We start from the raw sequence: 114,865 nt of genomic DNA, 5'->3' as shown, positions 1-114,865 counted from the left end.
CACTGGTGTTGAAGATGATCGACTCACGCAGTCCGAAGTGCTCGACGTAGTCCTTGAAGTACTGGAAGAGTTCGGAGTGGTGCGGGAAGTCGGGAAGGTCAGCGGAGACCGGGAAGTCCTCGAATGCCAAGCGCCACTTCGACGTGTCGATGTGCAGGCTCTGGTAGCAGGCCGACATCCCGTTGGGATTCTTGTAGTACCAGTTTCCGCCGACCTCGTCGGACGCTTCGTAGCAGTCGAAGGGTATTCCGAATTCCTTCATTCGCTTGGCCGTCGTGATTCCGGTAGGCCCGGCGCCGATGATGCACACGCTCGGCAAGGGGGAGGGGCTCATTCGCCATCGCTTTCTGTTCTGTCTCGGGCGTGCGAGAAGAAGAATCGAAGCCCGAGAAGTGACTTGAGTCATAGTGCGCCATTCGCTGACGTTGTGTCAATGAATGACGCAATGTTTTTTGGTGACGGCGAGTCGGTGATTTGCCAGGAGGTTGAAATGCGAGCAAGGTGGGCGACGTGAGCACGACTACGGACGGCCCGAAGAACAGGCGGGGAACACTTCGCGACGAGCAGAAACGCGCGACGCGGGCCAAACTCGTGGACGCCGCACGCACTCTGTTCGAGGAACGGGGATACGCGGCTGTCACGGTCGACGACATCGCCTCGGTCGTCGGATGCAGTCGAGCCACGTTCTACGTGCATTTCGCCAGCAAGGTGGAGATGCTCAAGACGATCGGCGCGGCCGGGATGGCGGCGAGTGCGTTCGCTTTCTACATCGATCTCGATCGGGTTCTCGACACGAACTCTCGCGTGGAATTCACGGCTTGGCTGGAGCGTGCCTTCGACTGGTTCGACGAGAACAAACGCCTGCTGCCGGCCTGGGACGAGGCCGTGGCACTCGAACCGGAGTTCCGCGAGACAGCGCGAGACGGTATGACCCAACTACCGAATGCCATGCCCAAGTACCTGGGCCGTTGGCCGGAGGAACAGCACGACGAGGCACGGTTGCGCGTCGAACTGCTCGTGAGTCAGTTGGAGCGATTCTTCACACGCTGGGCCGTGCAGGGGACAATCGATGTGACGCGGATTCAGGCCGCCGAAGTTCTGACCGACATCTGGTTCCCGGCTCTGTCTCCGGAATCGAAGGGCGTCGGCGAGCGGTAGAGGCTAGCTCGGATCGATCTCCACACTGATCGCGCCGGTGAGCAGTTCTCTGGCTCGTTCGATGGGGATCGAGCCGCTCAGCCAGCGCTCACTCAAACCCTCGACCAGGGCGGTGAGTCGCTCGGCGGCGTCGGCCGGGCTTGCCTTCGGGTCAGCGAGTCCGGCGTCCTGCGCTTGGCGGATCAAGGATTCGACGTCGTCTGCCCACTCTTGCGTCGTGGTGCGTAGCGGTTCGCGCAGTTCGTCGGCGAAGACTGCGCTTGCTCGGAGTTCACCCCAGGCGATGCTGTTCTCTCGAATCTTCGGGGCATTCTGAAACTCCAGCAGGAGCATCTGCTCGAGCTGCGCACGAGGGTCTGTCTCCGTGAAGGCGCTTTCGGTGTACAGCGCGGCGCGATCGTTGATGTGATCGAGGGCCCGGCGCAGCACACCTGCACGGTTCTGGAAGTGGTAGTAGATGAGTGCCGTCGACACTCCGGCCTCGGCAGCGAGCGTCTCCACCCTCAGCCCGCGTACGCCGTGTTGGGCAATGACGCGGACTGCTGCTTCCAAGATTTGCGTTTGGCGGTTCGACACGAGTCCGAATTCTACGAGGGTGGTCGGGACAGGTTTCTAGTCCGCGGGTTCCTGCTGGGTGGTGCAGTGAATGCCGCCACCACCCGCGGCGATGGCGTCGATGTTGATCTGCACGACACGGCGGTCGGGGAAGAGGCGCTCCAATTCACTTCTGGCGGCCTGGTCGGCCTCGGGGTCACCGAACTCGGGTGCGATGACCGCCCCATTGCATACGTAGAAGTTGATATATCCGGCTGCGAAATCGTCCGATTCGAAGTCGGGCCTGATCGCGACCGGCGCCTCGAGGACCACCACTTCCAGCTTCCGTCCCCGTGCGTCGGTCGCGTTCTGGAGAATCTCGAGGTGACGTGCGGTCACGTCGTGGTCGAACGACTCCGGGTCTGTGTCGAGGCCTGCGACCACGACACCTGGGCGTGCGAAACGGGCGTAGAAGTCCGTGTGGCCGTCCGTGATGTCCTTGCCGGCGATTCCCGGTAGCCAGATGATCTTGTCGAGACCGAGCAGGGGGCCGAGTTCGGCTTCGACGTCCGACTTCGACCATCCCGGGTTGCGGTTGTTGTTGAGTACACAGCTTTCGGTGATGATGGCTGTGCCTTCGCCGTCGACCTCGATGCCGCCGCCTTCGAGGATCAGGTCGGTAGGCAATGATTCGACTCCCGCGCGGGCGGCAACGAAAGCTGCGACCTGGCCGTCCTGATCAAAATCCTGCTTCTCGCCCCAACCGTTGAAGTTGAAATCGATACCCGCTTTGGTCCCGTTGCCTTTCACGAATACAGGGCCGGTGTCGCGCATCCAGAGGTCGTCGAGAGGCGCGGCGATCAGTTCGACCGATGGGCCGACGAGGGAGCGAGCCAAGTCCAGTTCCTCGGAACGAACAAGCATCGAGACGGGCTCGAACTGCGCGATGGTCTGCGCGATCGTCGCGAGGTTGCGCTGGACCTCGGGCAGGAGGGCTGCTCCCCAGATCGCTTCGCTGGCACCGAACGCCATCCAGGTGCGCTTGTGCGGATCCCCCTCTTCCGGCATCACCCACTCGCGAAGATCGTTGCTGCCATCGCTCCCGCGCGAGGCTGAGTCGGAATCGCCGCAACCTGCCAAAAAGAGGCCACTGAGCGCAGCGGCGCCTGCCTGAATGAACCGACGTCTTTGCATTGCGGTGACTCCTTGTGCTGTGTGCGTGCGCGCCCGGTCCGCGTCCTGCTTGCATGGAGCGTAAATCTTGACTGAAAATTTAGTCAAGGAAGTAGTGCCAGTTCGAGACCGTTTCGGCGGGCGACACGACGGATCGAAGGACTCATCCGTCGGAAGGTCACGAGTCGATGAGTCCTTCGACCGTTCCCCGCCATCCGCGGCGCTGGTAGTCCCGGGGCGACATGCCGTGGGCACCGATGAAGACCTTGGTGAATCCGGACGCGTGCGCGTAGCCGAGTCGACGGGCGGTATCTCCGGCCGAGAAGCCCTCCTCGAGATAAGCGCGGGCGAGGGTCATCCGCAACTGACCGCGCCAGCGCGGGAAGCTCTGGCCGGTGGCCGCTACGAAGCGTTTGTGGAGCAGGCCCTCGTCGACGCCGAGTCGAGCGCTCCACTCCGGCAGCGTGCGCGAATCGGTGGGGTCCGCGCGGAGTGCGGTAAGGATCGTTTCGACAGGATCGGTTCGGCCGCCGGGTGTCCGCGTCGCCGCGCTGTTTCGGATCAGCCTCGAGATCCTCGCTGGGTCATGGATTTCGGGGCGCAGAAGGGTGTAATTCGCAACGACCGTGTGTAACAGATACGCCTCCGCTTCGCGCGCGAAGTGCAGCACTCGTGGCGGCGGTGCAGTGACGGGAGAGTCGCCAGGCTGGGATCCGAGCGGAAGTAGAAGCGAACCCTCCGCGATCTCGACGCTGTTGCGTACTCCCGCGGGAAGCCACATCGCGTCGCCCCGCCTCAGATTCCAGGTTCGGTCGCCGAAAGTGACCCGGGCGGAGCCTCGGTAGATCCAGACGATGACGTGAAAGTTGTTGACCCTGGCCCACGTTCCGCTTGCGGGAATCGTCGGCGGTATCGGCGCCGAGCCTGAGTGGGCGCCTTCCTCGGACAAGAGTACGACGCTCTGTGCCAAGGTCTCGTTCTCATGGATCGGCGCTGAGCCTTGGTTTGCACGTGTGTAGTCACTGGGTGTCACACCGGTGTGTTCACGGAAGGCACGGGTGAATCCCGCGGGCGTCGCGAATCCGACCTGCCCACCCGTCCATCCGATTTCGCGGCCGGAGTTCAGGTATGCGATTGCTGCCGCGATCCGGGCCGAGGTGCGCCAACGCGCGAAAGGCAACCCCGTCTCCTCCGTGAATCGGCGCTGCAGGGTGCGGACGCCGATCTTGAGTTGCCGGGCGAACTGGGAAAGCTCCGTGTCGTCGGCTGGCGTCCGTAGAAGCGTGCGAGCGATCTCGAGGGTCTCGGCCGAGCGAGGCAAATTCGGTGGGGCGTACGACACCGAAGCGTCGGCGTCGTTGGAATGGGCCCCCGCGACAAGCTCGAGTAGTCCGGCTCCCACAGTCGCCCCACCGCGCAGAAATCCCAAGTTGTGCGCGAACTGGTGGACGAGCCAGTCCTGCCAGGCTGCCGGGATCTCGAAATCGATGATCCGGTTCAACGTGGGCGGCAGGTCGGCAGCGGGCATCGGAATGGGAAACGCGACCGCTCCCGGGTCGACTCGGATGCTGTAGGCGATTCCCGCGGGCACCCAGGTTGCCGCCCCAGCGGTCACGCTGCGGGTGCGGTCGCCGATCTGTAGTTCCGCGTGTCCGGTGTGTACCCAGAAGAGCAGTGGCTCACGTGCATTCGCGATCGAGGAGAGTCGGGACGCGGGGATCTCGGGGACTTCGCCCGCGGAGAACACCAACCGTGGTCCCACGTATGCCCTCCCGATTCAGATGCTTTCTCACGCAGCCACCGATGAGTGTAAGAAGTCGGCACGCACGGATAACCGTAGCCGATTAGGGGAGGCTAGCTTTATTCAATGGCCCTTCCGCCGTGATCGAGCGTGGGTCGAACCCCCCCGTCTGTGCGCTTCCGAGGAGTCTTTCCGTGCCCCGAAACACCCGTCCGACAACAGCGTACTCAGTCACCTTGCGTGAACTCGAGGTACGTCGGGTGACAGACGTGACGCCGGGCATGCGGAGAGTGACGCTCACCGGAGCGCAGCTCGACACCTTCACAAACCCCGACGGCTTTGCCGAGCCCGCCTTCGTCAGCACCGGCTTCGACGACGACCTCCGATTGTTGTTCGCCTATCCTGGCGAAACCGATCCGGTCTTGCCGGTGATAGTCGACGGCACTGTGACTTTCGCAGCGGGACGCCGTCCACTTGCCCGCGCGTACACCGTGCGCCGTTACGATCCGCGAACAAGGGAACTTGACGTCGATTTCGTCGTTCACGGCGGTGGAGTTGCTACCACCTGGGCGCGCGACGCCGGCCCGGGCGACCGAATGCACATCGCGGGTCCCTCTGTATCGCAGGGACTCCCGGAAGATTGCGAGTATCTGCTCGTCGTCGGTGACGAGACGGCGCTACCTGCGATCGCACGTCTGCTCGAGGAATTGCCTGCCGATGCCAGGGGGCATGTGTTCGTCGAAATTGCGGACTCGGCTCACATTCAATCGGTGCGCGAGTTGCCCGGGGTGAGTGTCACGTGGTTGCCACGCGAGGGGGCGGAGCCCGGCACTACTTCTTTGTTGCTCGACGCGGTCAGTGCAGTCGAATGGCCTGACGGACGCGTATTCGCTTGGCTTGCAGGCGAACAGGCGACGATTCGCTCGCTTCGGCGTCGTTTGATTCGTGATCGAGGAATTGCGAAGACCGACATCGATTTCACCGGCTACTGGAAACGCAGCGACACAGTGCGCACAGATTCCTGACCCGGCTCCATCGCTCGGTAAGACCGAAGCGCTCGATAACACCGAAAGGCAGAAATGACAGTCCTGCGCACCAGACGATCACGGATCATCGGACTGATCGGGGCCGCGCTCGCCGCAGCGCTCCTTGTGTCCGGGTGCTCGGCCTCGGCCGAAAACTCGAAAACGGCGTCCACTCCCGGTTCGGAGGGGAACGCCCTTCCCGCTGCGGAAGGAACGACTACTTACCCGCTGACCCTGGAATCGCCATATGGTACAAGTATTCTCGAGAAGCGCCCGGAGCGGGTTGCCGCAATCGTCCCCAATGCCGTCGACACGGAAATGCTCCTCGCGCTCGGCGTCAAACCCGTTCTCTCCTCGTCGATGGTCAAGGAGTCGGCTTCCCAGTCGTACTTGCTGCCTTACGGCGCAGAGGATCTCGACACCTTCGAGTTCGCGATGGGCGGCACACTTCCCGTCGAAGCGATCGCCGCGAGCGAACCTGACCTCATCGTCGCCGTCGGCTGGGCCGACGGCCTGGGTGGTTTGTCGATGGGCGATTACTACGAACGTTTGTCCTCCATCGCACCGGTGGTGACGAGCCCCGACACGAAGTCGCGGATGCTCGTGCCGTGGAAGGAATCGATCCGCGTACTCGGCGAGACACTCGACCTCTCGAAGGCAGCCGAAAAGATCGTGACCGACCATGATCAATACTTTGCGAAGGTGCGTCAGGAGAACCCTGAACTCACTGGCTTGACTGCAACCTGGGCGATCTTCTACGGAACCGGCAACGGGTTGCAGTACCTTTCAGCGCCCGGCTCGGCGCCGGCAACTTTCTTGGGCGAGCTCGGTTTTGCCGAGAACCCGCGTGCACAGGAGTTCGTCACCCAAAGCACTGTCGGCGAGGAACTTCTCGAGAACATCGATGCGGACTTCCTGCTGATCGGCCGCAGTGCCGCCGGCAGCGAGGAGGATTTCGACAAGCTGACCGGCGGGAAGCTCTTCCAAGCGCTGGGAGCGGTGTCCTCCGGTCGTTGGGTCGCCCTGCCTCCTCACACCGCCGACGGCGGCGACGTTCTGTGGGCAATCACGAGCGGTGGCCCGATCGGAACGATGTGGGCGTCTGAACATATCGTGCCGCTCATCAGCGCGAAGCTGTAGGCACGCAACTGCAGAACGGAAAGCACTCACCCGTCGCCACACGATTGTGTGGCGACGGGTCGTTCGTACAGCAGGTGTCCCGGGTTTGAGGGTTGCCTATGGGACGAAGAAGGTTGCGAAACCCGGGGTGACAGGTCCGGCGGCAGGCAATATGGCGACGGCAACTTGCCCGGCTCCAGTCTGCAGGGTTGCCTCTCCCGGGGTTACTTGGTTGTCGCCAGAAAGCCGACCGGAGCCGGAGGCTCCTGTCGAGAGGTTCATCCAGCGCACTTCCGTCGAAAGCATGCAACCCCACCGCTCGTCTTTGGCGCCGGTGATCGTCACCGTGCCAGGTTGTTCGCCGACTACCGCCACACAGTGGACAGGGGGTGCGTCGAAGCTGCCGTTTGGGTTCCCGAACGGCGCCGGGTTGATTTGGAACGGAACGGTGACCGCAGCGGAGGCAACGGCTGCGGGCGCGAGAACCGATACGGCCACCATGGATACGCAGGCAGATAGTCGGCGTACGAGATTCGTCACGGTAACCTCCGGTAATCGAAGACGGTGTGGTGCCCATGCTCTACCCGGAGCGCAATTACCGCAAGGGGATCCAGTTTTCGAGCCAGCGGCGGTTCATGAATCGCTGAGTGCGTGACCGTTTGTAGAATCGTTGTCCTGCAACGCGTATCGGTATACGAAGCCTGTATTGGGCGGTGAATAGCCCAATCGTGCTGGGCTCCACCGAAAGTACTAACTTTCCAGCCATCGGCCAGCCGGCTTGCGGTGTAGCTCGACAAAGCTGGTGTTGTTCGCAAGGCGGGCTGAACGATTTCTCAGGGAAGGCAATGGATATGGATGATGCGCTCGTTCCGCTCGAAGATGCACTCCCGCAGCTGTTCTCGCATCTTTTGCGGTTTCACGCTGGCGTGAGGGGTCTGCGGCGTGGGCAGCCAAGCCGCGTTTGGGGGTCGAGCCTCTAACTGTCGAATGATTGCGACAGCAGTGGATTTCGTTGGATAGAAGTGCGGAGACCAATCCTGTGGTGGTGGCTGCGGGTCTCGAAATCACGTTTCATCTACCAAACAAATGCTTGATCGCTAGAGTGTGTGCGACATCGAAAGCCCGACAAAGCTCGATTTCGAAGGAGTTCGTATGGTTGCACCTCAGGCTTATGTCGTCGATGCGCTCCGCACTCCGGTGGGTGAACGGCACGGCTCGCTCGCAGGAGAGCACCCAGCGGACATGGGGGCCCACGTGATCACATCGATTCTCGACCGCATTCGACTGGACCCGATGGCCGTCGACGATGTGATCTTCGGTTGTGTCGACGCTATCGGGCCGCAATCGGGCAACATTGCCCGCACCGCCTGGCTTTCAGCAGGCCTACCGTTGGACATCCCAGGAACGACAGTCGACAGACAATGCGGATCTTCACAGCAAGCCGTCCACTTCGCAGCGCAAGCGGTCATGAGCGGGACCCAAGATGTGGTGCTTGTCGGCGGTGTGCAGAACATGTCCTCGATTCCTATCTCGGCGGCGATGCGTGCCGGCAACGAGTACGGATTCGACACGCCCTTCAGCAAGTCCCGGGGGTGGGCAGCACGATTCGGCGAGGCCGAAATCTCACAGTTCGTCGGCGCCGACCTGATTGCCAAGAAATGGGGTATCAGCCGTGAGGACATGGAGGAGTGGGCACTGCAATCGCATCAGCGTGCCCGTGCTGCCATCACAGACGGCCGATTCGAGCGTGAGACAGTGTCATTGGGCCAATGCGTCGTTGACGAATGCCCACGAGAGACATCCATGGAGCAGATGGCTGCACTGCCCGCATTGAGGGATGGCTCGTTGCTGACGGCTGCTGTGGCTTCGCAGATCTGTGACGGCGCATCAGCGGCCCTGATCGTCTCCGAGAAGGCGCTCGAGGTTCATGGATTGAAGCCACGTGCGCGCATTCATCATATGAGCGTGCGCGGCGACGATCCGATGCTGCAGCTCTCGGCGCCGATACCCGCGACGAAGTATGCACTGGCGAAATCCGGCATGGCGATCGGCCAGATGGATACCGTAGAAATGAACGAGGCATTCGCTTCGGTAGTTCTGAGCTGGTTGATCGAGACGGGTGCAGATCCCTCCCGGGTCAATCCCAACGGTGGTGGAATCGCACTGGGCCACCCTCTTGGGGCCACTGGCACCAAGTTGTTCGCCACGATGTTGCACGAGTTGGACCGCATTGATGGACGGTACGGACTCCAAACCATGTGTGAGGGTGGCGGGACCGCGAACGTCACCATCATCGAGCGGCTGAGCTGAGCTCGAGAAATTGGGCGGCATGGAAGACCTTCTGTTGTAGCGCTTTGTCGGGTGCAACGCGCCCAACAGGGGTGCCGTGGCGCGGTGTGCGACGATCCGAGTGTGGGAGAACAGGCGGATCGTCTTGCTCGTGGTGAGTGGTATCTCGATGATGACGAGCTGAGGCAGCGGCGGCTGGAGTGTTGGCGTCGACTCGACTCGTTCAATGGGGCTGCGGCGGACGACGACGCTGTCCGCTCACGGGCTCTCGCCAGCCTTTTTGGTGAGGTAGGTGACGGAGCTTTGGTGGTGCCGCGGTTCCAATGCAGCTACGGACACAACATTCGGCTCGGAGCCAACGCATTCGTCAACGCGAACGGGTTCTTCATGGATGATGCGCTGATCACGATCGGCGCGGACGTGAGGATCGGGCCTGGAGCCCAGCTGATGACAGCGTTGCACCCTGTCGATGATCATCGACGGCGCCGCGAGGGATGGGAGCGGGCTGCTCCGATCGTCATCGGTGAGAACACGTGGCTCGGCGCCTCAGTCACTGTCGGTGCAGGAGTTTCGATCGGTCACAACGCCGTGATCGGCGCGGGAAGTGTGGTCTTGCATGACATTCCTGATCACGTCGTTGCTGCTGGATCGCCGGCAAGGGTTATCCGTCGGACACCTGCCGAAGTTGAGGGACTGCAACGCGAGCACTAGGGCATGCGATGTCAGAGGGTGATCGTGCGGGTGGGCTCCCAGATGGCGGGGTCGCGGTGGGTGACGACGAAGACGGTGGCCGCCAGTTCCCGCACGGCGCCGGCGATACGGCGCTCGGTGGCCTCGTCGAGGGCCGAGGTGGCTTCGTCGAGAACCAGGACGGGAGCGTCTTTGAGGAAGGCGCGAGCGATCGCCACCCGCTGACGTTCGCCACCGGAGAGAGCGGCACCCTGGTGTCCGATGTCCTGATGAATGCCGAGCGTCGAGCGGTCGAGAACGGCGCCGAGGGCAGCGCGCCTTGCGGCGTCCTCGATCTCGGTTTCGGTAGCGCCCGGTCTTCCAAGTCCGATGTTCTCCCCGAGGGTGCCCGAGAACACGAGTGGGTCCTGCGGCACGTAGCCGATATGTGCCGCCAGAGCGTCGTAGGGCAAGTCGCGCAATGAAACTCCGCCCAGAGTGACGCTGCCTTGGTCAGGATCGTCGAAGCGCATGAGCAGCCCGAGAAGTGTGCTTTTCCCCGTACCCGAGCGTCCTGCGACGAGAACTCGCTCACCCGCGGGGATCTTCGCGGTGATGCCGCGCAGAACCGGAGCGTGGTCTACCCCGGCGACCTCGATGTCAGTTCCAACAGGGCGCGCGGCGTCCCGGGGTGCGGGCTCGGCCAGTGCGGGAGCCGAAGTCGCTGTGCGGTAGTCGCGAACCGTTGCGCGCAGCTCGTTGACTCCGATTCCGGCCAGGGCGAGTTCGTCGAGCGGCGCAGCGGCGCGGGCGGTGAGGATGACGAGGGCGAGAGCGGCTGCGGGATCGTCGAATCCGGTGGCAGCGAGGAAAATCACTGCACCTGCCAACGGCACAATGGTGGCGATCGCCGAGATGAATGTCGCTGGTGCCGCGGCGAGATTTGTCCGTGCAAGCGCGGCTTCCTGATTCCGCCAGCTTCGCTCGATTCGTTCGACGGAACGTGTGGGACCGGCTGCCGTACGCAGTAATTCGAGATGATCGGTGAGTTCGAGTGTCGACTGAGTTGCTGCGAGCTCGGCTTCGTGTCGGCGCTCGTCCGCTCGGCTGAGCGCACGCTGGGCCAGCGTCTGAGCGGCGAGCGACACGGCGAGCAGTCCACCGACGAGCAGCATGACACCTGGCCCCGCGACGACCGCGATCCCAGGAAGCAGGAGCAGCGGGATCAGCGGTGCAACCAGGAAGGTCTGAAGTTGGTGCGCGGGAACACTCATCAGCGACGGGATCCCGCGCCCGGCGACGGTGGCGAGCAGTGCCCGGTTGTCGTCGGTGAACCAGGACAGTTTCGCACGGGCGAAGGCATCGCCGAGAGCGTCGTAGAGATCGCCGACGAGTCGAGCCCCGGTGAAGTAACCGCCCCGCGAGACCAGGACGGTCACGAATAGAGCGATGGTGGCCGTGGCCAGGACGAGAACCGGCGACCGGTGATCAGCGATCGAGAGCGCGAGGGTGGTGTACGCGATCGCCTCGAGGACAGCGACGGACACCCAACCGAGTCCGATGGTGATCAAGCGTCGTCGGGCTACATTGGCGCTGTTCATTATTCGGCTCCAGTCAGGGCTGCACTGTGCGAGGCAGCGTCGTTCACGTTTCGACCGCCGAGGTCGAGTCGATCGTCGGCATCGTCTGCAAGAGCGGGGTCGTGGGTGACGATCACAATCGTCTTTCCTTCGTCATGTGCGAGGTGTCGCAATTCCTTCAGCAGTTCGGCGGCCGTGCGATCGTCGAGTGCACTGGTCGGCTCGTCGAGCAGCAGTACTGCTGCGGGCGAGAGGAACACCCGAGCAAGCCCGACGCGCTGACGTTCTCCTCCGGAGAGTGAAGTGGCGTCGGCATCGAGGCTGACGTCGATCTGTGCCCGGCGTAGTGCGGCGGTGTATTCCGCGTCCGTTGCATCGGGGGCGGCCAGCGCGATGTTCTCGCGCACCGTGGCAGGTAACACGTCTGCGCCCTGGGGTGTGAGCAGAACGGACGGTGGCCGCAGGTTCTCGTCGATCGCGGTGATGCTACGACCTGCGTAGCGGACGGTACCCAGTTCCGGGATCTCGAAGCCGGCCAATGCTTTCAGGAGCGTCGACTTGCCCGCTCCACTCGGTCCCGTGATCGCAGTGATCGCGGCTGGGCGGAATGCATGCGTGACGCCGTCGACGACTCTGCGGTCCGTGATCGTGACAGTCAGGTCGACGATCTCCAGGTGGTCGGAGGGACTCGCCGCCGGAACGGTGAGTGCTTCACCGGCAGGGAGAGTGGGTTCGTTCAGGGCAGTGGCGAGCCGGACCGCAGCAGAGCGTCCAGCCGCGACGTAGTCGAGGCCGTGCCCGAGTCGCAGGGCCGGTGTCACGATTGCGAGGCTGAAGAGAATGGTGGCGGCCAACGTCGTTGCATCCCAGTGAAATCCGACGGCATAGGCGATCGCGAACGTCGCTGTCGCCTGCATGAGGGCAACGGCGACGGCCGCAGGGGTAGCCACGAGTCGAACGCGCTCCTGCATTCCCCGGGTGAACCGTGCTGTCGATTCTGCATAGTCGGCGGCAGCGCCGGTCTGCGCGCCGTAGATCCGGCAGACGCGGATGCCGCGGGCATAGTCGTCCACGGCAGTCACGATGTCGCCCATGACATCTGCACTTTCGGCGCTGTGCCGAGCGGCCATTCGGGGGATCACGACCAGGTAGAACAGAGCTGCCACGATGCCGGGAGCCAGAGCGAGAAGCGCCACGGGGCCGGCTGAGGCAACCAACGCCGCGATCGTGACCGCGGGGACCACGATGAGTGTGGCGAACTCGGCCGGTAGGTGCGCAGTCATATGGTGCAGCGCCGAGATGTCGTCCGAAACGAGCCTCCTCAGCGCGTCTCCGCTGTAGCGGGACAGCGTGCTTGCCGGTAGGCGAACGAGGTGGGCTGCGAGTTGGCGGCGAACCCTTGCCTCGAAAAGCGATTCCGCGTGGTGCGAGAGCCACGACGATGTGGCAGCGAGCGCGACGCCCACGAGCCATAGCGCACATGCCCACCCGGCCCAGCTCATCGACGGTTCACCGATGAGTTGCACGACGCACCAGAGCGCCCCGAGCATCGCGACCCCCGACGCTGCGGCCGCGACGACCCCGGCAGCCAATGCAGGCAGCGCCGGGCGCAAGGCCGGGACCAGCGACGGTTCGACGAGAGGGCGGGGCATGGATAACTCCTTGAATCAGCGTCAGGGTGCAGGCACGACAAATGACCGAGACCTAAGGTTAGGGGTCGATGGCTCCATGTGGTTATCGCCGTACGCCGATTTCTTACACTCGCACAGCATCTGTCGGTGTCAGGATGCGGCCGAGATGGAACTCATGACGTCTTCCCACACGCCCATGACTGCGGGTTCGGTTGGACCCGTTTGGGTGAAGACTGCCACGCATTTGCGGCGGAAGTCGTACATCTCGATCGAGCTGGTCAGGCCGTGAACGCCGTGGGTGCGGGTCAGCCAGCACTCCGAGACACCATTCAGGTCGATCATCGTCCGGCAGGTGTCGGACGCCAAAGTCAGCGTCCCCCCGAACATGGCTGCGGCGTCGAGGTCACCACGGTGGATCTGCAGGCATCCGTTCCCGGCGACGACGGTCGTGACGGGAAGTTGGTGGTAGGACAGGTGCTCCATCCCGGCAGCCATGAGGTGAGGATCGACTCGCCGATAACCGAGGGCGCCCAGAGCGACCAGGCCGCTACGACGTTCGCTGCCGTCGTCCGCGAGGATGAAGTCGAGCTGTGTCAGCTGATCGGCCTGGGCCCAGAATGCGGGCGTATTCGATGTCTGGATGGGAGGGCTTGTTTCCCTCGCAGTGCTCGGCGCAGTTCGCATCGCTTCGAAGGCGAGACGATCCGAGGCCGGGGTCAAATACGTGGTGTGTGAACTTGATCCGTGGATGTCGAACATGCGGAGCGTCGGCGGCAGGTGCTGCTCTGCTTCAGTGGTCACCACCGAGCCGAGGGAGGCAACGTTCAAACGCAGAGAGACGAGCCCGGGCGCGCAGACCAACGGATCGCCGGGAAATGTCGGAACGGAGTACTTGCCCGAGTCGTTGACAGCCACCGGGCCTGCGACGGTGATTGCTACGGCGTCGTCCAAGAGCGGCAACATTTCGCCGACTACGTCAGGTGCCGTGTCGATCAGTCCACCACGGAACCCTGGACGCGCAAGCAGTGCGTCCAGGTCCGACATGCGTGCCAAAGCTGCGCAACGGCATTCGCCACGGTGCGGGCACATCTCAGTAGACATCCCTTAGGTACCGCTTCGATCGTTTGAGGTTGTTGACGTAATCCTCAGCGGCGTCCGCATCCAACCCACCGTGCTCGGCGACGACCTCGTGCAGCGCGTCGTCGACGTCCTTTGCCATCCGCGTGGCGTCGCCGCAGACGTACACGTGGGCGCCCTTTTCGAGCCAGGTGAACAACTCCCGGCCCTGCTCGCGCATGCGAGTCTGAACGTAGATCTTCTCGGACTGATCGCGCGAGAAGGCCAGATCGAGACGAGTCAGGACACCGTCACGGGTCAGCCCGTTCAACTCGTCCTCGTAGATGAAGTCGCTCGACTGATGCTGATCGCCGAAGAAGAGCCAATTCTGCCCCGACGCGTTGCGCGCGCGACGCTCGTGCAGGAAAGCGCGGAAGGGTGCGATGCCGGTTCCGGGGCCGATCATCACGACGGGAACAGCGTCATCGGCGGGTAGGCGGAACGAATTATTCTTGGAGACAAAAACTCCGACCCGATCGCCCTCGCCGACGCGGTCCGCCAGGTACGTCGAGCAGACGCCGCCGCGGTCCCGCTCGCCCGAGCGGTAGCGCACACTCGCTACCGTCAGATGGACGGTGCCGTCGTGGGCCAGCGGGCTGGAGGAGATCGAATAGACCCGATGTTGCAGCGGGCGAAGAAGTGTAAGCAGATCCTCGGGATTCAGGCGAATGCTGTTGTCCAACTGGAGGAGATCGAGAACGTCCTTGCCCCACAGCCACGCATCGAGCGCTTCCCGATCTTCCGTGTCGAGAATGTGCTGCAGTTCGGCGTCGCCGCTGCGTCGGGCGATGTCTTCGATCAAATCGCGCGAGGGAATGGAGATCTCGTAGTCGCTGGTCAACACCTGGTCCAACGGTGCGGACGAGCCGTCTTTCGCGGTAACCACGTAATCGCCGCTGACACCGAGCTGATGGATGATCGCCTCGACGAGGGCGGGGTCGTTGATCGGGCGGATGCCCAATCCATCTCCGGCCTCGTAGTCCAGACCGTCCTCGCCGAGCGCAAAGGTGAAGTGGCGGACTTCCTTGGCTGAGTCCTCGCCGGACAACAGCCGGTTGGCGAGGACGGTTGCAGGATAGGGGTTCTTGCGAGTCCACTGGGACTTGGTCTTCGTCGGAGCGGGCGCAACCGGCGAGGCAGCGGCCCCCGCATCACCGTCGACACCGGCCACCGCAGCGACGGCCCGAACGATCCACTCGGCCGCCGGATCCTCGTAGTCGACGTCGCAATCGGTGCGGTCGACAACCCGGGTCCCGCCGAGCGCTTCGAAGCGGGCGTCGATGTTCTTTCCCGACTGGCAGTACCCGTCGTAGCTGGTGTCGCCGAGCGCGAGCACGCCGAAGTAGAGACCGTCCAATCTGGGTGCGCTCTCGGATTCGACTGCATCCCAGAACAGCTGCGCGTTGTCGGGCATCTCGCCCTCGCCGTAGGTGGAGGTGATGACGAGCACCCGGCGCATGGCGGAAAGTGCATTGATATCCACGGTGTCCAGACTCGCGACAAGTGGTTCGAGACCGTGGGCACGAGCAGCTGCGGCCGCGTCTTCGGCCACGGACTCCGCGTTGCCGGTCTGGCTTCCGTAGAGGATGTGCACTGCTGCGCCGGCAGTTCTCTCCACTGTCGCTGTTGCAGCACCGGTTTGACCGGGCATGACAGTTCGTGAGTGTAGACCGGCCAGGAATCCGGAAAGCCACGCGCGTTGGTCGCCGTTGAACGGTGCGTATTCGGGGATGTACGGGATTTCCATTTTGAAGCTCACCTACGTTCGGGGGAGGAGGTCAGGACACCAGGTCGGGGATCGTGCGCGATGCGAACAGTTCGTCGAAGTTCGGCAGTGATCCGAGCTTGTCCCGATTCTTGTTGTCTTGAAACAGAATCCACCCGTACGTCGCCGGGCTGTCCATGGCCAACACGTTGCGTAGGCTCAGCGCCTGCTTGTAGTCGTCGACCCGCTTGGCTGCAATCAGCGCAGCCAACTGTTCGTCGTCGTAGTCGGCCAGAATCTCTTTCGAGTACTTGACCAAGTGCTGGACGAGGGCGAAGTCCTCGGTCAGCACCAGGTTTCGGGCCGCTTTCTGCACTGCTGGATCGTCGGGTCCGGACGCACCCGGCGTGCGGGCGGTGGCGAGTTGTTGCGCGAAGTGAAGCACGGTGTACTCACTGAGCAGCGCATACATCGTCGCCGTATCGGTCTCGCCGTAGGCAGGGACTGCTCCGTTCAGTGCGGGGCGCCCGTCGCGCACTGCGAGTTTGAAGGTGCGGACCTGACGTGCTGCGATGGCGGACGCCAATTCTTCGAGGAGCTCTTTGTGCGACTTCGCAGCCAGGATTGCATCACTGTCCTGGTAGAGCATCAGTGCCTTGGGCATCGCGTAGACGAACGAGTGCTGTTCGACTTCCCAGTTCTCGAGCAGTCGGGTGCCGAGCGCGGATCCCGTTGCCTCCACATGCAGTTCGAGCAGGAGTTGTACTGCGTGGTTGTGGACGGCGGCAAGAGGGTCGGTCGCGGCGGTGATCGAACCCAGCAGTACGGAATCGGTACTTGCTCGCAGTGCCAATTCGCCACGAGGGTCGTACTGGTAGAAGAAGCCACCACTCATGCCGTTGCCGACACCCTTGCCGAACTCGCCGAGATTCACGACAGCACCGTTGGTCATGTACTCGCCGGCGAAGTCTCCGACACCTTCTACGACAGCACTGGCGCCGGAGTTGCGAACTGCGAAGCGATCGCCTGCTTCACCTTCGACGAACACTCGTCCACCGGTGGCGCCGAAGAGCGCGAAGTTGCCGATCAACACGTTTCCACCGGCGTCACTGGAGCCGCCGCCTGGGCTGCGCACGGCAATCACGCCGCCGCTCATGCTCTTTCCTACGCCGTCGTTACATGTCCCGGTGTGTTCCAGGTGCATGCCGTCGTTGCAGAATGCGCCGAACGACAGGCCCGCAGATCCGGTCGTCAGGACGCGCACGCTGCCCGGCGCCAGGTAGCGTCGCCCACGCTCGTCGGTCAGTACTCCCGGAGCGAGAAGGCCGGCCGCTCCGTAGTTGAGTTCGCGTTCGAGGTCGATCGCCAACTGACCACCGACGCTCTTGTTCCGGTTACCCAGGTGCAGTGCACCTTCGGCGAATTCAGGTCCGGACACGGCGACCGAGGCCTCGCCACGGTTGAAGAACACCGTGCGAACCTCGTCCATGATCTTCTCGTCGAGCGCGTACTCACGTTCGAGGTACACAGGATTGTCGATGGTGATGTTCGGAGCGGTCTCGAACACCGCGTCCAGCTTCAGATTGCCGACAATAGACGGGTGATCGAGCAGATGCAGGAGATCCGTTCGACCCCGCGCTTCCTGAAGGGATCGCATTCCCAGATTCGCGAGCAGTTCCCGAGTTTCGTGAGCGATGTTGAGAAGGTACTGCGCCATCGCGCGGGGATCGCCGTCGAACAGTTCCGGGTTGGTGGTCAGACCGGCGGGGCACTTGATGTTGCAGTTCTTGGCCATGACGCAGCCCATCATCATCAGCGCCGACGTACCGAACTCGAAGCTGTCTGCGCCGAGGAGGGCGGAAGTGATGATGTCGCTGCCGGTCTGATGCGCGCCCGAGCATCGCAGAACGACTTTCTGGCGAAGCCCGTTGGCACACAGAGCTTGATGGACCTCTGCGATACCGACCTCGGCCGCACGGCCCGCGTACTTGAGGCTGGTCACCGAAGCGGCGCCGGTGCCACCGGTATTTCCGGCGACGTTGATGACGTCGGCGCCGGCCTTGGCGACACCGACGGCGATGGTGCCGATTCCTTCCGAGGACACCAACTTCACGATCACCCGAATGCGAGCTGCCTTGCAGTCGTGGATGAGCTGAGCGAGGTCCTCGATGGAGTACGTGTCGTGGTGAGGCGGCGGCGAAACCAGTTCGACGCCGGGCGTTCCGCCGCGGGCGGCAGCGATGTCGACGGTGACCTTGGCGGCCGGAAGCTGCCCGCCCTCACCGGGTTTTGCGCCTTGGCCGAGTTTGATCTCGATCTCTTCGAGCATCGGATCGGCGAGGTAGCCCGCCCAGATTCCGAAGCGTCCGGATGCAAACTGCTTGATGCGCGATGCACGAATCGTGTTGTAGCGCGAAAGGTGTTCGCCGCCTTCGCCGCTGTTGGACATCGCATCGACCATGTTCGTGCCGTGCGCGACGGCTTCGTGCGCCGGAGCGTTCAGTGCGCCATGGCTCATGGCACCCGACGCCAACTTCGGGGTGATGTCGCTTGCACTCTGTACCTCGGAGAGAGGTACACCTGCCGGTGCGACCCTCAGCTTGGAAAGGAACTCTGCCGCAATACCGGTTGCATTCAGCACCAGATCCGGGTCGGTGGCCTCGATGGTGACGTCGTCGGCAAAGGCGACGGAAAGAGCATCGCCGAGTGCTACCACCCGAGCGGTGTCGTCGGCCAGTGGACCGTCCAGGCTAAGTGTGTACCGGCCGTCCGCGGCAGATTCACACCGGATTCCACGCATCACGATCGTCTTATTGCCGCGCACCGAGAATCGGCTGATCTGATCGGTGAACTCGGCTGTCGTCACCGCAAATGTGACATCACCGGGCACGGAGATGACATCGCGCAACGCGGCGGGACGACGCGATCGTTCCGCAGCCATGACAGTGGAAAAGTCCCGGTACCCGGCGGTGATGTCGAAGTCGTCGATCTGCTCGGTGGTCAACCGGTCGAAGCTCGTCGCCCGGTATGCCCCGGCGTCGAGGCGGAAGGCGTCGTCGAGCCGTCCGAGCGGCAGTAGACGTAGAGCCTCGAATTGTTCTGTTCCGGAGGGACTGTCGAACGCGATCTTCTCTTCGGTGAGTTCGACGTACTTACGGACCGCGGTGGTACCGAACGAATGCCCTGCGCCGTCTGCACGCTCCTTGAACAGGCCGAGCAGTGGCAGATCCTTCTCGCCCCCGACTGCGCTCGCACGCTCGTGCCACTGCTTCGAGGTCACCGCGACGGTGTCGAAACCGACGCCACCCACCGGTGACTTCATGTTGGGGAACCACTGGCGCAGAACAGGGTCGGACGTATCGAGGAAGTTGGGTTCGAAAAATTCTCCGCCGATGTAGCTTTCGACGGTGCACAGACCGACGCGTCCCATCGTCTTCATCAGGGACTTCTCGGCGGCCTTCGCGAAGCGTCGGAACGCGGCATCCGGGTCAGCGGCGAACTTCTCCTCGGCTCGCAACTGAACGGACAGCGGGTAGACGGCGGAAGCGCCGAAACCGAGTGCGGCCGCAACGTGGTGTGAGGACTCGATCTGGCCGCTCTCGACGATGAGAGAGACGCGCAATCGCAGGCCCGCGTCGATGAGGCGTTGGTTCAATGCTCCGACGACCATGATCGCGGGAAGTGTTGCGCGCTCGTGAGATACGTGGCGGTCGGTCAGGACTGCGATTCCGCCCTGTTCGGCCGCGAAGGCTACAACAGCGTTGCCGAGCGCGGTCATCGCGTCGACCATTGCCTGCGCGTCACCCTCGGCGGGGTAGAGCATTTCGAAGCGGCGGTGCGGAGTGTGGTTCTGTTCGCGGATCTTGAGCATGTCCAGGTGCCCGAGGATCGGCGAGGCGATGACGATCTGCTTGCCCTGTCCGGGGGACATCTTCGCACCCAATGCAACCCTGAGAGTCATACCGTCCGCTTCCCGGATGCTGTCGAGGGGAGGGTTGGTGACCTGGGCGAATCGCTGCGAAAAGTAACGAGCCACGCCGCCTTCGCGGTCGCTGAATGCGTTGATGGCGTTGCCGTAACCCATGGCGGAGACCTTTTCGGCTCCGTGCGTGAGCATCGGATCCATCAGGAATTTGAAACTTTCCTGATCCAGGGAGTACGCCATGTAGCGCTGATGAACCTCGAAGGTGCCGTTGTAGCGGGTCGGGGAGCTGACCTTCTCCGCTGGCACGGTGGGAATGTCTTCGATCAGGATTCGCGATTGCTCCAGCAACGACTGGTAGTCGCGCTGAGCGGCAATCTTTTCCAGAGCTTCGCGGGCAGTGTAGGTATGGCGGTCTCGATGATCGAAGTACAACATTCCGCCGGCCTCGACGCGGCCACGGTGAATCACCGTCTCAGGCGCGAACGCGATCTGTCCGGCTTCGGAGAACGCGCACACGTAGTCGTGCGTCTCGATCGTGCGTAGTGGACGCAGACCGAGGCGATCCAGGCGCGCACCGATGATGGTGCCGTCGCCGAACACCAGCGCTGCCGGTCCGTCGTTCTTCTCCTCGTACAGCGAGAAGTACTCGAACATCGCACGCACTGCGGGGGAGAGGGTGGTGTCGTTTTCCCAGGCAGGCGGCATCATCGAGACCACCGCCGTCACCAGGTCGACACTGTCCTCGATGACGCGTGCTTCCAGGGTCTGATCGAGTCGGCAACTGTCGGACTGGCCGGGCGGGCGGACGATCGCACGTCGTTTTGCACTGGCGACAGCAGCTTCGGAGAGCCGATTCTTCTTGTCCGTGTTCAGTTCTCCGTTGTGAGCCATGAACCGGAACGGCTGCGCCATCGTGGGATGCGGGTCCGTGTTGGTCGAGAACCGCGTGTGGAAGTACATCGTGTGCACGGCGTGATCGGGGTCGACCAGGTCGCGGAAGTACGGGATCACTTCGTCGGAGTTCAAGCGACCCTTGAGAACCTGAGTTCGCGCGCTGAGCGAGAGTGGGTACAACCCGCGTAGTGCAGGCTTGTTGTACGCGATGGCTTCGATGGCGAGCAGAGCTTCGTGCACGAGGCGATCGACTACCGCAGGCTCGGGACGCGGAGTGGGGACCTCGAAAATCCACTGCCTGATCGGAAGCTGATGCGCGATGGCTGCCGGCCGAATCGCCGAGTCATCGACCGGCACGTTGCGCACAGCGAGGGTGGTGAAGCCTCGGTCCAGAAGTTCGCGTTCCACCAGAGCGGCTGCACGAGCATGCTGAGCATCGTCGTCCGGAAGGAAGAAGTTGCCGACGCAGAAGCGGCCGGCGCGGAGATCTGAGCGCCCGGTGACCTTGCGGAAGAACCGGAGGGAGAGGTCAACCGAGACACCGCCGCCGTCGCCGACGCCCTCGGAGGACATACCGCCGCGGTGCGGAACCGAGCAGAGCGCTTCGCGGCCCTTGATCAGGACATCGTGGGTCTGCACGCCGTCCTTGCGCGTGATGAACCCGACCCCGCAACTGCTCTTGTCATCTGCGGGGTCGTACAAACCGACGATGGACGTGCTCACTGCAGCAACCTTCTCCCTGTCCTGGTTGCCCGGAGATTGTTCGACCGGGCAGATACGACGGCATGGTTTCCGTCAGGGCAGGGCGTCGCTGCTTCGATGAAGCGGCACCCGAATGGGATCAGACTACTGAGTAGAGGCTTACCTTAGTCAAGTCTGCTGGGTGTGACTTGGATCCGAGCAGGTCAGAGGGTTGCTTTGTAGGCAAGTGCGTAGGCGATCTTGCCCGGCTTGTCGTCTGTGTACGGCTTCGACAGCTTTGCGAACTCGCCCTTTGACTCCGCTTTGCCGTCGTTCCAGGCCGGCAGGACTCCGAGATCGGTAGCCGTGAATCCGCTGTCGACGACGGCATCACCCGCCAACGCGGTCTGTGCTTTGGTCACCGACTTCACGGTGGCCAGGTAGCTGGAGAGGTCGTCGCGATTCCAGTTGGTGAGGTCGACGGGCGCGGCGTCGCGGACCCACGCACCCCAGTAGAACTCCTGGAACGGAATCGTGCCTGCGGCGAATCCGATGTCGCGGGAGAAGTACATCAAGCTGCGGTACTTGTCGTCGGCGAAGTTGGCCAGGCCGACGCTCTTCGGCAGAGCCTGGACCGGTACCTGGTTTCCGTCGACGTCACGCGACCAGACCCACTTGTTCTTCTCCATCTCGGTCCAGAAGGCACCTTCACTCAAGCCGCTGAGGTTGCCGAGAACCCGCAGTCTCACGTGAAGGTCGGGACCGCCGTCGGCCGTCTCGATGAAGGACGTGAGGGTGTGGTGACCGTCGGTCAGGTAGAGATCGCCGCGGGGTCCGACGACCACGGTCTTCATGGGCGCGATGCTCTCGGCGGTTTCCTGACCCACCGGGAGCTGGCAGGTGAAGGACGACGGGTCCTTCAGTGTCGACGCCGCAGTAGCGGTCGCGGCCTGGATCTGGCCGTTCGCCTCACACCAGTCGTCGAACTTCTTGTTGATCGTGTCTTTTCCGAGCGTGTATCGCCCGAGCTTGTAGTACACCTCGTCGTAGCCGAGGGACGGTTGTGTCGCGTGAACGTCGCCGATGCGCACGTCCAGGAGATCACCTTCCTTGGCGCACAGGTACTCCGATCCGCCGGCGGAGCCTGAGAACGAACCGGTGGAGATTCCGCCACACGCGAGGGGAGCGGCGACAGCGGGAGTGCTGACCAATGTTCCGGCGCCGAGCAGTGCCAGTGTTGTGAGTGCCGAGATGGCGGAACGACGCATGTGGGGATCTCTCCTGATGATGGGTTCACACGTGAAGAAGCTTGCGTCACAATCGCTCAGGGTGGTTTCGGACTTACTGACAACAGACGTCCGCGCGGTGGCTACCACGTGAATTCACGTCGTAACCACCGCGCGGTGAGCCGGTAAGTCGGTCAGCCCTTGTAGTTGTAGAAGCCCTCGCCGACAGCGACGCCGAGCTTGCCCTCGTCGATGTAGTTCTTCTTGATGTAGTCGGCGAATTCGCGCTGCTTCTCGCCGCCCTGGGAGGAGATGTTGTAGACGGTGGTCAACCCGACGACGTCCATGATCTGGAAGGGGCCGAACGGGGCTCCGGTGCCGATACGCCACGTCTTGTCGACCATGTCGGGATCGGCGATGCCGTCGATCAGCAGGTCGGAGGCCGCGTTGAGGAGCGGGACCAGGAGCGAGTTGAGTACGTAGCCCGCCTTCTCCTTCTTGAGTTCGATCGGCACCATGCCGATGTTCTTCGCGAACTCGACGACCTCGCGGTACACGGCGGGGTCGGTGGACTCGGTGCCCATGACCTCGGCAGTGTTGTTGACCCACACGTGATTTGCGAAGTGCAGTGCGAGGAACTTCTCGGGGCGGCCGGTGAACTCCTTGAGATCGCTCGGCAGCAGCGTCGAGGAGTTGGTAGCGAACACCGTGTGCTCAGGAGCAACCGTGGCAAGCTTCTCGTAGGTGTCGCGCTTGATGGCGATGTCCTCGGGAATTGCCTCGATGACCAGGTCGGCCTTGGCGACGGCTTCGCCTAGATCGTACGAGTACGTAATGCGTTGCAGCGCTTCGTCAGCCTTGCCTTCCTTGGCACCCTCGACGTTCTCGGCCTTGTAGGCCGCGGCCAACGAGTCGAACCGAGCCTTGGCCTTTTCGATGACCTCGGCGTTGATGTCGTACGCGACGACGTCGAAGCCGTGATAGGCGGTCTGATAGGCGATCTGTGAGCCGAGAACTCCGGTACCCAGAACGGTGATCTGCTTCAGTTCAGTCATTTTCGATCCTCAATCCTATTCGGTGGGTAGTCCGGCAAGCGTCAATCGGACCTGTGCGGCAACGATGTTCGTGAGTTCGTCAGCCGTGATCCGGTCCAATGCCGCGCGGGCTATTTCGAAGTGCAGCACGTTGGAAATCGTTCGCGCTGCAGTGGTGGTTCGGGTGGTGTGGTTGGGGTGTGCCTCGTGCAAGATTTGCGCAATCCGCGTTTGCAGGCGCTGCGAGAGTTCCAGGCCTTCGGCCCGGAAACACTCGCTGGGCTCACCGAACAACACCTCGCGTTGGTAGATGCCGGTGTTCTCGTCGTTTCGGCGACTTGCGATCAGCAGGGGTGAAACCAGCTCGAGCACACGATCTTCTGTGCCGGTCGACTTGGCTTCACGCTCTTCTCCCAATTCGATCTGCTTGCGGTATTCCGCGTTGTACACCATGAGCAGCAACTCGGCTTTGCTTGCGGCGTAACGAAAGAGAGTGCCGCCGGCTACATCGGCGCGGTCGGCAATTTCTTGAGTTGTGACTGCGCTGTAGCCCTTTTCCGCGAACAGTTCGGCAGCGGCGTCGAAGATGCGTGTCTGCTTCTCGAGTTTGTTGCGTTCGCGACGGCCCAGCTCTTGGTCCGGCTTCGTCATCCCGCTCACCTCGTTCCATTTCGGATCACGCTCATAAATGAGTCTACTCCGAAATATCGGGAGGGTGGAGTCTCCTCCGTCACATCACCGCAGTCCGCTGACCCAACCGGCGAACACGTCTGAGAACACGTCCGCTTCGCACGCATGCGCCGATTCGGGGTAGGCACATTCGGGGTATCCGGCGACGACGGTGGCAAGTTCGGCATTGCAACACTGCGCCAAGAGGCCGCGCAGGAGGTCCGCGGCCGACCAGCCGGCGATGGATGCTGCTGGGATGCCCTCTTCCTCGTACACCTTCACCAGATCGGCGTGCCTCCAGGACAATTCCTCGGCCACCAATGCATCGGGGTTGAAAGACATGGCGCGGTCGAGTGATCCGCGCAGAAGTGAGTGCGGATCGTCCTCGCCGCGAAGCCTGGTCGCGAGGTCCGCCGGCGCCTTCTGCATGACGAACATCCAAGGTTTGCCGTCGGGAAAGACTCCACCGAAGCCTGCCACGTTGAACGGTAAGTGGCTACTGAGAAAATCGGTCTCCACGTCGACGTGTTGATCGTCGCCCAGATGAATGAAGTGGCCGGAGGCAATCTCCTCGCCGATTGCCGGCTCAGCCCATGTGTTGTTCCACAGATCGGTCATCCGACTGCCTTCGGGAAAATCGAGAACCTCGAAGAGAAAACCCATGTCTCTACAACTCCCCGTCGAAGTGGGTGGTTACTCCACCGGTCAGTCGAGAAACCGTCTGCGCCGAGGTCGCGAGGACGACTCGGCTTGTCTCGAAGGTCATCTCGTCGCGTTCGGTGTCCTCCGATTCGGGATCCTCGGCGAGTGAGAAGTCGAGTTCCACCTCTCGATCGGTGCTGGAACAGACCGAGATCATCAGCCCGAGTCGTTCGTCGGTGAACGCCGGAAGCGATTTCTCGGGATGGAAGTCTGCGGCCGCGTGAAAGAAGAACGCCGCCAACCGTTCGACGAATCCGTCGTCCGTATGTCGGCTGAGATACTGATTGAAGCGGTCGGGGCTGAGCAGTCCGACGTCGAAAACGAGTGTGGGCACGTCGGATTCGAAGACAGTGGCGGGAACCGCATGACTGCGAAGGAAGACTGCGGCGCCGCCGTATCCCGGCAACCTGAACCCATCACGCATCTGGTGTACTCCCGTCGCAGTGGTGTCCTGTCCACGCTAGGCCATTGCTCGGCCGCGTGCTGCCTACTCGAGTAGGCAGCTTGATGGAAGAATCACCGCCTATGACTGCTGTCCTGTACCCGCCCGTCGAACCGTACGAGTCCGGTCTGTTGGAAGTGTCGGATGGTCAGAGTCTGTACTGGGAGACAGTCGGCAATCCTGCGGGTATTCCTGTTCTCTATCTCCACGGCGGTCCAGGTGCGGGATGCACTGTCGGTGCCAGGCGCTTCTTCGATCCCGCAGCCTTTCGCGCAGTTCTGTTCGATCAACGGGGCTGTGGGCGCAGTCTTCCGCGAGCGAGCAGTCCGGACGTCGATCTGACCGTGAACACCACGGCGCACATCCTCGACGATATCGAGCGTCTTCGTGAGCATCTCGGTATCGAGCGATGGATCGTCACGGGACTTTCCTGGGGCGTGAGTTTGGGTCTGGTGTACGCGCAGGCGTTTCCCGCGCGGGTGCAAGCGATGGCCCTGGGCGCGATCACCGGCGGGACGAGGGTCGAAATCGAGTGGATCACCCGTGCCATGGGCCGGGTATTTCCGCGTGAATGGGAAGAGTTCGTGGCGCCGTTGCCGGTGGACGAGCGTGACGGAAACCTCCCCGCGGCGTACGCGCGACTGCTTGCCGATCCGGATCCTGTTGTGCGCGAGAATGCCGCGTTGCAGTGGTGCCGTTGGGAAGACGTGCACGTGTCGCTGATGCCGGGGTGGACTCCGAGTGTTCGATACCAGAATCCGGACTTCCGCCGGGTGATGACCAGGCTGGTTACGCATTACTGGGGTAACGACTGCTTCCTGGCGCCGAATCAGATATTGGACGGAATGGACCGTCTCGCTGAGATTCCCGCGATTCTCGTGCACGGACGGTATGACATTTCCGGGCCACTCGACACTGCCTGGGCGATCCACCGGCGTTGGCCGGGTAGTGAGTTGGTGGTACTCGACGGCGCCGGGCATGGCGGCAGCGGATTCAACGAGGCAATCGTGGAAGCGCTGAATTCACTGGCTCATTCGGCCTGATCGAGTGCCCCGGCGCGGGCCGCAGCGAGCGCGCCGGCAGCAGCACGATCGGCAACCGACTGGTCGACGGGTAGATCGGCGACCAGCAGGCGATAGTAGATGGGTGCGGCGACGGCCGCCAGAAGATCAGCGGCCGAGACCTTCTCGGAGATCTCCCCGCGCTCGACTGCTCGGCGAACGACGATGTCTGCCAGTTCGTAACGTGCGGAATAGAACTCGCGCTTGAGTCTCGCGACCTCGGGCGTGCGGACCGCGTCGGAGAACAGTGCAGCCACCAACGCGCCGCCCGACTCGCTGGTCACCAGTGCGACTATCGATCTGGCCATCTCGCGCAGGTCGGATTCGATGGAACCGGTATCCGGGATGGGGACGGTGGTTGCCGATACCTCGATCGCCGCGTCGGCCACCAACTGGGACAGCGTGCTCCACCGCCGGTAGATCGTGGTCTTGTGGACTCCGGAGCGGGCGGCTATGTCCTCGATAGTCATCGCCGCGAATCCGCGTTCGGACAATTCGGCCGCCGTGGCTGCCAGGACGGCCTCGCGCACCCTGGCACTACGCCCTCCGGGCCGTTGTGGTGTCGAAGTCATGAGCCAACCTTATCGCAACAAGGTGTTGTGTTAGCTGGAGGCACGTGGTTCACTGAGCTAATGCAACTGATCGTTGCATTAGAGATGAATTGAGGGGTGTTTTCCCATGTCATACGAATTTCCTGTCGATCACCGAGGCCTCTTCGAAGAGCGCACAGGACAGTTTCTGAGCTTCGGGCTCCCCGTCTCGGATCTCGAGGAACTGCGCGCGTCCATCCACTCGACCTGGGCCGACGCGCCGGGTGGTTGGTCGTACGAGTGGTCGGCGTTGGCAGCAAAGTACTCCGCGGCCGGCAATCATTCACTCGCGGCGATGATCTACGGAATCGCCAAGTTCCCCGTCCTGGCCAACGATTCGCGGCGCCGGGCCCTGCAGAATCAGGTGGACGAATACGTCAAGGCAGCACCGGGATTCGGGCTCGAGTTCGAGCGTCGAATCCTGTCCCTGCCCTACCGAAACGGCGAGATCGAGCTACCGGTACACATTCTCTCCGTGGACGGAAGGTACGAAGACGCACCCGCCCTGTTGCTCAGCGGCGGCGTCGACGGCTGGAAGATGGACATGCATCCGTTGGTCAGTGCGTTCGCGAAGAACGCCGGAGTGACTGTTGTCGCTTTCGACCAGCCGGGAACTGGTGAATCACCGGTTCCTCTCGACGCTTTCGGTGACGAGGTGATCGACGGACTGGTGGCGACGGCTCGCGCCCTCGGCAATGGCCAGGTGGCACACCTGGGAGTCTCCTTCGGTGGCAACTTCGCCGTGCGGTCGGGGTTGACCGGCGCCGTCGATGCGGTGATCAACATCGGCGCCCCGGTCAAGGGCGCGTTCGAGACCGCGAACGCGGAGCGCCTGGTCTACGGCATGGGTGACATCGTCGGAAACGCACTGGGTTTCGATGCCCCGGCAACCAAAGAGGCGCTGGTACAGGGTCTGGGTGCTTTCGATCGCAGTGTCTTGATGACCGCAGACGACGGCCGGACCCCGATGCTTGTGGTCAACGGGGCCGACGACGTTCACATTCCGCTCTCGGACACCACTCTCTTCGAGGAGCGCCCGAACACGCAGGTACACGTCATCCCGGATGCGGGGCACTGCGCAGTGACCAAGCTGCCCGAGTTGACGCCGATGATGATCGACTGGCTACGAGATGCCCTGTCAGGAACCGCTCCACGAACCGGTCGATGATCCGCCGCCGAAGCTGGCAAAACGATACGTCGCAAGAACGGCTTTGTGATCGGTCGGCCACGGCGTCGGCGAAGCGATGAAGTTGTCCTGGGAGTTCTCTTCCACTCTTTGGTTGTGCACGATCGTCTTTCGCGGGCCGATGATCCCGACGGATCCCAGCTTCAGGTCCGAAGCGCGATCGGCGAAGATGTAGTCGATCCGATCGCGTTCGTCTGCCTCGGGTGCTCAGGTGAGCTGTGAGGTGTCGACGTAGGGATTGTCGGACGGCCAGGTGAAGCCCGGGTGTGTGGCCGGGTTCGGGTACTTACTGCGGTAAGCGTCGACGAATCCGGCTTGGTCGAGCAGGCGGGTGGATTCCCAAGGAACGACTACACCGTTGTGGTCGAACAGATTTCGCGTGCCGTCGGTCCAATCCAGGGCCGACGGTTCGTTGAAATCGCCACCGAGGATGACGGATCTGCCCTTGGCCCGTTCTTTTGCCGCATCGTCGACGAACGTCGAAATTGCCTTGGGTCGTCCCGAATTGATGTTCACGCGCTGAACCGCCTCGGGGTCCGTGACCGGACCGGACGGCATCTTGTTCCAGCCGAACTCGGAGAACTCTCCGGGCTTGGGAACACCCGCGCCGTATCCGCGCGGTAGATACGTCGCGTAGGACGTGTAGGCCAGATGTGCCGAGTAGGCGGCGATTTGTTTGCCGTCGACCGTCACGACTGCCTTGATCATCGAGTTCAGGTCGGCTGTTTCCTCGATCGGAAGCTTGGAGAGAATCCCCACGTCGGAGGACGCTGCTCCGTAGAAGGTGGTTCCTGATTTGGTCAGCATGTCCGCCAATGCAGTTGTCGCAGTGCCGGCTTCCGACAGGAGAACTATCGACGCCTGTGTCGAGATGATCATGTCGGCGATCAGCTGCAGGCCACCGTTGATCTTGGTTCCGCCGTGCCAGGTGTTGAGGGAGAGCACTTTGATCTCCTGCGCGGGGCTCGCCCCCGCGACGGAGGTATTGGCACCCAATGTAAATGCGCTCGCGGTGACTGTGCCCGCGGCTACCGCCATCGCCTTGACCATCTGGCGGCGCGTCAATCCATTCATCAAATCCCGGCTCTCGTTGTCGTGTGCTCGAACCCCCGGAAGATGATTACCATCGCTACCTAAACGGACAGTTAACCAATTGTAAAATGGCAGATTTCCACAGAACGCCGTGCGGGCAATAGTCTTCTGATCGTGGTACTCAGTGAGCGTTTCCCCGGTAACAAGACCTTCGCGAAGGTTCGTGTCCTGCCGCCGGTGGTGAAGCTGCTCCTCCTCTCGATGGTGCTGTTCAACATCGGGTTCTATCTGGTTGTCCCCTTTCTGGCGGTGCACCTTTCGGAGGACCTCGGATTTGCGGCCTGGATTGTCGGCCTCGTCCTCGGATTGCGGATGTTCAGTCAGCAGGGCATGTTCTTCATCGGTGGAAGCCTCGCCGACAGGTTCGGCAAGCGTCCGATCATCCTGCTGGGCATAGCCGTTCGTGTAGTCGGTTTTCTGATGCTCGGTCTGGCAGAAAGCATGAGCGCCGTGATCGTCGGCGTGCTCCTGGTCGGCTTTGCTGCCGCGCTCTTCGCGCCCGCAGTGGAGTCGGCCAACGCGGAGTACGGACGCGAACTCGAGTCCGCCGGAGTTATGCGTCGTACCGATTTGTTTGCAGTGGAACAGATGTGCAGCCGCCTGGGAACCGTGATCGGTCCGGCGCTGGGAGCTGCTCTCCTGATGTTTCCGTTCTCGTGGACGGCGTCGAGCGCCGCGTTGCTCTTCGCGATCATGTGGGTCGGGTTCTTCATCTGGTTCCCCCGACCGGGCGATGCCCACGACGGCCCGGTGTCGACCTATACGCTGCGCGACGTCTGGCGAAGTGTCCTGACCAACAACAACTTTCTGCTCTTCGCGACGCTCTGCAGTTTTCAGCTGGTTGCGTACAGCCAGCTGTACCTGATGCTTCCGGAACAGCTCGAGCGCGGAATCGGTTCGCAGTCGGCGCTGGGATGGTTCTACGTGGGCGCGGCGGTGTTGGTGATCGTCGGGCAGGGACCGACGGTCGCGGTTGCCCACCGCATCGGGCATCGGCGCGCGATCACCTTCGGGCTTGTGCTCATTTCGGTGTCGTTCCTGGTTCCGCTGGTCACCGGCGTCGACTCCGCAGCTTCGGCGTCGACGCAGATAGTCGGTCTGGCGGTGTGGATCGGGCTGCTGCACCTGGGACAGATGTTGATGGTGCCGCCGATGCGAGACACCATCGCGATCCTCGGTCGTGAAAGCAACCTCGGAGCGCACTTCGGCATGCTCAACACGATCGGCGGTCTGCTCGCGCTCCTGGGAACCGTGGGAGTCGGATTCGTGTACGACCTCGTCGACAACGGCCACGCAGCGCCGGCGTCACCATGGGTGATCGTTGCGCTCTGCGTGGCCGTGTCGGCTGTGGTGTTGTGGGTGTGGTCAGGCCGAACGAAAGTTATCGACCAGCGATCGTCTGATTGATCTTTGCGACGAAATCTTCCAGCACAAACGGAATGGTGAGTGGGTTCGGCATGGACACCGCGTCACTGACGATGGGGTCCAAGCTGATCAGGCCTCCGGTCTCGACCACGTTCAGATTGGTGAACGCCGGCTGCGACTCCATCTCGGCGCGAGCCTTCTCGTAGTTGTCGAAGAGCAGGTAGTCGCACTCAAGGAGGTCGTAGTTCTCGGCGGAGATCTCGTAGTTCAGCTTGCCCGCGAACCGATCCTTCAGTGCGGCAGGCGCCGTGAATCCCAATTGCGTGAGCAGCTGAGCCCGCGCTGCCTCGGGGCTGAACGCTCGCAGATTTCCGTCGCTCCAGCGAATGACGAGAGCTGCTGTCTTGCCTTCGAACTGGGGGTTCTCCGCGCGGGTGCGAACGATGAGGTCTTCGACTTCCTGGACCTCCTTCTTTGCCTGCGCGGGAACGCCCACAGCCGTACCGATGCGGGTCGTGACTTCCTGCCAGGGCAGAACCCAATCCGTCTGATCGGCGGCGTGCAGCACCGTCGGCGCGATGGCGCTGAGCTGCTTGTACAGATCCTCGTCGATCGCGTTGTTGACGGCGATGATCAGGTCAGGCGCTGCAGCCACGATCGTTTCGATGTCGAAATCGGTGGTGGCGTTGGCCAATGGCGTCGGCTCGGCGCCCTGGACTGCGGAGTCGGCCCAGACGCCGATTCCGTCGTCGGTCGATCCCTTCCACACCGGGACCAGGACGGGCGTCAGCCCGAGGGAAAGCAAAACGTCCGCGTCGCCGATACCGACCGCTGCGATGCGGCTGGGTGCCTGCTCGATGGTGGTGGAGCCGAACTTGTGGTCGATCGTCACCGGGAAGGCGTTGACCTCGGCGTGAGCACCTTCGGTGCCGGGAGTGGATTCGTCTTTCGCACTGTCGCCGCAGGCAGCAAGGGCGAAACCGGCTGCTGTTGCGAAAGTGACGGACAGCATGGCACGGCGGCTCAACATAGGGTTCACGGCAACCTCGGGTTTCATGGTTATGGGACCCTAACCATAGTGGAGTTGCTGTGTCGGCAGTGTTTGTTAACCTCCGCCCATGACGGCGGTTCTCGACTACACATCAGCAGGATCGTTCACCCGCATCGACGGGGTGGACATGCTCGCCCTCGAGTCGCTCCCCACCGACCCCATGCAAATATGCCGGGTAGTGCCGTACCTGGTGGTCCAACCCACCGATGCTCAGTCGCTGAATCTGCCTGCCGACCGATTCGACGAAAACCAGATCCGGCCGGCAAGCGTTCTGCTTCAACGCCTGCTTGCGCTCGATCCGGCACCGGTGACCTCCGCCCGAGAACCCGACAAGCGGCTCGTCGGAACCTGTCGGCACTTTGCTGTTTTGAGTTGTGCGTTTCTGCGCTATCGCGGAATTGCCGCTCGCGTCCGCTGTGGTTTTGCCACCTACTTTCAACCGGGACAGGGCGTGGACCACTGGATCACCGAGTACTGGGACGACGCCGGCAAGCGGTGGATCCGCATCGATTCGGAGATCCTCGGACAAAACGTCCTTCCTCACGCCCATGATCTGCAGCCGGGAGAATTCCTCAGTGGTGGTGAGGCGTGGCTGGCGTATCGACGCGGCGTGATCGACGGGTCCCAGTTCGGGGTGTACGGCACCGAGAACTGGGGGCCGGCCGAGATCCGCGGCAACGCAGTGAAGGATCTTGCCGCGATGAACAAGGTCGAAACTCTGCCGTGGGACGAGTGGGGTCGTATGACGGACGCCTACGACGGAAAGACAGGCGCCGACTACGACCTACTGTTGGACGATGTCGCCGCGGTGTGCGCCGCCGACGATCCCGTTGCCGTGCGAGCACTGTACGAGCACGATGACTTGCGCGTGCCGGACAAGCTGATTCGTTTCTGAGATGCTGGTGCGATGAATCCGGAGCATCGCCAACTCGATTACGGACTTCGATTCGACTGGGGGTTGCGCGGCGCCGAAGCGATTGCTGCCGGCGTCGATGTGGCAGTGGTGGTAGACGTTCTCTCGTTCACGACGACGCTGAGCGTTGCCGCCGACGCGGGAATCGACGTACTTCCCTTTTCCTGGAATGACGAGAGTGCGGTCGACTACGCGCGTGATGCCGATGCGGTTCTGGCTGTACGGCGAAGTGTGGCCAGAGAGGGTCAGATCAGTCTGTCTCCCAAGACGATTCGCGAGACCGAGGCGCCAAGTCGGCTGGTGCTGCCGTCTCCGAACGGGTCGACTATCGCGTTTGCGTTGGCGTCCGAGGTTGCGGTGTGTGTCGGCGCTTCCTTGAGGAACGCTTATGCCGTCGCGGATTGGATTGTGCACGAACATGGTCCGGGATCGCGGGTTGCGATAGTCGCATCCGGGGAGAAGTGGCCCGGTGGAGAGTTGCGCCCGGCGGTGGAGGATCTGTGGGGTGCCGGTGCGGTTGTCACGGCGCTGACCGCTGCTGGTTGGGACGGCCACGTATCGCCCGAGGCTCGGATGGCGGCGGATGCGTGGGCGGCGGTGGCGGATTCGTACGAGGACCGCCTGCGGGACTGTGCCTCAGGACGTGAGTTGATCGCCATGGGGTTTCCACAAGACGTCGCCATCGCCTCGGAACTCGACGACAGCGACACCGTACCTGTTCTCGAAGATCGTGTGTTTCGAGGTCAGCGCACCGGGCGTCGGTTGAACAAACTCCGTGCCCAGAGGTAGGAGAGGAAGGTGATTGCGACGCACCATCCGATCGCGAGTATCGCGTTGTTTCCGATGGCTTCGCCGAGAAGAAGTCCTCGAAGAGTCTCGATGATCGGAGTGAACGGCTGATACTCGGCGAACCATCGCAACACGGTCGGCATCGAGTCGGTGGGGACAAAGCCGCTTCCCAGGAACGGCAAGAGGATCAACACCATTGGAAGGTTGCTGGCCGTCTCGACACTCTTGCTGACGAGGCCGAAGGCGACCGACAACCAGATCATGGCGATGGAGACCAGGACGAGGAGTGCAAACGTCGCGGCCCACTCCACGAAGCCTGCAGTGGGCCGGAAGCCGACGGCTATCGCTACGGCGATGACGACAACGAGGCTCACGATCGTCTGAAGGAGGCTGCCGAGAACGTGACCGGTCAGGACGGACGTGCGCGTGATCGCCATCGTTCGGAATCGTGCAATGATCCCGGCGGTCATATCGGTTGCGACGGAGATGGCAGTACCTTGTGCCGCTGATGCCACGGTCATCAGAATAATCGCCGGTGCAACGTAATTGACATACTCGGCTCGGCCGCCACCGCCGGGGCCGAGGCCGTTCCCGAGCGTTCCGCCGAGCACGTAGACGAACAGCAGTAGGAAAACGACTGGCATTCCGACGAGCATCACCGTCATCGACGGATATCGAAGGATGTGTCGAATGCTGCGACGCAGCATGGTTTTCGAGTCCTGATAGGCAAGCGTCATGGTGGTCATCGCGCGTCGGTCCTTTCGGTGGCGGTCAGAGTCAGGAACACGTCGTCCAGGTCGGGTGTGTGCACGGAGAGTTCCTTGACGTCGATCGAGTGAGCGTCGAGTTGGTCGAGAAGAGAGCGCAGCGAGCGGACACCCCCGTCGCTGGGGACCTGGAGGACGTAGGCGGCATCATCACGTGATGATTCGTCGAAAACAGCTGCAGCAGAATCGAGCTGATCTCGGTCGAAGAAGTGAAGACGAATGTGGCCGCCGGGGATGTGCCGTTTGAGTTCCGCTGCCGTACCTTGGGCGACGATCCGTCCCTGATCGAGGACGGCGATGTGGTCGGCCAGTTGATCAGCTTCCTCGAGGTACTGGGTCGTGAGGAAGATGGTGACACCGCCCTCGACCAACTCCCGGATGATCTGCCACATGGTGCGTCGGCTTCGGGGGTCGAGGCCGGTGGTGGGCTCGTCCAGGAAGATGATCTCCGGTCGTCCGATCAACGTCATTGCCAGGTCGAGCCGTCGACGCATGCCGCCCGAGTAGGTCGACGCCAGCTTGTCCGCGGAGTCGATCAGATCGAACTTCTTCAGGAGTTCTTCAGTGCGCGTTCGACGTTCGTCCTTGCCGAGATGGTGCAGGTCGGCCATGAGGAGAAGGTTTTCCTCACCGGACAGATAGTCGTCGACCGCTGAGAACTGCCCGGTGACGCCGATGCGCGAACGCACCGCGTCGGGATCGTCGGAAGGGTTGTACCCGGCGATGCGGATGTTGCCGCCGTCTGCCGGAACGAGGGTCGAGAGAATTTCCACGATGGTGGTCTTGCCGGCGCCGTTGGGGCCGAGGAGCGCAAAGACGGTTCCGCGGTCGACGGAGATGTCGATTCCGTCCAGTACCGTCTTGTCGTCGTAGGCCTTCTTCAGGCCCGTCGCGGTGATGGCTGGTTTACGGGACATCAGCGTTCCTTTCGCTAGATCTTCTTGTTGGATTCTTCTCGGGGCTCCGAACGTCGAATGACGATGTCGCCGTAACTGGTGTGTGCCCGGACGTCTACCCGGCGTTCAGTGGAAGCCGGACCGTGCGTGGCATTCATCTGGTTGTCGACGCGGCCGAAGGACGTATGAGCGTCGAATCGTGCGGCGGTTCCGGATCGAACGCCGATATGGATTCGCCCGGCGGCCGTCTTGGCGGATACGACTCCACTCTCGATGGTCTCGAAACGGATGTCGCCGTTGGCGGTTGCGGCGCTCGCGTCGGATTCGGCGTGCTCGACGGCGACACTGCCGTTGGCGGTCTTCGCCTTCAGTGCGCCGGTGATCGTGCCGATGTTGATGTCGCCGTTGGAGTTCTTGACCTCCGCGTTGCCGTCGACGCGGCCGATGCGGATGCTTCCGGACCCGGTGCTCGTGTCGATGTCACCGGCCACGTGCTCGACGATGATCGCGCCGGCCCCGGTGCTGACGTTGAGCGGCCCGGTGGTTTCCAGTGTGCAATCGCCCGCGGAAACCTTCACCCGTGATCGTCCGAGAGTGCCTTCGCTACGGAGGCTGGCAACTGCAGCAGTGCCTTCGAGTTCCGAGCCGGAGGGAAGCTGAACGGAGATGTCCACAGATCCTGCCTTCCCGAAGATGCCGAGGCCGCGCTGTTTCGGAGTCTTGATCTGCAGCCGGCCACCTGCGAATTCGACGCGCGTTTGTTCGGCGACTCGAACGTCGACCTCGCGAGACGAGTTGCTGGGCAACACTTCCACGACAGTGTCGTTGCGGCTGCTCGCCGTGATCCGGATGTGTGCGACTGCCACGTCGAAGTTCAAGGTGATGGGGTCAGGTGTGCTGAATGTAGGCATGGTGATACTCCCGATGAGGTTGTCTCGGTTGATGAAAGAGGGTGGCGCGAAAGATGAAGCCGGTGTCAGTGCACCCAGCCGCTGAAGCTTTCGGAACCTTGGGACGTGCGCTGTCTCGGAGTGCTTCTGTTCGCGCCGCCTTCCAGAGCCGTTGCAGCCGAGCGAACCAGCCACGCGTTGACGGAGATACCGGCTTCCCGGGCCGCCGCCTCGATCCGGTCTTTGAGGTCTTGCCCCAGCCGCAGGTTGATTCGAGTCATCGAGGCGTCGTCGGACTCCGTGACGGGGCGCGGTGCCGGAGTCGGGTCCTCTTCGACGGGGGCTGGAACCGGTTCACTGATGGCTGGTGCCACCACGAATTCGGGTTCGCGTCCCCGCAGGCGCAGGTCCACCGAACCCGGGGCGAGGTCACGCGTGATCTCGGCGGCTGCCGCAGACAATGCGTCGAGAAGGGTGAGTCGCACTGCTGATTCCAGCGGTGCGGTCAAACGATCGGCGAGTGCCTTTGCGTCTTCTCCGCCTGCTTCGGCCGCCACCGCGAGTTCGTGGCGAAGGTTGTCTACGTACGGTGTCAAGTCCATGGCATCACTATGGCACCACTTTGGTGCCACCGCAATAGTTTGGTGGCACATTCGTGTGAATTTGGTGAGAATTGCCAGGTCATCGGGGTGGCCGGCGATTCGGTTCGCGGCAGGCTGGCACACTCGTAAGGGTGAGTCCTGCCGAATCGAACCGCCGACGCCGCATCGTGCTCTGGATTGCCGGGGTGCTCGGCGTCGTGATCGTGGTTGGGGTGGTGGTCGTCGCGGTCGCACCATCGCGGTACCTGCCCTGGGACACGGCTGAGTTCCCGGCGGTGGACGCGAGTGCGCTCACGTCGGATCAAGGTCGGGTGCTCGAGCTACTGCAATCCGAGCATGAGCAGGACCGTCCGGGCACCTTCTATTCCGACGGCATCGACGAAGAGTGGTGCGCCGACTTTGTCAGCTGGATCATGAGGGAAGCGGGTCGACCGTTGTCCAACCCGAACTCCGGAAGTTGGCGCATCCCGGGGGTGTACACCTTGCAGGAGTATTACCAAGGGATCGGCGCGTACGCCGAGAACGGCAGCGGGTACACCCCGAATGTGGGTGATGTGGTGATCTACGACAGTTCGAGATGGGTCGGTCAGCACACCAACATCGTTGTGGCAGTGGACGGCAACTCTGCGGTCACGGTTGGCGGCAACGAGTTCGGCAAGGTGCGGGTTCATGATCTGGACTGGCAATCCGACTCTGCCGTCGTGGGATTCGGAAAACTTCACCCCTGATCGTTGCTCTTCGGAGACAAGGCGAACCACCGCGCCGACGCACGTGCCTCGTCGCCTGCGTCGATGTGCAGCGTGTTCGTGCCGGTTCGCACGCTCACCTGCTCACCTCTCTTGATGGGCTGGGTGTACTCGAGGATCGCGCGAAAGGGCCCGCTTCGTAATCTGTCGGGCAGCGCATCTTCCACGGGCTGCCAGTAGATTGCGTTGTTCACGTGATCGAAGGGGTCGAAATCGCTCGAGCGCAACGGGAACGGCGTATCCGCTGACGGCGTCGTGTCCGGGGTCGGGTCGATCCACCGACGCCAGTGAAGATGCTGGTCCACGGCCGTCGATGCCAGGGCGGCGGTGAACTTCTCACTGATGGATGCCGGCATTCCCGTCTTCGGGTCGATGTTGATCCAGAACGCCTCGGTTTCGATCAACCCGCCGCCATCGGATCTGATGCGAACTCGCATCGAACACCACTTGTTCGACAGGCCTGAACACCAGCGCTGCAGATGAACTCGATCCGGCCAGACGACCGGTTCGAGTACATCGATCACCGTTCTTCGTACCATCCACAGCGGGTGTGTATCCATGGCGCCGCGGTCGACGAGATTGTCGAAGCCCGCGTCTTGGAGGTAGCGCGCGATCGCGTCGAGGCGCAGTTGTTTGTCGGTGTGGATGTCACCCGTACGCACTGGCCACGAGGCCTGAAAGATGCTTCCGGTTGTCGGTAGTTCGGCCATCGCTACGTGGTCGTCGACTTTTGTACGGTTCATCGGATGTGGGCTCCCGGTGTTCGCTTGGTTGGGTGGCTTCACGCTTGCGTTACCCGATGGTGGGATCTTGAACCATCGGAGTTCATCGTTTTCTGAATCCAGTTTTCGATGTACTGTCGCACGTATGGATATCGAGGGCGTAGATGTGGTGACCAACGTGGCGGTGCTTGCGAGGTTCGGGCATGCACTGTCCGACGAGACTCGGACACGGATACTGCTCGAACTGAAGACCGCACCGCGGTATCCGTCCGACCTCGCTGAAACGCTGGCTGTGACCAGGCAGAAGCTGTCCAACCATCTGGCGTGCCTGCGCGGTTGTGGCTTGGTGGTGGCCGTCCCGGAAGGGCGCCGGACCAGATACGAACTCGCCGATGTACATATCGGTCGGGCCCTCGACGACCTGCTCGGGGTCGTACTCGCGGTGGATCCGTCGTACTGCCCGGACAGCGAATCAGAGGGGTGCTGCTGATGGTTGCGCCCGTTGACGGTGTCGGGCTCTCGACTGACCGGCGTGCGCTCTTGTCGAGAAGAATTCGCATCTTCGTGGCGATCACGATCAGCTACAACGTCGTCGAAGCGATCATCGCGCTGGCGGAGGGCACACGGGTGTCGTCCGCAGCACTGTTCGGTTTCGGCCTTGATTCGGTGATCGAAGTGTCCTCGGCGGCAGCTGTTGCCTGGCAGTTCTCGGCGCCGGATCCGACGAGCCGTGAGAAGACGGCACTGCGAGTGATCGCATTCTCGTTCTTCGGGCTCGCTGCGTACGTCTCGTTCGACGCGATTCGGTCGCTGTTCGGTCTGGGGGAAGCTCAGCACACGAGCGTCGGAATACTCTTGGCTGCGGTGAGTTTGGCGATCATGCCGGCCCTGTCCTATGCGCAACGCCGAGCCGGTCGGGAGTTGGGTTCGCTGTCGGCGGTCGCGGATTCGAAGCAGACGCTGCTCTGCACTTACCTCTCTGCTGTCTTGTTGGTCGGTTTGCTGCTCAACTCGCTGCTCGGCTGGTCGTGGGCGGATCCGATTGCGGCACTGGTCATCGCCGTCATCGCGGTGAAAGAAGGCATCAACGCGTGGAAGGGTGATCCGTGCTGCCCGGTTGTGGCTGTGCCCGAGAGCGGTGACGAGTGCGACTGCTGCTGAGTGAACACAGGTTTTGTCGAGTGAGCACTCCCTGCGGTGCGTCAGAGCGGGTGTTCACTCGATGAAAGGCGTGCCGACTTCTGCGCGGCCCTTGATGTGCGCGGCGCGTTGCTCGAGAAGGCGCCGCCGATACGGGCCGACAGCCAACCTCAGTGCCAGGTGTCCGAGCACTCCGAAGGGGGCCGTAACCGTGAAGCGGTCATGCATCCGCGTCCACCCACCCGGCTGAACGTCGAAGACGTGCCGGAGAGCGATGACGAGTGCGACTACTGCTGAGTGGGCACAGGTTCAGCTGAGTGAACACCCCCACAAGTACGCCACAGCCTGTGTTCAGTCGAGGAAAAGGGTGTCAGGCCTGGTTTGCGATCCCGGCAAACGGGTACGGGTCGGTGACCTGCGGTTCATCCGCGACGGGTGATGTTTTCGCCTTCCAGCCCCTCGAGACTGAGTAAGGGAAGTGCATTCTGTCGAAAGGAACGCTGATGACTGCTCCACCGCGGGAACCCGCGAATCACCCTGTCCGGCAGGGTTTCGCGGTAGGTACGACGTTTGCAGCAGCAATTCTGCTGCTCACCGCAGGCATTGTCGCTCTGCTTCAGGGCATCGCGGCCGTTGCCGACAACAATCTGTTTGTCGTGGGTATCAACTACACGTACAAGTTCGACATCACGACGTGGGGTTGGATCCACATCATCTTGGGCATCATCGGGATCGTGGTGGCCCTCGGCCTCTTCACCGGTGCAGTGTGGGCCAGGGCGGCGGCAATCGTCATTGCGTCGCTCTCGATCATCGCCAACTTCTTGTGGATGCCGTATTACCCACTGTGGTCGATCCTGGTCATCGCGCTCGATGTCGTTGTGATCTGGGCGGTCGTGACCTGGGACAGGGACAGAGTCTAGGCACCGAACAACCCGAGAGCAGTTGGTCCCGACCGAGTCGACTCGGTCGGGACCATCGCTCGTGCGTGGGACATTTCGACAGGGTGTGGCTCGGATCAGTCTGGGAGTCGACGCATTTCGGCGACGGTCAGGCCGAGGGAATCGAGACGGGCCATGATGCTCCGCATAGCCGTGTGGTCCGCGACGGGTCCGTACAAACTGGTGAACCCGCCGGCCGCACTGGCGACACTGAGTTCAGGAAATGCGGCCTTGACGCGGTCCGACACTTCGCCGTCGATGAGGAATTGATACCGAGTGGGAGCATTCATCAGTATCCGCTCCATTTCGTAGGGCCATGAGGTTCGAGAAGGCAGCGCTCCGAGCCTCGAAATCGCATGTCGTCAAGTGCAATCGGCGTCGCTGCCCGATCCAGGACTCCGCATCCGTGGGATCCAGTCTTACTCCCGTACGCGCTCGGGGCGTCATCCCCTACGGGTGAATGTCGTCGCGGGTCCGTTCATCCCTTTTGTGTGAGGCTCCGTAGAGTCGCCACCCCTAGTGTCGACCGGGAGAGAGAAGAGGTCGGCATGGGATCTGTCATCGGGGATCTGTTACCCCTCGCGGTCGGCGTTGCGGTATCGCCGATCCCGATCATCGCGGCAATCTTGATGTTGTTGTCCAAGCGTGCCGGCAGCACGAGCGTCGGGTTCGCGCTGGGCTGGATACTGGGAATCGTCGTCGCCACCGTGATCTTCGTGCTTCTGTCCAGCAAGCTCGGTGACTCCGAAGGTGATCCGTCAGCGACAGTGTCGTGGATCAAGCTGGCGTTGGGTGTATTGCTTCTTGCGTTCGGAGTCAAGCAATGGCGCGGACGCGGAGGCGAGCACGAAACCCCGAAGTGGATGCACGCCATCGATGACATGACCGCTGTCAAAGGCCTCGGCTTGGGCTTCGCTCTGGCTGCGATCAATCCGAAGAATCTGATGATGTGTATCGCGGCCGGAATCTCGATCGGATCCGCGTCATTGGGTTCCGGAGAAGTTGTTGTCGCCATTCTGGTTTTCACGATCATCGCGGCCTGCACAGTGTGCGTGCCCGTGATCGGCTACCTCGTTGCCGCGGAGCGACTGCGTGGTCCGCTGGCCAAGCTGAAGGTGTGGTTGCAGGAAAACAACGCCACGGTGATGAGTGTGTTGATCCTGGTTATCGGTGTTGTTCTCATCGGCAAGGGCATCGGCGGTCTCTGACAACTGGAGGTAGTTATGGGATCGCTGCTACTGCAACAGATCCCGCTGGCGCTCGGGATAATCATGAGCCCGCTGGCGGTTGTCGCCGTTGTGGCCGTACTGTTTTCCGAACGAGCGCGTATCAACAGCATTGCGTACCTGATCGGGTGGTATCTCGGAATAGTTGTCGCGCTGGCCGGTTCGTACGTCATCTTGACCGCACTCCAGGTTCATCAGCGCACACACCCTCCGCTGTGGGTGCCCATCATCCATCTCGTTCTCGGGGCAACTCTGCTGGCGGGTGCCTGGTTCGTCTACTCACGCAGTCGTCGCGGGGTTCAGGCGATGGCGGCTGCAGTTGCCCCTGGCGACGTTGTGGCTGCGGCCCCTCAGCTGCCGAAGATGCTGCAATCGGTTGAGCACTTCCAACCAATGCGATCCGGTGTGCTCGGTTTCGCGCTGTTCGTTCTCAACCCCATCGACATGTCGTGTGCCATCGCAGCAGCGATGAACCTTCGTGTCAGCACCGTGGCACCGACGTCGCAGATCGTCTCGGCCGTGATCTTCTCGTTGGTGTCCGTGACCTCGGTCGCGGTACCTGTTGCCCTCCTGCTGATCAAGAAGGACGAGGCAACCGAACCGCTGCTGAAGATCCGCACCTGGATAGCCACCAACACGCACTTGCTGAACGTCGGGCTCCTCGTCCTGATCGCGGCGATGCAGATCAGTAAAGGGGTGCAAGGACTATGAGTGCTCCGCACACGCGGACCTGGTGGGTCTTCGGATCGTTGTCCGACTATCAACGCGCTTGGCTTCGCCCCGACATCATTGCGGGCCTTACGGTGTGGGCTGTCCTTGTTCCGGAAGCGCTCGCGTACGCCACCATCGCCGGAGTTCCGCCGGTGGTCGGGCTTTATGCTGCGGTTCCGTCATTGATTCTGTATGCAGCAGCCGGCAGTTCGCGCCATCTGATCGTCGGGCCGATGTCGGCGACCGCAGCGTTGTCCGCGGCGATGATTGCGCCATTGGCTTCAGGAAACGACGGCCGATTCATCGCGCTGTCGGCGGCATTGGCGATCGTGACCGGGCTCGTCGGACTGCTCGCAGGATTCATGCGCCTCGGATTCATCGCGTCCTTCATCTCCGAGCCGGTTCTCAAGGGATTCATCGTCGGTCTGGCGCTCACGATCATCATCGGTCAAGTACCCAAACTCCTGGGCGTGGACAAGGGGGAGGGAAACTTCTTCGTCCAGACGTGGACAGTGGTGAAGGAACTGGGTGAGGTCGACCTACCGACCGTGATCATCGGATTGCTCAGCCTGGCAATGGTCCTGGGCGTCAAGCGATGGCTTCCGCTCGTACCGGGTTCGCTCCTCGTCGTGCTGCTGGGCATTACCGCAGTAGCGTTGTTCGGCCTCGACGATCGTGGCATCGACATTGTCGGACACATCGACTCGGGCCTGCCGTCGATGGGTCTGCCGAGTGGTGTGGGAGCCGAGGACTACCTCGACCTGGTCGGACCTGCGGTCGGCGTTCTGCTCATCGGTTTCGCCGAAGGTCTTGGCGCTGCAAAGACATACGCGGCCAAAGCTGGCTACACCATCGACGCCAATCGTGAACTGGCAGGACTGGGTGCGGCCAATCTCGGATCGGGTCTCTGCTCGGGAATGGTGGTCAACGGCAGCCTGTCGAAGACCGCCGTCAACGGAGGAGCGGGCGCCAAATCTCAGGTCAGCGGACTGGTGGTCGCGGCGCTGACGCTGGTGACACTGCTGTTTCTCACCGGCCTGTTCGAGAAGTTGCCAGAGGCGACGCTCTCGGCTGTGGTCATCGCAGCAGTGATCGAACTGGTCGATTTCTCCTCCCTCGCAGCGCTGTACCGGGTGTGGACGAAGAGGTTGGGCAGTATCTACGGGCACGCTGCCCGGGCCGATTTCGCGGCGGCGATCGCGGCGATGTTCGGGGTCCTCCTCTTCGACACGTTGCCCGGTCTGATCATCGGAATCGCCGTCTCGATGTTGCTGCTCCTGTATCGGGTCTCCAAACCGCACGTGGCCGCTCTGGCCAAGGACGGCACGCGCTGGGTCGACCTCAGTGGGCATCCTGATCTGAAGACACTCGACGGCGTCGTAGTGGTCAGGGTCGAAGCGGGGATGTTCTTCGCCAATGCCGATCACGTGCGTGATCAGATCACCGGTCTGGTGACCGCCGGCACCACCATGGTCGTTCTCGACGCCGAGACGTCACCGTTCATCGACGTCAGCGCTGCGCAGATGTTGGCTCAGCTTCGAGATTCGTTGGCACGCAGAAATGTGAGCTTCCGAGTGGCACGCGACATCGGGCAGTTCCGCGACGTTCTGTCCGGTGCCGACCAGGGCGCGCTGAAGGTCGACGTCTATCCGACCGTCTCGAAAGCGCTTGCAGGTCGAGACAACACCTCAGCGTGATGTCCGTAGCCAGATTCCCAGGGGACCGGAATCTTTGGCCACTGATCCGACGATCGTCGACGCGACAACCACGATGGCCGAGAAGATGAACAGCCAGCCGATGACGGTGAACATCACGCCCAGAAGACCGAACTCGTCCTGCGACGTCTTTGTCATTCGGGGGAGGAAAAGAGTGCCGGCCACGTGCAGTCCGGTCAGGCCCGTCGCGGTGAGCAATCCTGACCCGACGCACATTCGAGTGGTCATGCGATTGGCCGTCAGCAGCATGGGCACGGCTGTCCACACGAGTGCCCACACGACGTAGACCGCTGTGAACTCCAGGACTCTGCCTACTCCCGGAACACCATTCAGTTCACGGCACAGGGCCGCACCGACCACCGACGCGGCCACGACGCACACTACCGCGAACCACCGCCACGCCTGACGGAGTGTCGCCGTCGGCACGCTCCAGATCCGTCCGTACATCCGGCCGAGAGCGCGAGCGTAGGACGTGGAACTGATCAGCAGCATGAGCAAGCCGACAATCCCGAACGCTGCCGCGGTAGAGGTACTGGTCAATACGGTGTCGGGGAGTTGGACGCCGAGGTCGTCTTTGGCGGCATCAGCCAACGGCTTCAGCTTCTCCAAGGTCGACGCTGCAATCATGACCGGGAGCAATGACGTAAAGGCCTGGGCCGCCAAAGTCATGGCGCTGTCCACGAGCCCGACTTCGAAGACCCCGATGGTTGCATCAGTCGCCAACCGTCGACTGGGTGTACGTCTCGCCCACACGGTCAATCGATCGCGCGTATCGGAATACAGCTTCGGGGGCATGGAAGCAGTCTTGCTCAGATGAGTCCGCCGCGTCGCGCAGCCTTGAGCGCGTCGCGTCGGTTGCTCACTTCCAACTTGCGATAGATCCCGCGAAGATGCGTCTTGATGGTGTTGACGGAAAGGAACAGCGTGTCGGCAATGGACTCGGTGGTGTCTCCGGAAGCCAGTTCACGGAGCACGGTGTATTCGCCTGGCGTGAGGATCGGTGCACTCACCAATTCTTGTGGGCGAATGCGGCTACGTACCTGTTCGGCAAATGCTTCCTGATCGCCGAAATGTCCACTGAACTCGTCGAACACCGGCCGCAGGGATGCGCCGTAGTCGAGGAAGGGGCGTAGCAGGCTACCGGCTTCCGCGGCGCGCAGCGCTTTGTGGAGGGAGCGAAACGACTTGCGCTCGTGACCTGTTGCAGCGTGGATCCCGGCTTCGAGTGTCCAGGCGTAGACGTGATGTGCGAGCAACGGGATTTCGGAGGACCCGAGAGCTTCGGAAACTTCGACGAGTGCTTCCGCGAACTTGTTGGACGAGAAGGCGACGGCACCCCGTGCGAGATGTATCTCCGACGTTTCTCCGAATTGATCGGCTGCGTCACGCACGAGTCTCGCTGCCCATTCCACCTCGCCGACGGAAAGGCATGCGTGGACGACGGGTGGTAGAAGAGCCAAGGTCGCGAACGCGAAGGTACGTAATTCGATCGCGCTGAGCATCGCGTCGCGGACATCGGCGGCGGTCGAGCGTCGGTCGGTCGAGCCGTCGAGACTGTGAAGGCCGAAGGTTACGACGGAGTGCCACCCGAACACCGGCGCGCTGGCGCCGAGAACGTCTGTGCTCCGGTAGTTTCCGATTGTCGGGATGCGGTACGGGAGTTCGCTCGAAGCGCAGAGATATGTGGCAAAGGCGGCCACCGACGCGGACAACTCGTACTCCGCAGTCGTCGTGATGCGATGTTCGACCGCGTAGTCGAGAGCGTAGACGGAGTGAGCCCTCATCGCCCCGATGTCTCCGCTGAGAGAAGCTACGTAGCCCAGTCCGGTCAGCGACTTCAAGACGAATCGCGCCCTGCCCCGTATTGTCCCGAGTGCGACGGCTTGAGTGTATTCGACAGTCGCCCTGTCGAACTCACGTCGCAGTAAGTGTGCCGTCGCCAATTCCATGTGTGCGTAGGCTTCGATGTCGGAGTGGGTGCTTTTCTGGCGCCGCTCCAGACGTGCCGCCAGCGGCTCGTTGTCGGAAGTCGCCGTAACGCAGGAGATTTCCAGGCTCATCGCCAGGAACAATGGATCTTCTGCAATCGGTGGATGAGTTGCCTCGAGAAGATCGAGGCACGTGGTCGCCGAGGTCACGTCACCGGAGTGGAGGGCGGCCGCCGCCAGCACCAGTCGGGTGATCGGGGATTCCGAGACCTGCGTCGACACCGATTCCAGGACTCGCACGACGTCCCCGCAGTGCCCGTCGAGTACGAGGCCCAGCCCGCAGCGTTCGAGAAACGCGAGAATGCGGTGTGGGTCTCCGATCGACACCTCGAGTTCGAGCGCCTCGAGTTCGAAGTGATTGCTTTCGAACCAGCTTGCTGCTCGCAGGTGTACGCGGTTTCTCTCGACGTGATCGACGCGACGGAACTCTGCCCGAAGGTGCTCGCGCAAGAGAGGGTGATAGCTGAACCACGTTGTGTGGTCGGCGGAATCGGTACGGGTCACGGGGAAGTTGAACTGAATCAGCGAGTCGATCTCGGATAGAGCGTTCGAGTCCGTCAGAGTTTCCGCCAGTTGGGCGGAGAAAGAATCGACCACCGATGTTCGCAACATGAACGAGGTGACATGTTCGGGCAAGGACGTCAGTACCTCGTCGACGAGAAAGTCGGCGATCGGGCGGGGTGTGTGCGTGAACTCGTTCAGTGCATCGCCGATGTCACTGCGGCCGGCCAGAAACGCGGCGGTCAGGCGAACGACGGCGCCCCACCCCTTGGTGAAGTTCTCGACGATTGCGAGTTCGTCGTCGCGCAGCGTGATGTCGTACTCGCCGAATATCGCGGTGATCTCGGAGCGATCGAAAGCGAGATCGGTGGATGCAAAGCGGGTGAGTCGGCCGTCGAGAGCCAGACGATGCCACGTGAGCGGTGGTTCGTAGCGGGCGGCAACGATAATCGACAGGTTGCCCGGGGTCTGTGTGAGTATCCGATCGAGGAGACCGATCGACATCGGATCGTGGAGGGTGTGAACGTCGTCGAGGATCAACGTTGTTCGGCGCTCGTGCGTTTCGAGGGTTTCCGCAAAGTGCGCGAGCCACTGCTCGACGGGCGGCCTGGATCCGGTCTGCACGGGGAGCCTCTGGCCGGCCGCATCGACGGAGGTCGCGATCGCCTCGGCGAGGGATTCACACAGTATCGACACGTTGTTGTCGCGCTCGGCCAACGTCAGCCAGGCCAGCGCAACATCAGGGGAGGCTCGAGAATATTCGCGAGCCCAATCGGCCAGAAGTAGGGTCTTCCCCGCACCGGCCGGAGCCGAGAGCAACCCGACAGGCCCGGGGCCTGAGCCTTTGGTGGCAGTGGATGCGGTGAGTTTGCGGTGCAGGCGCGGACGCGCGACCAGTCCTTTCACGGCAGTTGGCGGGTGAAAACGACCGTTGAGTGCGGCGCCTGGCACGTGCGCTTGCCCGACGCGGTGAGCCGCGTCGAGCGTTACTGCAGCGGCATCACGAAATGGGCTGCTCATCCGACTCCTGTTCGACTGGCTGCACTGGACGTGACCGCTGGATCGAAATTTTGAACGAGTTAGATGATGTGAAACTACCCAATTCGGACACCAAATAAGCGTCCAAGTCGAAAATTCGGACCAAAGTCCCTGATTTAGTGAAGTGAATTTCGAACAATGAATGGTGTCGCCAGTTCTACCGCCCGAACGGCGGGGTGCGAGCAAACCTCGAATAGCGGTCGAATACCTTTTCCAGGCCCACGAGATCCGGATCTGACAACAAGGCTGCCAGAAGTACACGTGCCTGCCCGGCTCGAAGATCGGTGGAAAATACAGCGCCTGCGGCGATCAAGTCGTGCCCGCCACCACCGCCACCGTAAACCGGGGAGATTGGCCCCGAGGGCACCCGAGTTGTCACGGCTACCGGAATGTGAGCGCCTACGCAGTCTCGTACGGCCTCGACTATCGTCGGATTGGCATTTCCCGAACCGAGTCCGTCGAGAACAAGTCCCTGCGCCCCGGCGTGCACGCAGGCGTCGATTTGTACGCGGTCTGCCCCGGGATACACGGCGATGATGTCGACGCGGGTGTCCGAAATCGGATGCCACGGCAATGGTTCGGGAGTACGCAGCAGGAGCGGATCGATGTGCACGCGGCGGAAGGCATCGAGTGCCGTCGTATCGGACTTTCGCGTACCTGCGGCTGGATGGACCGAACCGCCGAAGGCGATGAGGACACCACGCCCGTGTGACGAGATGTCCAGTCCGGCTGAGATCGCCGCGGCGAGATTCGAACGAGCGTCGGATTCGGGATGGTCGAAAGTGCGCTGCGCGCCGGTGAAGACCACCGGGCGTTGGTCGTCGTGGTGCAGGTCCAACAAGAACGCAGTTTCCTCCATCGTGTCGGTGCCGTGAAGCACGACCACCGAGTCGAGTCCGGGATCTTTCAATTGATCGGCTACGGCGTCGCGAACACGATCCATGTCCGCGAAGGTCATGCTCGAGCTGTCCTTCGACATCACGTCGACGACTCGAAGCTCGATGTCGGCCTGCTCGTTGCCGACCAGATCTGCACCGGTGATTGCGGGCCGGCTGATTCCATGCGCATCCCGGGTGCTGGCGATGGTGCCACCGGTAGTGACAACTGCGACTTTCGACACTGTGGTCCTTTCACGTCAAGCTGCGGGGTGGTGGATGGCCAACTCGCGAATACGATTCCTGGCGGCGTACCAACCAATCATCAAGAGCGGTGCGATGATCGCGATGGATCCGACGGTCCACGTTCCAACGGGGTTGTCGAATGCCATCAACACGATAACGACCGCAAGAAAGACCAGTGTCGCGATCCCGGTGTACGGTGCGCCGAATATGCGGAAGGAAGGGCGAGTGACTTTGCCTTGTTTCGCAAGTTGCCAGAGCCTCAACTGGCACAGCACAATTACCGCCCATGCACTGATGATGCCCAGTGCCGCAAAATTGAGGACTATTTCGAAGGCCTGCGCTGGGACAACAGCATTGAGCCCGACGCCGAACAGGATGACCACGCCGGTGAGTGCGATTCCCCCGTACGGCACTCCGGCTTTGTTCATTCTGGCAGCGAAGGCAGGCGCCGAACCGGCCGTCGCCATCGAATGGAGTATTCGTCCGGTCGAATACAATCCGGCATTGAGGGAAGACAACGCCGCCGTGAGAACGACCAGATTCATGATCGCATCTGCGCCTTGGATGTTGATCGAACCGAAGAATGTGACGAATGGACTTTCACCGGCGTGGTATTCGGTGTACGGGAGCAACAGTGAGAGCAGCAGGACCGACCCCACGTAGAAGACGAGGATCCGAATGATCACTGTGTTGATCGCCTTGGGTATCACCTTCCGGGGATTTTCGGTCTCTCCAGCCGTGGTCCCCACGAGTTCAATTGAAGCGTAGGCGAACACGACGCCCTGAATCACCACGACTGCCGGCAGTATTCCGTTGGGGAACAGCCCACCGTTGTCGGCGATCAGGCTGAATCCGGAGGAATGCCCTTCGATGGGCGTGCCGAAGAGTACGAAATAGACACCGAACCCGAGGAATGCGGTCAAGGCCACGACCTTGATCAACGCGAACCAGAACTCCAACTCTCCGAAGACTTTCACGGACACGAGATTCAGTCCGAGAACCAGCAACACCGCGATCAGAGCGAACATCCACTGATCGATGTGTCCCAGTGGCGCCCAGTACTTTTTGAAGAAGTTCATGTACAACGCCACAGCCGTGACGTCGACCACGGCAGTCATTGCCCAGTTCATCCAGTACAACCAGCCCGCAGCGAAAGCCATCTTTTCGCCGAAGAATTCGCGTGCGTAGGAAACGAAGGATCCGGAAGTCGGTCGGTGCATCACCAGTTCGCCGAGCGCCCTCAGGATCAGGAACGCGAAGAATCCGCACAGCGCGTACACGAGAACCAAGGCCGGGCCCGCCTGTTGTAGTCGCCCTCCCGCCCCCATGAAAAGGCCGGTTCCGATCGCGCCACCGATCGCGATCATCTGAATTTGTCTGGGGCCGAGCGCCTTCTGATATCCGAGATCCTCCTCAGTGGCAACTTCGGCGCGGCCTGTCTCTTCCCGTTCGACGGTCATCAAACCTCCTCCGCAACAGCGGTGGCATGAGGCTTCTCCCCCGAAACGCGGAGATTGGCGAGATGTTCGGGGCTGAGCAACCGATCGAGTTCCTCGCGGTCGAGCAGGCCGGCTTCGATTACGAGATCGGCGACGCGACGCCCGGAAATCAACGCCTCCTGGGCGATCCGAGTGGACGCGGTATATCCGATGTAGGGGTTGAGCGCGGTGACGAGGCCGATGGAGTCTTCGACTCGGGCGCGCAGCAGTTCAGTGTTAGCCGTGATGCCGAGTACGCACCGGTCCGCCAAAATGCGGCAAGCCGCACCGAGGTGTCGCATTCCTTCGGACAGTGAGTGCACGATGATCGGCTCGAAAGCGTTGAGTTGGAGCTGACCGGATTCCGCAGCCATCGTGATCGTCACGTCGTTGCCGATGACTTCGTACGCGACCTGATTGAGGACTTCGGGAATGACAGGATTGACCTTGCCCGGCATGATCGACGAACCTGCCTGCACCGGTGGAAGATTGATCTCGTTCAATCCGGCTCGCGGGCCCGAAGAGAGCAGCCGGAGATCGTTGCACACCTTGGACAACTTCACAGCGACCCGCTTGAGGACGCCGGAGAGGTGGACGAACTGGCCCACGTCCTGGGTCGCTTCGACAAGATCCGTTGCCAACACCAGCGGCAGTCCGGTCAGTGCGCCCAGGTCGGAACAGGCCACCTCGGCGTAGCCGGCGGGTGCGTTGAGGCCAGTGCCGATAGCAGTCGCACCGAGGTTGATCTCGTGAACGAGAAGAGCGGCCTCAGCCAGACGCGCCCGATCCTCCTCGATCATGACCGCGTAGGTCCCGAACTCCTGACCCAGGGTCATCGGCACGGCGTCCTGCAGTTGGGTGCGTCCCATCTTCACTGTGTCGGCGAACTGAAGAGATTTGGTCGTGAATGCGTTCTGGAGTGTAAGAAGTGCATCCAGCAGGTCATCGATCGCGAAGATCGTCGAGATATTCACGGCCGTGGGGTAGACGTCGTTGGTCGATTGGCTCAGGTTCACGTGTTCATTGGGGTGAAGCCGTTCGTAGTCGCCGCGCTGGTGGCCGAGGATTTCCAACGCGCGATTGGCGATGACCTCGTTCGCATTCATGTTCGTCGACGTGCCGGCGCCACCCTGGATGACGTCCACCACGAACTGTTCGTGCCACCGCCCGTCCACGATCTCCTTGCATGCCTGTGAGATGGCCTCCGCGCGCGGGCGGTCGAGGATGCCCAGCTTTTCGTTTGCGCTGGCTGCGGCCCACTTGACGTAAGCGATGCCGCGGATCAGATGCGGGTTCGTGGCGATTGTTCGACCAGTGATCGGGAAGTTCTCCATTGCGCGCAAGGTGTGGATACCCCAGTACGAATCGGCTGGAACCTCGCGATCGCCGAGCAGATCGTGTTCTGTTCGCGTTTCGAGCACTTGATCAATTCCTCGTGTCTCTTCGCGCAAGCATCACTCTGCGCGGTGGGTGTATTTCGGGATCGCAGCGCTGACGGTCGAGTAGTAGTCCCGCCCAGCTATCGGGCTATCAGGCTGTCTGACAGGTGTAATTGTTACCTCGCTCACTCCGGCACGTCAACCCTTCATCAAGTGCGATGTTTGACGCGGGTCTTCGGCAGTCGCAACAATGACGGCATGAACCTGTCAGACAGCTGGGCCACCAGGCGACCCGTCGCCTCGCGGGTGAGTGCTGCCGAGGCGGTTCTCGCCGACCTCCGTGCCGCAATAACCTCCGGCGAACTGGCAGTCGGAGAGCGTCTCCCGTCCGAGGCGTCCCTGGCCGAAAGACACGGGGTCAGTCGATCGGTCATCCGTGAAGCCCTGCGCTCGTGCCATGCCCTCGGGCTCACCGAGACGAAATCCGGGCTCGGCACCTTCGTCGTCAGCGATTCGATAGCGCGAGACCTCGACTTCGGCAGCTACGCGGCCAACGAGTTGGTCGAAGCGCGGCCGCATGTTGAAATTCCGGCCGCAGGGTGGGCTGCCCAACGGCACACAGCGGAGGAACTGGCAGCCCTCCGCGGACTGGTACAGCAGATGCGTGACGAGGACGATCCGCTCGTATGGGTTGCACTCGACGCCCAATTTCACGGACTGATTGCAAAAGCCAGTAGGAATCGGGTCTTCGAGTCGGTAATCGTCGATATCCGTGAAGCGCTGACAAGGCAATCCGAGACACTCAATCTTGTTGCAGGTCGCCAGGAAAAGTCGAACGAGGAACACGAACGAATAGTCGAAGGAATTGCATCCGGGAGTTACGACCACGCCTCCAGGGCGATGGCCGAACACCTGGACGCCGTCAGGATGACGCTTGAAACTCTTGTCCAAGAAAGTAATCCGCTGTGACGGCGCTTCCGGGTAGGTCTGTCCTCGTCTGCGTTATCCTCGCGGTATCAGTGACCGGGGCGTTGGCCGGCTGCAGTTCGTCCGACACCCCGGTGACGTCGACGATCGCCGCGTCAGCGACGACAGCGGCAGCTGTATCGATTACGGGCGTAAAGCCGCCATCGACGCCGGAATCCGAACGGGCGCTCTTCGATGCGGTGGACCGCAATGATCCGGCAGCGATCACCGCGGCCCTGGCTTCGGGCGCGAACATCGAAGCTCGCGGCGAGGGCGAACGGACTCCACTCGTCGAGGCCGCCAAGAACGACGCTGTCGCTGCGGCTTCTACGTTGATTCTTGCCGGAGCAGACGTGAACGCGAAGGATTCCATGCAGGATTCGGCCTTCCTGTATTCCGGAGCCGAGGGTTTGAACGAGATTCTGGCGCTCACGCTCGCCCACGGCGCGGACGTCGACAGCGTGAACCGTTACGGCGGTACGGCGCTGATTCCCGCGAGTGAACACGCGCATGTCGAGAGCGTCCGGATGCTGATCGCTGCCGGGGTTCCGGTCAATCACGTCAACGATCCCGGGTGGACGGCGCTACTCGAAGCCGTTGTGTACGGCGATGGTTCGGCGCGCTATATCGACGTGATCACTCAGCTTCTCGACGCGGGGGCAGATCCCTCGATCCGGGATGCATCGGGGAAGACCGCGTTGGACAATGCCGAAAGTCGTGGTCAGTCAGACGTTGTGGCGCTGCTTCAATCGCGGAGCTGACGCCAACGAGTCGGGCTCAGCCCGTAGGCCTGTCGAAAGCGTCGGCTGAAGTGTCCGGCGTCGACAAACCCCGCCCGGTGCGCAACGGTCGCGATCGGCAGGTCGACGGTAGCGGGTCGAGCCAGTTCGTCCCGAGCCTTCTGCAGGCGCTGGGTGATGATCCACTGTTCGAGCCGGAATTCGTTGTCCGAGCAGATCTTGTACAGCTGTCGCAGTGAGATGTTGCGGGCTTGAGCAATTCGTGCGGGATTCAGTGTCGGATCGTGAAGGTGTTCACGGATGTATCGACGGATCGAAGTCATGGCTAGGGCCGATCTCGGAGCGGATGCGTCAGGATTCGCATGTGCGATCGAAGCGACCAAAGCACGCGCGAGTTCGATCGAGGCCTCGCCCAATTGTTCGGCGGCAGGATCGGTCTCCAACAGAGCGGCGCTGCGGAACAATTCACGAACGTGCGCGATCATCACGGGGTACAGATTGCTGTGATGAGGCCGGGTAGCTGCGTCCCGCACGGTGTCGATCGGCAGTCCCAGCCGATCCATCGGAACGTAGAGGCACTGGGAAGCGCCCGTTCCCGGCCAGGAGAAATCGTAGGTCGACGTCAGGTCCGTCATCAACAGCTCACCGGCGGGCACTCTGCGTTGTTCGTCGTGCTGATCTAGATGGCCGATCCCGATCTCCTGCAGGGCAATCGCAAGGACGGGCATCGACGCGGACCGGACGTGACGTGGTGTTCGGGTCAACCGCATACCGGTCGACTCGGAGCGGAACAGTGATGCTGCACCGAGGTTCCACACGTTCATTCTCGCGCTCACCCGTTCCGGGTTCTCCAAGTGGATTGCACACGGGACCGAGGCACGACCCATCGCGTCGACAAAGGCGTCCGCGCGTTGGTCAGGCTCCAACACGGAAGTATCCAGGAGCAAAGCCATGCAGCCCTGATACCCCGCGATGCGGACGCTCAACCAGAAGTTGTGCAGTGTGAGCTCAAAAGTCTGCACGGACAGTCACGTCCGTCGCAGCAGGTATTTCTAGGATCGAAACGGGCGTGTCCCGGCCTACCGCAGTTTCTCGCTTTTCGACGAGAGTGAAGGAAACGCATGAAGATCTCACGTGTATTCACCGCAGTTCTGGCGTTACTCATGACAGTCGCGGCTGGAGTGATCTTCGGCTCCGGCGCTGCGGTGGCGAGCCCCAAGCCAACCGTCGTTCTCGTCCACGGCGCTTTTGCCGACGCGACCAGTTGGGACGGCGTTGCCGCCGACCTACGTTCGCGTGGCTATCGCGTCGTGGCGCCGGACAATCCTCTACGCGGGCCCGCTTACGACGCGTCCGTGATCGAGAAGACGGTTGCGGACATCGACGGACCTGTCGTGCTCGTCGGACACTCTTACGGCGGCGCGGTGATCACCAATGTTCACGACCCGAAGGTGCAGTCGTTGGTGTACATCGCGGCGTTTGCTCCGGTTCAGGGTGAGCCGGTGCAGATCACGATCGATCCCATCAGGTTTCCTGGCAGCCAATTGCTTCCTCCGGCTCTGGGATTGAAGATCGTCGACGATCCTCACGCGATCGGCGGGAAGAACGTCGACGGCTACGTCACGGACGAGTATTTCCATTCCGTCTTCGCTCAGGATGTTTCCGACGAGACAGCGGCAACGATGTTGGCGCATCAGAAGTCTGCGGCTTTGTGGGCGAACCTCGAGCTCGGCGGGCCACCGTCGTGGGCGAACACACCGAGCTGGTATCTGGTTGCCGGTGAGGATCGCGTGATCCCCGCATCGGCGCAGCGGTTCATGGCAAACCGGATGGGCGCGAACACCAGCGAACTCCCGACCTCCCATGCCTCGCTGGTCTCACAGCCAGGGGCAGTGGCAGACGTGATCGTGGCGGCCGCTCACGGGTGAGTGTGCGACCGCCACGAAAGTAGAACAGGGTCAGGCGGAAACGATTACCGAGGAGCCGTGTCCGAACAGACCTTGGTTGGCGGTGATACCGATGCGGGCGCCTTCGACCTGACGGCCTTCGGCTTGTCCGCGCAGCTGCCAGGTGAGCTCGCACACCTGCGCAAGTGCCTGCGCGGGAACGGCTTCGCCGAAGCACGCGAGACCACCGGACGGATTGACCGGGATGCGGCCTCCGATACTGGTGTCACCCGCACGCAGAAGGTGCTCGGCCTCGCCCCGCTTGCACAGCGCGAGGTCTTCGATCCAGTCCAGTTCCACCGAGGTAGCGAGGTCGTAGACCTCGGCGATGTCGACGTCTTCGGGAGAGATTCCGGCTTCCTCGTATGCGGCGTAGCCGATGGATTCCTTGAACGTGCGCTCCGGAGCCGGGACGGCGGAGCTGGAATCGGTGGAGAAGTTCGGCATATCCATGATCGTCTGCGGGAACGTCGGCGTGACCGTCGAAATAGCCTTGATGCGAACAGGTTCCGCGATGCCCATCTTGCGGGCGTATTCCATCGACGTCAGCAAGATTGCGGCGCCGCCGTCGGACGTCGCGCAGATGTCGAGCAAATGCAGGGGATTGGACACCACGGGGGATGCCAGCACGTTCTCGACGGTGACTTCCTTGCGGTAGCGCGCATTCGGATTATTGAGTCCGTGCTTGGCGTTCTTGACCTTCACGTTGGCGAAGTCCTCCGCGGTGGCGCCGTAGAGGTCGATGCGACGACGCGCGTTGAGCGCGAAGTACGCCGGGTTGGTCATACCCATGAGGCGGAAGCGCAGCCAGTCCGGGTCGTCCCAACGCTCACCGGCGACGGGAGCGAGGAAGCCCTTCGGCGTGGTGTCGGCGCCGACGACCAGGGCAACTTCGCTGAGGCCGGCCAGGATTCGTGCGCGAGCGGTGTCGAGTGCCTGGGCTCCCGTCGCACACGCGGCGTACGACGTGGCGACGCGAGCGCCGTTCCAGCCGAGTGCCTGCGCGAAGGTGGCTCCGGCGACGTATCCGCCGTACCCGTTGCGGACGGTCTCGCCGCCGACGATGAAGTCGACATCCTGCCAATTCACACCCGAATCGGCGAGCGCGGCGCGAGCGGCCGCAACGCCGTATTTCACGAACGACTGCCCCCACTTGCCCCAGGGGTGCATACCGACACCGAGTACTGCGACGTCCTTGCTCATGACTGCGACTCCTGATCGGCGGCGACAGGCTTCCAGCGCCACGTCGTACGTACTCCGGTTTCGTCCGTGTACAGCGGCTCGACAACCAATTCGACGGTATTGCCGACCTTGAGATCGTCGACGCCGAATCCGTCGGCCACCTGGCCGAGGATGACGATGCCCTCGGGCAGTTCGACTGCTGCGAGAGCAAAAGGCTCGTACGGATCCGAGCGCGGGATGTACGGCGGCGGGGGCTGGTACTGCGCGTCGGTGTACGACCAGACAGTGCCGCTACGGGAGAGTTCCACATCGTCGAACTCCTCGCTGAAGCAGCTCGGGTTCTTGCAGAACGTCGCCTCACGAGGGAAGGAAATGGTGCCGCAGGATTGGCACTTCGTGCCGATCAGAGCAGGTTCGTCGCCGGTGGTGAACCAACCCTCTACTGCAGGCGTCACACTCCCGTTCGGCGCCGGCGTTGCAGTCTCGCTCATGCAATCCTCATCTGGTTGGCGAGCCTGATCCGGGGGATCGTGGGCCCGCTGTGCCGCTTACTGGAACAGGTTGCAGTATTACACGATTTCGGCCGCTGACGGGCAAAAATTTTCGCTGAGTGGGACGCTGCCGGAACGCAGACGGCCCCGCCGGGCAGACGAGTCTGCAGGCGGGGCCGTGTGCGTGAAAGTAGCTGTTTACCTGTAGCGGATCAGCGAGCGCGAACGGGTCGACCGAATCGACGCGCCGGTTTCACCCGGGCCGCAGCGTCGAGGATGGAGGTGATCTCGACCTGATCCAGAACCTTTTCGCGGACACGGTCGTGCGCAGCGCCGCGTTCCAGTTCCGCCTTGTCGATGGCATGCCAGCCCTCGCGGTCGACGACGTCGGACTGTCGCGCCCGGACCAGACGATCGACTGCGGAGTCGTCGGCGACCGGGTTGGTCAGGCGTCCGTCGTTGAAGTCGTCGACGAGCATCCTGATCGTTTCCTGCGCGCAGGACTTGTTGGTGCCGATGAACCCACTCGGTCCGCGTTTGATCCAACCGGTCGCGTAGACCCCGGTGGCGGGATCACCGTTCGGAGCTTCGAGGACTCGGCCGTTCTCGTTCGGAATGACCGACGCACGCTCGTCGAACGGGACGCCGGGGATGGGCACTCCGCGGTAGCCGATCGAGGTGAGGACCAAGCCGGTATCGATGGTCTCGGTATCGCCGGTTGCTTCGATCTGCACGGTTCCGTTCGCGTCGACAAGTGCGTTGCGAGCGAACTCGATTCCGCTGACCTGATCGTCGCCGGTGATCGAGGTCGGCGTGAGCAGGTAGCGCAACGTGATGCGCTTGTTGCCGACGTCGACGTGATCGCGGTTCTTCAGGGCTTCGAGGAGACGCAACTTCTGCTCGACGGCATGCGGGAGTTCGCCGCGTTTTGCCAGTTCTTCGGTGGCCGAGTCGAGAACCATGTCGTCGGGTCCGACAGAGAGTTCGATGTCCGGCAGTGCCATCAGGCCGGTGAACTCGGGGACCGTGAACGCGGACTGCGCGATTCCGCGTCGACCCACGATGACAACTTCTTCGACGCGACTCTTCCGCAGAGCGGCGAGTGCGTGAGCGGAGATGTCGGTACCGGCCAACTTCTCGGGATCGGCCGTCAGAATGCGAGCGACGTCGAGCGCGACATTTCCGTTTCCGATGATGACCGCGCGGCGATGTGAGAGGTCGAAGACGTCGTCGGCGTGATCGGGGTGGCCGTTGTACCAGGCTACGAAGTCGGTGGCCGAGGCCGTGCCAGGCAGATCAGCGCCCGGAATGCCGAGACCACGGTCGGACGAAGCGCCGACTGCGTAGAGCACCGCATGGTGATTTTCGAGCAGTTCGCTGTGCGAGATGTGCTTGCCGATCTCGACGTTGAGGTAGAACTCGAAACCCTTTTGTGCGGCGATCTTGTCGAACAAGCGAGTGACCTGCTTGGTCTTCTGATGGTCCGGAGCAACGCCGGCGCGAACCAAGCCGTAAGGCACAGGAAGGCGATCGAAGACATTGACCTGCACGTCAGGCTGAGTCAGCAACTCGTCCGCGGCGTACATCGCCGACGGTCCGGAACCGACGATCGCAACGCGCAACGGCGGTCGGCCCTTGTCGACGTGGGCTGCCGGGATGACCTTGGCGAGAAGCGGCCTGGGTCGCTCTTCCTTGTAGAAGTCCGCATTGATGGACAGGAAGACTCGCTGCGGGTCGGTCAGCTTCGACTCGGGGACGATGGCGTCGACCGGGCAGGCCGAAACGCATGCGCCACAGTCGACGCAGGCCTGCGGATCGATGTGCAGCATCTCGGCGGTGAGGAAGTCCGGCTCGTCCGGCGTCGGATGGATGCAGTTGACCGGGCAGGCGTAGACGCACGAGGCGTCGCTGCAACAGGACTGCGTGACTACGTGTGGCATGGCGCTATGAGTCCGATCTCGACTGTCCGGGAGCTACGCGGCGGCGTTGTGCGAGCTGCGGTGAGGTTCGCTACGGAAGCGTGATGCGCGGCCGTCCATCTTGCAGGCCTTCCACACCAGGCGCGAGGCACGGTTCATCAGGCCGGTGTCGGTGGCCAGCATGCGGACGTCACCGAAGTAGTTGCGCAGGGTCTGGCGCGACTCGGGCAGATCCCAGAACAGGTCCTTTTTCACGGACTTCGGGATGTCGAACTGCTTCCAGAAGGACTTCGGCGGGATGACGATGGCGTCACAGAGAATGCGCATGACGATCGGGAACAGCAGCGAGAGGACAAACCGGTTCGGGCGTGACATCAGCGGGATGCGGCGGCTCAGAAGCTTGTGCGCGAACGAGATATGACGCGCTTCCTCGGCTACGTGGATGGCCATGACCGACTGCATGATCGGGTGGATCTGGCCGCCGGCGCGCAGGATGCTCTTCTGAATGTGGTCGATGGGCTCTTCACCGGCGAGGACACCGACGAAGAACAGTTCGGGGAACGGACCCGCAGCGAGGGGGATGAAGGGTGCAAGCATCTTCATCGGACGGCTCATCCCGGGAGCGTCGGCACCGATGCGGTTGACCATCTCCTGGAACATCATCGTGTGGTTGCACTCTTCGACCGACTCGTGCGTGCAGTAGCGCGCCTCGGCCGAATCGTTGGGCAGTGAGAAGACGTACTGCATCATGCCGCGGATCAGAATGTTCTCGAACTGGAGACCGACCTTCGCGACATTGGCCTGGCGCCACATGCCGATTTCGATCTGCCTGGCCTCGGACTGCGACTGGTACCACGGGTGTGCACCCAGCGGGTCAGTCTCGGCCGGGAGGATCCAGCGGCGATCGTTCGGGACGACGGCAAACTCGGGGGAGTCCCAGTCGATGTCGAGGTACGGGTCGAAGTGCTTGTGCACCGAGCCCTCGGACAGGAGTCGAAGCGTCTCGTTGTACGAGTCGTCGGATGCTTCTCCGCGCTTGTCGAGCGGCGATGTGAGCGTCATGGCGTCTCCTCTTCGTTTCGGTCACCGCTGGTATTTCTCGCGGTGTTCGGTGGAATCGAGGGCCGGTTGTGTGATCGCTGGCACTCGGTCTGGATTTAATGTAACCCGAGGTATCAGGAAAAGCTAGTGGCAGATACTCCTGAATCCCGACGAATTCTTGACACGGCCGAAACGGCGCCATAACTTACTTTTGAGTAATTTCCGCGGTGCGTCCGAAGTGGGCTGTTCAGGGACGGGTTCGCACCGAATCGCACGCGAAGATCGAACCGAGGCCGACGTGATCAGATCGATTCTCAGCAATCTTGCATTGAGACCGCCGACGCGTCTGCGCTCCCTTGTTCTGTCTCGCGGCGTCACGCTTTCCGACAAGACCATCGTCCTGACGGGAGCCTCGTCGGGGATCGGTGAGGCGACAGCTCATCTTTTGGCTCGTCGGGGAGCCGAGATGATCCTGGTCGCGCGCGGTGAGGAAAACCTCGAACACGTACGGGACGAGATTCACCGCAGGGGAGGATGGGCACACATCGTGCCTGCGGACCTCTCCCGCGGTGAAGCCGTTGACGAACTCGCGGAGACGATCGCGGATCGATTCGGGTCGGTCGACATCCTCGTCAACAATGCGGGTCGCTCGATCCGGCGTACCGCGTTGGATTCGGTCGACCGATTCCATGACTACGAGCGCACCATGGCGCTGAACTACTTCGGGCCGTCAAGACTGACGTTGCGGCTACTGCCCGCGATGCTCGAGGCGAAGTCCGGACACATCATCAACGTCGGAACCTGGGGAGTCACTGCGGGCGTGATGCCCAGGTTCAGCGCCTATCACGCGTCGAAGTCTGCTCTCAGTGCATTCGGCCGAAGCCTCGGTGCGGAATGTCACGGCACCGGTGTCGATGTCACCACAGTGCAATTCCCACTCATACGAACACCGATGATCGCTCCGACGGCGGATTACGTGAGCCAGCCGGCGCTGACGGCCGATCAAGCTGCATCGTGGATCTTGAGGGCGATCAATACGCGTCCCGTCGAGCTGTATCCGCGGTACGCGGGGCTGTTACGAGCGATTGACGTTGTATCCCCCTCTGCCACTGACGCTCTCGTGCGAAGGGCCGGGATCTGAGGGGCTGGGATTTGAGGGGTTGGGATTTGAGGGGTTGGGATCTGACCAGAAACGTGCACCAGCACCGGGGCATGGTTCGTCCCCGGCGCTGATGTATTCGATTGTCGCGATTCACGCCGCTGTGGGTGGGCTGTTCCCGCCGATCGGCTGTTGATACGGATCGATCGACATCGGTGGATAGAACACCGTCTTTCGATCCGGTCCGATCTCCACCCGCCATTCCGTGTGGTGCATCGTCCGGTGGTGATGACCGCACAACAAGATCAGGTTGTCGAGATCTGTTGGGCCACCATCGTTCCAGTGAACAATATGATGGGCATCGCACCACCCCGACGGAGTCCCGCACCCCGGAAACGCACACCGGCCATCACGAACCGTCAACGCCCGCCGCTGCGGCACCGTTGCTGTTCTCGCTTCCTTACCGCAGTCGAGCGGAACACCACTCTCATCCAGGAGGATCCGGGTGACTGTGCAGTCGCACGCCAACATCCGGGCGGTGTCGATGCTGATCGGGCCCACCCAATCCGTCCACGCAAATCCCAGCTCCTCGGTGGACGGCAACAGGTCTTTCAGAACTTTAAGGTCGGTCATGTCTTTCGCGGACGCGGTGACCGTGATGTGCGGTTTCACCCCGCCCTCGATCGGACCCAACCCCGCCCGCTCGTACCAGCGCAACAACTCGCAAAACCCGTCCGCACGCCGTAATGCCGGAGTACGCGTGTCCTTCACGCCGTCCTTCTCCGGCGTCGGAGCCGACAGGCTCGACAACAACGTGATCAACCGGGCCCCGTTGATCGCATCCAGATCACCCTTCACAGTGACCCGCCCGTACAAGCCTTTCGACGCGTAGAACTCGTTACGTTCGGAATCCTCGCCGACCGGAACGCCGTCCTCGCGCTTGCCGTACTGCTTCTCGATCCGCCGAATCGCCGCCCGCACCGCATCGCAATCCGCAATGTTCTTCGACGCCAACGACAACAAAATCCCGCGAGCCTTGTCCACATCCGCCAGGGTCATGTTCTTCGGCGGATGCTGACAAAACGACGCCACCTGCCGCGCCTTCAACGCATCCACGTCACCGCGATGAAACGCATCCGCGACAACAGGTTCGAGCATCAACAACCGCGCCAACCCGACCAGCAGACTGCACTCACCGATCTCCAAATTCGTCGAACCATGCAACCACTGCGCGATCGCCCGAAAACCCTTCCCGCCGAGAACCTCACGGGAAAACATCTCCACGATCAGCAACACCAACCGCGACTGCAACTCGTGCCGGACACGCACCAGATCCAGAACCTCCCCCTTGAGGCCCTCGCCATCCAGCTGCCACGCATCCCGACTGTCCATGCCGAAAGCATAATCGAACAAAGTTTCGAACACAAGAGAAGGTGGATCGAAAATTGCTGCTATCAAATCGATTTCGACATTTCGGACAGTCGGTTATAGGCGGGTCGCCGACGTCGTCCACGTGCGCCGACGAGTGCGAGCGCCACCATCAACCCGGAGCACAACAGCATCACGGCAGTCTCGATGAACTGAAATTGCCAGTACCGGCTCTGTGGGTGATAGATCACGGCATAGTGATCGATTCCCTGTTCTCGAAGGCAGTTGTCGACCTCGAGGTCTTGCTGCTTGCGATCGGAATTGTCTGAGCCCCAGCACATTGTGTAATCGGCGTCGATCATGTTGCCATCCGTATCGGCGAAGCCGGCATCGATGACCCACCTCGAGTCGAGATTTTCATACGGCGACGGTGCATATTCCGCTGCACGTGCCAGTCCGTCGATGGGTTGCACTTCAGTGTCGGGGGCCAAGTAATGCTCGCGCATCGTCGCGCTCAGTGCGACGGGCACGATCAAGAACGCGAGAAGAGTCATGACCATCGCGAAGACGGTGTTGCGGATGAGCAATGCGGCTGCGCTGCCGGTAGTCATTGCTAAAAAGGTGTAGGCGCCGACGACGATTCCCGTCGTCTGAAAATTGGGGAACTCCATCAAGGAAAACGAGGTGGCCTCATTTGTTGCCGCCTGTCCCCGGCCAAGCGTCTGGGTCCAGCCGAGCACCAGGCCCAGGACTGCCATCGCAAGGGTGATGGGAACGAAGACCACCAGGACCCGCAAGAAATACCATCGAACAAGGCTGGTGGACTCGAGAAAATCGAGGTTTTCGGGACCCTGCTCGAAGTCTCGGGCGAATGTGGTGACGCCGACCAGCATTCCTGAGGCGAACGGTAGTAGGAGTACGAGAAGCGTCGTCAAGGTGAGAGCGGTGTCGGCACGGCAACTGCCACCTCCGTCGTACCAGCGTGAGCAGATGTCGCCGAAGTCCCAACTCTCGCCCGAACGCTGAACGAACCAGCCTGAAAGTGCGGCTGTCAGGATCAGGAGGAATATCATCGCCAGTGACCATACGATCTGCCCTCGGCATTGCCGCCAGGTCGCGTAGATCATCGGCGAATGCAGCTCGGTGAAGTGTGGATGCGTTCCATGATGAAACGATACCGTTCATTCTGTAATGGGCCTGCCACGCGGAACCGCCAGATTTCGACATTTTGTGTAGGACTTAAGTACGAGTTCACCTATGAGTAAATCGTCTAATATCCTACTTAAGGTGGGATCTTTGAAATAAAGCGCAAAAACTGGCACATGTTCTAGGATTTTGTCTACGGTTACATCCACATCGTGATCGCTCGGCCCCAGATCCCGCAATACGGGCGACGGATAATAGTACCGACGACATGCGAATGTCCGTTGCGAAGGAGTGGGAAATGTTAGTTCCGTTCTTGCAGGCGATTCTGAATTTCGCCTACGGGTCAATCGATGCCGGTGGAGTCGTCATCGACGGACTCGTCGGAATCTCGAGCGAATAGGAGGATGTGAGATGAATTCATCTGATCTGGGTTCGGTTTCGGCGCTCTTGCCCATGATGCTGACTGCTTTCAAGTCCATCATCACAATGCCTTTCGCGCTCTCCGTGGACTTCGGCCTCGACGTCCCGTTCAATCCGTTCAAATAGATTAGGGAGGGCGAAAATGGGTTCCTTGGAAGATGTTTTTGGTCTTTTCACCGGGTCACTGTCAGCGATCCACGTCAGCTTCTTCGAGATGCTGACTGCATTGTCGAGCGACGGGTGGGTGCAGGGATGACCTTCCGATCCGCCAACTCGCAGCTTAAGGAGGTGAGTATCTGATGCTTTTTTCTTTCTTGAGTAATGCTCTGGGTTCGCTTCGAGATGTCAGCGGCTTGGCAGTGATGGGAAGCATGATGATTCCCTCGTTCAGCGCGGAATGACATTGCAATACGGGTCGCTTCGTCGATAGTCGACGCGGCGACCCGTATTTTCTTTTCGATATGGATTGTAAAAGCCGATACCCCGGACTTGCTCCGAGGTATCGGCCTGAGGTCAGAGGCAGAAGAAACTGAGCGAACTGATTGCCGCGTTCTGCTCGAGCTGGCCTGCGTCTCCGACGTTGCCGGCGGCGACTGACAGATCTTGAAGGGAGAGAATAGCGTCCATTGTCATTTCCTTTGTTGATCGGCGTTCTTGCCGATGGATTTGATCGATCGAGTTTGCTTGCGGTGTTGATTTAATTCCAGGTTTTTCGCCTGGTACTTCTGTGCTCCAATCTGCCGTGGGTGATAACTTCCGAACAATTAGGCGATGTGGCAGTTCGACGCGCACATCAGTGGAAACGACTGTCGGGCAGTTGCCGATCCGGTATATGGGAGCAACGCCAGTATTCCTGCAGATCCGGTTGCCCAGTCTGTTGAGAGTCTCAGGTTCTGTTCACCTGGAAAGTGCAGGCCTCCTGCGTGATTGAGGCTGTGCAAGCCCAGAAGCTGAAACTGCTGTGCAAGCGTCTGTTCACAATCGGCGCCGGCGTATGGAGTCTTGGAGAGTTCGCTGAGAAACAGCATCAGCCCGGCTCGCCCGTTGAGTAGTCCGGCTTGGGCAGTGAATTCGACTGTGGCGGCGCGGGATATCGCACGCACCGCAGCTGCGTAACGCGGTTCGTCGACATGGCGCAGAAGTTGTAGAAGTACCAGGCCCACACCGACAGACCCGGATCCGAGATACGGCATCGTCCGGCGCTCCTCTCTCAGCTGCATCGACCCGTCAGGGCACATCGACATCACAGACAGATCGATGTCGACGAGCTGGCGTGCGTGTTCCAGCGATCGAGGATCACCACTCAGTTCGTAGTGGCGAGTCCAGAACAGTGCTTGTCCGCTCGGTCCCCGCATCAGCCCACCTCGGCCGGCCACTGCCCAAGGTGTTCCGCCGGCGTCGCGGACATGCAAGCGAGCAGCTGAAATTCGTTCGCGCAGAGTCTCGGTCACGACAGCGAGAGTGGGTGACACAGTCGGTCGTGAAACCGATTCCTCGAGTAGGAGGCAACCGATTCCGGAAAGGCCGCTGAAAAGGCTGGAGTCGATGTCGTCGAGTGGGGCTCGACGCAAAGTCTCGACCCACCTGTCGGCTGTCGAATGTCGCCCGTGATGCCGAAAGGTATGCACCGCACCCGCGAGCCCGTCGAAGAAGCCGAACTTTGGTTGAGTATCCGAATCAACTTGATGTTCAGTCCATTCCAGAACTGACTCCAAGGTGTCTGCGGGAAGTACATCGGCGAGCAGGTTTCCGCACGAGCCGTGCGCAATGCCGTAGCCGTTCACCTCGAACTGGGCGATGTCGCCGGGAAAGAGTCGATCAGCGCGGGCGAGATCAAGCGAGGCGAGGATGCCGCAGCGCAATAGAGCGGCCGTGCGTTGCAAGGTTTCGTTCGACGACGTGTCCCAACGATGCGGGCGATTCTTCGGCGCCGGCGCCTGTACGTCGAGCATCGAATAGAGCGAGGCACCGAAGGCGCGGGGAAGATCGAATCGAGACACCGCATAGTCGATGAGTTCGGGAATCTTGTTGCGATCGAGAGGGAACAATGTAGTAAGTGGAACAAAGAGTCCCAGCTCGATGCAGCCCAACGAGTATCGATCCGCCGCGATTCCTGTCAACTGTCGAGGTGCTGTGTATCCGGGGGCTCCGGTGGACCGGGGCGGATGCTCGTCGATGTTGTGGGCCATCTCGAAGTCGATGATCCGAATACCGGACGGTGAGCACATGACGTTGCCAGGGTGAAGATCGGCATGAACGATTCCGGCGTTGTGGAAGCTCTCGACTGCGGTAGTCAACTGTTGTGCAATGTCGAGTGCCCAGGTTCTGTATTCCGTTCGGGAACTGAGTGTCTGGTCCGCGCGTATCAGTGGGTGGCGGAGCGCAACTTCCTGATTCAGGGGAGTGCCGGCAGCGCGCTCGGTGACAAGGAAGTGGTGTCCCTCGCGCTCGAACAACCTGATCGCAGAAGGTGCGTACGGGTTGTCGGCAAGGTGGGTCAACTTGTCGTACTCGTTACGGATGCGGTCGATTGCGTACCGGCCGTTGGCGTCCGGGGCGGTAAAGGGACGGCCTTCTTTGATGACCAGATCGATGCCGGCGTCGTCGAACGCGGAGTAGATCCCCCCGCTGTTGCTGAAGTGCAGGGCTTCATTGATCGAATAGGGGAATTCGTCATGTGATTTCAGCTTGTCTTGCTGCGCGCGAACGAAGTCCGGGATTTGTACCCAGTCCGGAGTTCTGAAGGAAGTGCCGCGCACATCGGGTTCGAGCGATCCGTCAGGACGCCGAATTGCGGGGACGCGATCGCCGAATGAATCGTAGGTCTGCATGGGCAGATACGCGCCGTACCGTAAGTAGAGCGGTCCCCGGTTCCATCGCACATCGCTGAGGATGTACGGCCCGTCGGCACCGGTGACAAGCTTGTCCAGTTCGGTGATGACACGTTGTGTGGCAACACCATCCGCCGGATAGATCGTGATGAATTTTCCGCTGGAAGTTCGATTGGCCTGCTTGCTGTTGGACAACATGAGGTCTGCTGCCGTCCGAAGAAATTTGAACGGCACATGATTGTGACCGCAATACACGGAAACGGTATCGAGCAGCTCCTGCGCGTTGGCTTGGGTAGCGGAGCAGTGAATCTTCCATCCTTGTTCTGGCAGCAGACCGTCGGGCGGTTGGAAGTAGTTCCACGGTCCACTTTGGGGACCGCGCCGCCAGAGCGACCAATCCACCGACTTCGCGGGGATAAAGTGCTGGTCAGTTGATGTATCTGGTCGGGTGACCGTTCTGATTCGGTCGTAGAAATGCGGGTCGGCACGCGTGAAGGCAACGTATCGCAGGTCCACGCCAAACCTCCCGGTCAGTCCCCCTGCGGTTGTCATCGATTGGTGCCACGCCCCGAATCCCCTGTGGCTTGGATTGCTTGTGGCGGAAGGTTATCCGATTCCGGACATTTCGGGCGAAGATTGAAAACCTATCATTCGAAAGTACTAATGAATGGCGTGGGCCAGGCGAGGTCACTGATCGCCCAGCTTTTAGTCGGCCGCATTTGTTTCGAGTTCGGAGGCCCCCTCTTGACGAGAGGATCAAGTCGGTGGTAGTTCTTTAGCGAGCGCTAAGTCAGGGTGCTCCCTCGATCTCGGTCCGGTACCCGGCGCCACGAAACTCGGGTGCCGGACCGCCCCAGCAATGCACGTCCTCGAAGGGAACGAAGATGACCAAGGCAGTGATCGTCGATGTAGTCCGGATCGCGTCCGGCAAGGGAAAGCCGGGCGGAGCACTGTCCGGGACGCACCCTGTCGAACTGATGGCCCACGTTCTGCGTTCCATCACCTCGCGAAACGGCCTCGACCCCGCCCTGGTGGACGACGTGATCGGCGGTTGCGTCGGCCAGGCCGGTGAGCAGGCGCTCAACATCACCCGCAGCGCGGTCCTGTCGGCAGGGTTCCCCGAGTCGGTACCCGCCACCACGATTGATCGCCAGTGCGGATCAAGTCAGCAAGCTGCGCACTTTGCGGCGCAGGGCGTGATCGCCGGGGCCTACGACATCGTGATCGCGGCAGGCGTCGAATCCATGAGTCGTGTCCCGATGGGTACCACGACGATGGGGAAGGACGCTTCCGGTCCGGGCGTCGCGGCTCGCTACCCCGAAGGCCTGGTCAACCAGGGAGTCTCTGCAGAATTGATCGCCGCCAAGTGGAAGCTTGACCGCGACGCTCTCGACGCATTCTCCGCGCAGTCCCACCAGCGGGCAGCAGAGGCAGCGGCGAAGGGGCTCTTCGACAAGGAGATTCTGCCGATCTCGGTGACCAACGCCGCCGGTGAGACCGTCTCGCATATCGTCGACGAGACGGTTCGCGCGTCTACTACCGCCGAGGGACTCGCCGGTTTGAAGCCGTCGTTCTACTCGGAGAAGTACGCGCAGCGCTTCCCCGAGGCGCAGTGGTCGATCACTCCCGGTAACTCGTCGCCGCTCACCGACGGCGCGTCCGCAGCACTGATCATGAGCGAAGAAATGGCGTCGAAGCTAGGGCTGACGCCGCGAGCTCGTTTCCATTCCTTCTCCGTTGCGGGCGATGACCCGATCTTCATGCTCACCGCACCCATCCCAGCCACCCACAAGGTGCTCGCTCGCGCGGGCCTGAGCATCGACGACATCGACACCTACGAGGTCAACGAGGCATTTGCTCCCGTTCCACTCGCCTGGGCTCACGAGTTCGGCGCCGACCCGGCAAAGCTCAACCCGTGGGGCGGCGCGATTGCACTCGGCCATGCCCTGGGGTCCTCGGGTACTCGTCTGCTGACCACGATGGTCAACCACCTCGAGGCCACCGGCGGACGCTACGGATTGCAGACCATGTGCGAGGGCGCCGGCATGGCCAACGCCACAATCATCGAACGCATCTGAAACACATAACCTTTCGAAAGGAACTCTCATGATCGTCAACGACAGCGTCGCCGTCGTCACCGGTGGAGCATCCGGCCTCGGCCTGGCTACGACCAAAGCCCTTCTTGCCGACGGTGCCAGCGTCGTCATTATCGACCTTCCGTCGTCCAACGGTGAAGCCATCGCCAAGGAACTTGGCGACCGGGTCCGCTTCGCGGCTGCAGACGTCACCGACGAGGCTGCGGTCACCGCGGCACTCGACGTGGCCGAGTCCCTCGGACCCCTGCGCGTGGCAGTCAACTGCGCCGGAATCGGCAACGCAGTCAAGACGGTCAGCAAGAAGGGCGCTTTCCCGCTCGACGCGTTCAAGAAGGTCATCGACGTCAATCTGATCGGCACCTTCAACGTCCTTCGTCTTGCTGCGGAACGTATTTCGAAGACCGAGCCGATCGACGGTGAACGCGGCGTCATCATCAACACCGCTTCGGTCGCAGCGTATGACGGCCAGATCGGGCAGGCTGCGTACTCCGCGTCGAAGGGCGGCGTCGTCGGTATGACGCTTCCCATCGCCCGTGACCTCGCGTCGCTGCTGATCCGCGTCAACACCATTGCACCCGGCTTGTTCAAGACCCCGTTGCTGGCCGGACTGCCCGAAGCAGCCCAGGCGTCGTTGGGTCAGCAGGTGCCTCACCCCTCTCGCCTGGGTGATCCCAGCGAGTACGGCGCGCTTGCTGCGCACATCGTTTCCAACCCCATGCTCAATGGTGAGACGATCCGCCTCGACGGTGCAATCCGTATGGCACCGCGGTAATTTCGGCTATCACATGACTGGCGAGGTGGAGTCGGTGAGCTCGGTGGCAGTGGACTGGAGGTCCTTCCCGCCGCTGGTGATGACCGACATCCTGACGGCTTCGCTCGAGCTGTTCGACGAGAACGGTTACCACGGCACGACGGTGCGCCAGATTGCCAATCGTGTCGGGGTAACCGTTCCCGCGCTCTACTATCACCACGCGAACAAAGAGGCAGTTCTCGTCGCTTTGTTCGAGATCTCGATGAGTGAGCTGAATACCAGAACCGAAGCGGCAGAAGCGGAGGCCGGCGAAAATCCGGTACGACGCTTCGCCTTGGTGGTGGAGGCGATTGTTCTCTATATGACCCACCGGTCGCGGCACGCTGCGTTGGACACCGAGATCCGGCATGTCTCACCGGAAAGTCGAAGTCGGTACGCCGCCAGTCGTAAGCGGCTCGAGTTGCTGATGCGCAGGATCGTCGACGACGGTGTGGCATCGGGAGATTTCGCGGTCACCGATACCGAAGAGACCGTCCGGGCAATACTCGGTATGGCGCAGTCACTGCCGCGTTGGTTCCAGACCGGCGGTCCGATGTCGCCGTCGCAATTGGCGCAGAAGTACGTCGACATCGCTTTTCGCACGGTCGGCTATCGGCCGTAAAGTGCCTCGCTCGTGAACGAAGGTGGGCAACAGGTCGAAAACCTGTTGCCCACCTTCAGTATTCAGACTTCGACATTCACTCCGTGTCAGAGTCGCGTAACTTCGAGTCCGCCCTCGTGGTAGTCGGCGCGAAGGCGTTTCTTGTCGAACTTGCCGACGCTCGTCTTCGGGACTTCCTGAACCACGGCCCAGTTCTCGGGCAGCTGCCACTTGGCAACCTTGTCCGAAAGGTACTGTTGCAGTTCGGACATGGTGGTTTCGGAACCGGCGCGAAGGACAACCGCAACCAACGGGCGCTCGTCCCACTTCTCGTCCGGCACGCCGATGACGGCAGCTTCGGTGACGTCGGGGTGACCCATGACGGCGTTCTCGAGGTCGACCGAGGAGATCCATTCGCCGCCGGACTTGATGATGTCCTTGGAGCGGTCGGACAGGCTCAGGAAGCCGTCGGCCGTGATGGATCCGACGTCGCCGGTCTTGAGCCAGCCGTCGTTGAACTTGTCTTCCGCGTCGACGCCGTAGTACGACCCGGTGATCCAAGGGCCGCGCACTTCGAGTTCGCCGACGGAAACTCCGTCGTGTGCAACAACTTTGCCGTCGTCGTCGATGAGACGCGCCTCGACGGATGCCGGGAATCGACCCTGCGAGTAGCGGTACTTCCACATCGCGTCGCCGGTGACACCGGCCGGCGGACGGGCAACGGATCCGAGCGGGGAGGTTTCGGTCATGCCCCAGGCGTGCAGGACGGAGACGTTGTGATCGGCTTCGAATGCGTGCATGAGGGCGGGCGGTACCGCGGAGCCGCCGATCAGAACCTCACGCATCGAGGAGATGTCCTGCGGGTTCTGCTCGAGGTAGAGGTGCAGGCCCTGCCAGATGGTGGGTACGGCCGCGGCGAACGTCGGCTGCTCGCTGGCGATGATCGCAGCCAACGGGGCAGGCTGGAGGAAGCGGTCGGGCATGATCAGCGAGGCGCCGATCATGAACGCGGCGTAGGGAAGTCCCCACGACATGGCGTGGAACTGAGGCACCACGGCGAGTGCACGATCGCCCTGCGCGAGGTTGGGGCCGTCGCTCATGCAGACCTGCATGGAGTGCAGGTAGATCGAACGGTGGGAGTAGACGACGCCCTTGGGGTCACCCGTGGTGCCGGACGTGTAACACATTGCGGCAGCGCTCAGTTCGTCGACCTCGGGCCAGTCGAACTCGGTGGGCTGATCGGCGATCAAGCCCTCGTAGGTGTGAACCTGCACTCCCTCGGGAGCTTCGAGTCCTGCAGTGGAGGAGCCGGTGACGACGATGTGTTTGACGGTGGTCAGCGACGGAAGCTGCGGAGAGAGAAGCGGAATCAGGGACGGGTCGACGATGATCACGCGGTCCTCGGCGTGATTGGCGACATGGATCAACTGCTCGGGGAACAGACGAATGTTCAGGGTGTGGAGCACAGCGCCCATCGAGGGGATCGCCAGGTACGCCTCGAGGTGCTCGGAGTTGTTCCACATGAACGTGGCGACTCGCTCGTCACCCTCGACGCCGAGCCCGCGCAGGGCGTGCGCAAGCTGAGCACAGCGCTTGCCGACGTCAGCGTAGGACACACGGCGCGGGCCGGACTCGGTCCACGTGACAACCTCGGAGGCGCCGTGAACGGAGGCACCGTGGCGGAGAAGTTGAGCAATGGAGAGGGGGGCGTCTTGCATGGTGCTCAGCATGGGCTGCTCCTGTGTGGTGTGTGAGACCGGTGCTTTTGCCCACGGGTCGTCACAAACGATGTGCTGTGGCTGCCAGATTAGTCACAGCCCCGAAGTGCTCGCTAGTGACCCACTGCACTGGCGAAGAACCACGCTATGAGTAGCGCTCCCGGATCGACTACTCCGCGAGCGGCTTCGCCCACATAACTTGCACGTCCGCGGTTCGCGAGCATGGTTTCGGTCGACTCCGCCCCGGCCGCTGCGGCTTCCGCTGCGCTCGCCAGCGCAGCATCTCGATCGGCTTCCGAGCTCACGGATTGCTCCAACGACTCGACCGCCGGAACTATCGCGTCGACCATCGTCTTGTCGCCGACGCGTGCGCCGCCGAGCGAGGTGATGTTGTCGAGTCCCGCTCGCGCTGCAGCCGCGATCGCGCCGAGGTCGAGTTCGGAGTCCGCCGAGTCTGCGGCAACGCGGAAGAAATGCCGGAACCAGATGCCGAACAATGCGCCGGAGGTGCCACCGGCGTGGCCGAGGTACGCCTGTGAGACTGCATCGAATATCGTTGCGGTGGAGTACGTGTCACGGATCGCCGAGATGTCGAGTTGATCCAGTGCGGCCACCATGTTGGTCCCGAAATCGCCGTCGCCCGCTCGTCGGTCGAGATCGGTCAGTGCCGGTTCCTGATCCAGTACCTTCTCGGCCCAGTCCGCAATCCAGCTTCCGACGAAGCTGCTTTCGGCGGTGCGTGAGGTGTCGGGTGTGAATGTGGGACCGAAAGATTCGCGCGTGCCCATGCCGGTGTACTCACGCGCTATAGCATTCGGCCAGGCGGGCGCTTTTGTTGGTGCGTCCCATAATTCGAGGATTTCTTTGTCTGTGCGAACAAGGGTGATGGACGCGCCTGCCATGTTCAATGCAGTGACGAAGGTTCCGATCAGTGTCCGCTCGATGTGAATTCCCTGTTCGTCCAGATAATCTCCGAGTTCGGCGAACAGAAGTTGCAACTCCAGCGGGTGGGTGGCGCCGAGACCGTTGACGACGGCGATGACGCGGTCGCCTTCGGCGAGACTCAGGGACTTGATGATCGGGTCCGTCAGCCGCCGCACCAATTCCGGTGCGGGCAGGGCGTCCACGCGTTCTGTGCCGCGTTCGCCGTGGATGCCGATACCGAGTTCCATCTGACCCGCCGGCAAGTCGAACGACGGCTCGTCAGCCCCCGGCAAAGTGCATGGGCGAAGGGCGACGGCCATGCTCCGAGCGGAGTGCGCGACGTGTTGTCCGATCCGGGTCACCTCGGCCAGGTCGTCGCCGCGGGCGGCGGATGCGCCGCAGACCTTCTCCACCACGATGGTTGCCGCAGTACCGCGTCGCCCCGGGCCACTGCCGTCTGCGCGTTCGGTCGCGACGTCGTCGTCGACCAGGACGACGTCCGTATCGATCTTGTCCTCGCGTAGCAACTCTCGGGCGATACCGAAGTTCATCACGTCGCCGGTGTAGTTCTTCACGATGTGAAGGACGCCGCCGCCGGCGTCGGCAGCCTTGGACCCCTCGTGGATCTGAAGTGCATTGGGTGAGCTGAAGACCAATCCGGGGCAGACGGCTGTGAGCATTCCTTCGCCGATGAATCCGGCGTGCATGGGTTCGTGGCCTGAACCGCCGCCGGAGACGAGCGCGACCCGTCCGCGGGGAAGTGGCCTTGCGCGTGTGAGGTACCCAGGGTCGGGATTCCACGCGATGTCGTCGGTGGATGCGATCAAACCACGGAGTGCGTCGGGAACAAATGTCTTTGCGCTGCGCATGAACATCACTTCAGGGTAGGTCTAACGTCGACTTCGGGCACGGATCACGATCGACGAGAGGTGGACGGCGTGAAATTGGGGTTGGTACTTGCCGGTGGCGGCGTTGCGGGAATCGCCTGGGAAACAGGTTTTCTGTTGGGCCTTCAGGACAAATCACCGGACACTGCCGCTGCGCTGCTGACGGCGGACGTGTTGATCGGCACTTCCGCAGGTTCCACGGTGAGCGCTCAGATAGCGAGCGGCGTGACACTGCAAGAGCTTTTCGACGCACAAACAGCGGAGGCGACCGGCGAAATCGACCCGAAGGTCGATGTCGAGGTACTCGGTCAGATGTTCGTCGACGCGATCGCAGGATCGCAGGACCGGGCCGAGCAGCTCCGTTTGCTCGGCGAAGCAGCGATGAGAGCCGATACCGTCGAACCTGCCGTGCGTCGCGCGGTCATCGAGGCGAGGCTGCCCAATCGGTTGTGGCCCGACCGGGAGTTGCGCATCCCGGCGATCAACGCACAGACCGGTGAGTTGAGGGTGTTCGGCAACGCTGACGGCGTAGAACTGATCGACGCAGTCGGAGCAAGTTGCGCCGTACCAGGGGTGTGGCCGGTAGTCGTGATCGAGGGCGAGCGGTACATGGACGGCGGAATGGCGAGTGGCTCGAATGTTCATCTGGCTGCCGACTGCGATGTGGTCGTGGTTCTTTCACCCGCAGCCGACCCCGCCCCGAATCTTCTGGGCGGCAGTCTACGAGAGGAAATCGACGTGATGACGCCCTTGCCCGTGCTGCCTGTCTTCGCCGACGACGCCGTCGTCGAAGCGATCGGAACGAACTCGCTTTCACCGACAACCAGGCGCCCCGCAGCCGAACTCGGCCGCGAACAGGGCCGTCGAACCGCCGACGAGATCGCCGCGTTTCTGGTGACGGCATGAGCGCCGCACGGATTGCCGTCGTCGTGCGCCCGGAGCAATCTCCGGAAGATCTGGTTCGACATGCCAGGTATGCAGACGAAGTCGGTATCGACGAGGTCTGGTTGTGGGAAGACTGCTTCTTCGGCGGAGGAATAGCCACTGCTGCAACTGTATTGGCTGAGACCGATCGTGTGGGTGTGGCGATCGGTGTGCTGCCGACCCCGATGCGCAACACCGCGATCACGGCGATGGAGATTTCAGCGCTGGCCAGAGTTCATCCGGATCGACTACGGGTTGGCTTCGGTCACGGCGTTCAGAGTTGGATGCGGCAGATCGGGGCCAAAGCCGAATCGCCGTTGACCCTCCTGCGGGAGCAGTTCGGAGCGGTGGAGAGGCTACTGGGCGGTGAGTCGGTGACGGTGTCCGGTCGATACGTGAATCTCACGGACGTGACGCTGGCGTGGCCACCGGAGACGGTGCCGCAGTTGCTCGTCGGCGCCACGGGGCCAAAGACTTTGGCACTCAGTGGCGAGTTGGCGCAGGGCACCGTGCTCTCGGGTGGGACGACCCCGGACAGCGTGCGTCGGGCGATCGCTCACATCGGGGCGTCGGATCACGAGGTTGTCGTCTACGTCATCTGTGCTTTCGGTTCCGGCGGTCGTGAGCGCGCCCTTGCCGAGGCCGCAGCGTCCGGTAGCGAGTCGCCGGAGGATGCGATTGCCGTGGGCAACGCGGCCGAAGTCGCGGCAGCAGCACGGCGATGGGTTGCAGCAGGTGCAACCACCGTGGTACTCCAACCGACTGTTGACGAGCCGGATGTCCGCGAGTTCATTCGCTTTGTCGCGCAGGAGGTTCAACCCCTGGTGGCGTAGTTCAGAAGGTTACTCTGGACAGAACCGCGTCGATGTCGGCAGTGCTCACGTCGCGATGTGTCACGAACCGAACCTTCCCGGCAACGGTGACCGCGCCGACATCGACAGCGGCGAGCTGAGCAACGGTGACCGACGGATCGGCTGTCGCGGCCAGAACGATGTTGGTGGCAGGTTCGTCGACGGCCCAACCGCGTTCACGAAGCCCCGACGCGAGGCGCTGCGCGTTGTCGTGATCGTCGGAGAGGCGAGCTTGTGAGCGCAACGCGACGATGCCGGCTGCGGCCAGCACTCCGCCCTGACGAACGCCGCCGCCGAGCATCTTGCGGATCCTTCGGGCTTCGGTGATCAATTCGGGTGATGCGGCGAGTATCGAGCCGACCGGCGCACCGAGTCCCTTACTCAGGCACACCTGAACGGTATCGGCGCCGGAAGTCAATTCGGTGGGCGAAACATCGAGTGCAACAGCGGCATTCCAGAGACGGGCGCCGTCGAGGTGAATCTTCAAGCCGCGTGATCGCGCTGCGTCGACCAGCTTCGTCCATTCGGTCGGATTCATGACGGCACCGCCGGCGAAGTTATGAGTGTTCTCGAGACAGAGCAGCGTGGTGTTCAACGCGAAGTACGGGCCGGGGGAGCCCGCCGCCTTCACGACAGTCTCGGGGGTGGGACGTCCGGGTCCGCCGTCGTGCGGCAACGCCATCGGCATTCCCTGGGCGAGCCAGGCAGCGGTGCCCAATTCGGAGCCCAAGACGTGAGAGTGTTCCGGTGCCAGGAACTGATCGCCGCGGTGAAGGTGCAGCATCAGCGCAATCAGGTTGCCCATCGATCCGCTCGGCACCCACAGTGCCGCCGGTAAACCCAGAGTGTGCGCCACCTCTTCCTCGAGCGCCGCCATGGTCGGGTCGTGATCGAGGACGTCGTCACCGACCTCGGCGTCGGCCATCGCCTTCCGCATCTCCGCATCAGGCTTGGTGACGGTGTCCGAGCGTAGGTCGATGTACGACGAAGTCATGGCTCATTCGATCAAGCCGCGTGTTCCGGCGTCAAACCGCGGTATTTCCAGGACGGCTCTTCCGGCCTGATAAATCGATATCGCTGAGGATGCCTTCCGTGTGATGATGAGCGTCGGCAATAGCCGGTGACGAGAACAAGAAGTGGAAGGGGACAGGCATGCGCGACTGGAAGCAAGCGTTGCACCTGCGCGGGCACTCACCCCGCGGTATTTCCCATCCCGCATTCGGGGAACAGAGCGGCGCTGGATATATGCCGTTCCCCATTTCTTGCATTTGCTCCTGACCCGTCTTCGTGTCCAGGAGTTTCACTCCTCGACACGAACTGAGAACTCTCATGCGGAACCCGAACCGCGCACTTGCTCACAGTTGGATGAACCGCCCCGTCCGGGTACTCAACGCTACGTACGAGTACCTCGGTGAAGTGAGCGCCGATCGTGCGGTCGTCCTGATCGCCACCGGCTCCGCGCAGTCCACCGAAGACGTGACCCCGATATTTCCGGTGCGCTCCAAGCACGTCGAAATCCCACTGCCGAGGACGATCCTGCTCGACGAGTACGTGTACGTTGCTCACCGGGTGACGGTCACCGATTCCAGTCGGGCCACTTTTGCCGGTGTCTTCGACCGGGACGGTCGTCGATGTGCGTACTGCGCCGCCCGGGCAACGACCATCGACCATGTCCAGCCGCGGAGCCGTAACGGGCCCAACACGTGGGGAAATCTGGTGGCGTGCTGCAGTTCCTGCAATCAGCGCAAGGCGGATCGCACTCCGGCCGAGGCCGGTATGCGGCTGCTGTGGGAGCCGAAGGCACCTCGGCGCATCGAGAAAGTGCAGCAGGAGATCTGGCGTGAATTGAGTCGGACGTGACAGTCGAAGGGAGCCAGTGATGTGCGCTGACGAAATCTCCAATTTGGCTGAGCTTTTGCCGATCTCGGACGACCGGACGTGGTGGCAGGCGGAATGCCGAGGAGACCCCGAGCCGGACCGGTGGTTTCCCTTTCCGTCCGAGGGATACGACTACGCGACCGACGTGTGCAACAGGTGCCCGATTGCGGAATCGTGTCGCGAATTCGCCTCTGCCACTGGCCAGACCGGAATCTGGGGAGGAGTGAAGTTCGAGCAGGGCAGGATCGTCGCGGCGTGAGGGATCAGATTCCCGGCTCCGCGGCGATCGTACCGGCCGATACCGCCCGGCACAGAGCGTCGTGGTCACGTTCGGTTTGATCGGCGTAGAGCCGAGCAAACCGGGTGAGGGCGGTATCGACCGCGTCCGAGGTTCCCAGGTAACCGGAAATCAGTGACGCGCCACTGGTTCGTGCATGCCCCTTGGCCAGTAGGCGACCGCAGATCGCGACATAGTCGGTCAAGGCCGCTGCATCGATATTGTTCAGGTCCACAGAACCTTTCATGTTCCGGAACTGACGGACGTAGTACTGGCGGTCGTCCACGGTGCACCACCCGAGCAGTGGATCGCTGACTGTCTGGAGAGCCTGCTGGTATTCCGCGACGCGTCGTCCTTGATGGTCGTGCCAGGCCGAGTCACCGTGCACGAAGGGTGCAACGACGGATCGGCGAGCCTGCTTGAGCTGCAAGAAGATGACGTCGTCCGGGATGCTCCCTTCGCACAGGGCCACATAGGCGCGCAGAGCGACACTCCCGACTCCGACAACCCGGTGCGCGACGTCGATGACGTTGTATCCCGAGACGACTCGGCGCCAGTGTGGTGCAAGGGTTTCGAGATACTCGTCCAGACCCTCCAGGAGGAAGTCGGTGTCCTGCGGCGTGAGTCGTGTTGTGAGCGGCGGGTTCTCGACCAACTGGCGCCGTCCGTGATCCTCGACGGTGAACCGCGGCACCGCATGGTCACTCGTACGCCGCCGGGCGCGCTCCGCGGCGCGCCTGATCTCGGCCAGCAACCCAGGATCGGTGACGTGGTCGGTGAGTCCGTCGAGATCGACCCGGTCGAAGGAGCGATCGAACAGTGGACGCTCGGACAGCTTCGCCAAGTGGAGGCGATACGCGGACACACACGAGGTTGTTGCTGTTTCGCATTGAGCTTCGGTGAGACCGTTCTGCCGACCGGCCACCCAGATGCTCGCAGCCAGCCTTCGTAGATCCCATTCCCAGGGGCCGGGATGTGCTTCGTCGAAATCGTTGAGGTCTATGACAAGTTCGCGTTCCGGAGATCCGTAGAACCCGAAGTTTCCGACGTGCGCATCTCCACAGATGACGGGAGTGATGCCGGTGGACGGCAGCTGCGCCATGTCCTCTGCCATCAATCCGGCGGTACCGCGCAGGAATCCGTATGGCGAAGCGACCATTCGCCCCACACGGATCGGAACCAACCAGTCGAGTCTTCCCTCGTGTGCCGTGTTGACCTGATCGACCGGGTCACGTCGATCGGATGGGGGCGTCCAGTCGCCGAGCGACGATCGCGCCACTCGCTTGCGCAGGCCTTTCCCGATCTTGCGACGCTCACTGCGGGGCGTCTGACGCGCCCGCAAAGTCGCCCTGCCGTCCGGTTCGTTCTCGAGAGCCAGCTGACCGGCAGGCCTGTTCAGCGGGTCCATGTCGGGCTCTCTTTCGTCGGGCGTGCGAAACTCGCGCTCGATCTTATGCCCGCCGGATTGTGCGCCGCGCGACGAGTTCCTTAACTACCCGCCTGGGCAATCAACTCGACAGCGCGGTCGGCGCACAGTTCAGGATCCGGCATTCTCCCGATACCGAGGCATTCGACAACGGCGAACGACGCATCCGGTGTGGTTTCCACGCCGAGCGCCCACCCGAAGTAGTGATTCCAGGCGAGTACGGCTCGGTGGCCACTGTGCTGCGGAATCTCGCTGCCCAGAACGAGTACTGCGTCGAACGCGGGGCCGTCGCACCAGATGACCGATTCGGCGAAGGTGGAGCTGGCGACGGCGACTACGTACCTGTGACAAGTCGATTCACTCGGAATGGCGATGTGTGCACGCATGGTCGCTCCTCCGGCTCGGTTGCGATCGGAGGGTTCCCCGTTGCCGGCGCCGAAAAAACGCTTGTCAGATTACGTCCCGGCCACAGATCTACGACGCAGACGGTGCCTGAGATGTTTTTGTGCTGCCCGCGCGACCGAGCGAGTCGAGAGATACTGTTCGGCCGGTATCAACCGGGAACCGAACAAGTAGAACCTTCGGGCTTCGTCGTGGTCGTGGGTGGCCGCGGAGATGAGCAGACGTTCGATCGCGGTGAACTTTCGCCCACCGGCGTAACCACTCATGTAGTCGATGTGATTCGTCATACTCGCTCTGGCGCTACGGTATTCGGTCAATGCAGCGTTCACGTTCCGATGTGAGTCGAGTGTGTCTGCCGGCGTCTCCGTCAGCATGTGCACGGTCGCATCGACCAGCATCTGAGCGGTCTCGAGTGCCCACGAGCATCCGATACCCCACAACGGGTCGTTGGTTGCCGCAGCGTCGCCGATGAGTGCGAACCCGTTACCTACGGGTTCGGTGAGGGTTGTGGAGAAGTGTTTGGTACCAACGATCTTCCCGACGATGTGCTCTCGCCGAACAAGCGGAGCGCCGGGTAATGCGTTGGCGTACTCGAGGAAAGCAGTAGACAGGTCGTCAGCGAACGAGCCGAGCTTGTCGAGGGCAGGGAAGACGACCAGCACGCTGATTCCGCCGTCGTTGGGGAGCAGATAGGCGACGTCGGGATCCATGAACCACGACAATGACGTTTCTCCGCCGGGTCGTTCGAGTCCGGAGAGTTGGGCGAAATAGCTGAAACGCCCGTTGGATGCAGTCACGGAGTCGCAACGAGCGGATCGTGCGACGGTCGAATCCTTGCCGTCTGCTCCGACGGTCAATCGTGCTCCGACAGTGAAGGCCGAACCCTGTTCGGTGCCGTAGACGCCTGCAGTAGTGCCGTTCTCGGTCAGCAGTCCGGAAACGCGATGCCCGAGAAGAAGGTCGACGTTCGGGTAGTCGTTCGCGAGTTGGCGCAGTAGGGGGTCGAGAGTTTCCCTTCGGACGTTGAACCCAGGTGGCGGTGAGTTCTCTGCGGCATCAGGGGTGATCATTCCCCACGGGGTCCAGAATGTCGGAACGGTTTCCACCATTCCCAGGGCGAGCAGTTTTTCCGTGGCGCCGAGTCGTTGCAAGATCGGGGCACCGCACGGTTGCAGGTGGTGAGTGCACAGGACTTTGTGCGCCCGGATGTCGGAGCGAGCGTCGAGAAGCGCTATCCGCAGACCTTGCTGGGCGTACATGATGGCGGCCGCGCATCCCGCGATGCTCGCGCCGACAATCACAACGTCATACTTTTCCCGTGCCTTCGAAGTCACTCGATCAGCTTAATGCATAAGATTATAACTTAAATATGACTGGATTCAGTCATCGTGTTCGGGCGTTAAGTCCCGAACTGCGGCCCGGATGGACTGTTCACGAAGCTCGTTCTCTCTGCGCAGTTCACGACGCCGTCGCCCGGCCTCGAATCGCTGCCTGGCGATTGTTCCGGTCGGCCGGAGTTGGGGTACCTCAGCCGGTTTCCCGTCGCTTCCCATCGCCACCATCGTGAAATAGCAACTATTGGTGTGGCGAGATTTTCCGAGAAGAATGTCTTCGGTTTCGACTCGAATTCCGATTTCCATCGAGGTGCGCCCGGTGTAATTGACGGAAGCGCTGAACGTGACGAGTTCGCCGACATGCACCGGTTCGCGGAACACCACACGATCCACCGACAGAGTCACGACGTAGGTCTGGGCATATCGACTCGCGCACGCATAGGCAACCTGGTCGAGAAACTTCAGAATCGTTCCGCCGTGCACGTTGCCCGAGAAGTTTGACATGTCCGGCGTCATGAGGACGGACATGGACAAGGTTTGTTTCGATGCTTGCTGCGATGCTTGCTTCAATTCAGGTAGGGAGTTCGATTCAGACATCAAGCGGGCCTCTTCGGTTCGGTGGACGGTGAAGAGACCGTATCCGGCCAAGAGGGTTACCCGCGCGTTCGGAAGAGCGCGGTGTCAGAGTTCGGGACAGTGCCCGTGTGGAGGACGTATTCGCTGGTGGCGACGGGGCCGGCCGCGCTCGACCTGAGATAGGGCTCGAGCGTCGAGCGGAGGTGCGCTGACATCGAAGCCCAATTCCCTGTGCTTCGAACGGCCTCGCGAAAGTTCTTCAACGCCGGTGCCTGGTCGCACAGTTCCTCGACGGGATCCGATCCGGCTGGTAGTTGCCACTCGAGCAGGTGCGAGGCCGAGCTCACCGACTCCAATCCGGCTGCTGCCTTCTCGAATTCGCTCGAGCTCGACCATGTCGTCGGTAGTGGTGTGATGCCATTCCACGCCGAGGCGGCCTCCCGGCGGAGTGCTGCTGCCCACCCGTTCTCCGACCACGTTGCGACGCAGATCTTTCCGCCTGGCCGGGTCACCCGCATCATCTCTGCGAGGGCAATCGAGGGGTCGGGACAGAAGATGATCCCGAAGATGCTGACGCAGGCGTCGGCACTCGAATTCGGCCAGGGTAAAGACTGCGCATCGCCGATCGTGAAGTTGGGTTGGGTAGTGCCGGGGTGGGGAATCCAGCGTTCGCGTGCGACCTCGAGCTGGCTGGCGGAGAGGTCGAGTGCGTGGACCGTCATGCCTGACTGAGCCGCCGGGAGCGCAAAGTTCCCGGTTCCGGCGCAGACGTCGTACACCGTGCTCACATGCCCGATCGAGCGCAGTGCCTCCGTCGATGCCGGTGAGAGTTGCTCGGCAAGAGGCGAATAGGTCGTACCGTTCCAGTTTCCCCGATTCACGCCAAGCTCCTTTCGACGGCGTCGATGACCGTGTCGAGCGCTGCGCCTGCCGCGTGCGCTGCTTCGTCGGGGTTGCGTTCCTCGATGGCTGCGATCAAGGGTCGGTGCTCGTCGACGTGGAAACCTGGACCGACACTGACTGCGGACAGCGAATCCGTCACGGCGGCAAGGACTCCCCGGTAGACGTCGATCAGTGCGGAATTGTGGGACGCCTCGACGATCGAAAGGTGCAGGGCCATGCCGGCTTCGACAGTGAAGCCGCCGACATGACCGGGGTGGGCATTCCAGGCTGCATGTATCCGCGCGAGATCTTCGGGGGTGTGGCGCTGCGCTGCAAGTCGCGCGGCTTCGACCTCGAGTCCGCGTCGCAGGCTCAGTACGTCGAGAACGTCACCTCTGGCGAGCCTGCGCCCGAGTAGTCCTTCGACCGGCGACGCCGCCATGACGTACACGCCGCCACCGTGGCGTACGGACAGAACTCCGGCGTGTGCAAGCGCCCGTACCGCTTCGCGCATGGTGTTTCGGGCGACTCCCAATTCTTCGACCAATGCGGTCTCCGGCGGGAGTTTCGATCCGACGGGCCATCGACCGGTCGAGATCGCCTCCTCGATCGCCGCGGCGACGATGTCTACCTTGCGTCCGGAATCGGCCATGTATGTCACCTCGGATAAGTGGGTCAATGACTTGATCGAGGTTAGCGAGCCCGACCAAGTGGGTCAATGACTCGGAAATTACCCGCGTACGTCCAGGCTGCGGGCGTAGTGCTCCTTGAATACCTCGAGATGTGCCCAAGATTCCAAGCCGCTGACACCGTCGATCCCGCGGATTCGCTCGGACAGCGCATGCAGGTCGCTCGAGGAGTTGGCGGCGACCGTCGCGATCACGTCGTATCGTCCGAGGGTCCGGGCGAGGAATTCGATTCCGGGCAGCGACTCGATCTCCGATACCGCGTTGTCGTCCCGTGAGCCCAGATTGACGCCGATGCCCATCGCCAGCGTTCGGCCACCACCTCGCCGCTTTACGACAGCGCCGACGCGCAGTGCCGTGCTCGCGATCAGATGATTGACCCGGTTGCGCACGGCGCTCGGCGACAGTCCGGTGTGTTCGGCCAGCTCGAGAAAGGGCATTCGCCCGTTGCGCTCGAGCAGTTCGATCAACGCGACATCTGTCGAGTCGAGTCGGATATCGGCTTGTAAAGCGGTCTCGGGCATGAAGATTCCCTTGATGACGTCGACGTAGACCAGCGTGCTCACGGATCGAACGCCACGTTGTGAGCGGAGTTCGGCGATGGCACGGTACAGATCGTCGTGACTGGGCACCCGAAGTTCCGCAATCACGTTGTACTGCCCGCTGACTGCCGAGATGTAGACGGCGGCCTCGGATGCGATCAACGCGTCCAGCACCGGGGTCATCGGTCCGGACACTGCGATCGAGACGTGTGCAAGCGCCTTCAGCCCGAGAAGTTCGGGGTGCGCGACGGCCACTACGGACACCGTTCCCGAGTCGAGTAGCGCCTGCACTCTGGTGGACACCGCCGCTCGTGGGGCGTCGACCGCCACGGACAGTTCGCGGTACGTCGCTCGCCCGTTGCGCTGAAGTGCGGCAATGAGCTTGGAATCGAGATCGACCGTCATGGTTGCCCCAACTTTTCCAGAGATTTTTCTGTATGAGCTTCCTATTAGAACAGTCGCATGTGGCCATGGATGATGTGGATAAGTGCAGAAATGCTCAAGAACTCATACAAAAAAGTTGTATACCGCCTGGTCTGAAACTTTGATGCATTGCATAGCTCCAGGTCAGGGCGTAGTTTTCGCTCAACACGCAGTGACCTGCACCACCATCTCGACGAAGGACCACCATGCGCAAGTTGCACACGCACGAAGCCTCGCCTCTCGACGCCACCGGCACGATCTTCACCGGCGCCAAGATCCACACCGTTGACGACAGCACGGTGGGAGCCGAAGCGTTCCTGGTGTTCGGAAACCGCTTTGCAGCGGTGGGAACGCTCGAGGAATGCCGCACCGAGGCGCGTCGGCTGAGCACTCGCACAACCGCGGTGGTCGAACTCGACGGCGCCACCGTCGTCCCCGGCTTCGTCGATCCACATGCACACCCGTTGATGTACGGGCAGATGCTCAGCTGGGTGGACTGTGGGCCGGAGAAGGCACATTCCATCCCCGGAATCATTGCGCTACTTCAGGAAGCGGCGCTCACAGCACCTGCGGGCGTCCCGATTCGCGGATACGGCTACGAGCACCGCAACCTGATCGAAGGGCGTCACCCGCTCAAGGAAGAGCTCGATCAGGTGGCCACCGATCGCGAGGTCTACCTCATGAACGCGAGCGGTCACGGCGGCGTCGTCAACTCCTTCACTTTCGACAAGCACGGTATCGACGCGAGCACCGAGAATCCGGCCGGTGGCGAGTTCTTCCGAGATGAAGACGGCGAACTCACCGGTGAGCTCTCCGACGCCGCGTGCAACATTCTCACCGGCGTCAACGGAGTGAAGGTCGGCCATCACGGCCCCAACTTCCATCTCGAGGACGAGCCGGAAGAGCACCTTCGCCAGCTGTCGGTCGCTCAGGACAAGTTCCTGGCCGGTGGCGTCACCACCATCGGTGACTGCCAGGTGACCCGGCGTGAATTCGACATGTACCTGCGTCTGGCCGAGCAGGATCAGCTCAAGACCCGCGTCAGCATGTACATGCTCAGCCACCTCCTCGATCACGTCATCGACACGGGAATGCACGGCGCCTTCGGCAATTCGCGGCTCGCGTTCGGCGGCATCAAGTTCTACGCCGACGGCACACTCGGAGGCTGGACCGCATACTTCCCCGACGGCTACGTGGGCGACCCGTGCCGCACCGGGCAGCTCTACCACGAGCCGGCGGACTACTCGGAGCTGATTGCCAAGGCACATTCGGTGGGTCTGCAGACCGCCACGCACGCTCAGTCACCGACCGCCATCGACATGGTGCTCGATGCCATCGAAGCTGCGCAGAAGGCTCACCCCGACGCCGACGCTCGTCACCGCATCGAGCATTGCGGACTCCCGACGGCCGAGCAGATCGCAAGGATGAACCTGGCCGGTGTCTACCCGGTGAACCAGCCACAGCACTACTACAACTGGGGCGAGGGCGTCACCGCTGCGATCGGCACTCCGGGCGAGCGGTTCAACCCGCTCGGCGAGTTCATCGCTGCCGAAGTTCCCGTGACCATCAGCTCCGACGCCCCCGTCGCAGAGCCGAAGCCGCTCGAAGCAATTCAGGCAGCCGTTACTCGTGTGACGCGTCAGGGTCATCAGCTCGGCTCCGATGCACTCCGCATCACCGCCGACCAGGCATTGCAGGCTCATACCCTCAACGGTGCGCGTGCGCTGGGCCGCGAAGCAGAGCTGGGCAGCATCTCGGTCGGCAAGCGGGCCGACTTCGTCATTCTGGGCGCGGATCCCCTCGAGGTTCCGGCCGACGCGATTGCGCAGATCGAGGTCCGAGAGACCTGGATCGACGGCGAACTCGCACATTCAGGTCATAACCACCTATTGTCGAGCACTTCGACCACCGAGGAAAAGTAATGAACCGAGAGCAACAGATCGTGAAGGCCCGCAAGGCGGGATTTGCAGCCTTCGTCGGTACAACTATCGAGTGGTACGACTTCTACGTGTATGCCACGGCAGCCGCCCTGGTGTTCGGTGACATCTTCTTCCCACCCGGAACCGACCGCCTGACCGGCGTTGCGGCGGCGTTCGCGACATACGCCGTCGGTTTCTTCGCTCGCCCGCTCGGCGGAATCGTGTTCGGCCATGTCGGTGACAAGATGGGCCGACGCACCGCATTGGTGGTGACTTTGACGCTGATGGGTGCAGGCACGTTCCTCATCGGCATGTTGCCCACTTACGCGTCGATCGGGTTCTGGGCGCCGTTACTGCTGGTACTGCTCCGCTTCGTCCAAGGCTTTGCCGTCGGCGGCGAATGGGGCGGCGCGGTCCTGATGGCCGTCGAGCATGCACCCGAGGACAAGAAGACCTTCTACGGCGGTTTCGCTCAGCTGGGCAACCCGGCCGGCGCGCTCCTGGCCACAGGTTTCTTCAGCATTCTCTCCACCTTCGGCGACGACGCTCTGCGCGAGTGGGCTTGGCGACTGCCGTTCCTCTGCTCGGCGCTGCTGATTCTCGTCGGCTTGGTCGTTCGCCTGAAGGTCGAAGAGTCCCCGGTTTTCGAATCCGAGGTGAAGTCCGCGGACGTACCGGAAATGCTCCCGCTCAAGTACGCGCTGGTGACCAACTGGCGCCCGATCATCCTGGGCATCGGCATTCTGCCCGTCGCAGTCGGCGGCTACTACCTCGTGACGACCTTCATCACGGCATACGCAACCGACCCCGACGTCGGATTGTCGGAGACGTTGATTCTCAACGCGCTCAGTGTCGCTGCAGTGGTCGAGTTGATCGCGACTCTCGGCGTGGCGTGGCTCGGCGACAAGGTGGGACGCGTCCGCGTCGTCATCTGGGGCCTTGCGGCAGTCGCGATTCTCGCAGCGCCGCAGTTCCTGGTGCTGAAGTCCGGATCCGTGTTCCTGATCTTCCTGACCTTCGCTGTCATGCGACTGGTGCTGGCGGCCACGTACGGTCCGATCGCCGCTGTTCTGTCGCAGATGTTCAAGCCGCAGGCGCGCTACACGAGCATCTCGTTGGCGTACCAAGGTGCAGGCGCTATCTTCGGCGGACTGTCACCGCTGGTGTCGACGCTGATGTACAAGGCAACCGGCAGCATCTGGCCGGTCATCGCACTGCTGATCGGCATGTGCATCCTGAGCATCGTGTGCCTGCTCTTCGCTCCGCAGCACGTGGACGAGGCGACCGATACCGACAGTGCTCAGCAGGGCCTGAACAAGGAATCGGCTTCCGCCTGATTGCCGAGAGTCGGCTTCCGCCTGACTGCCGAGAGTCGGCTTCCGCCTGACAACTGAAAACACGACAGCTGGGGCAGTACACGATTTCCGTGTACTGCCCCAGCTGTCGTTTCAGGTCAGCTGTCGCTCAGCGCCGGTTACGCGCCGACGAGATGGCGATGAAAATGATCGCTGCGTCGGTGGGCCTGGCTGAGATTTCTGATCTCACGCAGCCAGAAGTGAGACGCCAGCGTGTTACTGCTTCCGTAACCAGTGCCGGACGTGTCTTCGTCGATCAGGGCGACAAGCGCTTTGATCAGGCTGGTGACCTTGAGGTTGTTGGTCTGAGAATGTCGGAGCAACAGCTCGGCGGCTTCGTCGGTGCTGCAACGGTAGAGGGTGCAGACGATTTCGATACCGCGCTCGCGGATCCGGCCCGAAGTAGTCGGGATCCGTAGACCGTTCGTCGAGTTGCTGTTCGTCTGGTTGTTCGTGTCGTCGGGGTGAATCATGGTGTTGATCAAGGTATTCCTTTGAACCGCAGGGTCTTTGGGCCCGTGCGGTGTGTAGCGCATGTTGATACTGGTGCAGTCGGTACGCGATTGGCGGCGGACTCCGTCGGAGCCTTCGGCCTGGTCAACAATCTGCGGGACTGATGAAAGTGCGTAGTGATCAAAGGCGCGGATTTGCACCGAACTGGAAGTCTGCCCCTGGAACGAATACTGGAACTGTTGTTCCGGGCGAAGCGACCGGCTGCCTGACTGACGGCTGCCCTCTGATAACCCCACCGTACGTCATCGATTGAGTTTCAGCTAATTCTATTTCGAGCGGCTGAGAGCACTGTGGCCCGTATTACCTGCTCAAGAGGCATTTATGTGGCCGATTATTGCTTGCTTGGTGGTAGCCCAGGCGTCGGTCGTCGGGTTGCCGAACTCGCCGTGGCCGACGCCGGGAAGTTCGATCAGATCGACCACGTCGCCTGCTGCTCGGGCGGCACGGGCATAGCGCCGACTCTGTTCGACCGACACGACCTTGTCTCCGAGTCCGTGGATCACCGTGACGGGGAGGCCGGTGGGGAGGTGCTCGATCGGTGATGCGATGCGGTAGCGATCGGGATGATCGGTAGGCATGCCGCCCAGAAGATTTCGAACAAATCGATCTTTGCCCGCGGTTGCGGCGAGCGTCATGTCGAAGACGCCGGCCATGATCGTCGTCGAGCGAACCGGCACCGAGAGGTTTGGTTCCGGGGCGTCTGCACCCTGTTGGGATCGCGATGCGACCCAGGCGGCAAGTTGTCCACCCGCGGAGTAGCCGGCGATGTGTACACGGCTCAAATCCAGTCGCCCGGAGGCCTTTTCCTGAACGATGCCGGCCAGAGCGTTGGTGGCCGTAACGGTATCGGAGAGCGTGGTCGGCCAACCACCCTGACCGCCGACGCGTCTGTATTCGATGTTCCAGACCGCAATTCCGTACGGGGTCAGGGTTTTTGCCCACGCGCCCGCGTATTCGAGATTGCTCTTCTGGGCCCATCCACCGCCGTGAATGAGTACGACGACCGGCAGGTCACCGTCCGATCCTTCTGGAAGATACAGATCGCCGAAAGTGTCTGCGGCCGCGGCGTAGGCGATGCGGACCGGAGCGACGTCGCGGTCGAGGCCGGTCGCACTGCTGACAGATGCGAGGAGGGCGAGTGCACAGACCAGCACTACGGCGAGATACCCGGCCAAGCGGTCGCGGGAGCGGTGCGCGATGACCTGATTCCTCTCGGCAGGCGACGGACGATAATTCGGAAATCAGTCTATCGGTGCCAGGTGAATTTATGGTGTGAGCGAATGGGCCGTGCTCGCTCGCACGCGGAGTTCGCTACGCGTATAGCTCTGAACTGGGGGTTCGTCACCGTTGACCAGAGCCAACAGTGCATCTACGGCCGCTGCCGCCTGTTCTTGGGGGAAGAAGTCGAAGGCAGTGATCGGGGGCTGGGAAACCAGCAGGGCGGGTTCGTCACTGTCCTGTGCAATCAAGACGTCACCCGGAATCGACAGCCCGAGATCGAGGGCCGCTCGCGCCGCTGCCGGGGCGCAACCGAGAATCAACGACAGGATCGCGTCAGGCGGAGTCGAGGAGTCGAGGGCCTCGCGGGTGGCCGCATACGCGGCCCCGATGAGGCCTCCGACGGTGCTGGCGCCCGGAAACGACGTCAATTCCTCGCTGGTGCGTGGTGCCACGCCTCGGGCGCGGCACCACTCGAAGTAAGCGAAAGTCGTTGCGCGGGTCCACTCCGAATGCATTCCGGGAGTGAGGACGAAAATGTCCCTTGCGCCACGTTCGGCGAGGTGGTTCAGAAGAGTCTCCGTGGTGGAGACGAGGTCCGGTGAGGTGGAGTATCCGAACTGCCCGGATTGTCCAGGACCCACTGCGACAGAGGGGATTCCGATCTTCTGCAGAACTTCGACGCGCGGGTCGTCGACCATCGGGTCGACGACCAGTACGCCGTCCATCTCGATGCGCCGCAGTCCGTTCGGATCTTTCATCGACGGCAGTAGGAGGAGTGAGTGATCGGCGTGGAATGCAGCCTGGGTCGCGGCGGTCGCCACGCGCCCGTACCAGTCGAAATTGAGGTACTCGGCCGATGACAGTTGGTCGGGAGCGGGGAGCATCAACCCGAGGGTGGCAGTCCGGCCTGACCTGAGATTCTGGGCCGACCGATTGGCACGGTATCCAAGGCGGTCGGCAACCTCTCGAACCCGAGCGCGAGTGGCCGCGTCGACCCGGCCCTTGCCGTTGAGTGCATAGGAGACCGTGGACACCGCGACGCCGGCGGCGTTGGCGACATCACGAAGCGTCGGCGAAACAGGGGTAGCCACTGCGGATCGTTTCTACTCGTTGGTCGGTTTGTCTCCAGCCTATCGATCAATCGTTTCGGCATGTTGCGTGCACCGGTGAGGGGCACCTCAAAACAAAACGTCGAATCGTTTCAGCGCAGGTATTGACACTGATGAAACGATTCGGCACTCTCTTAGGAACACCGGGCGAACGTCGAGAGAAATTCGGGCGAACCTCGGGAAACCTGACCAGGCAGGCGCATACTTGCCTTAACTCGCGGAGCCTCCCCATGACCGAAAAAACCGACCCTCCCGGTGCAGGAACGCATTCTGAATCCGGTTCTCCCACGTCATCCTCGGGCCTGCGCGCCGGAACTATCAACAGCCGTCATCTGGTCTTCTTCGTCATCGCCGCAGCGGCGCCACTGACGATCCTGGTGGGATTCGCGCCACTGGGCCTGATGGTTTCCGGCGCTGCGCTTCCGGTGGGGTACGTCGTTCCCGGGATCGTCTATCTACTGTTCGCCGTCGGCTTCACGGCGATGAGCAGGCATATCCGCGGCGCGGGCGCGTTCTACGCCTACATCACCGAAGGGCTCGGAAAAACAGTCGGCGCAGGCGCCTCTGTGCTGGCTTACATCGGCTATCTCGGTGGCCAGATCGGATTCGTCGTCGCTTGCGGCATCTTTCTCTCGTCGACGATCGAGTTGTTCTTGGGAGTAACCGTTTCCGTCTACACCTGCGCATTGGCGGTCGCAGTTCTGGTCGTGGTGGTGGGATATCGCAGGGTCGATATCGGCGCGAAGGTGCTGGCCGTTTTGATGGCGCTCGAGCTCGGCGTCCTCGCAGTCTTCTGTGTGGCGGTTCTGTTGAAAGGCGGCCACGAAGGACTGTCGCTCGACAGTTTTTCGCCGTCGACCTTCATGACAGCCGGACTGGCGAGCGTCTTCGTGTTGACCTTCACCTCCTTCGTCGGTTTCGAGCAAACGGCGATCTACAGCGAGGAAGTTGTCGATTCCAAACGCACAGTGTCGCGTGCGACCTACACAGCAGTCACTGTTCTGGCTGTGGTCTACGCATTCTGTGCTTGGGTGATCGTGCAGGCCGTCGGCCCGAGTCGGATGGGCGACCTACTCGGCGGTGACCCGTCCGAGCTGATCTTCGATCTCAACAATGAATTTGCCGGCTCCATGATGACCGACGTGATGCATCTGTTGATCGTCACGAGCTTCTTCGCGGGTTGCCTTGCCCTCCACAATGCTTGCAGTCGCTATCTGCTCACCATGGGGCGCGCGAGAGTCTTTCCTGCCGCGCTTGCACGGGTTTCGCCGACCACTGGAACGCCGAGCGTCGCCGGAATCACACAAGGCGCACTGGTATTCGCGGCAATCGCCGGCTTTGCGCTGACGCCCGCAGACCCGTACACCCAAGTAGTCGTGTGGACGAATACACCAACGATCATCGGTGTGCTGGTGTTGCAGGTTCTCACTTCCGTCGCCGTGCTCAGGTTCTTCTCGCAGGATTCTCGCGGTGAAGGTCTGTGGCAGAGGTTGATTGCACCCTCGCTCGCTGCAGTGGCGTTGATCGTCGCGCTCGGATACCTCTTGATGAACATGAGTGACCTGACCGGGTTGACCACCGCGCAAAACTTCTTGTTGGCAGTGCCATTGCTGTTGGCTTTCGCATTCGGCGTGGGACGCGGGATGCGCGTACGTGAACACTCGGTCGAGGAGTTGTCGGCATGAGCGAATACGCATGGTCGGTCCCCGGAGGGTTGGTCGAACGTCCCGGAATTGTTCCGGGCGCTCCCGAGATATGGGTCTATGCGGACAGGTTCTCGTACTTCGGTGGTGACACCGTCTCGATCCGAGTGCATACCACCGCAGAAGAATACGACCTCGAAATTGTTCGAGACGGCGCCCGGCCGCAACAGGTCGCGCAATACGTCGGTCTGCCGGGCAAGCAGCAGCAGACGCCTGCCGACGCGTACGCAGTGGGCTGCGACTGGTCGGAATCCCTTGCCGTCGAGATAGATCCGAAGTGGACGTCCGGCATGTACTTGGTTCTGGTCCGGATGCTCCACGAAGGGGTGACTATTGAGCGGGAGGGCTTCTTCGTCGTCAAGGCGCGCGAACCCGAGCATGCCGACTTCGTACTCATTCACACCACCAGCACGATGTTGGCCTACAACGACTGGGGTGGGGCAAACCACTACCGAGGTGTTCCGGACGGCTCCGGCGATGTGCCGACACCGATTTCCTCGACGCAGCGTCCCGTCGCGCGGGGGATGTTGCGCAAACCCGAGGGCGCAGCACGCAACATCCACACCGACACACCGGGAATCGGATGGATACCCCGTCACCCGCCGTACGAATGGGCGTGGGTGAACGGCTACTCGCGTCACCATGCGGACGCCTTCTGGGCCACTTACGAGAGGCCGTTCACGGTCTGGGCGGAAGAGCAGGGGTTCCGCGTCCACCACGTGACACAACACGATCTGCATAACGATCCGTCAGCGCTGCATGGATATTCATGCGCAGTTGTCGTCGGTCACGACGAGTACTGGTCCTGGGAGATGCGTGACCGCATAGATGATTTCGTCGAAGAGGGTGGTGGTCTGGCGCGATTCGGCGGGAACTTCCTGTGGCAGGTACGCCTCGAAAACGACGCACAAGTCTGTTACAAGAATCCGTTCGACGATCCGATGCGAGAAGTCGACCCGACCCGGGTGACGACGGCGTGGGATTCGCCCGAGGTTGCCCGACCGGGGGCGTGGACGATGGGATTGACCGGCATGGCCGGTGTCTACAATCGTTACGGTGCAACAACTCCCAGGTCTTCGGGCGGTTTCACGGTATACCGGCCGGATCATTGGGCGTTGAACGGAACCGACCTGTACTACGGAGACAACTTCGGGATCGCCCCGATCTGTGTTGCCGGATTCGAGATGGACGGCGTGGATTTCACGTTCCGGAAGGGCCAGCCGTATGCGACCGGCGTCGACGGCGCTCCCGAGGATCTGGAGATCATCGCGATGGCGCCGGCAGTTTCGGGTTCGCGGGACAAATGGAACGGGAAAGTTCCGATCGGTGCGCCTTTCGCCGAAGTGCAGGGAATCATCGAATGCTTCTATGGCAGTGAGCCTCCAGATCACCTTCGTGATCTCGAATACGGATCGGGAATGGTCGCCTGTCACAAGCGAGGTCTCGGCTCCGTGTTCAACGCAGGTTCCACCGAATGGGTGAACGGGCTGATCCATCACGATCCGTTCACCGAACGAATAACTGCAAACGTACTGAATCTGTTTGCTGCACGAATTTCCAGCTCCAACACGAAGGAAAAATGACATGAGTGTCAACGACATTCGAATGTTCGGGCCAGGGCAGGGGACGCGGTTCATCCCGGAGTGGGGTGACGACGCGAGCCCGAACTGGTCGGAATCCGAATGGAGGTCATTCGGAGATCCGAACGGGGAATACTTCGGCGGTGGTTGGGAAGGCGAGCCCGGCACGCTCTTGTGCGACCCGTATCCGTACGACGAGGTCTGCATCATGATCAGCGGCCGGGTGGCGCTGATCGACCTCGATGGAAACCGTCGCGAATTCTCCGCTGGGGAAGCATTTTTCGTGCCGCAGTCGTTTCGCGGTACCTGGGAGACGGTTGAGCCGTCGAAGAAGTTCTTCGTCGCGCTCCCCGGATCGCGCTCATGACGGTGGAAACTTCGATGACTGTCGCAGCGTTTGGTCACGTGATCAACGGAACGTGCGAGAGCCCGGCAGGTAGACTTTCCGTGCTGGTCGATCCGGTGACCGACAATGTATACGCCCGTGCTGCCGTCGGTTCCGCCGATGACGTCGACCGAGCCTGCCGTTCGTCCGAGAAGGCTGCGCGGTCCTGGCGCCGGTCCACCCCTGCGCGCCGTCAGGAGTTGCTGCTGGCCCTCGCGGACGCGCTGGAAGCAAACGCGAAATATTTCCTCGAGGTCGAATGCCGCAGTACCGGCAAGCCTCTCAGGCAGGTGCGAGACGACGAGATCCCGCAGTGTGTTGACTTTCTGCGGTACTTCGCGGGTATTGCCCGCTCTCTGCCGGGCGTTGCCGCAATGGAGTACACGGAGGGTGCTACGTCTTATGTCAGACGTGAACCCATTGGCGTGATCGGTGCGATCGCTCCTTGGAACTACCCGTTGATGATGGCGGTCTGGAAGATCGCGCCGGCACTCGCGACGGGAAACACCCTCGTGCTCAAGCCGGCCGAGGAGACGCCGGAAACCGCGGTGATGCTGGGAGTGCTTGCAGCGCAGATCTATCCGCCCGGGGTGTTGAACGTAGTGTGCGGCGATCGCGATACCGGAGCCGCGCTCGTCGCTCATCCGGTTCCTCGGATGATTGCGCTGACGGGATCGACGAGAGCGGGTATTTCGGTCGCAAAGGCCGCGTCGGAAGACGTCAAGCTGTTGCATCTCGAACTCGGAGGCAAGGCACCCGCCGTTGTTTTCGCCGACGCGGACCTCGACGGCGCAGTCGCGGGGATTGTTGCCGGGGCCTTTTACAACAGCGGTCAAGATTGCACCGCTGCGACGAGGATTCTCGTTCAAGAGGAGGTTGCGGAGGAGTTCACCGAGAAGTTGACGGCTGCGGCCGCGGACTTGAGGTTGGGCGGACCGGAATCGGGCGATTGTCTCGGCCCCCTGGTCAGCCGCGCTCACCGTGATCGAGTGGCGGAGTTGGTAGAGAGACGCTCAGCAAATACGAACGTATGTATTGGCGGGGGAAAGCCAGCTGGACCAGGGTTTTTCTATCTGCCGACTGTTATTTCCGGGGTGCAGCAGGAAGATGAGCTGGTCCAGGAAGAGATATTCGGGCCGGTTGTCACCGTACAGTCGTTCTCCACCGAGGCTGAAGCGATCGAACTTGCGAACGGGACCAAGTACGCTCTCGCGTCGAGCGTGTGGACGTCCGACCACGGCACCGCGATGAGGATGACGGCCGAACTGGACTTCGGCTGCGTCTGGGTGGGAGCCCACGGAATGCTCGCCGCTGAGATGCCTCACGGTGGCTTCGCCGGGTCGGGTTACGGCAAGGATCTGTCGGAGCTCGCACTGGCGGAGTACACGAGGGCCAAGCACGTCATGCATGTGACGAGCGTCTGACTCCTCGGCAATATCCAACGACGGCCACCTGCCCGCGCTGCGGGACGGTGGCCGTCGTCGTGCCTCGGTGGACCTGCAAGCTGCTGTTTGAATATGTTGCAGTGCAACATGTTTAGAGAGAATTTTCGTTGATTCGGGTCGCGAATGCCGGTAAAGTGACGTGTGCAACATTGCGCACTTCGGCGCACATTCAACCCCACTTTCAATTCTGACTCCAGGAGACTGCCATGGGTTCATCCGACACCGATCTCAAAGCGCTCGACAGCGTTATCACCGTCGCCGGTGCATTGGCGGCGATATTCGGCGGAATCGCCGGAGTTGCCGGGCTGGCCACTTTTCTCGGAACCGGCGGCGGTTCTTAGGTTTTCAGCTGACATCAGTGAGGCTCGGACCGTTCGATTCTGACGATCAGATCCGCGCGTGGCCTGACTGCGCTGATCAACTCGGCGTTCGGCTGATCTACCCGTTTCACCCACTCTGCAGCCGCTTCGGAACTCTTTCCGAAGCGGCTGTGGCGTTTCACCAAGCGCTTCGTCCGAGTTTCCTCCGGAACGTCGAGATACCAGACCTCGTCGAGTGCTGCTCGCACTTCCTGCCATCCACCACTGGGTAGGAGGAGATAGTTCCCCTCGGTGACTATCAGCGGTGTACATGGATCGACAGCCGTTGTGCTGCCTATTGATTCGTCGAACTCGCGATCGAAGACCGGAGCATAGACCGTCGAGTTCGAGGCTCGGAGTCGGCGTAGTAGAGCCGCGTAGCCGTCGACGTCGAAGGTGTCCGGTGCGCCTTTGCGTTCATGCCTGCCGAGTCGGTCGAGTTCCCGATTGGCAAGATGAAAACCGTCCATCTCGACGATGGAGCAACGAGAACCTAATTTCCGCACAATTGCCTGTGACACCGTCGACTTTCCGGCTCCCGGTGCGCCCGTGATGCCGAGGATTCTCCGACCGTCGTCGGTGATCAGGGAAGCAGCGCGTGAAGCAAGTTGGTCGAGCGTCAGCGAGACGGTCGGCGGTGAGGTCGTCACGTGTTGCTCCGATCAGTCCGAAGGGCCGGTGCATCGAGAGTACGCCGGAGGCTTTCGGCCATTGACAGTCTGAATGGACTGTGAAACTGTGATCCATGCCACTTGAGAAGTTGGAGGTGAGACCGTGACCCTGCGCGATGCGCAGCGCGAAGCGACGCGCCACCGGATTCTCGATGCGGCAACGGATTTACTGATAGCGGACGGTTATTCATCTCTGACGGCGCAGTCGGTGCAAACCGCTGCCGGGGTCAGTCGGGGCGCTCTGCTGCACCACTTTCCGAACATGCAGGAGCTCACTGCGGCGTTGGTGTCGAACATCGTCGTACGGAACGAGGTGGCGGTAAGAGCTGCCATGTCTCGGCAGGATTCGTCGGTTGACACGATCGAGAACTCGATCTCCGCTCTGTATTCGGCGTTGACTCAGCCGCCATTTCAAGCGGAACTCGAACTGTGGTCCGCAGCGCGGACGGATCCGGTGTTGGCCGAGGTGCTCCGGGAATCGGAGCGAATCGCCGGACGGGATCTGCGGCGAGTTGTCCACGACGCTTTCGGTCCCGAAATTGTTGCTTCCGAGAACTATTCGCAGATTGCAGATCTGACGGTGCTGATGCTCCGTGGTTTGGCGCTGTCCCGGGCAGTGCAGAAGAGCGACGCGTCTGCGCGTCGTTCGATCAGTCAATGGGCAGGCGTCGTTCGCCTGCTCCTCACCCAGAACTAGCGCAACTCGTTCCGAGCGAGGCGCGCTCTGTCGACAGGACCGATGATGACGGATTTTGCGACCCTGAAGTACGAGACGTCCGGTGGTAAAGCGTATATCACGCTCAACCGTCCCGATCGGCTCAACGCGATCGACGACCGGATGCCGTCGGACATTCGAAACGCGGTGGCAGCAGCCAATGACGACGACGAGGTCCGTGTGATCGTCTTGCAAGGTGCGGGCAAGGCGTTTTGTGCCGGGTACGACCTCAAGAAGTTTGCCGAAGGCGACCTTGACGGAAAGTGGAACCAGGGCCCGGTCTGGGACCCCATCAAGGACTTTCGCGGGATGAAGCAGAACACCGACGACTTCTTCACGCTCTGGCGATCGCTCAAGCCGACGATCTGCAAGGTTCAGGGATATGCGATTGCCGGTGGGAGTGACATCGCGCTGTCCTGCGACATGCTGATCATGGCCGACGACGCTCGCATCGGATACCCGCCTGCGCGTGTGTGGGGTTGCCCGACGACGGCGATGTGGGTGTACCGGCTCGGCGCCCAGCGTGCCAAGCGAATGCTGTTGACGGGAGACACCATTGACGGTGTCACTGCGGCTGACTGGGGATTGGCGCTCGAAGCGGTGCCGGCCGACGAATTGGACTCGGCGGTGGAAGCGTTGGCGGATCGCATCGCCGGTGTTCCGCTCAATCAGTTGGCCATGCAGAAGATGATGATCAACCAGGCGTACGACAACATGGGATTGCAAGGCACCCAGGTACTGGCAACCCTGTTCGACGGAATTACGCGTCACTCCCCGGAGGGGCGCTGGTTCAAGGATTTTGCCGAGCGCGACGGATTCCATGCCGCGGTTCAGTACCGCGATTCCGGACGCAAGATTCCAGACGGAGGCGGGCCGCTCCCCGCGTCCGACACCCCTCCTCGATAGAAAGTGGATGTGAGATGAGCAGTGTTCTCGAAACGTCGTACTTCCCCGCTGACGTGTCTGACCCGATAGAGGAGCAAACGGTGGGTGGGCTGCTGCGAGAGTGCGCCGCGGACTCGCCGAATCTGATTGCAATCAGAGAAGTGGTTCCGACGCAATCGCATTCGCTTTCCGGGGCGGCTGAAACCGATCGCACGTGGACCTTCGCGGAGCTTCTCGACGAAGCAGAGGGGTGTGCGCACTACCTCTTGTCTCAGTTCGACTGCGGAGATCGGATCACTGTCTGGGCTCCGAACGTTCCGGAATGGATGATTCTGCAATACGGCGCCGCGCTCGCCGGGATGGTTCTGGTGACCGCCAATCCGGCGTTGGGTGCGGAGGAGCTGGCGTACGTCTTGTCGCAGTCCCAGTCTCGGGGGCTCTTCCACACCGGAAAGTTTCGCGGTGGCGATATGGCAGCGGTTGCATCCGAGGCGATTTCGATTTCGGGAGAAGAAGTTCTCGCAGTCAACTTCGAGGAGTGGGATCGCCAGGTTCGAGGTTGGGCGGGCGAACGGGGCGCTCTGCCGGAAGTCTCGCCTGACGACAATGCGCAGATCCAGTACACGTCGGGAACCACCGGAGTTCCCAAAGGTGCTCTGTTGCATCACCGCGGATTGGTCAACAATGCCGATTTTGTGAGTCGGAGAGGCCGATTCCCTGAGCGGGGTTCGGTTGTGTCGGCCATGCCGCTGTTCCACACCGCCGGGTGCGGCATCCTGGTTCTCGGCGCCGCGCAGCGAAGAATGTCGATCGGCCTGATCCAGTACTTCGATCCGACTGCGGTTCTCGATGCGGCGGAACGCTTTCACGCTGACGTGGTCAGTGGAGTGCCGACGATGCTGATCGCGATGATCAACGACGCCAGCTTCGCGAGTCGCGACTTTTCGGCCTGTTCGGTGGTCGTATCCGGCGGGTCGTCGGTCCCGCCCGAACTCGTCAGCACGGTGGAGTCGGCCTTCGGGGCGGGGTTCAGCATCGTCTACGGACAAACCGAGGCCAGCCCCGTCATCACACAGACCAGCCCGGCCGACACCCCCGAGGACAAGTCGGAGACGGTCGGACTCGCGTTGCCGCAGGTCGAAGTGAAGATCTCCGACGTCGTGACCGGGGACAGCGTGCCGCTCGGCGAACAAGGCGAGATCTGCGCGCGCGGGTACCTCGTCATGACCGAGTACTTCCGTAATCCGGAGGCTTCGGCCGACACTGTGGACAAGGACGGTTGGTTGCATACCGGCGATTTGGGGACGATGGACGAACGTGGATACGTCCGGGTTACCGGCCGCCTCAAGGACATGATCATCCGCGGCGGTGAGAACATCTATCCGCGTGAGGTCGAGTCCGTGATCTTCACACATCCGAAGATTCTCGACGTGGCGGTCGTGGGTGTGCCCGACGAGGTGTGGGGTGAGCGAGTTGTCGCCGTCATCCGCTGGAAGGACGAGTCCGACCAACCGACCGCCGCCGAGCTGGTCGAGTTCTGCACCGAGCGACTGGCGCGCCACAAGGCGCCCAAGGAGTGGTTCAGCGCGGAGGCGTTCCCACTGACAGGGTCGGGCAAGATCCAGAAATATCGAATTGCGAGCCTGGTCGGCGAAGGCGTGTACGGCGTCGTCAACTGATCGGTGCTCATAGCACGTCGGAGCGATTCTGTCTGGGTTATCCCCGTAAATCGCTTCGACGTGCCCTGTTTATCCTGGTGCCGTGAGTTCAACCTTCGGTGAGACCGGACACAACGCCACCTCCAACCGCATTCGCGCCACAGCGTTTGCGTCGAAGGTGATGTCCGCGTCCGACGCCGTGAAGTTCATCAACCCGGGCGACACCGTCGCGATCAGCGGTTTCGCAAGCGCCGGTACACCCAAGGTTGTCATTCCGGCCCTGGCCGAGCGCATTCACCGGACCCGCGGCAACGGATCGAACTTCACGATCAATCTCCTGACCGGCGCTTCTGTGTCCACCGAGACCGAAAGGCTGCTCGCGGAGGTCGACGGAATCGCGCTGCGCATGCCGTATCAGTCCGAGGCCACCGCACGTCGCCGGATCAACGACGGTCGTATGGACTACGTGGACATCCATCTCTCCCACGTGGCTCAGCAGGTGTGGGAGGGCTACTACGGCAACGTAGACGTCGCGGTGGTCGAGGTCGCCGGTATCACCGAATCAGGGGAACTGATTCCCTCCGCGTCGATTGGCAACAACAAGACCTGGCTGGACGTCGCCGACAGGGTCATCCTCGAAGTCAACTCGTGGGTGCCCGAGGCGATGGAAGGTATTCACGACGTCTATTACGGCACCGCGCTGCCGCCGCATCGCAAGCCGCTCGAGATCATTCGTGTCGAGGACCGGATCGGCCAGACCACGTTCCGAGTGGATCCCACGAAGGTTGTGGCCGTTGTCGAGACCAACTGCCGTGACAGCGCGAGCCCTCTCACTGCACCCGATGCCGTCAGTGAGGCGATCGCCGGCCACGTCCTGGAATTCTTCGACTTCGAGGTGCGCGCCGGACGGATGCCGGCCGATACGTTGCTTCCGCTGCAGGCGGGCATCGGCAATGTCGCCAACGCGGTGCTCGGAGGGCTCGATCGGGGGCCGTATCGCGGCCTGACCTGCTACTCCGAGGTCATCCAGGACGGGATGCTGAAGCTGATCAAGGACGGAACCGTCGCGCATGCGTCGTCGACGGCTTTGGCGCTCACCGAAGAGGGCATCGAAGAACTGACCGCGAACATCGACTTCTACCGCCACCACATCACGCTCCGTCCGCAGGAGATCAGCAACCACCCGGAGGTGGTGCGCAGACTCGGAATCATCGCCATGAACGGCATGCTCGAGGCCGACATCTACGGCAACGTGAACTCGACGCACGTCATGGGGACGAAGATCATGAACGGAATCGGCGGCTCGGGGGACTTCGCCCGCAACGGCTACGTGTCCATGTTCCTGAGCCCGTCGACGGCCCGCGGCGGTGAGATCTCGGCGATCGTGCCGATGGTTCCGCACGTCGACCACACCGAGCACGACACTCAGGTGTTGGTGACCGAGCAGGGGTTGGCGGATCTGCGCGGTCTGTCGCCGCGGCGACGCGCGCGCCTGATCGTCGACAAGTGTGCTCACCCGGAGTTCCGGCCACTGCTCCACGATTACATCGCTCGCGCCGACGCTCAACCGGGTGCGGGGCAGACGCCGCACATCCTGGGCGAGGCATTCTCGTTCCATCAGCGGTACATCGACACGGGTTCGATGCGCCTTTCGTGACGCCAGGCAATGCTGCCGGCAGTGAGAGAATGCGAGGGTGAGCCGAACCGGGGTACCTGACGACGCCATACGCCGGGTTGCCGCGGCGGGGGCCGATGACGCCGGTGGCCTACCCGTCGAACTGCTGGGTGATTTCCTCGACGTGCTCAGTGTCGCCGTATGCGAGGGGAAGCCGCTGCAGCGTCGTCAGCTGCACCGCTTCCGCGCTCGCGGGGAAGAAGCAGCGCAGCAGGGGGTCGCCCTGCGAGCCCTGCTCGATCTGTATCTCTCCTCGGCCTGGCGTCTGTGGCGTGAACTGCCTGCTGTTATTGCGGCACAATCGGATCCGAACGCCGTCGTCGCGGCCGGCGAAGTGATGCTGCGTGCCGTCGACGATGCCGTCGCCGAACTGGCCGAAGGGTTTCAGTTGGCCAGACGTTCTCTGGTCCGCTCGCAGGTATCGGCACGCCGCGAGTTCGTCGACGACTTGTTGACCGGCGGCGCTGACGTCGTCGGATTGTTGGATCGCGCTTCAGGATTCGGTCTCCACCTCAGTGGTCCGCATGCCGTGGCGGTAGTGACCGCCGCCCGTGAGTTCACCGACGACAACCCTTTGGTGCGCGCCGTCGAACGTGCCGTTCTGGGTAGCAAGGGTGACGCCGATGCGTTGGTCGCCAGCAAGAGCGGCAAACTGGTGGTCGTTTTCGCGGCGCCGGATCGCGATGCCGTCGACCACGTGCTGGCAGGGATTCGGTCGGCTCTCGGGCCGGGGACCGATGACGACGGGCGAGTGCAGTTGCAGCGGCGTCCTTTGGACGGCACGTGGCAGATCGCTGTCGGGCGCCCTCGAACCACCGCTTCGGGCGTGGTGGCGTCGTACCGGGAGGCGCTGGACGCACTGGACCTGGCGCAGCGCCTGTCGTTGACCGCACCGATCATCGATGCTCGTGACCTGCTGGTCTACCGGGTTCTGGTCAACGACAGACCGGCGGTCACCGACCTGATCCACACCCTTCTCACACCGCTGCTCGAGGCGCGTGGTGGCGCTGGACCGATGATCGACACACTGCTCGCGTACTTTTCCGCCGGCGGCAATACGGCTAAAACCGCCCGAGACCTGCATTTGTCCGTCCGCGCCGTGACGTACCGGTTGGACCGCATCCGTGAACTCACCGGTCAGAACGTCAACGATCCCAACGACAGCTTCGCGCTCCACGCTGCCGTACTGGGTGCGAAGCTGCTCGACTGGCCGGCCACCGAGCTGACCTGATCAGCTTGCGCGGGCGCGTTCTTCGTAGGCAGCACGTGCCGCGGTGTCGACGTCGCCGAGAAACTGCGTCTCGACGCCGAACAGTCGGCTCAATGCCTCGTACGGCCGCCGGGGGAAGAAGCCCTGTGCCTGCACGAGCAGCCCGGACACCCGCGTAATGCGTACGCGTGGGCGCGGTTTGGTGATCAAGCCGACGACGGCTTCGGCGATTTCCTCCGGCTGAACCTCTCGGAATCCCTTCATTCCCGAAGTGCCCGAGGTGAGTTGGGTGTTGGTGAGCGTCGGCAGCACGGACGAGATGTGAACTCCGGTGCCACGAACTTCCTTGCGGACAGAATCGGTGAAGCCCAACACCGCATGCTTGGCGCCGCAGTACGTCGACAAACCGGGGCACGGGAGTTCGCCTGCAAGCGAAGCGATGTTGATGACGTGTCCACGTCCGCGCGGAAGCATCCGTCGCAATGCGAGCTTGGTTCCCGTGATCACGCCGAGGACGTCGATCTCGATGATGCGTCTGGTCACGGAGTCGTCCTCGTCGACGATCCGTCCGACCGGCATGATGCCCGCATTGTTGACCAGCACGTCGATCGGGCCGAGTTCACCTTCGACGGTGTCGAGGAAGTCGAAGAACGAGGCGGGGTCGGTGACGTCGAGGCGCCCGAACGTGCGGATGCCCAAATCCTTGGCTGCTCGCGCGAGAGTGGCTTCGTCGATGTCGCCGATCGCGACCGTCGCACCCAGGCTGATCAGCCGCTTCGCGGTGGCGTATCCGATGCCCCGGGCGCCGCCGGTGATGACCACTACCTGACCGTCGAAAGGTTTGTTCATTTACTCCAGCGTCTCCAAAGATAGGGGTTGGTTGCAGTGAGATGAATCTGCAGGGATGTGATTGTGGACCAGTCGAAACCGGGTTGCTAGGGCTTCTTGGCCGAAGTGAGACGATAGATTTGTGACTAAGTCACAATCAGGGTGACAAGTCGGGGAGGCGCCATGGACACATCGGAGTTGGACGGCTGGATTGCAAATCTCGCGCCCATCTATCTCCAGCCGGAGGTGATCGACGGTTTCGTTCAACGCATCGACGACGCCATTGCGGTGGCCAATCCTGAAGTGGCGGGTGATCGGGAGCTACGACGCGATGTGGATGCGAGCACTGCGGCGCAGCTTCGAGTCATCGTGGCCGCGATCGCGGGCGGTTCCCAGGAGGTCACGCCGCCGCCGGAGTCGGTTGCGCTTGCACTCACCGTTGCCAGGCGCGGTATGGATCTTCGAGTCCTGCTCAAGATCTACGGTGCCGGACGGCTCGCGATGCTGGGCTTCGTCGACGAGTCGATAGAAGCACTCCCGATCGGTCCGGAACTCAAGCGCGCACTTCTGGTCCGAGTGTGGGGTTCGGCGATGAGATGGCTGGAAGTGACCACCGAATTGTTGGTGGCAACGTATGCGAAGGAGCGTGAGAGCTTGGCGCGCGGCGCTTTTGCGCGTCGGTCCGAGACGGTGCACGCGATTGTCGCAGGCGAAGCACTTCACTCCGATGAGGTGTCGCAGATTCTCGACTACCCGATGCGGCGCCACCACACTGCGTTTGTTCTCTGGACGGACGACACCGATCCGGCCGCCGACGTATTGGCCCGATTGGACTCGTATGCGCGTTCCTTTGTGGACGAGTCGAATGCCGAGCGCGTGCTGACGCTGCCTTCGGGGGCGCGCGAGGTGTGGTCGTGGGTCGCGCATTTCGACGACCATGAGTGGGCGGCGCTCGATCGTGCTCGGAATTCGGACCTCCGTGTCGCGGTGGGGGCCAGCGGTTACGGAATGGAAGGATTCGCGCGCAGTCACCGCGAGGCTCTCGCCGCGCAGCGCATCGCGGTCCGTTCGACGGGTTCGCCGGGGGTCACCGTCTACGAAGATGTTCAGGTTCCCTGTCTGCTCACCGAAGATCTGGACGAACTGCGTGCGTTGGTGGCCCGGGAATTGAAAGGACTCGCCGGCGCGGACGGTGTCACGACGCGTATCCGTGACACCGTTCGGGTCTATTACGAGAACAATTGCACTGCAGCCGCTACCGCCGTGGCGCTCGGTCTGCACAAGAACACCGTGCGGTATCGACTCGATCAGGCCGAAAAGCTGTTAGACCGCAGCGTGGACCAGCGTCGGCTGCCAACAGAGTTGGCGCTCATCGCGCTGGAGAGCTACGGAGCCGCCCTCCTGGCGAACCCGTGACTCGCTACTGCATGTCGTCGAGCCCGGGGAGCGAATAGCCGGAGCTGTCATCCCAATCGGCGGGGGTGTCGTCGAGTGAAACGTCCCAGTCTGCGTCGGGCACCGCTCGCCGGAGTTCGGTCAGAGCGTTGAACCAGTAGACGAGCGAAGGGATTACCTCGGTCGGGTCGCTCGAGATCTTTGTCGAACCGTTGAGCAGAGTGTTGGGGATATCCGACGGATAGAGGTCCAGGACCTCGTAGTCGAACGGAAATTCGTCGTTGTGGACGGCGATGAGTCGGTCGACTTCGGCCTTCTCGTCGTCGGTCAGCGGTGTGGTGCGGACGGCGGAGTAGTACAACGAGGTGCTCATGCTTGCCAGGCTAGAACAAGATGCCGTCCAGCGGCGGTTTCGGACCCAACACCCTCAGATTGCATGGTTTCGGCAACTTCAGGTGTGAAAGTCGTCGATATTTCGACCGGGATGGATAGAAGTCGGCAAGGAACACTGGAGAAGACGGCGAGACGGCCGTCCGAACCCAGTGAAGGAGCTCCCCGTGACCGCAGTCATCAGTGCCATTCGGGTAGGTGGTCAGCGATGAACGTTCCCATGTGGGCGTGGGCCGCGTTCGCCGCAGTCATCGTCGTCATGTTGCTCATCGACCTGCTCGCCCACCGCGGCGCGCACGTCATCGGCTTCAAGGAAGCGGCCTGGTGGAGTGCACTCTGGGTCGGTTTGTCTCTCGTATTCGCGGTGGTCGTCACCCTGACCTTGGGGGTGAACTCGGGCGTCGAATTCACCACGGCCTGGCTGTTGGAGAAGAGCCTCTCCGTCGACAACCTCTTCGTGTTCGCCCTGATCTTCGGTTACTTCAAGGTGCCCCGTGAATACCAGCACCGCGTGTTGTTCTTCGGTGTCATCGGCGCCCTGATCTTCCGCGGTATCTTCCTCGCCGCCGGCGTTGCCGTGGTCAGCAAGTTCACGGCCGTTCTGTTCGTCTTCGCCGCCATCCTGCTCTACAGCGCCTACAAGCTGCTCAAGGACGACGACGAGAACTTCGATCCGGGAACCTCGCTGGCGGTTCGCTTGCTGCGCAAGATCATGCCGGTCCGTGAGGAATACGCAGGAACCAAGTTCTTCGTCAAGGAAGCCGGAAAGCGCGTCGCAACACCACTGTTCGCCGTCGTCGTCGCCATCGAAGCTGCCGACCTCGTGTTCGCAGTCGACAGCGTCCCGGCAGTGCTGGCAGTGAGTGACGATCCATTCATCGTCTACTCCAGCAACGCGTTTGCGATCTTGGGTCTGCGTGCCCTGTACTTCCTGCTCTCGGGCCTGCTCGAGAAGTTCCACTACCTGTCCAAGGGTCTGTCGATCATCCTCGCCTTCATCGGCGTGAAGCTGATCATGCAGGCCAGCCACAAGGTGATCAGCACGTCGATCCCCGAGATTCCCTCACTGGTCAGCCTCGCGGTGATCATCGTGGTGTTGGCAGGCTCGATCATCCTGAGTCTCAAGAAGCCGCTACCGGAAGAGCCTGAGGCCGAAGAGGTTGCGACCGGTGATGCACCGATCGACCTCGAGAAGTCAGGTCCTGACGGCAGCATCGAGAAATCCGGCGTCCAGCTCGCAACCGGCGAGCGCGACGACGATGACGACAAGGTAGATGCTCGGCCCAGAGGCTGACGCCTGATCGGCTGAACGAATCGAAAAGGGAGACCACACAACGACGTGTGGTCTCCCTTTGTCAAATCATCACCAACTGCTTCCCCCGGTTGTGCCCCGAAAGCTGCCCGATCAAGGCCGCTGGGGCATTTTCGATGCCCTCGGTGACATCGTTGCGGTAGCGCAGTCCACCTTCGGCGATTCGAGCGGACACCCACGCCCGGTACTCCGGGTACCGGTCGTAGTGGTCGTAGCAGACGAACCCTTCGATGCGTAGACGTTTGCGTAGTACAGGGCGTAGGGGAGGCCCGACTTCGCTTTCATCCTGGTTGTATTCGCTGATCATTCCGCACACGACGACCCTTCCGAAATCGGCCATGCGATCGAAAACCGCTCGCGTGATCGAGCCTCCGACGTTGTCGAAATAGACGTCGACGCCCTTCGGACACAATTCGTCCAACTGCTCGCCGATGTTCGCCGTCTTCCTATCTATGCAGGCGTCGAACCCCAATTCCTCCACAACGTATTCGGTCTTCTCACCCCCGGCGATTCCGATCACCCGGGCGCCCGCCAGCTTCGCGATTTGGCCTGCAACCATGCCGACTGCTCCGCCGGCCGCCGAAACCACGACTGTGTCTCGCTCTCGGACGTCGGCGACCAACCGCATTCCGCAGTGTGCGACAAATCCTGGCTGTCCTAGAATTCCGAGTTCATCTCCTAGGGAAGCTCGATTCTCCCTCGGTATGCGGTCCAGGGCAGCGCCTTTGATTGTGTGATAAACCTGCCAGTGCGTGCCGCCTCGAACCAAATCACCTGCCGCAAAGTCAGGATGCCGCGAAGAAATCACTTCGCCGACTGCGATGCCGTCCAAACCGGAGTGCGCAGGCACCACTCCAGCCAAGACGACGTCGCCGATACCGGCAACAGCTCCCAACGGCCCGGGGGCAGAGCTGGTGGACGGTAGGCGTCTTCGTATCGCCGGATCGATCGAAAGATAGTGGGCGCGGAACAGAACTTCGCCGTCCGCGGGCGGCCGGATCGGAACCTCGTCGATCCGAAAATCTTCTACGACAGGCAAGCCGCGGGGAGCTCGAACGACTCGCACAGCGCGGTTCACATATTCGGTCATGCGCAATTTCCAATCTGCTTCGACACCGGTTCGCATCACTTCTCGGGACGATTGCCCGGAATTGATCTCGCCGCCTTACTGATTCACGGCGAAGACGTCTGGGAATTCTGTCCTCGAGCAGCAAGGAGCGCACCTTCCCGCCCGCTCAGTGAGAATGTGGCAACCCGACGTCCGGAGCGCGACTTCATTTCCCATACAGCGGGCGGTTTGTTGGTTGCCTCGTAGTCCGACTGTGAAGCTCTGCGCAGTTCAGTTCAGCGCAGCGCTGACGCTCGTCACCAGTGGTATTCGGCTGTGGATTTTTACGAGGGCGTCAATGATCTGCCAGATCTTGTGTGAGTGATTTTGTCGAGGACGAGAGGTTGACTATGACTTCGCCGGTGGGTTCGGAGCGTGCGGTTCATGACACAACGGATTGGCTCAGAACGGGATTGGTCGATCCAACGGAGCCAGGCTTCCTGTCCGATCCGTACGCGCGGTACGCGATTGCGCGAGAAGTTGCTCCGGTACAACAGCATTCGAATGGCGTATACATGCTTTTCGCCTACGACGACGTGAAACGCGCACTGGCGGACAAGTCGCTGAGTTCGTCGGAACAGTATGCACTCGAGGCACCGCGCAATATGCGGATCAAGGCGGCCGGTGGCAGCGACGCCTACTTGTTGCGCCCATCGTTGTCGAAGCTGGATCCGCCGGACCATCTGGCATTGCGCAAGCTACTGGCGCGCCCGTTCACGCCCAGGGCAATCAAGCGTTACGACGCGCGGGCGAAGGAAATCGTCGACGAGTTGCTTGCCGATCATGGACGGGGCTCCGAGATCGAGCTGGTGACGGAAGTTGCTCATCCGCTACCGATTCGCCTTGTCTGCGAAATTTTCGGTATCCCCGTACCTGCCGACACCGATACGATGTTCGAGTGGACCCGTAAGGGACTCAACCTACTCGATCCGTTTCTGACTGCCGAGCAGACCAGCGACTACATTTCCGCTCAGCGTGATTTCTCGGCACACCTTCAGGACGTTATCGCTTGGAAGCGCAACAATCTTGGCGACGACATCCTGTCGGACTTCATCTCCGCCGGCGACGAAGGCGAGATAATCGGGCCGGATCAAGTTGCCGCTACCGTGCAGACTTTGGTCATCGCCGGACTGGACACCACAGTCAATCAGGTCGGTCTCACCATGAATGCACTTATGGGCCATCGTGATCAGTGGGAACGACTCGTCGACGACAGGGCACTGCTCGATCACGCGGTAGAAGAAGTCCTGCGCTATGAGCCGACGGCGCAGTTGATGATTCGCATTGCTCCCGAGGATTACGCGGTGGGAGATGCGGTGATTCCGGCCGGAAATCACATTGTGACGTGGCTGGCGTCGGCAAACCGCGATGAAACTCGATTCGGTCCGAACGCGGACAGATTGGACTGGTCGAGGTCAAATGTCCGGGACCACATCACGTTCGGTCACGGTGCGCACGCTTGCCTCGGTGCGTGGTTGGCCCGGCTGGAGATCAAGACCATCCTGAATGCGTTGATCGACAAAGCGCCGAAGACCGAGCTCGTCGACGGTGGAGTGACGTGGGGTGGCACGGCCTTTATCCGCGGTGTCTCCGAACTGCGATTGAACCTTTTCTGATTGCACGAGTTCGTGAACAGACCACTCGGTGGGCAAGTCGGTGTCAGATGGTCGACGTCTTGTTAGTCTGGGCCGGTGCCTGATCCCGCAACTGCGTGTTACCCGGCATTGCCCGCGACAAGTTGGGCAGTGCTGGGAATGCTCACATTCGGAGAAGAACTCAGTGGCAGCGATCTGAAAAGCTGGGCCGACTGGAGCATCGGGTTCTATTACTGGAGCCCGTCGGTGAGCCAGGTCTATACCGAGCTCAAAAAGCTGGAAACGCTGGGATTCGTCAGTTCGCGGGAGGTTTCGGAATCGGGTGGGCGTCGTCGACGAGTGTTCACGATAACCGAATCCGGTATCGAGGCTCTCAGATCATGGTCACGCCGATCGGAGATCGAAACCCCCGTTCTCAAACATGGAGTGATGTTGAGACTGTGGGTCGGCCACCTCAACGACCCCGATCAGCTCAAGTCGATAGTGCTCGATCACATCGACAACCTCGAGGCAAAGAAGCTCAAGGCAATCGAACACGCCGATAACTCGGAGAATGAACCCGCCTGGGCATTTACCGAGATGAGTCTGCGATGGATAGGCCGCCATTTTCAGATGGAGATCGACCTCGCCGCTCAGTTGCTCGATGACATCGATGAGGCCGCCGCTCGATTCGCGCAAGGCGACGCCAACTCTCTCGGCTTGCCGCAGCCCGTCAATGCCGGTAGTTGGAAGTTGATCTGAGCGTGCGGAGGTACAACTCTCCAGATTCTGCCCCACGCCAATAGAATTGTGCTGTCGAGGTTTTCGTGCCCAGTCTTCGTGCTTAGTCTTCGTGCCTACTGAGCTCGCATGCTTTCGGTGGTCCGGACGCCCGCATTTCGCCACAGGGAAGCGGCTGTTTCCCGAAGAAGCCCGGTGAGAGGCGAGTTCCGCTCGTCGAGCGGCATTTGTCGGAGCGGTCCGCAGATCGACAGCGCGGAGGTCGCGACGCCGATCGGGCCGATCGGAGTGGCGATCGTGCCGAATCCGTCGATCGGCGTGTCACGGCCGTATCCCACGCCGGTTTTTCGGACCTCGTCGGCCGCCTCTCCTCGCTCGTTGTTGAAGGTGTGGAGGACCCTGCCGACGAGAGTTCCGTCTGCGCGCGTGCTGAAACCGATCCGATTCGGAATCATGCTGGCGAAACGACCTGCCATGTGGGCGCGGCACACCACATTTGAGCCGTCGAGAATCGTCATCTCGACGATCAGTCCGGTACGCCGGTGCAATTCGTACAGGTGCGGATGCGCAGCTGAGTGAAGTCTGTCCTGGTACACGGCCAACGAGCCGAGTTCCACGAGCCGCAACCCGAGCGTGTAATCGCGGCCGCTGCGGTGCAGCCACCGAAGTTGGACCAGATGGTCGAGTATGCGGTGGGCTGAAGACCTTGGAAGCCCGGTTCGTCGGACAATCTCGGCGAGGGTGAGACGATCTCGACCGCCGAACGCATCCAGTAGCAGAGAGACTCGGTCGAGGAAGGCGTTCGGCGTTGCGGGATCGACCTCGAGCTGGAGCGACATGTGTTCCCTCTGCTATCCCGTAGTCAAGTTGGACAACTGCCCTGGACAAGGCTATTTCGATTAGGAATGATGACATGTTTTTTCTGCTTTGTGAAGAAGGCCACCCTGTGGATCGGACGCCTCCGGTGCTCGTCGGCGGAAACGGACCACTGATCGGGAGAGCGGGTTCCTTGCTTGGTGGTGGGCGATCTACGTTGACGTGATCACACGCCAAGTGGACAAACGCGGATGCCGGCGCAGACGTAGCGCCACCCGCCGGGCTGAGAGACCAGGAGACGATATGACGATTCAAGCGGAAGTCGCCACGATGCTTGCAACCCTCAACGCTGGATTCCCGGATGTCACCAGTGTCCCGCCGTCGGAGCTACGAACTCTGATTCGGAACCGACGTGCGCCGCTGACGGGTCTTCCCGACATGCTTTCAGTCGAGAATCACGTAATCGACGGTCCCGGTGGAGATCTGGCAATTCGCGTCTTTCGTCCGCATGGAACCTCGAACGACGTTCCTCTCGTGGTCTTCGCTCACGGGGGCGGTTTCGTGTTCTGTGATCTGGACAGTCACGACGAATTCTGTCGATCGATGGCGCAGGGAGTCGGCGCAGTAGTGGTTGCCGTCGACTATCGGTTGGCGCCGGAGCATCCGGCACCGGCAGCCCACGACGACGTCTACGCCGCGGTGGCGTGGGCCAGCGAGCATGCTGCCGAATACGGTTCCGGCGCAGGTAAAATCGCACTTGTGGGCGACAGTGCGGGAGGGAACCTCGCGGCGACCGTGGCTATTGCCGCTCGGGATCGGGGTGGTCCGGAAATCGCCCTTCAGGTTCTCATCTACCCCGTGATCGACGACGACTTCGAAACCGAGTCGTATCGGCTCTACGGCACGGGTCACTACAACACCACCGCAGCGATGGAATGGTACTGGCAGCAGTACGCGCCTGAAGGTCGCGACGACGCCCGTGTGATTCCTACGCGTGCGGAGACGCTCGCCGGTCTTCCGTCTGCTGTCGTCGTGACAGCCGAACTCGATCCGCCATGTTCGTCAGGTGACGCGTATGCGCAGATGCTCGCGACGGCTGGCGTTTCGGTGCGCCATCATCGCTTCGAAGGATTGTTCCACGGCTTCCTCACTATCCCGTCTTTGTCACTGACCGAGCCTGCGCGACAGAAGCTTTGGGCGATGACGCGCGAGGCGCTCGGTAGCGAGTAGGCAGATCACTTCACTGTCAGGAGTCTCTCGGTGAGATTGCCGAACGTGTGACAGATTCTGTCGTGGACCACGGCCTCGGGACATTCGGGGTCGAACCACCGGTCCACCACTGCCCAGTGAATCGGATGATCGAGGTACTGGGTCTGCAGTGAGCCGAGGTCGGTGAACTCCTGCTCCCAGACATGAGTCCATGGTGTGTGCCCGATCGCTGCGTCGACTCGGCTGAGACGCCAGGCGCAGATCGACGAGATATGGGTAGGCATCCTGAGCAGATCCCGTTCGAATTCCTCGAGTACGTCCTGGGGTGTGCTGGGGGATACCCGGATGAACAGCGCTCGGTACACCTGACCGGCGGCTTCGGCGCCGGAACGTCCCGTGGTCCCGGACGAGTACTCGGCACCGTGGAAGTGGTCGACGGCGGCGCAGCGCAGGCTGTCGTCGACCGCATCTCGGGCTGTCTGCCAAGCCATCTCGTCTTCGAACTGAAGATGGACGATCAGATCTCCGCCGTTGATGACGCCGGGAAGTGTCGTACAGACGAGACGACGCAGCGCGTTCGACGATTCGGCAACTGCGGCAATGTTCTTCACTGCAGCGGTCCACTCGTCGGCGCCCGCCCCGTTGGCGGCGTGCACGACTCTTGTCACGTTATACATTGCTCAGTCCTTCGATGTCCTTTGCTGCGGCGGCCATGGAGCGACTCCGTTCGATTATGAGCGGAGCCATTGCATCCCACCACTGCCTGAGGGTGGAGTCTCTGCGGCCCTGGCGCGTCATCGACCACCAGCCGGCCGTGCCGTCGACCGTCCAGGTGACGGTCAAGGTGTTCGGGTCTTGATCGCACCACAACGGAGGGCTGACGAGTACGTCGGCGAGTGTCATGCCGCGACGCTGTGCACTCGGCAAATACTGGTCGAGTAGCGCGTCGACGAACTGTCGACCGCATCCCGGTTTCGTGACTATCCGATCGATCACGTAGAGCGTTTCATCTGCCATTGGTGAAGATTACTTTCCCCTAACCCGTTGTGATGCTTTCGATCTCACACAGCGGGAGATAGCGGATTTGGTCATGTGCCCGGCCTTTCGACACCTCCCGTCAGGCGGGAATCGTTGCTGTGCAACAGAATCGGATGATGCAACATGGCGGTCAACGATTGCGTGAAATGCAGTCGAACTCAGGTCGAACACATACGTCATGTGTTCGATGTCGTGAAGTGGAAGAGCCTTGGAGGAGCAGTTGAATCACTCGCTGGTAGGGAAGACCGCGCTGGTGAGCGGGAGCAGTCGAGGCATCGGCAGGGCGATCGCCAGGCGACTGGCGGCAGAGGGGGCAACCGTGGTCGTCACCGCACGGTCGACTCGGCCTACCGCGGCAGTCCGTGCCGACAGTAATGTCGTCATCGGCGGTACGTTGTCCGAGACCGTCGAGATGATCGAGTCGCAACACGGTCGTGCACTTGCCATTCCGGCCGATCTCGAGGATTCCGAGGCTCGCGACGGATTGATCGAGAAGGTCGTCTCGCGGACCGGAGGTATCGACATCCTCGTGAACAATGCCGGGTTTGCCGACTACGCGCCGATCGAGAAGATGTCGCTGGCGACGTTCGATCGGACCCTCGACCACTACATTCGCGCGCCGTTCGCCCTGTCGAAGGCAGCCATCCCCTACATGCGAGAGCGCGGCGCAGGCTGGATCGTGAACATCGGTTCCTCGACGGGACTGAATCCGATCAGGCCCTTCCGCGACTACAACAAGACGTCGGGTGACGTGATTTACGCGTCGATGAAGGCAGCACTGCACAGGTTCACACAGGGCCTCGCCGCGGAGGTGCTGGACGACAATATCGCGGTCAACTCGGTGGGGCCTTCCACTGCGATCTCGACTCCCGGCGCCGACGCACTCATTCCGGATGGATACGAAACCGAGCCCGTCGAGTATCTTGCCGAGACGGTACTGGCCATGTGTTCTCTTCCCGCGGCCGAGCGGACCGGCCTTGTAGCCTTCAGTCTTCATTTTCCCTGGTATCAGGATCTGGTCGTGAAGGCGCTCGACGGGCAAGGGCTGATGCCCAGACGTGAGCCACCGACGTGGTGCAATCCCAACATTCTGCCCGAAGGAATCTGAAGTCTTTGTCGAGCAATAGTTTCGGCGACACAACCCGAGGAGTGGAGATGTCCCACGCTGAACGCCGGTTCGGTACCGGCACGGCCGTCGTGACCGGTGCGGGGGCCGGTATCGGTGCAGGGTTCGCCCGTCACCTTGCGCGGCTGGGAATGACGGTGGTCGTTGCCGACATCGACGAGGAGCGTGCGTCGCTCGTCGCCGAGGACATTCGCGCGGCCGGTGGGAGAGCTGACGTCCATGGGGTGGACGTAGCGGATGCCGATGCCGTGAAGAGGATGGCGGACAATGTGTTCGATCGTCACGGCAGCGTCGAGTTGCTGGTCAACAATGCCGGAGTGGAGACGGCCGGGTTGCTGTGGGAAGTCAGTGGTGCGCGGTGGAGACGGTTGATGGAGATCAACGTCGACGGCGTCTTCTATTGCCTTCGTGCTTTCGTGCCATTGATGTTGAAGGTGGGTAAGCCGGCGTGTGTGGCCAATCTGTCTTCTGTCGGCGGGATCAACAGCGCCGCGGTGCAAGGACCGTACATCGTCAGTAAGTTCGCGGTGCTGGCGATGACCGAGAGCTTGCACCAAGATCTGTCGTTGGTCGACTCTCCGATTCAGGTCAGTGCTGTTGTTCCACACTCGATCCGGAGTGAGATCTTTCGTGCGGCCCAGCGTGACGCGCCGACTACGAACGTCACGGCAAACGCTGTCTTCGATGCAATGCAACAGGCGAACGTCGAATCCGGACTCGACCCGCTCGATGCCGCCGAGCACATGACCGAAGCAATAGCGCGTGGGGACTTCTGGGTGTTCTCCGACGACGACGCGTGTCGGCAGTTCACCGACCGCCGAGCCGCTCAGCTTCGAGACCTGTTACCTCCCGCCGATCCTCGCACAATGCTCACACACATGGGCATCTCGTGAATGCGGAGCTGTTCGGAGCAGGCCTGTTCACGCGCTGCCGTTGACAGACGTCGACGCACTCTTGGGGAGGCCTGACCAACCCACCAGGCCGACCAGAGCGAAAGCTACGGCGGCAGTGACGAAGGTGACGGTGAAGGCGGATTCGCTGGGCAGAGCGGATACGCCCTCTGGCAGGTTCGCGATGGTCATCGAGGCGAGAATCGTAGTCACCACTGCACTGCCCATGGCGCTGCCGGTGGAACGGGAGATCGAGTTGATGCCGTTGGCTATTCCACTCTGGTGTCGCGGAACGCTCGACATGATGATCGCGGGCATGGCCGCGTAGCCCAGGCTCACGGCGGCGCCGATCACGATGCCGGCACCGATGACCGACGCGGTGTGCGTGTGGTCGTACGCGAGCCAGGCGAACGGCACCGCACCACAGATGGCGGTGAGTCCCAGGACGAAG

General features: G+C 61.8%; 107 protein-coding genes (2 of these 107 only partly in view). 48 read left to right on the top strand and 59 right to left on the bottom strand.

The genetic code is table 11. The features are described 5' to 3' along the window. A protein-coding gene (locus AOT96_RS08670; RefSeq protein WP_007730290.1) for a flavin-containing monooxygenase crosses the window boundary here: on the bottom strand, window positions 1-334 show its 5' portion. It extends 1,055 nt beyond the left edge of the window; 334 of the gene's 1,389 nt are visible here — the first part of the coding sequence; the start codon lies at window positions 332-334; its stop codon lies beyond the left edge, outside the window. A gap of 167 nt (window positions 335-501) precedes the next feature. Here AOT96_RS08670 and AOT96_RS08665 point away from each other — a divergent pair, with 167 nt between their 5' ends. Beyond that, a complete protein-coding gene (locus AOT96_RS08665; protein WP_058038401.1) occupies window positions 502-1,158 on the top strand; it encodes a TetR/AcrR family transcriptional regulator in 657 nt (218 codons plus the stop codon). Between the two features lie 3 nt (window positions 1,159-1,161). Here AOT96_RS08665 and AOT96_RS08660 read toward each other — a convergent pair whose 3' ends face one another. The 3 genes from AOT96_RS08660 to AOT96_RS08650 all read right to left on the bottom strand — a co-directional run bounded on the left by AOT96_RS08660 (window position 1,162) and on the right by AOT96_RS08650 (window position 4,627). Beyond that, window positions 1,162-1,734, bottom strand: a complete 573-nt coding sequence (locus AOT96_RS08660) for a TetR/AcrR family transcriptional regulator (RefSeq protein ID WP_007730294.1) — start codon at window positions 1,732-1,734, stop codon at window positions 1,162-1,164. Between the two features lie 36 nt (window positions 1,735-1,770). Next, complete coding sequence (locus AOT96_RS08655) at window positions 1,771-2,886, bottom strand: agmatine deiminase family protein (RefSeq protein WP_065351585.1); 1,116 nt, start codon at window positions 2,884-2,886, stop codon at window positions 1,771-1,773. A 157-nt stretch (window positions 2,887-3,043) separates the two neighbouring features. Then, window positions 3,044-4,627, bottom strand: a complete 1,584-nt coding sequence (locus AOT96_RS08650) for a helix-turn-helix transcriptional regulator (RefSeq protein WP_065351584.1) — start codon at window positions 4,625-4,627, stop codon at window positions 3,044-3,046. A 173-nt stretch (window positions 4,628-4,800) separates the two neighbouring features. Here AOT96_RS08650 and AOT96_RS08645 point away from each other — a divergent pair, with 173 nt between their 5' ends. Together AOT96_RS08645 and AOT96_RS08640 are read left to right on the top strand one after the other, a co-directional pair. Next, window positions 4,801-5,631, top strand: a complete 831-nt coding sequence (locus AOT96_RS08645) for a siderophore-interacting protein (RefSeq protein WP_065351583.1) — start codon at window positions 4,801-4,803, stop codon at window positions 5,629-5,631. 54 nt (window positions 5,632-5,685) lie between these two features. Beyond that, window positions 5,686-6,771, top strand: coding sequence for an ABC transporter substrate-binding protein (locus AOT96_RS08640; protein WP_065351582.1), 1,086 nt, complete (start codon window positions 5,686-5,688; stop codon window positions 6,769-6,771). 96 nt (window positions 6,772-6,867) lie between these two features. Here AOT96_RS08640 and AOT96_RS08635 read toward each other — a convergent pair whose 3' ends face one another. Then, complete coding sequence (locus AOT96_RS08635; RefSeq protein WP_065351581.1) at window positions 6,868-7,251, bottom strand: hypothetical protein; 384 nt, start codon at window positions 7,249-7,251, stop codon at window positions 6,868-6,870. 651 nt (window positions 7,252-7,902) lie between these two features. On the opposite strand from AOT96_RS08635, the gene AOT96_RS08630 reads away from it, so the two are divergent. Both AOT96_RS08630 and AOT96_RS08625 read left to right on the top strand, forming a co-directional pair. Further along, on the top strand, window positions 7,903-9,060 hold the full coding sequence (locus tag AOT96_RS08630) for an acetyl-CoA C-acetyltransferase (RefSeq protein ID WP_065352796.1): 1,158 nt from the start codon (window positions 7,903-7,905) through the stop codon (window positions 9,058-9,060). Between the two features lie 102 nt (window positions 9,061-9,162). Next, on the top strand, window positions 9,163-9,750 hold the full coding sequence (locus AOT96_RS08625) for a sugar O-acetyltransferase (RefSeq protein WP_037126297.1): 588 nt from the start codon (window positions 9,163-9,165) through the stop codon (window positions 9,748-9,750). Between the two features lie 11 nt (window positions 9,751-9,761). Here the strand turns inward: AOT96_RS08625 and AOT96_RS08620 are convergent, their stop codons facing one another. From AOT96_RS08620 to AOT96_RS08575, 10 genes are all read right to left on the bottom strand, one after another. Next, window positions 9,762-11,309, bottom strand: coding sequence for an ATP-binding cassette domain-containing protein (locus AOT96_RS08620; protein WP_065351580.1), 1,548 nt, complete (start codon window positions 11,307-11,309; stop codon window positions 9,762-9,764). Beyond that, complete coding sequence (locus AOT96_RS08615; protein ID WP_064687908.1) at window positions 11,309-12,940, bottom strand: ATP-binding cassette domain-containing protein; 1,632 nt, start codon at window positions 12,938-12,940, stop codon at window positions 11,309-11,311. Before AOT96_RS08615 ends, AOT96_RS08620 begins: the two co-directional genes overlap by 1 nt. Window positions 12,941-13,069: 129 nt before the next feature. After that, the gene (locus AOT96_RS08610; RefSeq protein ID WP_065352795.1) at window positions 13,070-13,963 is read right to left on the bottom strand and encodes a hypothetical protein; all 894 of its coding nucleotides are present in this window, start codon (window positions 13,961-13,963) and stop codon (window positions 13,070-13,072) included. Between the two features lie 46 nt (window positions 13,964-14,009). After that, a complete protein-coding gene (locus tag AOT96_RS08605; protein ID WP_065351579.1) occupies window positions 14,010-15,782 on the bottom strand; it encodes a sulfite reductase subunit alpha in 1,773 nt (590 codons plus the stop codon). 31 nt (window positions 15,783-15,813) lie between these two features. Continuing rightward, window positions 15,814-21,282 (bottom strand): glutamate synthase-related protein, encoded by a 5,469-nt coding sequence (locus tag AOT96_RS08600; protein WP_065351578.1) that lies wholly within the window; start codon window positions 21,280-21,282, stop codon window positions 15,814-15,816. A 182-nt stretch (window positions 21,283-21,464) separates the two neighbouring features. Continuing rightward, window positions 21,465-22,508 (bottom strand): ParB/Srx family N-terminal domain-containing protein, encoded by a 1,044-nt coding sequence (locus tag AOT96_RS08595; RefSeq protein WP_065351577.1) that lies wholly within the window; start codon window positions 22,506-22,508, stop codon window positions 21,465-21,467. Between the two features lie 152 nt (window positions 22,509-22,660). Further along, the gene (locus AOT96_RS08590) at window positions 22,661-23,521 is read right to left on the bottom strand and encodes a 3-hydroxyacyl-CoA dehydrogenase (RefSeq protein WP_030536170.1); all 861 of its coding nucleotides are present in this window, start codon (window positions 23,519-23,521) and stop codon (window positions 22,661-22,663) included. A gap of 15 nt (window positions 23,522-23,536) precedes the next feature. Further along, window positions 23,537-24,151 carry a TetR/AcrR family transcriptional regulator gene (locus AOT96_RS08585; protein WP_030536169.1) on the bottom strand — a complete coding sequence of 205 codons (615 nt, stop codon included), beginning with the start codon at window positions 24,149-24,151 and terminating at the stop codon, window positions 23,537-23,539. Window positions 24,152-24,235: 84 nt separating this feature from the next. Then, complete coding sequence (locus AOT96_RS08580) at window positions 24,236-24,832, bottom strand: hypothetical protein (RefSeq protein WP_054826945.1); 597 nt, start codon at window positions 24,830-24,832, stop codon at window positions 24,236-24,238. A 4-nt stretch (window positions 24,833-24,836) separates the two neighbouring features. Continuing rightward, window positions 24,837-25,295: a hypothetical protein gene (locus AOT96_RS08575; RefSeq protein WP_003942982.1), complete on the bottom strand. Its 459-nt coding sequence runs from the start codon at window positions 25,293-25,295 to the stop codon at window positions 24,837-24,839. 101 nt (window positions 25,296-25,396) lie between these two features. On the opposite strand from AOT96_RS08575, the gene pip reads away from it, so the two are divergent. Then, window positions 25,397-26,356, top strand: a complete 960-nt coding sequence (gene pip / locus AOT96_RS08570; protein ID WP_065351576.1) for a prolyl aminopeptidase — start codon at window positions 25,397-25,399, stop codon at window positions 26,354-26,356. Here the strand turns inward: pip and AOT96_RS08565 are convergent. Then, window positions 26,344-26,946: a TetR/AcrR family transcriptional regulator gene (locus tag AOT96_RS08565; protein ID WP_003942861.1), complete on the bottom strand. Its 603-nt coding sequence runs from the start codon at window positions 26,944-26,946 to the stop codon at window positions 26,344-26,346. The two genes, pip and AOT96_RS08565, sit on opposite strands and share 13 nt — an antisense overlap. A gap of 106 nt (window positions 26,947-27,052) precedes the next feature. Between AOT96_RS08565 and AOT96_RS08560 the strand changes: the two genes are divergently transcribed. After that, entirely contained in the window at window positions 27,053-28,132 is a 1,080-nt protein-coding gene (locus AOT96_RS08560; protein ID WP_065351575.1) for an alpha/beta fold hydrolase, read from the top strand. Window positions 28,133-28,357: 225 nt separating this feature from the next. On the opposite strand, the gene AOT96_RS08555 is transcribed toward AOT96_RS08560, so the two are convergent. Continuing rightward, window positions 28,358-29,224 (bottom strand): endonuclease/exonuclease/phosphatase family protein, encoded by an 867-nt coding sequence (locus tag AOT96_RS08555; RefSeq protein WP_231917412.1) that lies wholly within the window; start codon window positions 29,222-29,224, stop codon window positions 28,358-28,360. A 132-nt stretch (window positions 29,225-29,356) separates the two neighbouring features. Here AOT96_RS08555 and AOT96_RS08550 point away from each other — a divergent pair, with 132 nt between their 5' ends. Then, window positions 29,357-30,649, top strand: coding sequence for an MFS transporter (locus AOT96_RS08550; protein ID WP_007730351.1), 1,293 nt, complete (start codon window positions 29,357-29,359; stop codon window positions 30,647-30,649). Here AOT96_RS08550 and AOT96_RS08545 read toward each other — a convergent pair. Then, a complete protein-coding gene (locus tag AOT96_RS08545; protein ID WP_231917411.1) occupies window positions 30,624-31,637 on the bottom strand; it encodes an ABC transporter substrate-binding protein in 1,014 nt (337 codons plus the stop codon). The genes AOT96_RS08550 and AOT96_RS08545 overlap by 26 nt on opposite strands. Window positions 31,638-31,725: 88 nt before the next feature. On the opposite strand from AOT96_RS08545, the gene AOT96_RS08540 reads away from it, so the two are divergent. Then, the gene (locus AOT96_RS08540) at window positions 31,726-32,553 is read left to right on the top strand and encodes a transglutaminase domain-containing protein (protein ID WP_065351574.1); all 828 of its coding nucleotides are present in this window, start codon (window positions 31,726-31,728) and stop codon (window positions 32,551-32,553) included. Window positions 32,554-32,565: 12 nt separating this feature from the next. Beyond that, window positions 32,566-33,360, top strand: coding sequence for a 2-phosphosulfolactate phosphatase (locus AOT96_RS08535; protein ID WP_065351573.1), 795 nt, complete (start codon window positions 32,566-32,568; stop codon window positions 33,358-33,360). Here the strand turns inward: AOT96_RS08535 and AOT96_RS08530 are convergent. The 4 genes from AOT96_RS08530 to AOT96_RS08515 all read right to left on the bottom strand — a co-directional run bounded on the left by AOT96_RS08530 (window position 33,315) and on the right by AOT96_RS08515 (window position 36,515). Beyond that, on the bottom strand, window positions 33,315-34,106 hold the full coding sequence (locus AOT96_RS08530; RefSeq protein WP_054780764.1) for an ABC transporter permease: 792 nt from the start codon (window positions 34,104-34,106) through the stop codon (window positions 33,315-33,317). The genes AOT96_RS08535 and AOT96_RS08530 overlap by 46 nt on opposite strands. After that, complete coding sequence (locus tag AOT96_RS08525) at window positions 34,103-35,044, bottom strand: daunorubicin resistance protein DrrA family ABC transporter ATP-binding protein (RefSeq protein ID WP_007730361.1); 942 nt, start codon at window positions 35,042-35,044, stop codon at window positions 34,103-34,105. The genes AOT96_RS08530 and AOT96_RS08525 overlap by 4 nt, the downstream gene beginning before the upstream one ends. A 14-nt stretch (window positions 35,045-35,058) precedes the next feature. Continuing rightward, a complete protein-coding gene (locus AOT96_RS08520; protein WP_064075053.1) occupies window positions 35,059-35,934 on the bottom strand; it encodes a DUF4097 family beta strand repeat-containing protein in 876 nt (291 codons plus the stop codon). 65 nt (window positions 35,935-35,999) lie between these two features. Next, on the bottom strand, window positions 36,000-36,515 hold the full coding sequence (locus tag AOT96_RS08515; protein ID WP_007730367.1) for a toxin-antitoxin system HicB family antitoxin: 516 nt from the start codon (window positions 36,513-36,515) through the stop codon (window positions 36,000-36,002). A gap of 131 nt (window positions 36,516-36,646) precedes the next feature. Between AOT96_RS08515 and AOT96_RS08510 the strand changes: the two genes are divergently transcribed. Continuing rightward, the gene (locus AOT96_RS08510; RefSeq protein WP_064075052.1) at window positions 36,647-37,243 is read left to right on the top strand and encodes a CHAP domain-containing protein; all 597 of its coding nucleotides are present in this window, start codon (window positions 36,647-36,649) and stop codon (window positions 37,241-37,243) included. On the opposite strand, the gene AOT96_RS08505 is transcribed toward AOT96_RS08510, so the two are convergent. After that, entirely contained in the window at window positions 37,234-38,004 is a 771-nt protein-coding gene (locus tag AOT96_RS08505) for an acyl-[acyl-carrier-protein] thioesterase (protein ID WP_003943026.1), read from the bottom strand. The genes AOT96_RS08510 and AOT96_RS08505 overlap by 10 nt on opposite strands. Before the next feature lie 124 nt (window positions 38,005-38,128). Between AOT96_RS08505 and AOT96_RS08500 the strand changes: the two genes are divergently transcribed. Beyond that, window positions 38,129-38,473, top strand: coding sequence for an ArsR/SmtB family transcription factor (locus AOT96_RS08500; protein WP_007730375.1), 345 nt, complete (start codon window positions 38,129-38,131; stop codon window positions 38,471-38,473). Next, window positions 38,473-39,144, top strand: coding sequence for a cation transporter (locus AOT96_RS08495; protein WP_230587528.1), 672 nt, complete (start codon window positions 38,473-38,475; stop codon window positions 39,142-39,144). Before AOT96_RS08500 ends, AOT96_RS08495 begins: the two co-directional genes overlap by 1 nt. Before the next feature lie 54 nt (window positions 39,145-39,198). Here the strand turns inward: AOT96_RS08495 and AOT96_RS08490 are convergent, their stop codons facing one another. After that, window positions 39,199-39,351, bottom strand: coding sequence for a cyclase/dehydrase (locus AOT96_RS08490; protein ID WP_065351572.1), 153 nt, complete (start codon window positions 39,349-39,351; stop codon window positions 39,199-39,201). A gap of 275 nt (window positions 39,352-39,626) precedes the next feature. On the opposite strand from AOT96_RS08490, the gene AOT96_RS08485 reads away from it, so the two are divergent. Then, window positions 39,627-40,043 carry a DUF7144 family membrane protein gene (locus AOT96_RS08485; protein WP_065351571.1) on the top strand — a complete coding sequence of 139 codons (417 nt, stop codon included), beginning with the start codon at window positions 39,627-39,629 and terminating at the stop codon, window positions 40,041-40,043. A gap of 95 nt (window positions 40,044-40,138) precedes the next feature. Here the strand turns inward: AOT96_RS08485 and AOT96_RS08480 are convergent, their stop codons facing one another. Beyond that, entirely contained in the window at window positions 40,139-40,351 is a 213-nt protein-coding gene (locus AOT96_RS08480) for a hypothetical protein (protein ID WP_003943015.1), read from the bottom strand. Window positions 40,352-40,609: 258 nt separating this feature from the next. Here AOT96_RS08480 and AOT96_RS08475 point away from each other — a divergent pair, with 258 nt between their 5' ends. Genes AOT96_RS08475 through AOT96_RS08465 form a run of 3 tightly spaced genes read left to right on the top strand, consistent with a single transcriptional unit; the run spans window position 40,610 to window position 43,695 of the window. After that, window positions 40,610-41,269, top strand: coding sequence for a GAP family protein (locus AOT96_RS08475; RefSeq protein ID WP_007730384.1), 660 nt, complete (start codon window positions 40,610-40,612; stop codon window positions 41,267-41,269). 15 nt (window positions 41,270-41,284) lie between these two features. Beyond that, on the top strand, window positions 41,285-41,998 hold the full coding sequence (locus AOT96_RS08470; protein ID WP_065351570.1) for a GAP family protein: 714 nt from the start codon (window positions 41,285-41,287) through the stop codon (window positions 41,996-41,998). Next, a complete protein-coding gene (locus tag AOT96_RS08465; protein WP_065351569.1) occupies window positions 41,995-43,695 on the top strand; it encodes a SulP family inorganic anion transporter in 1,701 nt (566 codons plus the stop codon). The genes AOT96_RS08470 and AOT96_RS08465 overlap by 4 nt, the downstream gene beginning before the upstream one ends. On the opposite strand, the gene AOT96_RS08460 is transcribed toward AOT96_RS08465, so the two are convergent. The 5 genes from AOT96_RS08460 to AOT96_RS08440 form a co-directional block, all read right to left on the bottom strand. Further along, complete coding sequence (locus AOT96_RS08460; protein ID WP_050655019.1) at window positions 43,687-44,508, bottom strand: hypothetical protein; 822 nt, start codon at window positions 44,506-44,508, stop codon at window positions 43,687-43,689. The genes AOT96_RS08465 and AOT96_RS08460 overlap by 9 nt on opposite strands. A gap of 14 nt (window positions 44,509-44,522) precedes the next feature. Next, entirely contained in the window at window positions 44,523-47,222 is a 2,700-nt protein-coding gene (locus tag AOT96_RS08455) for a helix-turn-helix transcriptional regulator (RefSeq protein ID WP_054188265.1), read from the bottom strand. A gap of 175 nt (window positions 47,223-47,397) precedes the next feature. After that, window positions 47,398-48,360: an asparaginase gene (locus tag AOT96_RS08450; protein ID WP_063315509.1), complete on the bottom strand. Its 963-nt coding sequence runs from the start codon at window positions 48,358-48,360 to the stop codon at window positions 47,398-47,400. A 15-nt stretch (window positions 48,361-48,375) separates the two neighbouring features. Then, on the bottom strand, window positions 48,376-49,821 hold the full coding sequence (locus tag AOT96_RS08445; RefSeq protein ID WP_065351568.1) for an amino acid permease: 1,446 nt from the start codon (window positions 49,819-49,821) through the stop codon (window positions 48,376-48,378). Next, the gene (locus tag AOT96_RS08440) at window positions 49,821-51,260 is read right to left on the bottom strand and encodes an aspartate ammonia-lyase (RefSeq protein WP_050655022.1); all 1,440 of its coding nucleotides are present in this window, start codon (window positions 51,258-51,260) and stop codon (window positions 49,821-49,823) included. Before AOT96_RS08440 ends, AOT96_RS08445 begins: the two co-directional genes overlap by 1 nt. Window positions 51,261-51,476: 216 nt before the next feature. On the opposite strand from AOT96_RS08440, the gene AOT96_RS08435 reads away from it, so the two are divergent. Next, complete coding sequence (locus AOT96_RS08435) at window positions 51,477-52,187, top strand: FadR/GntR family transcriptional regulator (RefSeq protein WP_065351567.1); 711 nt, start codon at window positions 51,477-51,479, stop codon at window positions 52,185-52,187. Between the two features lie 50 nt (window positions 52,188-52,237). Next, the gene (locus AOT96_RS08430) at window positions 52,238-52,945 is read left to right on the top strand and encodes an ankyrin repeat domain-containing protein (protein ID WP_231917410.1); all 708 of its coding nucleotides are present in this window, start codon (window positions 52,238-52,240) and stop codon (window positions 52,943-52,945) included. Here AOT96_RS08430 and AOT96_RS08425 read toward each other — a convergent pair. Continuing rightward, complete coding sequence (locus tag AOT96_RS08425; protein WP_231917409.1) at window positions 52,930-53,946, bottom strand: helix-turn-helix domain-containing protein; 1,017 nt, start codon at window positions 53,944-53,946, stop codon at window positions 52,930-52,932. The genes AOT96_RS08430 and AOT96_RS08425 overlap by 16 nt on opposite strands. 99 nt (window positions 53,947-54,045) lie before the next feature. Between AOT96_RS08425 and AOT96_RS08420 the strand changes: the two genes are divergently transcribed. After that, entirely contained in the window at window positions 54,046-54,852 is an 807-nt protein-coding gene (locus AOT96_RS08420; RefSeq protein WP_007730412.1) for an alpha/beta fold hydrolase, read from the top strand. Window positions 54,853-54,882: 30 nt separating this feature from the next. On the opposite strand, the gene AOT96_RS08415 is transcribed toward AOT96_RS08420, so the two are convergent. From AOT96_RS08415 to AOT96_RS08400, 4 genes are all read right to left on the bottom strand, one after another. Beyond that, the gene (locus AOT96_RS08415) at window positions 54,883-56,073 is read right to left on the bottom strand and encodes a lipid-transfer protein (RefSeq protein WP_007730416.1); all 1,191 of its coding nucleotides are present in this window, start codon (window positions 56,071-56,073) and stop codon (window positions 54,883-54,885) included. Further along, on the bottom strand, window positions 56,070-56,543 hold the full coding sequence (locus AOT96_RS08410) for a Zn-ribbon domain-containing OB-fold protein (RefSeq protein ID WP_065351564.1): 474 nt from the start codon (window positions 56,541-56,543) through the stop codon (window positions 56,070-56,072). The genes AOT96_RS08415 and AOT96_RS08410 overlap by 4 nt, the downstream gene beginning before the upstream one ends. Window positions 56,544-56,755: 212 nt before the next feature. After that, window positions 56,756-58,483, bottom strand: coding sequence for an FAD-dependent oxidoreductase (locus tag AOT96_RS08405; RefSeq protein ID WP_064113617.1), 1,728 nt, complete (start codon window positions 58,481-58,483; stop codon window positions 56,756-56,758). A 33-nt stretch (window positions 58,484-58,516) separates the two neighbouring features. Then, a complete protein-coding gene (locus tag AOT96_RS08400; RefSeq protein ID WP_003943163.1) occupies window positions 58,517-59,524 on the bottom strand; it encodes an AurF N-oxygenase family protein in 1,008 nt (335 codons plus the stop codon). A gap of 277 nt (window positions 59,525-59,801) precedes the next feature. Here AOT96_RS08400 and AOT96_RS08395 point away from each other — a divergent pair, with 277 nt between their 5' ends. Beyond that, entirely contained in the window at window positions 59,802-60,644 is an 843-nt protein-coding gene (locus AOT96_RS08395) for an SDR family oxidoreductase (protein ID WP_442978603.1), read from the top strand. A 111-nt stretch (window positions 60,645-60,755) separates the two neighbouring features. On the opposite strand, the gene AOT96_RS08390 is transcribed toward AOT96_RS08395, so the two are convergent. Further along, window positions 60,756-61,994, bottom strand: coding sequence for an HNH endonuclease signature motif containing protein (locus AOT96_RS08390; protein WP_065352793.1), 1,239 nt, complete (start codon window positions 61,992-61,994; stop codon window positions 60,756-60,758). A gap of 62 nt (window positions 61,995-62,056) precedes the next feature. Further along, window positions 62,057-63,043, bottom strand: coding sequence for a hypothetical protein (locus tag AOT96_RS08385; protein ID WP_156778937.1), 987 nt, complete (start codon window positions 63,041-63,043; stop codon window positions 62,057-62,059). A 484-nt stretch (window positions 63,044-63,527) separates the two neighbouring features. Between AOT96_RS08385 and AOT96_RS36320 the strand changes: the two genes are divergently transcribed. Beyond that, entirely contained in the window at window positions 63,528-63,662 is a 135-nt protein-coding gene (locus tag AOT96_RS36320; protein WP_256082940.1) for a hypothetical protein, read from the top strand. A 638-nt stretch (window positions 63,663-64,300) separates the two neighbouring features. Here the strand turns inward: AOT96_RS36320 and lanKC are convergent. Continuing rightward, entirely contained in the window at window positions 64,301-66,883 is a 2,583-nt protein-coding gene (gene lanKC, locus AOT96_RS08380; RefSeq protein ID WP_065351562.1) for a class III lanthionine synthetase LanKC, read from the bottom strand. Window positions 66,884-67,251: 368 nt separating this feature from the next. Here lanKC and AOT96_RS08375 point away from each other — a divergent pair, with 368 nt between their 5' ends. Genes AOT96_RS08375 through AOT96_RS08365 form a run of 3 tightly spaced genes read left to right on the top strand, consistent with a single transcriptional unit; the run spans window position 67,252 to window position 69,875 of the window. Next, window positions 67,252-68,445, top strand: coding sequence for a thiolase family protein (locus tag AOT96_RS08375; RefSeq protein ID WP_065351561.1), 1,194 nt, complete (start codon window positions 67,252-67,254; stop codon window positions 68,443-68,445). A 28-nt stretch (window positions 68,446-68,473) separates the two neighbouring features. Beyond that, window positions 68,474-69,235: a 3-hydroxyacyl-CoA dehydrogenase gene (locus AOT96_RS08370; protein WP_003942978.1), complete on the top strand. Its 762-nt coding sequence runs from the start codon at window positions 68,474-68,476 to the stop codon at window positions 69,233-69,235. 13 nt (window positions 69,236-69,248) lie between these two features. Then, on the top strand, window positions 69,249-69,875 hold the full coding sequence (locus tag AOT96_RS08365; protein ID WP_064443586.1) for a TetR/AcrR family transcriptional regulator: 627 nt from the start codon (window positions 69,249-69,251) through the stop codon (window positions 69,873-69,875). 86 nt (window positions 69,876-69,961) lie between these two features. Here the strand turns inward: AOT96_RS08365 and AOT96_RS08360 are convergent, their stop codons facing one another. Together AOT96_RS08360 and AOT96_RS08355 are read right to left on the bottom strand one after the other, a co-directional pair. Further along, window positions 69,962-71,584: a long-chain fatty acid--CoA ligase gene (locus tag AOT96_RS08360; protein WP_042451581.1), complete on the bottom strand. Its 1,623-nt coding sequence runs from the start codon at window positions 71,582-71,584 to the stop codon at window positions 69,962-69,964. Window positions 71,585-71,685: 101 nt separating this feature from the next. Then, window positions 71,686-73,371: a dihydroxyacetone kinase family protein gene (locus AOT96_RS08355; RefSeq protein ID WP_039973156.1), complete on the bottom strand. Its 1,686-nt coding sequence runs from the start codon at window positions 73,369-73,371 to the stop codon at window positions 71,686-71,688. Window positions 73,372-73,425: 54 nt separating this feature from the next. Between AOT96_RS08355 and AOT96_RS08350 the strand changes: the two genes are divergently transcribed. Beyond that, entirely contained in the window at window positions 73,426-74,289 is an 864-nt protein-coding gene (locus AOT96_RS08350; protein ID WP_047269365.1) for a patatin-like phospholipase family protein, read from the top strand. Then, window positions 74,286-75,140 carry an LLM class flavin-dependent oxidoreductase gene (locus AOT96_RS08345; protein ID WP_065351560.1) on the top strand — a complete coding sequence of 285 codons (855 nt, stop codon included), beginning with the start codon at window positions 74,286-74,288 and terminating at the stop codon, window positions 75,138-75,140. Before AOT96_RS08350 ends, AOT96_RS08345 begins: the two co-directional genes overlap by 4 nt. A 1-nt stretch (window position 75,141) precedes the next feature. Here AOT96_RS08345 and AOT96_RS08340 read toward each other — a convergent pair whose 3' ends face one another. Continuing rightward, on the bottom strand, window positions 75,142-76,152 hold the full coding sequence (locus AOT96_RS08340) for a threonine aldolase family protein (RefSeq protein WP_007730456.1): 1,011 nt from the start codon (window positions 76,150-76,152) through the stop codon (window positions 75,142-75,144). Between the two features lie 335 nt (window positions 76,153-76,487). Here AOT96_RS08340 and AOT96_RS08335 point away from each other — a divergent pair, with 335 nt between their 5' ends. Next, entirely contained in the window at window positions 76,488-77,018 is a 531-nt protein-coding gene (locus AOT96_RS08335) for an HNH endonuclease (RefSeq protein ID WP_156778936.1), read from the top strand. A 19-nt stretch (window positions 77,019-77,037) separates the two neighbouring features. Next, complete coding sequence (locus AOT96_RS08330; protein ID WP_003943196.1) at window positions 77,038-77,295, top strand: WhiB family transcriptional regulator; 258 nt, start codon at window positions 77,038-77,040, stop codon at window positions 77,293-77,295. Between the two features lie 4 nt (window positions 77,296-77,299). On the opposite strand, the gene AOT96_RS08325 is transcribed toward AOT96_RS08330, so the two are convergent. From AOT96_RS08325 to AOT96_RS08295, 7 genes are all read right to left on the bottom strand, one after another. Continuing rightward, complete coding sequence (locus AOT96_RS08325) at window positions 77,300-78,721, bottom strand: DUF2252 domain-containing protein (RefSeq protein ID WP_047269369.1); 1,422 nt, start codon at window positions 78,719-78,721, stop codon at window positions 77,300-77,302. 80 nt (window positions 78,722-78,801) lie between these two features. Beyond that, window positions 78,802-79,125 carry a DUF6292 family protein gene (locus AOT96_RS08320; RefSeq protein WP_003942947.1) on the bottom strand — a complete coding sequence of 108 codons (324 nt, stop codon included), beginning with the start codon at window positions 79,123-79,125 and terminating at the stop codon, window positions 78,802-78,804. A gap of 69 nt (window positions 79,126-79,194) precedes the next feature. Beyond that, complete coding sequence (locus AOT96_RS08315; RefSeq protein ID WP_231917408.1) at window positions 79,195-80,475, bottom strand: NAD(P)/FAD-dependent oxidoreductase; 1,281 nt, start codon at window positions 80,473-80,475, stop codon at window positions 79,195-79,197. A 45-nt stretch (window positions 80,476-80,520) separates the two neighbouring features. Beyond that, on the bottom strand, window positions 80,521-81,072 hold the full coding sequence (locus AOT96_RS08310) for an acyl-CoA thioesterase (protein ID WP_042451572.1): 552 nt from the start codon (window positions 81,070-81,072) through the stop codon (window positions 80,521-80,523). A 56-nt stretch (window positions 81,073-81,128) separates the two neighbouring features. Continuing rightward, window positions 81,129-81,932 carry a class I SAM-dependent methyltransferase gene (locus AOT96_RS08305; protein ID WP_065351558.1) on the bottom strand — a complete coding sequence of 268 codons (804 nt, stop codon included), beginning with the start codon at window positions 81,930-81,932 and terminating at the stop codon, window positions 81,129-81,131. After that, window positions 81,929-82,585 (bottom strand): FadR/GntR family transcriptional regulator, encoded by a 657-nt coding sequence (locus tag AOT96_RS08300; protein ID WP_054186998.1) that lies wholly within the window; start codon window positions 82,583-82,585, stop codon window positions 81,929-81,931. The genes AOT96_RS08305 and AOT96_RS08300 overlap by 4 nt, the downstream gene beginning before the upstream one ends. A 78-nt stretch (window positions 82,586-82,663) precedes the next feature. Beyond that, entirely contained in the window at window positions 82,664-83,566 is a 903-nt protein-coding gene (locus AOT96_RS08295) for an Lrp/AsnC family transcriptional regulator (RefSeq protein ID WP_007730473.1), read from the bottom strand. Window positions 83,567-83,790: 224 nt separating this feature from the next. Between AOT96_RS08295 and AOT96_RS08290 the strand changes: the two genes are divergently transcribed. Then, window positions 83,791-85,506 (top strand): amidohydrolase, encoded by a 1,716-nt coding sequence (locus AOT96_RS08290; RefSeq protein ID WP_030536127.1) that lies wholly within the window; start codon window positions 83,791-83,793, stop codon window positions 85,504-85,506. Then, on the top strand, window positions 85,506-86,840 hold the full coding sequence (locus tag AOT96_RS08285) for an MFS transporter (RefSeq protein WP_050656991.1): 1,335 nt from the start codon (window positions 85,506-85,508) through the stop codon (window positions 86,838-86,840). Before AOT96_RS08290 ends, AOT96_RS08285 begins: the two co-directional genes overlap by 1 nt. Window positions 86,841-86,977: 137 nt before the next feature. Here the strand turns inward: AOT96_RS08285 and AOT96_RS08280 are convergent, their stop codons facing one another. The 3 genes from AOT96_RS08280 to AOT96_RS08270 all read right to left on the bottom strand — a co-directional run bounded on the left by AOT96_RS08280 (window position 86,978) and on the right by AOT96_RS08270 (window position 89,683). Beyond that, window positions 86,978-87,343: a hypothetical protein gene (locus tag AOT96_RS08280; RefSeq protein ID WP_007730475.1), complete on the bottom strand. Its 366-nt coding sequence runs from the start codon at window positions 87,341-87,343 to the stop codon at window positions 86,978-86,980. Between the two features lie 336 nt (window positions 87,344-87,679). Then, window positions 87,680-88,546, bottom strand: a complete 867-nt coding sequence (locus AOT96_RS08275; protein ID WP_030536126.1) for an alpha/beta hydrolase family protein — start codon at window positions 88,544-88,546, stop codon at window positions 87,680-87,682. A 90-nt stretch (window positions 88,547-88,636) separates the two neighbouring features. Beyond that, the gene (locus AOT96_RS08270) at window positions 88,637-89,683 is read right to left on the bottom strand and encodes a LacI family DNA-binding transcriptional regulator (RefSeq protein WP_030536125.1); all 1,047 of its coding nucleotides are present in this window, start codon (window positions 89,681-89,683) and stop codon (window positions 88,637-88,639) included. Window positions 89,684-89,931: 248 nt separating this feature from the next. Between AOT96_RS08270 and AOT96_RS08265 the strand changes: the two genes are divergently transcribed. From AOT96_RS08265 to AOT96_RS36315, 5 genes are all read left to right on the top strand, one after another. Continuing rightward, window positions 89,932-91,386, top strand: coding sequence for an APC family permease (locus tag AOT96_RS08265; RefSeq protein ID WP_065351557.1), 1,455 nt, complete (start codon window positions 89,932-89,934; stop codon window positions 91,384-91,386). Next, window positions 91,383-92,987 carry a N,N-dimethylformamidase beta subunit family domain-containing protein gene (locus AOT96_RS08260; protein ID WP_007730498.1) on the top strand — a complete coding sequence of 535 codons (1,605 nt, stop codon included), beginning with the start codon at window positions 91,383-91,385 and terminating at the stop codon, window positions 92,985-92,987. The genes AOT96_RS08265 and AOT96_RS08260 overlap by 4 nt, the downstream gene beginning before the upstream one ends. Before the next feature lies 1 nt (window position 92,988). Further along, window positions 92,989-93,351 carry a cupin domain-containing protein gene (locus tag AOT96_RS08255; protein ID WP_007730501.1) on the top strand — a complete coding sequence of 121 codons (363 nt, stop codon included), beginning with the start codon at window positions 92,989-92,991 and terminating at the stop codon, window positions 93,349-93,351. Beyond that, window positions 93,348-94,793 (top strand): aminobutyraldehyde dehydrogenase, encoded by a 1,446-nt coding sequence (locus AOT96_RS08250; RefSeq protein ID WP_064075032.1) that lies wholly within the window; start codon window positions 93,348-93,350, stop codon window positions 94,791-94,793. Before AOT96_RS08255 ends, AOT96_RS08250 begins: the two co-directional genes overlap by 4 nt. Window positions 94,794-95,020: 227 nt before the next feature. Beyond that, window positions 95,021-95,155 carry a hypothetical protein gene (locus tag AOT96_RS36315; protein ID WP_003942853.1) on the top strand — a complete coding sequence of 45 codons (135 nt, stop codon included), beginning with the start codon at window positions 95,021-95,023 and terminating at the stop codon, window positions 95,153-95,155. A gap of 14 nt (window positions 95,156-95,169) precedes the next feature. Here the strand turns inward: AOT96_RS36315 and AOT96_RS08245 are convergent, their stop codons facing one another. Continuing rightward, the gene (locus AOT96_RS08245) at window positions 95,170-95,823 is read right to left on the bottom strand and encodes a nucleoside/nucleotide kinase family protein (protein WP_007730507.1); all 654 of its coding nucleotides are present in this window, start codon (window positions 95,821-95,823) and stop codon (window positions 95,170-95,172) included. Between the two features lie 124 nt (window positions 95,824-95,947). Here AOT96_RS08245 and AOT96_RS08240 point away from each other — a divergent pair, with 124 nt between their 5' ends. The 5 genes from AOT96_RS08240 to AOT96_RS08220 all read left to right on the top strand — a co-directional run bounded on the left by AOT96_RS08240 (window position 95,948) and on the right by AOT96_RS08220 (window position 102,008). Continuing rightward, window positions 95,948-96,541 carry a TetR/AcrR family transcriptional regulator gene (locus AOT96_RS08240; RefSeq protein ID WP_007730510.1) on the top strand — a complete coding sequence of 198 codons (594 nt, stop codon included), beginning with the start codon at window positions 95,948-95,950 and terminating at the stop codon, window positions 96,539-96,541. A 45-nt stretch (window positions 96,542-96,586) separates the two neighbouring features. Further along, entirely contained in the window at window positions 96,587-97,465 is an 879-nt protein-coding gene (locus AOT96_RS08235) for a crotonase/enoyl-CoA hydratase family protein (protein ID WP_223304467.1), read from the top strand. A 14-nt stretch (window positions 97,466-97,479) separates the two neighbouring features. After that, window positions 97,480-99,123: an AMP-binding protein gene (locus AOT96_RS08230; protein ID WP_054826917.1), complete on the top strand. Its 1,644-nt coding sequence runs from the start codon at window positions 97,480-97,482 to the stop codon at window positions 99,121-99,123. Window positions 99,124-99,283: 160 nt separating this feature from the next. Continuing rightward, window positions 99,284-100,759, top strand: coding sequence for an acetyl-CoA hydrolase/transferase family protein (locus AOT96_RS08225; RefSeq protein ID WP_230587539.1), 1,476 nt, complete (start codon window positions 99,284-99,286; stop codon window positions 100,757-100,759). Window positions 100,760-100,796: 37 nt separating this feature from the next. Further along, window positions 100,797-102,008: a PucR family transcriptional regulator gene (locus tag AOT96_RS08220; RefSeq protein WP_042921490.1), complete on the top strand. Its 1,212-nt coding sequence runs from the start codon at window positions 100,797-100,799 to the stop codon at window positions 102,006-102,008. Here the strand turns inward: AOT96_RS08220 and AOT96_RS08215 are convergent, their stop codons facing one another. Beyond that, window positions 102,009-102,836 carry an SDR family oxidoreductase gene (locus AOT96_RS08215; protein WP_003942902.1) on the bottom strand — a complete coding sequence of 276 codons (828 nt, stop codon included), beginning with the start codon at window positions 102,834-102,836 and terminating at the stop codon, window positions 102,009-102,011. It abuts the gene before it with no gap. 162 nt (window positions 102,837-102,998) lie between these two features. On the opposite strand from AOT96_RS08215, the gene AOT96_RS08210 reads away from it, so the two are divergent. After that, a complete protein-coding gene (locus AOT96_RS08210) occupies window positions 102,999-104,231 on the top strand; it encodes a PucR family transcriptional regulator (protein ID WP_042451555.1) in 1,233 nt (410 codons plus the stop codon). Between the two features lie 4 nt (window positions 104,232-104,235). Here the strand turns inward: AOT96_RS08210 and AOT96_RS08205 are convergent, their stop codons facing one another. Beyond that, the gene (locus AOT96_RS08205; RefSeq protein ID WP_003943172.1) at window positions 104,236-104,583 is read right to left on the bottom strand and encodes a hypothetical protein; all 348 of its coding nucleotides are present in this window, start codon (window positions 104,581-104,583) and stop codon (window positions 104,236-104,238) included. Between the two features lie 225 nt (window positions 104,584-104,808). Here AOT96_RS08205 and AOT96_RS08200 point away from each other — a divergent pair, with 225 nt between their 5' ends. Next, window positions 104,809-105,894, top strand: coding sequence for a TerC family protein (locus AOT96_RS08200; protein ID WP_064075031.1), 1,086 nt, complete (start codon window positions 104,809-104,811; stop codon window positions 105,892-105,894). Window positions 105,895-105,955: 61 nt separating this feature from the next. Here the strand turns inward: AOT96_RS08200 and AOT96_RS08195 are convergent, their stop codons facing one another. After that, complete coding sequence (locus AOT96_RS08195) at window positions 105,956-107,002, bottom strand: NADP-dependent oxidoreductase (RefSeq protein WP_065352791.1); 1,047 nt, start codon at window positions 107,000-107,002, stop codon at window positions 105,956-105,958. A 368-nt stretch (window positions 107,003-107,370) separates the two neighbouring features. Here AOT96_RS08195 and AOT96_RS08190 point away from each other — a divergent pair, with 368 nt between their 5' ends. Continuing rightward, on the top strand, window positions 107,371-108,636 hold the full coding sequence (locus AOT96_RS08190; RefSeq protein ID WP_007730518.1) for a cytochrome P450: 1,266 nt from the start codon (window positions 107,371-107,373) through the stop codon (window positions 108,634-108,636). A gap of 138 nt (window positions 108,637-108,774) precedes the next feature. Further along, the gene (locus AOT96_RS08185; RefSeq protein WP_065352790.1) at window positions 108,775-109,356 is read left to right on the top strand and encodes a PadR family transcriptional regulator; all 582 of its coding nucleotides are present in this window, start codon (window positions 108,775-108,777) and stop codon (window positions 109,354-109,356) included. A 95-nt stretch (window positions 109,357-109,451) separates the two neighbouring features. Here the strand turns inward: AOT96_RS08185 and AOT96_RS08180 are convergent, their stop codons facing one another. Further along, window positions 109,452-110,174 carry an IclR family transcriptional regulator gene (locus AOT96_RS08180; protein ID WP_007730520.1) on the bottom strand — a complete coding sequence of 241 codons (723 nt, stop codon included), beginning with the start codon at window positions 110,172-110,174 and terminating at the stop codon, window positions 109,452-109,454. A 280-nt stretch (window positions 110,175-110,454) separates the two neighbouring features. Here AOT96_RS08180 and AOT96_RS08175 point away from each other — a divergent pair, with 280 nt between their 5' ends. After that, window positions 110,455-111,381 (top strand): alpha/beta hydrolase, encoded by a 927-nt coding sequence (locus tag AOT96_RS08175; protein ID WP_065351556.1) that lies wholly within the window; start codon window positions 110,455-110,457, stop codon window positions 111,379-111,381. A gap of 5 nt (window positions 111,382-111,386) precedes the next feature. Here the strand turns inward: AOT96_RS08175 and AOT96_RS08170 are convergent, their stop codons facing one another. Both AOT96_RS08170 and AOT96_RS08165 read right to left on the bottom strand, forming a co-directional pair. Next, complete coding sequence (locus tag AOT96_RS08170) at window positions 111,387-112,037, bottom strand: Dabb family protein (protein ID WP_030536113.1); 651 nt, start codon at window positions 112,035-112,037, stop codon at window positions 111,387-111,389. Further along, window positions 112,030-112,377, bottom strand: coding sequence for a hypothetical protein (locus AOT96_RS08165; protein ID WP_007730530.1), 348 nt, complete (start codon window positions 112,375-112,377; stop codon window positions 112,030-112,032). Before AOT96_RS08165 ends, AOT96_RS08170 begins: the two co-directional genes overlap by 8 nt. 241 nt (window positions 112,378-112,618) lie before the next feature. On the opposite strand from AOT96_RS08165, the gene AOT96_RS08160 reads away from it, so the two are divergent. Both AOT96_RS08160 and AOT96_RS08155 read left to right on the top strand, forming a co-directional pair. After that, on the top strand, window positions 112,619-113,506 hold the full coding sequence (locus tag AOT96_RS08160) for an SDR family NAD(P)-dependent oxidoreductase (RefSeq protein WP_065352789.1): 888 nt from the start codon (window positions 112,619-112,621) through the stop codon (window positions 113,504-113,506). Between the two features lie 47 nt (window positions 113,507-113,553). After that, the gene (locus AOT96_RS08155) at window positions 113,554-114,417 is read left to right on the top strand and encodes an SDR family NAD(P)-dependent oxidoreductase (RefSeq protein WP_065352788.1); all 864 of its coding nucleotides are present in this window, start codon (window positions 113,554-113,556) and stop codon (window positions 114,415-114,417) included. Between the two features lie 27 nt (window positions 114,418-114,444). Here AOT96_RS08155 and AOT96_RS08150 read toward each other — a convergent pair whose 3' ends face one another. Then, window positions 114,445-114,865, bottom strand: partial view of an MFS transporter gene (locus tag AOT96_RS08150; RefSeq protein WP_231917407.1) — the 3' end only. It continues 1,076 nt past the right edge of the window; only the last 421 of its 1,497 coding nucleotides appear in the window; the start codon falls outside the window, past its right edge; its stop codon occupies window positions 114,445-114,447.

It is taken from the genome of Rhodococcus sp. 008 (genome assembly GCF_001682295.1).
GTDB lineage: Bacteria > Actinomycetota > Actinomycetes > Mycobacteriales > Mycobacteriaceae > Rhodococcus_F > Rhodococcus_F qingshengii.
This window is presented reverse-complemented; position numbering and strand designations above follow the sequence as displayed.

Coding starts and splice junctions, on each gene's coding strand:
- AOT96_RS08565 (WP_003942861.1), bottom strand. CDS start 26,946: ATGACTTCGACACCACAACGGCCCGGAGGGCGTAGTGCCAGGGTGCGC.
- AOT96_RS08535 (WP_065351573.1), top strand. CDS start 32,566: ATGAATCCGGAGCATCGCCAACTCGATTACGGACTTCGATTCGACTGG.
- AOT96_RS08285 (WP_050656991.1), top strand. CDS start 85,506: ATGAACCGAGAGCAACAGATCGTGAAGGCCCGCAAGGCGGGATTTGCA.
- AOT96_RS08530 (WP_054780764.1), bottom strand. CDS start 34,106: ATGACCACCATGACGCTTGCCTATCAGGACTCGAAAACCATGCTGCGT.
- AOT96_RS08435 (WP_065351567.1), top strand. CDS start 51,477: ATGAACCTGTCAGACAGCTGGGCCACCAGGCGACCCGTCGCCTCGCGG.
- AOT96_RS08210 (WP_042451555.1), top strand. CDS start 102,999: ATGGACACATCGGAGTTGGACGGCTGGATTGCAAATCTCGCGCCCATC.
- AOT96_RS08200 (WP_064075031.1), top strand. CDS start 104,809: ATGAACGTTCCCATGTGGGCGTGGGCCGCGTTCGCCGCAGTCATCGTC.
- AOT96_RS08525 (WP_007730361.1), bottom strand. CDS start 35,044: ATGTCCCGTAAACCAGCCATCACCGCGACGGGCCTGAAGAAGGCCTAC.
- AOT96_RS36315 (WP_003942853.1), top strand. CDS start 95,021: ATGGGTTCATCCGACACCGATCTCAAAGCGCTCGACAGCGTTATCACC.
- AOT96_RS08300 (WP_054186998.1), bottom strand. CDS start 82,585: ATGGCCGATTCCGGACGCAAGGTAGACATCGTCGCCGCGGCGATCGAG.
- AOT96_RS08215 (WP_003942902.1), bottom strand. CDS start 102,836: ATGAACAAACCTTTCGACGGTCAGGTAGTGGTCATCACCGGCGGCGCC.
- AOT96_RS08520 (WP_064075053.1), bottom strand. CDS start 35,934: ATGCCTACATTCAGCACACCTGACCCCATCACCTTGAACTTCGACGTG.
- AOT96_RS08230 (WP_054826917.1), top strand. CDS start 97,480: ATGAGCAGTGTTCTCGAAACGTCGTACTTCCCCGCTGACGTGTCTGAC.
- AOT96_RS08445 (WP_065351568.1), bottom strand. CDS start 49,821: ATGACCGTCGAACGGGAAGAGACAGGCCGCGCCGAAGTTGCCACTGAG.
- AOT96_RS08375 (WP_065351561.1), top strand. CDS start 67,252: ATGACCAAGGCAGTGATCGTCGATGTAGTCCGGATCGCGTCCGGCAAG.
- AOT96_RS08370 (WP_003942978.1), top strand. CDS start 68,474: ATGATCGTCAACGACAGCGTCGCCGTCGTCACCGGTGGAGCATCCGGC.
- AOT96_RS08615 (WP_064687908.1), bottom strand. CDS start 12,940: ATGCCCCGCCCTCTCGTCGAACCGTCGCTGGTCCCGGCCTTGCGCCCG.
- AOT96_RS08265 (WP_065351557.1), top strand. CDS start 89,932: ATGACCGAAAAAACCGACCCTCCCGGTGCAGGAACGCATTCTGAATCC.
- AOT96_RS08635 (WP_065351581.1), bottom strand. CDS start 7,251: ATGGTGGCCGTATCGGTTCTCGCGCCCGCAGCCGTTGCCTCCGCTGCG.
- AOT96_RS08410 (WP_065351564.1), bottom strand. CDS start 56,543: ATGAGCGAGACTGCAACGCCGGCGCCGAACGGGAGTGTGACGCCTGCA.
- AOT96_RS08595 (WP_065351577.1), bottom strand. CDS start 22,508: ATGCGTCGTTCCGCCATCTCGGCACTCACAACACTGGCACTGCTCGGC.
- AOT96_RS08185 (WP_065352790.1), top strand. CDS start 108,775: ATGCTCACATTCGGAGAAGAACTCAGTGGCAGCGATCTGAAAAGCTGG.
- AOT96_RS08585 (WP_030536169.1), bottom strand. CDS start 24,151: ATGACGAAGCCGGACCAAGAGCTGGGCCGTCGCGAACGCAACAAACTC.
- AOT96_RS08330 (WP_003943196.1), top strand. CDS start 77,038: ATGTGCGCTGACGAAATCTCCAATTTGGCTGAGCTTTTGCCGATCTCG.
- AOT96_RS08620 (WP_065351580.1), bottom strand. CDS start 11,309: ATGAACAGCGCCAATGTAGCCCGACGACGCTTGATCACCATCGGACTC.
- AOT96_RS08420 (WP_007730412.1), top strand. CDS start 54,046: ATGAAGATCTCACGTGTATTCACCGCAGTTCTGGCGTTACTCATGACA.
- AOT96_RS08560 (WP_065351575.1), top strand. CDS start 27,053: ATGTCATACGAATTTCCTGTCGATCACCGAGGCCTCTTCGAAGAGCGC.
- AOT96_RS08165 (WP_007730530.1), bottom strand. CDS start 112,377: ATGGCAGATGAAACGCTCTACGTGATCGATCGGATAGTCACGAAACCG.
- AOT96_RS08325 (WP_047269369.1), bottom strand. CDS start 78,721: ATGGACCCGCTGAACAGGCCTGCCGGTCAGCTGGCTCTCGAGAACGAA.
- AOT96_RS08340 (WP_007730456.1), bottom strand. CDS start 76,152: ATGACTTCGTCGTACATCGACCTACGCTCGGACACCGTCACCAAGCCT.
- AOT96_RS08260 (WP_007730498.1), top strand. CDS start 91,383: ATGAGCGAATACGCATGGTCGGTCCCCGGAGGGTTGGTCGAACGTCCC.
- AOT96_RS08500 (WP_007730375.1), top strand. CDS start 38,129: ATGGATATCGAGGGCGTAGATGTGGTGACCAACGTGGCGGTGCTTGCG.
- AOT96_RS08225 (WP_230587539.1), top strand. CDS start 99,284: ATGTCCGCGTCCGACGCCGTGAAGTTCATCAACCCGGGCGACACCGTC.
- AOT96_RS08475 (WP_007730384.1), top strand. CDS start 40,610: ATGGGATCTGTCATCGGGGATCTGTTACCCCTCGCGGTCGGCGTTGCG.
- AOT96_RS08295 (WP_007730473.1), bottom strand. CDS start 83,566: ATGACGGTCGATCTCGATTCCAAGCTCATTGCCGCACTTCAGCGCAAC.
- AOT96_RS08205 (WP_003943172.1), bottom strand. CDS start 104,583: ATGAGCACCTCGTTGTACTACTCCGCCGTCCGCACCACACCGCTGACC.
- AOT96_RS08555 (WP_231917412.1), bottom strand. CDS start 29,224: ATGAATGGATTGACGCGCCGCCAGATGGTCAAGGCGATGGCGGTAGCC.
- AOT96_RS08640 (WP_065351582.1), top strand. CDS start 5,686: ATGACAGTCCTGCGCACCAGACGATCACGGATCATCGGACTGATCGGG.
- AOT96_RS08360 (WP_042451581.1), bottom strand. CDS start 71,584: ATGCTGAGCACCATGCAAGACGCCCCCCTCTCCATTGCTCAACTTCTC.
- AOT96_RS08655 (WP_065351585.1), bottom strand. CDS start 2,886: ATGCAAAGACGTCGGTTCATTCAGGCAGGCGCCGCTGCGCTCAGTGGC.
- AOT96_RS08390 (WP_065352793.1), bottom strand. CDS start 61,994: ATGGACAGTCGGGATGCGTGGCAGCTGGATGGCGAGGGCCTCAAGGGG.
- AOT96_RS08465 (WP_065351569.1), top strand. CDS start 41,995: ATGAGTGCTCCGCACACGCGGACCTGGTGGGTCTTCGGATCGTTGTCC.
- AOT96_RS08250 (WP_064075032.1), top strand. CDS start 93,348: ATGACGGTGGAAACTTCGATGACTGTCGCAGCGTTTGGTCACGTGATC.
- AOT96_RS08320 (WP_003942947.1), bottom strand. CDS start 79,125: ATGCGTGCACACATCGCCATTCCGAGTGAATCGACTTGTCACAGGTAC.
- AOT96_RS08505 (WP_003943026.1), bottom strand. CDS start 38,004: ATGAACCGTACAAAAGTCGACGACCACGTAGCGATGGCCGAACTACCG.
- AOT96_RS08345 (WP_065351560.1), top strand. CDS start 74,286: ATGAGCGCCGCACGGATTGCCGTCGTCGTGCGCCCGGAGCAATCTCCG.
- AOT96_RS08590 (WP_030536170.1), bottom strand. CDS start 23,521: ATGACTGAACTGAAGCAGATCACCGTTCTGGGTACCGGAGTTCTCGGC.
- AOT96_RS08460 (WP_050655019.1), bottom strand. CDS start 44,508: ATGCCCCCGAAGCTGTATTCCGATACGCGCGATCGATTGACCGTGTGG.
- AOT96_RS08490 (WP_065351572.1), bottom strand. CDS start 39,351: ATGCATGACCGCTTCACGGTTACGGCCCCCTTCGGAGTGCTCGGACAC.
- AOT96_RS08630 (WP_065352796.1), top strand. CDS start 7,903: ATGGTTGCACCTCAGGCTTATGTCGTCGATGCGCTCCGCACTCCGGTG.
- AOT96_RS08155 (WP_065352788.1), top strand. CDS start 113,554: ATGTCCCACGCTGAACGCCGGTTCGGTACCGGCACGGCCGTCGTGACC.
- AOT96_RS08580 (WP_054826945.1), bottom strand. CDS start 24,832: ATGGGTTTTCTCTTCGAGGTTCTCGATTTTCCCGAAGGCAGTCGGATG.
- AOT96_RS08495 (WP_230587528.1), top strand. CDS start 38,473: ATGGTTGCGCCCGTTGACGGTGTCGGGCTCTCGACTGACCGGCGTGCG.
- AOT96_RS08175 (WP_065351556.1), top strand. CDS start 110,455: ATGACGATTCAAGCGGAAGTCGCCACGATGCTTGCAACCCTCAACGCT.
- AOT96_RS08335 (WP_156778936.1), top strand. CDS start 76,488: ATGCGGAACCCGAACCGCGCACTTGCTCACAGTTGGATGAACCGCCCC.
- AOT96_RS08195 (WP_065352791.1), bottom strand. CDS start 107,002: ATGACCGAATATGTGAACCGCGCTGTGCGAGTCGTTCGAGCTCCCCGC.
- AOT96_RS08255 (WP_007730501.1), top strand. CDS start 92,989: ATGAGTGTCAACGACATTCGAATGTTCGGGCCAGGGCAGGGGACGCGG.
- AOT96_RS08485 (WP_065351571.1), top strand. CDS start 39,627: ATGACTGCTCCACCGCGGGAACCCGCGAATCACCCTGTCCGGCAGGGT.
- AOT96_RS08405 (WP_064113617.1), bottom strand. CDS start 58,483: ATGCCACACGTAGTCACGCAGTCCTGTTGCAGCGACGCCTCGTGCGTC.
- AOT96_RS08470 (WP_065351570.1), top strand. CDS start 41,285: ATGGGATCGCTGCTACTGCAACAGATCCCGCTGGCGCTCGGGATAATC.
- AOT96_RS08480 (WP_003943015.1), bottom strand. CDS start 40,351: ATGAATGCTCCCACTCGGTATCAATTCCTCATCGACGGCGAAGTGTCG.
- AOT96_RS08515 (WP_007730367.1), bottom strand. CDS start 36,515: ATGGACTTGACACCGTACGTAGACAACCTTCGCCACGAACTCGCGGTG.
- AOT96_RS08455 (WP_054188265.1), bottom strand. CDS start 47,222: ATGAGCAGCCCATTTCGTGATGCCGCTGCAGTAACGCTCGACGCGGCT.
- AOT96_RS08605 (WP_065351579.1), bottom strand. CDS start 15,782: ATGGAAATCCCGTACATCCCCGAATACGCACCGTTCAACGGCGACCAA.
- AOT96_RS36320 (WP_256082940.1), top strand. CDS start 63,528: ATGAATTCATCTGATCTGGGTTCGGTTTCGGCGCTCTTGCCCATGATG.
- AOT96_RS08540 (WP_065351574.1), top strand. CDS start 31,726: ATGACGGCGGTTCTCGACTACACATCAGCAGGATCGTTCACCCGCATC.
- AOT96_RS08385 (WP_156778937.1), bottom strand. CDS start 63,043: ATGATATTCCTCCTGATCCTGACAGCCGCACTTTCAGGCTGGTTCGTT.
- AOT96_RS08170 (WP_030536113.1), bottom strand. CDS start 112,037: ATGTATAACGTGACAAGAGTCGTGCACGCCGCCAACGGGGCGGGCGCC.
- AOT96_RS08190 (WP_007730518.1), top strand. CDS start 107,371: ATGACTTCGCCGGTGGGTTCGGAGCGTGCGGTTCATGACACAACGGAT.
- AOT96_RS08610 (WP_065352795.1), bottom strand. CDS start 13,963: ATGTCGGACCTGGACGCACTGCTTGCGCGTCCAGGGTTCCGTGGTGGA.
- AOT96_RS08415 (WP_007730416.1), bottom strand. CDS start 56,073: ATGAGCAAGGACGTCGCAGTACTCGGTGTCGGTATGCACCCCTGGGGC.
- AOT96_RS08545 (WP_231917411.1), bottom strand. CDS start 31,637: ATGTTGAGCCGCCGTGCCATGCTGTCCGTCACTTTCGCAACAGCAGCC.
- AOT96_RS08235 (WP_223304467.1), top strand. CDS start 96,587: ATGACGGATTTTGCGACCCTGAAGTACGAGACGTCCGGTGGTAAAGCG.
- AOT96_RS08365 (WP_064443586.1), top strand. CDS start 69,249: ATGACTGGCGAGGTGGAGTCGGTGAGCTCGGTGGCAGTGGACTGGAGG.
- AOT96_RS08575 (WP_003942982.1), bottom strand. CDS start 25,295: ATGCGTGATGGGTTCAGGTTGCCGGGATACGGCGGCGCCGCAGTCTTC.
- AOT96_RS08310 (WP_042451572.1), bottom strand. CDS start 81,072: ATGTCTGAATCGAACTCCCTACCTGAATTGAAGCAAGCATCGCAGCAA.
- AOT96_RS08180 (WP_007730520.1), bottom strand. CDS start 110,174: ATGTCGCTCCAGCTCGAGGTCGATCCCGCAACGCCGAACGCCTTCCTC.
- pip (WP_065351576.1), top strand. CDS start 25,397: ATGACTGCTGTCCTGTACCCGCCCGTCGAACCGTACGAGTCCGGTCTG.
- AOT96_RS08400 (WP_003943163.1), bottom strand. CDS start 59,524: ATGACGCTCACATCGCCGCTCGACAAGCGCGGAGAAGCATCCGACGAC.
- AOT96_RS08355 (WP_039973156.1), bottom strand. CDS start 73,371: ATGTTCATGCGCAGCGCAAAGACATTTGTTCCCGACGCACTCCGTGGT.
- AOT96_RS08290 (WP_030536127.1), top strand. CDS start 83,791: ATGCGCAAGTTGCACACGCACGAAGCCTCGCCTCTCGACGCCACCGGC.